Source organism: Hydrogenophaga sp. GW101-3F08 (genome assembly GCF_059424585.1).
On record NZ_JBWKZP010000004.1, the window covers coordinates 220,865 to 333,982 of the forward strand.

The following is a 113,118-nucleotide window of genomic DNA, read 5'->3' on the forward strand; positions in this document are numbered from 1 at the left end:
GCGGCGAAGTGCCCAACGCCTGCTGCGTGGTGCTGCTCGACATCCGCATGGAACCGCTCTCGGGCCTGGCCACCTTCGAACAGCTCAAGGCCCTGCCCTGGCCCTGGCCGGTGCTGTTCCTCACCGGCCACGGCGACGTCAGCATGGCCGTGGCCGCGGTGAAGAACGGTGCCTGGGACTTCCTGGAAAAGCCGTTCCAGAACAACCTGCTGGTGGACAAGGTGGAGGCCGCGCGCAAGGCCGCCGTGACGCTGCACACCGAATCGCAGGACCGGTTGCGGTTCCAGCAGGCGCTGGCGGCGCTGAGCGCGCGCGAGCGCGAGGTGCTGACCGAGCTGCTGGCGGGCCACTACAACAAGAACATCGCCGACCACCTGGGCATCACCCAGCGCACGGTGGAATTCCACCGCGCCAACATCTTCGAAAAGCTGCAGGTGCAGTCGGCCGTGGAGCTGGCGCACCGCATGGGCCGCCTGGGCAGTGGCAGCGGCGGCTGAGCCCCGCCCGGGTTTGGCACACTCGGGGCCCCGCCCCGTTCCCCCCGCGCCCATGACCGCCCCCACCGACCAGGACCTGCCCCCGCTGACCCCCACGCCACCCGGCCTGTACCGCCATTACAAGGGCGGCTGGTACGAGGTGATTGCACCCCCAGCCCTGGCTTGGCCAGGCCCCCCGAGGTGGTGCGATCGTTCTTGGGGCGGCCCGACGAACGATCCCGACACCGTGCGCTGCAGCGAGACGCTGCAAGGCATGACGCTGTACCGCGCGCTCTACGGCGGCTTCGGTCTGTGGGTGCGGCCGGCGGCGATGTTCAACGCCTCGGGTCTGTTCGACGGCAAAGAGCAGCCCCGCTTCGCGCGCCACGACCCCGCCGCCGTGCCGCTGGGCGAGCTGCCCACGGCGCACGCGCTGATCGCCCACCTGCGCGGTCTGGCGCAGCGCCAGCGCGGCATCGACCTGGACACCGCCCTGCGCCCACCGCCGCCCGAACCCAGCACCTGCTGCGGGCGCGGCTGCAACGGCTGTGTGTGGGAAGGTTTCTACGAAGCACTGCACCACTGGCGGGTGGACGCGCTGGCGATGATCGGCCCGGCGCTGGCGCCTCCTGCCCGCTGACCGGCCCGCGCGGTTTTCAAGGCTTCAACGCAACCGCGCCTCTGCGCTCAAAACAGATCGCCCTGCCCGCGCAGCGCCGCCGGCCGGAACTGGCCCGTGTCCAGCGCCTCGCGCTCGCGGTTGAAGCCGAGCCGGTCGCAGGCCTTCACGAAGCGCTGGCGCAGCAGGTCGGCCCAGATGCCCTGGCCCTTCATGCGGGTGGCGTAGTCGGCGTCGTAGTCCTTGCCGCCGCGCATGTCCTGCACGCGCGCCATCACGCGCGCGGCGCGGTCCGGGTAGTGCAGCTCCAGCCACTGGCGGAACATGTCGCTCAGCTCCCAGGGCAGGCGCAGCACCTGGTAGAAGGCGCGGCGCGCGCCCGCTTCAAAAGCGGCTTCGAGCACCTGCTCCATGTCGTCGTTGATGAAGGGAATCTGGGGCGACACGCTCACGCCCACCGGCACGCCCGCCTCGGCCAGCGTGCGGATGGTGCGCAGGCGCCGGTGCGGCGCGGCCGCGCGCGGCTCCAGAATGCGGGCGAGCTTCGAGTCCAGCGTGGTGATGGTCACGTACACCGCCGCCAGCCCTTGCGCGCCCATGGGCGCGAGCAGGTCCAGGTCGCGCTCGACGCCGCTGCCCTTGGTCACCAGGGCCAGCGGGTGGCGCGCGGTGCGCAGCACCTCGAGCACGGCGCGCGTGAGGCGCAGATCGCGCTCGATGGGCTGGTAGGCGTCGGTCACGGTGCCGATGACCAGCAGCTCGGGCACGTAGGCCGGTCGCAGCAGCTCGCCGCGCAACACCTCGGCGATGTTGCGCTTGGCGACCAGCCGGGTCTCGAAGTCGAGCCCGGGCGAGAGGTTCAGGTAGCTGTGGGTGGGCCGGGCGTAGCAGTAGATGCAGCCGTGCTCGCAGCCCCGGTAGGGGTTGAGGCCCTGGTTGAAGCCGATGTCGGGCGAGTCGTTGCGGGTGATGGCGCTTTTCGCGGTTTCCCAGCTCACCTGGGTGGCCGGCGCAGCGGCTTCCTCACCCCGGGCGAGGGCCTCGTCCAGCGTGCCCCAGCCATCGTCGAACGCGGCGCGCGCGTCGCGCTCGAAGCGGTGCGGCTGGCGGTGGGCCACGCCGCGCCCTTTGAGGGCGTGCAGGGGGATGAGGATGTCGGGCATGGGCGGCAGAAGTGGAAATGAGTACTGTACAAAATAACAGTCATTCCGCCTAGCCCAGGCCTTCACCGTCTGTCGTTCAGGCGGGTGTCGTCAGTTCCCCACACAGCGGCTGGACCAGGCGCTCGCGCACCCGGTCGGGGTCGGTCTCGGTGCCCAGCAACACGTGCAGCTTGGCGAAGGCGGCCTCCAGCGTCATGTCGGCGCCGGGCACCACGCCCGCCTGCGTGAGCGCCGAGCCCGTGGCGTAGGCGCCCTGCACCACCGGGCCGGTGGCGCACAGTGTGGTGTTGAGCAGCACCACGCCGCGCTGGCTGGCGCGCTCCAGCGCCTGCATGAAGGAGCGGTCGGCCTCGGGGGCGTTGCCCACGCCATAGCTGCGCAGCACCAGGCCGCGCACGTGGGCACAGCCCAGCAGCGCGTCCACCACATGGCCGCTGATGCCGGGGTAAAGGTTGAGCACCGCCACGGCCTGGGGGTCGAACGCGGGCACGATGAAGCGCTGCTGCGCCGGGGCGCGCAGCAGGCGCTCGGTGTGCACCTGCAGCTCGATGGCCAGATCGGCCAGCGGTGGGTAGTTGGGCGAACCGAACGCGTCCAGCGCCTGGCTGGCGATCTTGCTGCTGCGGTTGCCGCGCCAGAGGTGGCGGCCAAAACACAGCCCCACCTCGGGCACCCGGTGGTGCGCGGCCAGCTGCAGCGCGGCCTGCAGGTGCGCGGGCGCGTCGCTGCGTGGCTGCAGCAGCGGAATCTGCGAGCCGGTGAAGATGACCGGCTTGTCCGTGCCCTGCAGGATGAAGGACAGGGCCGACGCGCTCCAGGCCATGGTGTCGGTGCCGTGCAGCAGCACGAAGCCGGTGTACGCGTCCCAGTTCGCCAGCAGCGGCTCGGCCATGCGCTGCCAGTGCAGCGGGCTGAGGTTGGCGCTGTCGATGGGGCGCTCCAGCGCCACCACGTCCAGCTCGGGCAGTTCGTCGCCGGCGCTGCGCTGCAGCGTCTCGCGCAGGCGCCCGGCGAAGTCGGGCATGGGCCGGTAGCCCTCGGGCGAGGGCTCCATGCCCACCGTGCCGCCGGTGTAGAGCACGAGGACGCGTTGATTCGGACGGGCATCCGCGGTCATGAAGGGACTCCGTTCAGGGTTCGGCCTGTTCGGACCGCCGTGGCGGCCTCGAACAGTGTGTTTGTGTGGTGGGGTTCCCGACTGTGGGCGAACGCACCGCCGGTGGGGATTCGCGGCAATGCCGCAGTCTGGCGCTCAATGGAGCAAAATGTGCGCCAGAGTGCGCCAACCCGATCTTTCACCGGCAACCCATGAACGAAGACTTCGCCCGCAACCTGCGGCTGCTGTGCGGCTACTACCCCTCGATCGCCGACGTGTGTCGGCGCCTGGAGATCAACCGCCCCCAGTTCAACCGCTACCTCAGCGGACGCTTCCGCCCCGGTGGCCACACCCTGCGCCGCCTGTGCGAATTCTTCGGCGTGGAAGCGCACGAGATCCTGCTGCCCAGCGCGCAGTTCGAGCGCCTGGTGCAGGTGCGGCCGCGCCGCCCGGCCAGCGAGGCCAGCACCACGCCCGAGGCCCCGCACCTGGCGCACCTCAAGGCCATCGGCTCCGCCGGGCTCGACCGCTTCCTGGGCTATTACTTCGAGACCTACCTCTCCATGGCCTACCCCGGCCAGGTGCTGCGCACGCTGGTGGCGTTCGAGCGGCACGAGGACCGCGTGGTCTACCAGCGCACCGAGCGCCTGGCCGAAGACCCGCACGACAAGGCCTACCATGGCCTGTACCTGGGCCTGGTGCACCTGCTGACCGACCGCATCTTCCTGTGCGACTACGAAACGCTGACCGGCCTGGAGATGACGCAGACCATCCTGTTCCCCTCGTACAAGAACCGCGTCACGCGCCTGACCGGCCTGCGCCTGGGCGTGTCGGGCAGCGGCGAGCGCATGCCCTGCTGCGCGCGCGTGGTCTACGAGTACCTGGGCCGCCGCATCGACGTGCGCCAGGCGCTGCGCCTGTGCGGCCTGTACGCGCTGGACGACCCCGGCATCGACGACGCCACGCGGCGCGCCATCGCCAACGACATCGCGCCCGGCGAGTGGCACTTGCGTGCGCGGTTTGCTTGAAAGCCCCCCCGCGCCGCTTCGCGTCACCCCCCAGGGGGCAACGCGAGTGGCCCGGCGGAGCCGGTTCCACCGCGTTCTGGGCTTGGGCACTGCGCTCCGGAGAACGCTCATGCGACCTTCCTGAGTTGAACCGTTTCATGATGGGCCGGCGGCGGCCTGTTCTTCCTCGTGCCGGGCGTTGCGTTTCGCCACGTTACCCAGGACCAGCGCTCGGCCGGCGAACAGGCCGCCGGCCACTTCCAGATCGAAGCGTTCGGCGTCGCGGCGGCGCACGCGCTCCATGACCTCGTCGGCCTCGTCCTCGCTCGCGCCGGTGGCCAGCACGGCCTCGCGGCCCAGCACCATGGACGACTCGAAGGTCTCGCGCACGAAGACGTCGGCCCCGGCCTTGGCCAGTTCCACCGCGTGCTCGCGGTCGAAGGCGCGCACGAGCACGCGCGCCTGCGGGCAGGCCAGCTTGGCGATCTCGGCGATGCGCGTCGCGGCGGCCTTGTCGTCGATGCAGACCACGATGGCGCAGGCATCCTGCGCGCCGGCCGCGCGCAACACCTCCGCGCGGCTGCCGTCGCCGTAGTAGACCTTGAAACCGTAGGCCTCGACGTCGCGGATCGTCTGCGTGTCGTTGTCGATGATGGTGAGCGTGGCGCCCCGCGCCAGCACGCCCTGGCTGGCGATCTGGCCCACGCGGCCAAAGCCGATGATCAACACATTGGCGCTGCGCTCGCGCACCGCTTCCACACCCTCCATCGACACCTCGGCGCGCGACGCGAAACGCTTGTGCAGCAGCACGCTCAGCGGCGTCAGCGCCATCGACAGCACGACGATGGCCGTCATGTTGGCGTTCACCACCGGGTCGATCACGCCCGCGGCCAGTGCCGCCGCGAACAGCACGAAGGCGAACTCGCCACCCTGGGCCATCAGCACCGCGCGGTCCAGCGCGTCGACGTGCGAGCTCTTCGCCAGCCGCGCCACGCCGTAGATGCACAAGGCCTTGACGGCCATCAGCGAGAGCACGCCGGCCACGATCAAGCCCCCGTTGCGCGCCACCACCGCCAGGTCCAGCGACATGCCCACCCCGAGAAAGAACAGGCCAAGCAACAGCCCCCGAAACGGCTCGACGTCGGCCTCCAGCTGGTGGCGGAAGGTGGACTCCGACAGCAGCACGCCCGCCAGAAACGCGCCCATGGCCATGGACAGGCCGCCGAGCTGCATCAACAGCGCCGCGCCCAGCACCACCAGCAGGGCGGCCGCGGTCATCACCTCGCGCGCCCTGGCGTTGGCCAGCACGCGAAACAGCGGGTTGAGCAGCCACAGCCCCGCCGCCACCAGCACCCCCACCGCGCCCGCGGCCAGGCCCACCGTGGCCCAGCGCGAGCCGACCGGCGCGGCCTCGCCCGCGGCGTGGGGCGCCAGAAAGGCCACCAGCGCCAGCAGCGGCACGATCAACAGGTCTTCGAACAGCAGCACGGCCACGATCTTCTGCCCGCGCGGTGCGGCCACATCGCCGCGCTCGCCGAGCAGTTGCATCACGATGGCGGTGGAGGTGAGCACGAAGCCCATGGCGCTGACGAAGGACACCGTCCATGAGAAACCGAAAGCAATGCCCACCAGCGTCAGCAGCGCGCCGCAGACCACCACCTGCAGGCTGCCCAGGCCGAAGATCGCGCGCCGCAAACTCCACAGGTGCGAAGGCCGCATCTCCAGGCCGATGATGAAGAGGAACATCACCACGCCGAGCTCGGCGGTGTGCAGGATGGTCTGCGGGTTGCTGAACCAGCCCAGGCCGAACGGCCCGATGGCCAGGCCTGCGGCCAGATAGCCCAGCACCGAGCCCAGCCCCAGCCGCTTGAACAGGGGAACGGCCACCACGGCCGCCCCCAGCAACATCACCACCGGCAACAGATCGCCGCCCCCGCCTTCCACCACCATACAGCGTCTCCTCGTGTGTCGTTTGTCCGGGCCGGGCCTGTCCGCGCCAGCGTTGCCTGGCCGCAGGGGCACGGCCTTGCCCGGCGGCCTGCGCCGCATTGTCGGGGCTGCGGCCCGCAGCCGCGCAGCGGGCGGCAAATGGCCCCACCGGCGCCAGCGCGCCCATGGGCCAACTCAACCCCCGGCGCTGCAAGGCCGTTGCCATGCCGGTATAAAGTGCAGTTCCCCGACAGCTGCCGCCACCACCCCGCCACGGTTGGCCCCATCCCGCGCGGCAGCGCAGCACACAACGCCAGCACACCATGAACCCATCTCCTGTAGCGGCCGCCTCCGCCGACGCCATCATCAGCGTGCGCGGCCTGAGCAAGACCTACGCCGGCGGCTTCCAGGCGCTCAAGCGCGTGGACCTCGACATCCGGCGCGGCGAAATCTTTGCCCTGCTCGGCCCCAACGGGGCCGGCAAGACCACGCTCATCAGCATCGTCTGCGGCATGGTCAATGCCAGCGAGGGCACGGTGACGGCCGACGGGTTTGACACCGTGCGCGACTACCGCGCCGCCCGCAGCGCCATCGGCCTGGTGCCGCAGGAGCTGCACACCGACGCGTTCGAGACCGTGTGGGCCACGGTGAGCTTCAGCCGCGGCCTGTTCGGCAAGGCGCCCAATCCCGCCTACATCGAAAAGGTGCTGAAAGACCTCTCGCTGTGGGACAAGAAGGACACCAAGATCATGGCGCTCTCAGGCGGTATGAAGCGCCGCGTGCTGATCGCCAAGGCGCTGTCGCACGAGCCCAAGATCCTGTTTCTGGACGAACCCAGCGCGGGCGTGGACGTGGAGCTGCGGCACGAGATGTGGCGCATGGTGCGCGCGCTGCGCGAAGCGGGCACCACCATCATCCTCACCACGCACTACATCGAAGAGGCCGAAGACATGGCCGACCGCATCGGCGTCATCAGCCAGGGCGAACTCATCGTGGTGGAAGAAAAAGACGTGCTCATGCGCAAGCTCGGCAAGAAGCAGCTCACGTTGACGCTGCAGCAGCCCATGCAGCAACTGCCCGAGGCCCTTGGCCGCTGGCCGCTGAGCCTGGCCGCGGACGGCCACGCCCTCACCTACACCTTCGACACCCAGCAGGAAGACACCGGCATCGCCGCCCTGCTGCGCGCCCTGAACGAGCACGGCATCGACTTCAAGGACCTGCATTCCAGCGAAAGTTCGCTCGAAGACATCTTCGTGAGCCTGGTGCACCAGCCGAACGCCCGCCACCAGGGCGACACCCAGAAAGCCTACGCATGAACCGCATCAACCTGCACGGCGTGCGCGCCATCTTCCACTTTGAAATGGCGCGCACCTTTCGCACGCTGGGCCAGAGCATCGTGGCGCCGGTGCTGTCCACCTCGCTGTACTTCATCGTCTTCGGTTCGGCCATCGGCTCGCGCATGGGCGACATCGACGGCGTGAGCTACGGCGCCTTCATCATCCCCGGCCTGCTCATGCTCTCGCTGCTGAGCGAGAGCATTTCCAACGCCTCCTTCGGCATCTACATGCCCAAGTGGTCCGGCACCATCTACGAGCTGCTGAGCGCGCCCGTGAGCTGGGTGGAGGTGCTGCTCGGCTACGTGGGCGCGGCGGCCAGCAAGAGCCTCATGCTCGGCCTGCTGATCCTGGCCACCGCGCGCGTCTTCGTGCCCTACGACATCGCGCACCCGGTGTGGATGGTGGGTTTCCTGATCCTCACCGCCGTCACCTTCTGCCTGTTCGGTTTCATCATCGGCCTGTGGGCCGACAGCTTCCAGAAGCTACAGGTGATCCCGCTGCTCGTCATCACCCCGCTGACCTTCCTGGGCGGCGCGTTCTACAGCATCAACATGCTGCCCGAACCCTGGCAGACGGTCTCGCTGTTCAACCCGGTGGTCTACCTCATCAGCGGCCTGCGCTGGGCCTTCTACGGCGCGGCCGACGTGCACATCGGCGTCAGCACCGGCATGACGCTGCTGTTCATGCTCGCCTGCCTCGCCGTGGTGTGGTGGGTGTTCAAGACCGGGCACCGCATCCGGCGCTGAGCTGCTTCTCAGCCCCGACCATCAGGACGGGGCGCCGCATTCGGTGCTGGTTTCGGTGATCCGCTCCATGGATTCCCGCAGGGGCCAATGGCTCATGATCTGCCGACCCAGCACCACGGCACTGCCCGCAGCCAGCGTGAACCCCAAGGCGCCGTGGCCCGCGTTGACGTAGAGATTGGCCGGCCCCATCTGCCCGATGACTGGCACGGCGGTGGGGGTTGCCGGGCGCAGGCCCGCCCATGGCTGGGTTTCATGGAACTCGCAGGCACCGGGGAACAGCGTGTCCGCCGCCTTCACCATCTGCTGGATGCGGGAAGGGGGAATGGACAGGTCGTGCCCGACCACCTCGGCCATGGCCGCCACCCGAAGGCGCCCTCCCAGTGGCGCAAAAACCGTCTTTCGCCCGAGATCGGTGACGCTGACCGATGGCGCCTTCTCTGTCGAACGAATCGGCAGGGTGATGCTGTAGCCCTTGATCGGACAGATCGGCAGCGACACCTTGACCGACGCGGCCAGCTTTGGGGCCGCTGCACCGTTGGCGATCACAAACACGTCCGCATCGAGCGCGCCGCCGGGCGTCTGTGCCGCAACGATCCGGCCGCCCTTGACGGAAAAACCCGTCACCGCCGTCTCAAAGTGCACCTGCCCGCCCAGGCGCAGCAGGCTCTCCGTCATCTGAAGGCTCAGGGCATGCGGATCGCCCACACATTCGTCGGCCGTCCAGACCCCACCCGAAAACCGCCCCAGATACCCACCCAGCGCGGGTTCCTTGTCCACGCAGGCCTGCGGGCTCAACACGGCCTGCTGGCACCCCAAATCAGACTGGAACCGCACCTGCGCCGCTTGCCGCTGCAACGTGTCGGCGTCCGGACACAGCACGAGCTTGCCGTTGCGCTGAAAAGAAAACTGCCAAGCCTCCCGATGCATCCACGCCTCCAGGGTGGCGCGGCTGAGCTGGGCCAGCATGAGCAACTCCCGGGTGCCCTGGCGCGATTGCCGGGCGTTGCAGGCGCCCAGGAACTTCAGGCACCACCACCACTGGCGCGCGTCCAGTCGCAAGCGAAAGCGCAGCGGCGAGTCGCGCGACAACAACATGGAGGGAAGCCCCAGCAGGGTCGCGGGAGAGGCCAGCGGCTCGACATAGCTGTAGCTGAGCTGGGCACCGTTCGCAAAACTGGTGCCACGCCCCGGCCCCCGTTCGCTGTCAACCAGATGGACCTCGCACCCCTGCAGAGCAAGCTGGTAAGCGGTGGCACAGCCCACGATGCCGGCGCCGACAACACAGACCTTCATGCAACGGCCTCCCGCCATTCGCCCACCAGGCCGGATGGAGACGCGCGCTGGTACGCCAGGTAGGCGCAAGCGGTGTCCGCCAGGCCCGTGCCCACGGACTTGAACACCGTGATGCCCGAGCCGGAATCCGGCCACGGCGCCTTGCCACCATACAGCATGGGCAGGTCCAGCGTTTTGTCCAGTTTCGTGGCTTTCGCCGCGTTCCAGAGAACGATGTCGCCAGCTTCCTCCATGCTCTGAGGCAACCACTCCACGATCACACGCTCCGCCCGATCCAGCGTGGCGTCGTCCAGCTCGCGGCCCTTGGGAGAACTGATGCCGACCGCGGCCACAAAGGCCCGCGACTTCAGCCAATGCCCCAAAAAGACCGGCTCCGTCGAGCGCGTGGCGGTCACCACAACGTCGGCGCCCCGCACAGCCTCTTCCGCTGAACAGGCGTAGACGCTGGCACCGGTGCTGAGCGCGAACTGTCTGCACCAGTCCTCGTTACCCTGTGGATCGACCACGGCAATCTCCTGAAACGGAAACACGCCGCACAAGGCGGCGGCCTGGGCACGGCCCTGCACGCCAGCGCCAAACAGCGCCAGCTTGCTCGCGCCCGCCGGCACCACCTTGCTCGCGATCAGGGCCGTCTGGGCGGCCGTTCGAAAGCGGGTGAGCTCGTTGCCCTCCAGCACGGCGAGAGCCCTGTTGCTATCGAGATCAAACAGGTTGACGAGGAAGCTGAACCGACCGGCCAGTGTGGGATACACCTTGACCGCCGCCACGTTGCGGCCGGTCCAGATGCCTCCCATCGAACTGAGCCGAGCGTCGGCACATTCGCTGCGGGTTCGTGGGTGCACGCTGGCCCGTCCGGCCCCGAAATCCTGGTAGGCCTGGTCCAGCACGTCGATCACGCTCCCGTAGTCAAGGAGCCTGGCGACGTCGGTGTCATGGATGAAGAGTGGTTGCATGGTTCAACGGAGGTGAGCGGGCAGGAAGGCCACGTTAGGGAATGCCGTATTTGTTGGGGAACCGGATGTTCTCTTTCATGTAGATGCTCATGGGGATGCGCAGGCGTTCACCGTCGAACCACTTCCGGTAGATGGACAGCAGTTCCCCCGAACGCATCAGGTCCAACAAGGTGCGATCAACCACCTCCCTCAGCGAGGCATCTCCCTTGGGCAACATGAAGGCGTAGGGCTCCACCGTCATGAACGGGCCCGTGACCGCGAGCAGGTCCTTGAGCCTGGACGTGGCCATCAGCCCATAGAGCAGCACGTCGTCCTGCGCGTACGCGTCGACCGTTCCGTCCTCCAGCAACTTCAACCCCTCGGCGTCCGACCCGACCGTGACCATCAGGACGCCCACCTCCATCTGCATCTTTTTGAAGCGTTCTTCCGCTGTGGTTCCACCGGTGACCGCAACACGCTTGCGTGCGAGGTCATTGACCCTGTTGATCCTCAGTGTCTTCCTGGCGAGCAGTCGAAGGCCGGTGTTGAAAAAGGTGTGGGAAAAATCCACATCCTTCTGGCGGGCCATGGTGTTGGTGTTGCCCCCACACTCCAGGTCGATCGCTCCGGACTTGAGCATCGGGATGCGATCCGATGCCTTGATGGGCAGGAACTCGGGCGTCAGGTCGGGGCGACCCAGCCGTTGGCGCAGCTTGTCGATCACCCGTCGGCAGATGTCGATCGAATAGCCCACGGTCTGACCCTGCGCATCCTGGAAGGCGAACGTACCGGGCGTGGGTATGTACCCCACCCGGATGCGACCGCTGTGGGCCATGCGAGCCAATGCCGGGCTGTCCTGTGGCGAGGGCAAGGCATCCGCGGCCCATGTGGCCAGCGATGAGCCCAGCAGCCATGCGGTCAACAAGCATTGCCTTGACAGGCGCAGCAACAGGTCCATGGCGTTCCCCTTTCCTAGTCGATGCCAGAGGGCCGCAGCCGGTGCCACGGTGTGGCCTGCTCGAAGGCGTGACCCAGGCGAAACACCAGCGGCTCGTCCCAGGGGCGCCCGATGAACTGAATGGAGATGGGCATGCCCTCGGGGGAAAGACCCGCCGGCACGGCCAGAGAACACAGATTCATGAGATTGACGAACCGCCCGAAGCGCGACAGGGGCGTGGCCAGTTCGTCCACGTCGGCCACCGGAATGGCCGAGATGGCGTTGGTGGGAAACACACAGGCCTCGATGCCGTCCATGGCCGCCAGCATGTCGTTGCGTGCGGCATCGCGCGCGCGCAGCAGGTGCAGGTACTCACCGGCGGCCGTGTCGCGCCCCAGCAGGATGCGCCGCCGGATGTTGGTGTCGAACCTCAGGTCGGAGCGTTCAAACAGCGCCCCGAGGTGGTCGTACCCCTCAGCGCTCATCAGCTGGCCGGCGATGCGCATGGAGTCGGCGCAACGCTGGGGAAGCGCCTTTTCAACCAGTTGCATGCCCAGACCCTTGAGCGTGGCCAGGGCCTCGTCGTATGCGGCCAGTACCGCCGCTTCCACCCCCTCCCTTTCCTGCTCGGGCAGGACCCAGAGCCGGGCACCGCGCGGCATCGCATCCACGCCATCCAGGACACGACGAACCGGTGACTGGTGCGACACGGGGTCCAGCGGATCGGCACCGGCCATCACGTCCAGCAAGATGGCGCCATCCCGCACGCTGCGCGCCAGGGGCCCCACCGTGTCATGGGTCGGGCACAGCTCGATCAAGCCGTGTCGACTGATCAGCCCGTGTGTGGTTTTCAGCCCCACCAGGCCGCACAGCCCGGCCGGTATGCGCACCGAGCCACCGGTGTCGGTACCGATGGCCGCGCAAGCCAGGCCAGCGGCCACGGCCACCGCCGATCCGCTGCTGGACCCTCCGGGAATCCGGTGCGTCTGCATGTCCCAGGGATTCCAGGGCGTGCCCATGACCTCGTTCGTGCCCCATCCCCCAAAGGCGTATTCCACCGTGTGGGTCTTTCCGATCACGATGGCGCCCGCGCTGCGCAAGCGCTCCACCACCGTGGCCGTGGTGGTGGATATCCGGGCTGGCAGGGCCACCGAGCCACCCGTGATGGGCTTGCCCTGGATGTCGAACAGGTCCTTCACCGCCACGGTGACGCCGTGCAAGGGGCCGAGGCGAATGCCGGCCCGGCGCAGGCGGTCCATGGCCTGCGCGGTCTCGCGCGCTTCTTCGGCATAGACATCGACAAAGGCGTGCAGCTTGTGGTCCAGCCGCTGGATGCGATCGAGTTGCTGATCCACCAGCTCCACGCTGGTGAGCTCACCCGCATCCAGGGCTTGCATCGCCTCTTCGATGGAGGAAAAAGCGGGATTCAGATGAACAACGCTCATGCCACCCCCAAGACACGTCGACCACGGTTCAACCGCCGTTCCAGCAGACGCGAGAGCATCGACAGCGGAAACGCGATCCCGAAATAAAACAGACCCACCAGCAGGAAGATGTGCAGCGGAAGAAAGGACTCACTGGAAATGGCCCGGGCCGCCAGCATGAGTTCGTCGGTGGCGATGAGCGCGCACAGGGAACTGTCTTTCAACAAGGCCACGTAGGTGTTGAGCAAGGGCGGCAGCATGATGCGCAACGCCTGGGGAAACACCACGTGGGCAAACACCTGCCACGGCGACAGTCCCACGCCCAGCGCGGCCTCCCGCTGGCCCCGGTGGATGGCCGTCAGGCCGCCGCGAAGGATCTCGGCCACATAGGCCGAACCATGCAGGCCCAGGCCCAGCGCGCCGGCCCAATAGCCCGAGAGCGTCACCCCCAACGAGGGGAGTGCGAAGTACAGGGCCAGCAACAGCGCCAGCAAGGGAACCGTTCGAACGAACTGCACGTAGGCATTGGCCAGCGCCGCCAACAGGCCGGATCCGCTGCGCTGCATGGCCACCAGGAGCGCCCCCAGACACAGGGCCAACGCGAAACCCACCAACGAGAGGCGGGCCGTCACGATGGCACCGTCCACCAGCCGCGGGCCCCAGTCGGGCAGGTACTCCAGGTAGGTCAGGAAAAACGCGGTCATCGTGCCTTCTCCATGGTCAGTTCGACCCGTTTGAAACCCCAGGCCACGGGCAGCACCATGGCCGCGTACAACAACATGGCCGCCAGATAGATCAGCGTGGTTTCGAAAGTCGATGTCACCAGATTTCGCGCATAGAACATGATCTCGGGCGCGGCAATGGCCGAGGCGATCGAGGTGTCCTTGATCAGCGCGATGGTGTAGTTCGCCAACGACGGGAACGTCGTGCGAAACATCTGCGGCGCGAGCACGAAGCGCAGCGTCTGGCCCGGCGTCAGGCCGGCGGCCAGCGCCGCTTCACGCTGCCCCACATGCAGCGACTTCAGCCCGGCGGCAAACACGTCACACAGCACCGCAGCGCCGACCAGGCCCAGCCCGATCACGGCCGCGAGCAGCGGCGACAGGCGCACACCGACCGTGGCCAGGCCGAAATACAGGAGAAACAGATGCGCCAGCGCCGGCACGTTGCGCATCCACTCGACGTAGGCCGCCAGGCCCAGTTGCACCAGCCGGTTGTGCGAGAAGACCCGCACCACCGCCAGGAAAAACCCCAGCACGCTGGCGATCACGAAAGCGCCTATGGCCACCTGGAGTGCGGTGACCGCGCCCGTCGCCAGGGTGGCGACAATGCCAGCAAAGGTCCCCATGGCCGTCGTCATGCCAGATGGCCGGCGCCCGCGCCGACCTGCCCCAGGAAGCTGCGCGTGCGGTCTGCGCGCGGCGTGTCAATGACCTCGGCGGCGCTGCCCTGCTCAACGATGTGCCCCTGGTCCATGAAGATCACGCGGTCCGCCACGTCGCGCGCAAACCGGATCTCGTGGGTCACCAGGATCATGGAACGGCCCTCTTCCGCCAGCTCGCGGATCACCCCCAGCACCTCGCCCACCAGCTCGGGGTCCAGCGCGGACGTGGGTTCATCGAACAGGATCAGCTTGGGCCGCTGCGCCAGCGCCCGGGCGATGGCCACCCGCTGCTGTTGACCGCCCGACAGCCGCTCCGGGAATTCATCGGCCTTGTGGCGCAGGTGCACCTTGTCCAGCATCTCCTCGGCCATTTCGTGGGCCTCGGCCCGCGCCATGCCGCCGGCCCGAATCGGCCCGAGCGCCACGTTGTCGCGCACGTTCAAGTGCGGCCACAGGTAGAAGCCCTGGAACACCATGCCGATCTCGGCGCGCTGCGGAGCCAGTTCACGGTCCGACATCAGGCGCAGCCCGCCGCGTCCGTCGGGCAATTGCCCGATGCGCTCGTCCTCCAGAAAGATGGCGCCGCCCGAGGGCCGCTCCAGGAAGTTGATGCACCGCAGGCAGGTGGACTTGCCGGAGCCGCTCGGCCCGATCAAGGACAGGGTCTCGCCCTTCTGCAGATCCAGGGAAATGCCCTTGAGGACGTCAAGCGCGCCGTAGCTCTTCTGGAGCCCATCGACACGCAATAGGTGCTGTTTCATGGTGGGTACGGGTTGGGTCGGAAAATCGACGACGACAAAGGACCGCTGCCACGTGTGGCGCGGTCCTTCGGCATCACTTGCAGCCCGGCAGTGTCCAGTTGGCCGGGCGGTCAACCCCTGCGCGGAAGTTCTTGCCCGCGGGCACGTACCAGACGTCCTGCACCAGGCCGTAGCGCGCGCCGATCTTCTTGAGCTCGCACGTCTGCCACAGCTTGGCGATCTCGGCGTTCACCGCAGCGGCCAACTCGGGGTTGTCCTTGTTCATGCCAAACACCACTTGGCCCAGACCGGTCAGCAGCGGAAAGTCGGGGTTGTTGTCGGTGAACGCGTTGAAGCGCAGGTTCCACTGCGCATTGCGGGAGATGGCGTACTGCACCACCGGCGGATCGCCAATCACGGCGTCGATGCGGCCAGCCAGCAGGTCGCGCACGGCGGCGTCCGAGGTGTCGTACTGGCTCAGTTGCAGGCCATTGATCTTGCGCAGCTCGGGGATGAAGGAGAAGCCGGTGATGGTGCCGACCTTCTTGCCTTCCAGGTCCTTCAGGGTGGACCAGTTCGTCTTGGACGACTGCATGATCCCGTTCTTGAAGTAGTGGATCGGGTCGGAGAGCGTCATGATCTTCGAGCGCTGCTCGGTCCAGCCCATGGTGCCGGCCATCACGTCCACGCGCTTGGCTTGCACCGAGGCGATCGTGCCCGACCACTCCATCAGCGCCGGCTTGACCTTGAGCTTGAGCGCGTCGGCCACCCGCTGCAGGATCTCGCCGTCGTAACCGACCATGCTGCCGTCCTGGTAGCCCGTTCCCGGCATGTCACCGGTGAAGGCAATGGTGAACAACCCCTTCTCGATCGTTTGAGGAGACGGTTGAGCGAAGGCCAGCGGCATGAAAGCCGCGGCACCAAAAACTGCGCACATGGCGCGCACCAGAAACGAGCGCTTCATATCGACTCCAGGAAAAAGGTTGACGAAAAGTGGGGGAAGAAACGCCGAAGGGGCGTGAAACGGATCATCGGTTTGCACCCTGTTTTTGCTGTTGCAGGGGACCGCTGTTAAATTGAACGTATGCGACATGCATGGAAAACCCCTAGCCAGAATGGCCAACCGACCCAGCAAGCCAGGACACACCACGCCGACGCCCGGCACCAATGATGTCGGCGAGGGGGCGGGTGGCCATCTGGTCGACCGGCTGGACGTGGCGACCGGCCGGAACGCCCAGGACGGCGCCGTGGAACTGCGCATTGGCATCCTTCTGTGGCCGCGCTTTCCACTGCTTTCACTGGCGGGTTTGTGCGACGCGCTCCGCCATGCCGCGGACGTGGGCGACCAAAGCCGGCAGGTGCGCTGTTCGTGGAGCGTGTTGGGCCTTCCCGGCACCAGCATCACCGCCAGCTCGGGTGTGGAGATTCCGGTTCAGGAAGCGCTTCGGCCCGGCAAGAAGTTCGACTACATCGCCGTCATAGGGGGCCTGCTGCCGTTCATGGACAGCGTTGAACCCCAGTACCTGGACTTCCTGCGCCAGGTCGATGACGCGGGCACACCCCTCATCGGCATCTGCACCGGCACCTTCGCACTGGCCGGCCTCGGGCTCATGAAAGGCAAGCTGGCCTGCGTGCACCCCTTCCACGTCGACGACTGGAAGCGGATGTTCCCCAAGGAACGCTTCACCACCAACTGCGACCACGTGTTCGACGGCAACCGCATCAGTTGCGCGGGAGGCGTGTCGATCATTGAACTGGCGGCCGAACTGATCCGCATCCACTGCGGGCCGGATCGCGCCGCCAAGGTCGCGCACCAGATGACCGTGTCACAACGGTCCTCCTCGTCGCACATTGCCCGCCGACACGCCCTGGGCTATGCGTCGGTGGACAACGAGAAACTGCGCCAGGCCATCGTGCTGATGGAGAAGAACCTGTCCACCCCACTGGAAATTGGCGTCATCGCCAGGCTGGTGGACGCCAGCACCCGCCAGCTGGAGCGCGTCTTCCTGGCCGAGACCGGCGCATCGCCTTCGGAGTTCTACCGAAACTCCCGTTTGAAATACGGCCGCTGGCTGTTGACCACCACCGACTCGACGGTGAACGACATCGCGTTCGAGTGTGGGTTCTCCGACGCCGCGCACTTCATCAGGCACTTTCAGCAGTGCTATGGCGTCGCGCCCGGGCGGCTCAGAAAAGCCCTGGCGGAGCCACGCTGAGGCCACCGGCCTCATTCGCCTCCTCTGCGCCCCCGTCCAGGCGTCAGCACCTGGCGTCGTCCACCGCGACCGCCCATCCCGGCGCGCGCCTTCCGGGACTTCATCCGGGTAAACCCCAGCACACCCTGGATCCGACGCGGCCTACACTGCGGTCAATTGGTCTGACCAATTTACCAAATCAAGCCCATGCCCTTCCAGCCCATCGAGCCGCGCCGGCTCTACCGCCAGATCGCCGATCAGCTGCGCCACCTCATCCAGAGCGGTGAATTCGCGGTGGGCTCGCGCCTGCCGGCCGAACGCGACCTGGCCGTGAAGATGGGGGTGTCGCGGCCTTCCGTGCGGGAGGCGCTGATCGCGCTCGAAGTCCAGGGGCTCATCGAGGTGCGTGTGGGCTCGGGCATCGTGGTCATTGCCCGCGAGCCGGTGCGGCGGCTGGACAACGCCCACGGCCCGCTGGAAATCATCCGGGCGCGCCAGTTGATCGAATGCGAACTGGCCGCCGTGGCCGCCCGCAGCGAAGACAGCACCCTGGTGCCCGATCTGGAAGAAACCCTGCGCGAGATGGAGGCCGACATCGCCGCACGCACGCTGCCCATCACCGGCGACCGCAACTTCCATCTGCGCATTGCCCAGGCCAGCGACAACAGCCCCTTGCTGGCCGTCGTCACCCAGTTGTTCGACGAACGCAACGGCCCGCTGTTTGCGCGCCTGGGCAGCCACTTCGAGCGCGAAACCACCTGGAGACAGGCGGTGGCCGAGCACCGGGCCGTGGTCAAGGCGATCGAGCGCCACGACCCACAAGCCGCCCGCAAGGCCATGAGCAGCCATCTGGAACATTCCCACGAACGCTTCTCGGCAGGCTGGACCGCACCGGCCGAAGCCGAAGCCCATGGGAGCACTTCGTGAGCCTGGCCTGCACCCTGCACGGCCCGCTGCAACTGAGCATCGAGGAGCTGCCGCCGGTCGAACCGGCCGCGGGCCAGGTGCGTCTGCGCCTGGGCGCGGGCGGCATCTGCGGCTCCGACCTGCACTACTACCAGCACGGCCGCGCGGGCGCGTTCGCCATCCGCGCACCCTTCGTGCCAGGCCACGAAGCCTCGGGTGTGGTCGAGGCCGTTGGCGCCGGGGCCACCCGGGTGCGGGTGGGGCAGAAGGTGGCCGTGAACCCGGCCCATCCCTGTGGCGCGTGCCCGGCCTGCCGCGCGGGCCGCAGCAACCTGTGCGAACAGATGGTGTTCCTGGGCAGTGCCGCGATCTTTCCGCACCTGCCAGGCCTGTTCAGAGAGCAGTTTGTGGTGGCCGAAACGCAACTCACGGCGGTGATTGAGGACGTGAGCCTGGGCGAGATCGCCTGCGCCGAGCCGCTGTCGGTGGGGCTGCACGCGGTGCGCCGCGCCGGCCCCTTGCTGGGCGCCACGGTGCTGGTCACGGGCGCCGGCACCATCGGCTGCATGTCGGTGATCGCCGCGCGGCTGGCCGGCGCGGGCCGCGTGCTGTGCAGCGACCCGAGCGAACGCGCGCGCGACATGGCGCTCACGGTGGGGGCCGACGAGGCCCAGCCCGACACCCGCTCATGGCAAGGCCAAGTGGATGTGGCGATCGAGGCGGCGGGGCATCCGGCCGCGCTCGCCGGCTGCCTGTCGGCCGTGCGGCGCGGAGCCCGCATCGTGCAGGTCGGCACCTTGCCGCCCGAGCTGCCGTTCCCGGCCAACGACATCATGACCCGCGAGCTGGACTACGTGGGTGCGTTTCGGGCCGACGTGGAATTCGACTGGGCCGTTCAGGCCATCCGCAGCCGGCGCGCCGACGTGCGCCCGCTCATCAGCGCACAGATCCCGATCAGCGAATCGAAGGCGGCTTTCGATTTGGCTTTGGACCGCAGCCGCAGCACCAAGGTGCAGCTCATCCCTGGCTAGGGGCCGGCTGACACCGCATCCACAACGACAGGAGACAAACCATGACATTCCAACGCATCACCCTGGCCCTGGCAGCAAGCCTTGTGGTCGCCGCCCCCGCCTTGGCACAGACCAAACTCAAGTGGGCCCATGTGTACGAGACCTCCGAGCCTTTCCACACCGCCTCTGTGTGGGCGGCCGAAGAAATCAAGAAACGCAGCGCTGGCCGCTTCCAGGTGGACGTGTACCCCGCCTCGCAACTGGGCAAGGAAAACGACATCAACCAGGGCCTTTCCCTGGGCACGGTGGACATCATCATCTCGGGCTCCAGCTTCGCGGCCAAGGCCTTCCCCCGCATCGGCGTCACCTACTACCCCTACACCTTCCGCGACGTGGACCACCTGCTGGCCTACACCAAGAGCGACATCTACAAGGAGCTGACCGCGGGCTACGAACAGAAGAGCGGCAACGAGATCATTGCCACCACCTACTACGGCACCCGCCACACCACGAGCAACCGGCCCATCGCCAAATGCGCCGACATGAAGGGCCTGAAGATGCGCGTGCCCGACGTGCCGGCCTACCTGGCCATGCCACGCGCCTGCGGTGCCAACACCTCGCCCATCGCCTTCGCCGAGGTCTACCTGGCGCTGCAGAACGGCACCGTGGAAGCGCAAGAAAACCCGCTGCCCACCATCGAAGCCAAGAAGTTCTTTGAAGTGCAGAAGCACATCGTGCTCACCGGCCACATCGTGGACCATCTGAACACCGTGGTGGCCGGCGGGGTGTGGAAGAAGCTGTCGGACGCCGACAAGAAGATGTTCACCGAGGTGGCGCAGGAGGCCGCGGCCAAGGCATCGAAAGAAGTGGCAGCGCGCGAGGCCGAACTGGCCGCCGTGTTCCGCGGCAAGGGCGTGAGCGTGACCGCGGTGAACACCGGCGAGTTCCGCGATACCGTGCTGAAGAACGTGGCCTTCGAGCAGTTCGGCTACCAGAAGGCCGACTGGGATCGCATCCAGGCCGTCAAGTAAGGCGGATCGCATGTCGCTTCAAAGCGTTCTGCCCGATGTGGGTGGTGCAGCAGAGTCGCACCCGGTCGAATCCAGCGCGCAAGCGCTGGTGGCCAGCTTCGCGGAGGCCGACCAGCACCCGGTGAACCTCTCGGGCTACGGCATCGAAGACTGGGTCTGCCTCGGCTTCTTCTGGACCATGGCCGGCCTGGTGTTCCTGCAGTTCTTCAGCCGCTACGTGCTGAACGACTCGTTCGCCTGGACCGAGGAGCTGGCCGTGTACTGCCTGATGCCGGTGGTGTTCATTGGGGCGTCCATGTGTGTGCGGCGGATGCGGCACATCCAGGTCAACCTGCTGTACCGCTACCTGCCCACCCCGGTGGGCCGGGCCCTGTCGACGGCGGTGGACATCGCCGCCATCACCTTCTACAGCTATGGCGCCTGGCTGATTGCACGCTACGCGCTGGCCGTGGACAACGAACCCATGACCACCATCAACTGGAACAAGAGCCATGTGTACTGGCTCGCGTTTGCCGGCTTTGCCCTCATGGCCCTGCGTGCTGTACAGGTGGCGGTGGAAAACTGGCGCCGAGGCTTCTCGGCCCTGCAAAACCCCGGCTTCTTTGACGGTTCGGCCGGCTGAACGGAACCCCACCATGCTGATCCTGATTCTTTCCTTCCTGGGCCTGATGCTCTGCGGCCTGCCGGTGGCCGTGGCCATGGCCGGTGGCTCGCTGATCTACATCCTGGTGTCGGGCAGCGTGCCCGACATCGTGCTGGCCCAGCGCATGATTGCCGGCATCGAATCTTTCCCGCTGCTGGCCGTGCCCTTCTTCATCCTGGCCGGCAACCTGATGAACATCGCCGGCATCACCGGTCGCATCTACAACTTCGCCATCGCGCTGGTGGGCTGGATGAAGGGCGGTCTGGGTCAGGTCAACATCGTCGGCTCGGTGATCTTCTCGGGCATGTCGGGCACGGCCATCGCCGACGCGGCGGGCCTGGGCTCGATCGAGATCAAGGCCATGAAGGAACACGGCTATTCCACCGAGTTCGCGGTGGGTGTGACGGCCGCATCGGCCACGCTGGGTCCGATCTTTCCCCCTTCATTGCCCTTTGTGATCTACGGCATGATGGCCAACGTCTCCATCGGCGCACTGTTCGTCGCAGGCATCCTGCCGGGGCTGTTCATGACCGGTCTGATGATGGCCACCGTGGCCTACTTCGCGCACCGCAATGGCTGGGGCGGCGACGTGGCCTTCCACTGGGGTCGCCTGGGCGGCGCGGCGCTGGAGATCCTGGTCGTGCTGGCCTTCCCGATGGCGGTGTGGCTGGCTGTCAAGGCCGGTGCATCGGTCAACCTCGCCGCCGGGGCAGGCTTCGTGGCACTGCTGGCGCTGGACTGGCGCTACAACTTCTCGGCCGTGCTGGCCCTCATGGCGCCGGTGATCCTGATCGGCGGCATGACCATGGGCTGGTTCACGCCTACCGAGGCTGCCGTGGCGGCGGTGATCTGGGCGTTGTTCCTGGGCCTGGTGCGCTACCGCTCCATGACCCTGCGAACGCTGGCACAAGCCACGTTCGAGACCATCGAGACCACGGCCTCCGTGCTGTTCATCGTCACCGCCGCGTCCATCTTTGCCTGGCTGCTCACCACCACGCAGGCCGCGCAGGCCCTGGCCGACTGGATTTTGTCCATCACCAGCAACAAGTGGGTGTTCCTGCTGCTGGCCAATCTGCTGATCCTGTTCGTGGGTTGTTTCATCGACACCATCGCGGCCATCACGATCCTGGTGCCCATCCTGCTGCCCATCGTGATCAAGCTGGGCATCGACCCGGTCCAGTTCGGTCTGATCATGACGCTGAACCTGATGGTCGGGCTGCTGCACCCACCGCTGGGCATGGTGCTGTTTGTGCTGGCGCGCATCTCCAAGCTCTCGGTGGAGCGCACCACCATGGCCATCCTGCCCTGGCTGGTGCCGTTGATGCTGGCGCTGATCGCCATCACCTACATCCCGGAGCTCACCCTGTGGCTGCCGCAGCAAATGGGATTGTTGAAATGACACCCCCGCCGCGCTTCGCGCGACCCCCTCAAGGAGGCGGCACTGGCCGTCCGCCGAAGCCGGCCCGGCGGTGCCCTGGGCTGAACCTTCTCATGCGTTGCGGTGCGCACTCCGGCACCTTGGAAAAACTGAAATGAATCCCGTCATCCGTATTCATCCGAACGACGACGTCGTCATCGCCCGCCAACAGCTGCTGGGCGGCACGCGCATCGAGACCGAAGGCATCACCATCGCGGGCCTGGTGCCGCCGGGCCACAAGATCGCGGTGCGCGCCATCGCGGCGGGTGCGCCGGTGCGGCGCTACAACCAGATCATCGGCACCGCCACCCAGGCCATTGCGCCCGGGCAGCACGTGCACACGCACAACCTGGCCTTCAGCCGCTTCGACCGCGGCCACACGGTGGGCGGCGACGTGCGGCCCGTGGCCTACGTGGACACGCCGGCCACGTTCGACGGCATAGTGCGCAGCGATGGCCGTGTGGCCACGCGCAACTACATCGGCGTGCTGACCAGCGTGAACTGCTCGGCCACCGTGGCGCGTTCCATCGCCGACCACTTCCGCCGCGACATCCACCCCGAGGCGCTGGCGCCCTACCCCCACGTGGACGGCATCGTGGCGCTGACCCACGGCGTCGGCTGCGCCACCGACAGCGAAGGCGAGGGCCTGCACGTGCTGCGCCGCACGCTGGCGGGCTACGCGCGACATGCCAACTTCGCGGCCGTCATCGTCGTGGGCCTTGGCTGCGAGACCAACCAGATCCAGGGCCTGCTGGCGCAGGAGGGCCTGCGCGAAGGCGCCAAGCTCGTGACCTTCAGCATCCAGGACACGGGCGGCACCGCCAAGAGCGTTGCGCGCGGCATCGAGGCGGTGCGAGCCCTGCTGCCCGAGGCCAATGCCGTGCAGCGCCAGCCCGTGCCCGCCAGCCACCTGGTGGTGGGCCTGCAGTGCGGCGGGTCCGACGGCTACTCCGGCATCAGTGCCAACCCGGCGCTGGGCGCGGCGGTGGACCTGGTGGTGCGCCACGGCGGCACGGCCGTGCTGTCCGAGACGCCCGAAATCTATGGCGGCGAACACCTGCTGCTGCAACGTGCGGTGTCGCAAGCCGTGGCCGACAAGCTCGAAGCCCGCCTGCGCTGGTGGACCGACTACTGCACGCGCCACCACGCCGAGATGGACAACAACCCCTCGGCCGGCAACAAGGCCGGCGGGCTGACCACCATCCTGGAGAAGTCGCTCGGTGCCATCGCCAAGGGCGGCACCACGCCCCTGGTCGATGTGTACGAATACGCCCAGCCCATCACGGCACGAGGCTTTGTCTACATGGACACGCCGGGCTACGACCCGGTGTCGGCCACCGGCCAGGTGGCGGGTGGTGCCAACCTCATCTGCTTCACCACCGGGCGCGGCTCGGCCTACGGCTGCGCGCCCTCGCCTTCGCTCAAGCTGGCCACCAACAGCGCGCTGTGGGCCAAGCAAGAAGAAGACATGGACATCAACTGCGGCACCGTGATCGACGGCAGCGAGAGCGTGGAGCAACTGGGCGAACGCATCTTCCAGGACATGCTGGCCGCCGCCTCGGGCCGCAAGACCAAGAGCGAACAACACGGCTACGGCCAGAACGAGTTCGTGCCCTGGGCGCTGGGCGCCGTCATGTAACCCTCATACACAGCAACACCATGAAGATCACCGCCGCCAAAGTCATCGTGTGCGCACCCAGCCGCAACTTCGTGACCCTGAAGATCGAGACCGATGAAGGCCTGACCGGCATCGGCGACGCCACGCTCAACGGCCGCGAGCTGGCCGTGGCCAGCTACCTCACCGACCACGTCATCCCCTGCCTGATCGGGCGCGACCCGCAGCAGATCGAAGACATCTGGCAATACCTCTACAAGGGCGCCTACTGGCGCCGCGGCCCGGTGACCATGAGCGCCATCGCGGGCGTGGACACGGCGCTGTGGGACATCAAGGCCAAAGCCGCCAACATGCCGCTGTACCAGCTGCTGGGCGGCAAGAGCCGCACCGGCGTGATGGTCTACGGCCACGCCAACGGCAAGGACATCACGCAGACCGTGGAAGAGGTGCTGCGCTACAAGGAGATGGGCTACAAGGCCATCCGCGCGCAGAGCGGCGTGCCCGGCCTGGAGAAGGTGTACGGCGTGGGCCGCGGCAGCATGTTCTACGAACCGGCCGACGCCGACCTGCCCAGCGAACACGACTGGTCCACCGAAAAATACCTGCGCCACGCGCCAGAGCTGTTCGACAAGGTGCGCGCCGCCGTGGGCCCCGACATCCACCTGCTGCACGACGCCCACCACCGCCTCACGCCGATTGAAGCTGCGCGCCTGGGCAAGGACCTGGAGCCCTTCCGCCTGTTCTGGCTGGAAGACACCACGCCGGCCGAGAACCAGGAGTCCTTCCGCCTGATCCGCCAGCACACCACCACGCCGCTGGCCGTGGGCGAGATCTTCAACACCATCTGGGACTGCAAGGACCTGATCCAGAACCAGCTGATCGACTACATCCGCACCACGGTGGTCCACGCGGGCGGCATCACCCACCTGCGCCGCATCGCCGACCTGGCCGCGCTGTACCAGGTGCGCACCGGCTCGCACGGCGCCACCGACCTCTCGCCGGTGTGCATGGGCGCGGCGCTCAACTTCGACCTCTGGGTGCCCAACTTCGGCATTCAGGAATACATGCGCCACACCGACGAGACCGACGCCGTGTTCCCCCACGCCTACAGCTTCAAGGACGGTTACATGCACCCTGGCGAAGCGCCCGGTCACGGCGTGACCATCGACGAGGCGCTGGCCGCGAAGTACCCCTACAAACGCGCCTACCTGCCGGTGAACCGCCTGCAGCACGACGGCACGCTGACCAACTGGTGAGGGTGGACATGAACCGATTGAACGACCACACGGTGGGCGCGTTGCCGGCCGCCGTGACGCGCCCCGCCTACGACCGCAGGGCACTGAAAACCGGCATCGTGCACCTGGGTATCGGCGCCTTCATGCGCGCCCACATGGCCGCCGCCACCGAAGCGGCCATCGCCGCAGGCGACCTGCGCTGGGGCATCGTTGGCGTGTCGCTGCGCCAGCCCGACACGCGCGACGCGCTGCAACCGCAGGACGGTCTGTACACCCTGGCGATCCGCGACGCCGATGCGCAAGGCCGGCCGCGCCAGCGGCTGCAGGTGATCGGTGCGGTGCGCGCCCTGCTGGTGGCGCCTGAGAACCCGGCCGGCGTGCTCGAAGCCATTGCCGCAGCAGACACCCGCATCGTGAGCCTCACGGTGACGGAAAAAGGCTACTGCCACGACCCGGCCACCGGCGCGCTGCGGCTGGACCACCCGGACATCGCCAACGACCTGGCCCACCCGCAAGCGCCGCGCTCGGCCATCGGCATGCTGGTGTTCGGGCTGCAGCGGCGCTTCGCGCAAGGCCGCGGGCCGCTCACGCTGATGTCGCTGGACAACCTGCCGGCCAACGGCCGCGTGCTGCGCGGCGCGGTGCTGCGGTTTGCCGAAGCGGTGGACCCGGCGCTGGCCCGGCGCATCGCCGCCGAATGCCGCTTTCCCTGCTCCATGGTGGACCGCATCGTGCCCCGCACCACCGACGCCGACCGCGCCGCCGTGTCCCAGGCGCTGGGCGCCGAAGACCGCTGGCCGGTGCTGGGCGAACCCTTCTTCGACTGGGCGGTGGAAGACCACTTCGCCGCCGACCGCCCCGACTGGACGCTGGGCGGCGCGCGCTTCGTGGCCGACGCCGAACCCTTTGAACGCCTCAAGCTGCGCATGGTCAACGGCACGCACTCCAGCCTGGCCTACCTGGGCGCGATGGCGGGCTGGCAGACCGTGGACAAAGCCATCGCGCAGGCTCCGCTGCGCGAGCACATCGAAGCGCTGATGCGCGACGAGATCGAACCGACCCTGGCCGACCTGCCCGGCCTGGACCTGCCCGCCTACCGCGCCAACCTGCTGGCCCGCTACGCCAACCCGGCGTTGGCGCACCGCACGCAGCAGATCGCCATGGACGGCTCGCAGAAGCTGCCCCAGCGCCTGCTGGGCACCGTGCGCGACCGTCTGGCCCGGGGCCTGCCCGTGCCCCGCATGGCACTGGGCGTGGCCGCGTGGATGCACTACCTGCGCGGCGTGGACGAACTGGGCAACGCCTATGCCATCGACGACCCGCATGCCGCCGACCTGACGGCGCTGTACCAACGCACGCTGGGGCAGGGGGCGAGCATCGAAGCCGTGCAGGCCATGCTGTCCTACGCGCCGGTGTTCGGCGACCTGGCGGGCAACCAGGCACTGGCCGCCGCGCTGCTTTCCGCCCTGCGATCACTGCAGACGCACGGCGTGCGGGCCACGCTGGACGCCGTGAACCGCGGGGAGCTGGGCGCATGAGCGCCGCCGGGCCGTTCCCAAGGCGCTCAGCCCCGCAGTGCGCAGCACGGAGGGTAGTCCAGTGACGGCAGCTCCCGAGCCACTCGATGTCCTGACACTGGGCGAGACCATGGCGCTGCTGGTTGCCCAGGAGTCCGGGCCGCTGGAGCAGGTGCAGACCTTCAGCAAGCGGCTGGCCGGCGCAGACAGCAATGTGGCCATCGGTCTGGCCCGCCTGGGCTTCCGCGTGGGCTGGGTCAGCCGCATCGGGGCCGACTCGTTCGGCCGCTATGTGCGCGAGGCCATCGAAGCCGAAGGCGTGGACACCTCGCAGGTGGAGGTGGACCCGAACCGCAGCACCGGCTTCATGCTCAAGTCGCGCAGCCTGGACGGCAGCGACCCGGCCATCGAGTACTACCGCCGCAACTCCGCCGCCAGCCAGCTCGGGCTGGCCAACCTGCCGACCGCCTACGCGCTGCGCGCCCGCCACCTGCACGCCACCGGCATAACGCCCGCGCTGTCGCCCGCGGCCTGCGAGGTGGTCGCGCACGCCATGCAGAGCCTGCGCGCCGCAGGCCGCAGTGTCTCGTTCGACCCCAACCTGCGCCCCCGCCTGTGGCCCGACACGGCCACCATGCGCGACACCCTGAACGACCTGGCCCGCCACGCCGACTGGGTGCTGCCCGGCATCGAGGAAGGTCGGCTGCTCACGGGCCAAAGCACCCCCGCCGACATCGCTGCCTGGTACATCGACCGGGGTGCCAAAGCCGTGGTGGTGAAGATGGGTGCCGAGGGCGCTTACTTCCACACCGCCAGCGGTGAACACGGCCAGGTGCCCGGCGTGCCCGTGCCGGTGGTGGTGGACACCGTGGGCGCCGGCGACGCGTTTGCCGTGGGCATCATCAGTGCCCAGCTCGAAGGGCGTTCATGGCCCCAGGCCCTAAAGCGCGCCAACTGGATCGCCTCGCTCGCGCTGCAGGTGATCGGCGACATGGAAGGCCTGCCCACGCGCAGCGAGCTTTCAGAACACAACATCGATTGAACCCAAGGAAAACCATGCTGACCGTTGTCTGCGAAACCCCCGGCACCCTGCTGGCCCAGGACCGCCCCATGCCCGAACGCGGTACCAACGACGTGCTGCTGCGCGTCAAGCGCGTGGGCGTGTGCGGCACCGACCTGCACATCTTCACCGGCAAACAGCCCTACCTGAGCTACCCGCGCGTGATGGGCCACGAGCTCTCGGGCATCGTTGAAGCCGCTCCGGCCGACAGCGTCCTGCGCCCCGGCGACACGGTCTACGTCATGCCCTACCTGTCGTGCGGCACCTGCATCGCCTGCCGCGCGGGCAAGACCAACTGCTGCACGAACATCCAGGTGCTCGGCGTGCACCGCGACGGCGCCTTCACCGAATACCTCACTGTGCCCCAGGCCTTCGTGCACAAGGCCGAAGGCGTGTCGCTCGACCAGGCCGCCATGGTGGAGTTCCTGGCCATCGGTGCGCACGCCGTGCGGCGCTCGGGCCTGCATGCGGGGCAGCGCGTGCTGGTGGTGGGCGCCGGCCCCATCGGCATGGCCGCGATGATCTTTGCCCAGCTGCGCGGCGCCACCGTCACCGCGCTGGACGGCCGCAAGGACCGGGTGGACTTCTGCACCAGCGCCCTGGGCATCCACGCCGGCGTGATGCTTGGCGAGGGCGATGAGGCGCAACTCTCCGAGCTGAGCAACGGCGAGTTCTTCGACGTGGTGTTTGACGCCACCGGCAACCCGCAGGCCATGGAGCGCGGCTTCCGCTTCGTGGCCCACGGCGGCAGCTACGTGCTGATCTCGGTGGTGGGTGCCAACATCACCTTCTCCGACCCGGAATTCCACAAGCGCGAGATGACGCTGCTGGGCAGCCGCAACGCCACCACCGAAGACTTCAGCACCGTGCTCGGTGCCATGCGCGCGGGCCTGATCCCGGCCAGCCTGAACACCCACCGCCTGGCACTGGCGGACGTGCCGACCCAGTTCCAGAACCTGCTCGACCCGTCCGCCGGAGTGATCAAGGCCATCGTGGAGTGTTGAGCGGGTCGGAAACGAGGGCGCACCAAGACTCCCCTGACCCGTGAGCGCCGCAGAGGCGCGGTGTCGCTTGAGTGCTGCGCCGTCTACCGCGGCAGGGATCTGCACTCTGGCTTGGAGACGGTGCTAAGGCCTCCGGTGGTGCTCACGCCTGGGCACGGAACTCTGCGCCGGGGGCGTCCACCAGGAAGATCGGCGATCAACGCAGCAACGTCGCTGTCGGTGAGCGCAACGCTGAAGATCTGCAGGTCCTGCATCTTGCCGTTGAAATAGGGGTCCCCCGAATACTGCGAGCGACCCAGCCAGTTCCGGTGGGTCGAGCCCAGTTGGAAGGGCGCCAAGTCGATCTCCGGGTTGGACCCCACCGCCACGCCATTGACGTACAGCGTGCCCAGCCGGCCCTTGAGGGTCACGGCCACGTGCACCCAGGTGCCCGTGGTCAATGGCGCCGTGTGTGAGATGACTTGTTCTCCAAAGTAGGTGGTGCCCGTGACGCGAAAGCTCATCTTGCCGCTGCCATCCCTGGGGATGAGGCACATATAGCTGATGTCGCTGCTGCCGAAATCGAAGATGCGGGTGTTGGTCACGGCGGTGTTCCAGTACACCCAGAGTGCGATGGTGAAGTCGCCCAGATCCTCCACCAGGCCGGTGCTCAGCGCGAGATGGCTGGAGCTGCCGTTGAAGGCCAGGGAGTTGCCGGCGATGTGGCCTGCTGTCCAACTGGCATTGCCCATCAGGCTGCCATGGCGAGCGCCGCTGCTGGTGTCGACGGCGCTGGTGCCCGAGGTCTGGTTCAGCGTCATGTCGAGCCGCAGGGTGTTGGCCAGTTGTACCCCCGCACGGTCAGCGCCCACCAGGGTCTGGCCGCCGTGCACCGTGCATACCCTGTAAAACCACTGGCCCGTGCCCGGGTTGTCGGTATGGGTGCGCGTTGCGTCACTGCCCAGGGTGGCAACGGTGGTGAACGTGCCGTTGGCCGACGCGCTGCGTTGCACCAGATACGACGTGGCCAGGGCACTGCCCCACCAGGACAGCAGCACCTTTCCATCGGTGACGTAGGCCGTGAGCCCGCTGGGCGCCACGGCCGCGCTCGCGGGCGGGAGCGAGAAGGTCAGCGTGCCAAAACTGGGGGTGTCGCCGCCCCACTGGTTCGCTTCCGGGCGCAACCGCTCCGCCATGCGACGCACGTAGGGTGCAGACAGGCCCTTGCGGTTGGCGTAGTGGTTGTAGAGGCACTCCCAAATGGGGCGCAGATGCGGCCGGCCCGACTCGGAGACCTGGGTGAACGTGCCCTGCCGGTTGACGTAGCGGGAAAAAGGCAGCGTGTAGTAAACGCCGTTGCTGTCGGTCAGCTGCGCCTTGGCCACATACTCCGCGCCCGCCAGCAGTCGGTTGTTGCGGTAGCTGTACAGGTCATCGCCCTGCAGCCAGGCCATCTCGCACAGCAGGCCGCTCAGACCCACGCTCAGCGTGGCATGTCCGTTGTCGCGGGCAAGCTCCTGCCACTGGCCCAGATAACCCGGGTGCACGCAGTAGACGCTGTGGTCCGCGGCACCGTTGCCCCGGCCGTTCCGGTAGTAGTCCAGCGCCTTGTCGTAGATGTCGCGGCGGTCGCAGAAGATGCCGATGGCCATCTGGCCGCACAGGGCAATCAGGTCCCAGTTGGCCCAGTAGTTGGTGATGTTGGAGCCATTGTGGTTGTCCAGAAAATCCGAGCACTTGGACTGGAACTCCGCCAGCAACAGGTCCTGCATCGCTTTCAGCCCGGTGCTGGACCAGCCGGCATAGCCGCGCATCAATTCACCGGCCATGGCCCATTGGTAGCCATACAGGCCGGCGGCGAGAAAGCGGTCGGCGTTGCCCGTGAGCGTGGTCATGGTGGACGACCAGGCGTCCAGATACGCGACCGCCGCATCGGCATAGCGCGTGTCGCCCGACACCTTCCAGCGCAACGCGAACTGGTAGGCACGCTGCACGTCTTCCACGATGGCGCGGAAGTTTTCGCCGTCTCCACCACGGACCACCGTGACCAGGGGCGCAGGTTCCCGCCCCAGTTGCGAGCGGCCGCTGTCGGTGAGCGCATTCCAGCCACTGGTCCAGGGCGACACACCGTTGTCCACCTGGGTTTTCATGCGCGCGAGATCGGCCGCGCTGTGCATGACCCCGGGGTGGGCAAAACCGCCAGTGGCCGCCGGGGCCGCCAACCCGCGATCGCTGGTGCTTTTCAACGTCGCTTCACCGACGCCGGCTCCGTCACCCAGACCCGCATCGTCACCGCCGCCGCAGGCCTGCAGTGCGGGCAGCAACAGCCCCGCGCCCAGGCGGTACATCAGCGTCCTGCGCGACAGGGCATCGTGAACCATCGGTTGGGCAGCGGAGGAACGCGGCATCAGGGGTATCTCGAATCCTGCTTTCGTGAAAAAAGTGCCCATTCTATGAACCACCCCCACCAACCGTCCGGCGTTGTCCTGGCCCCGTGCGGTGCACCGACGACCGGTGCGTACAGCCGCTTCAACGGCACGGCCCCGGTGATTCGGTCCCGTCTTCGGCAGCACACCATGGGCCCGATGCGAGCGTTCAGGGTCCACGCTTCTCCGACGCTGTGGCAAGCGCCCCAAGAAAAAAGGCTTCGAAACCGGAGTTCCGAAGCCTCTTGGCTGGTCTCAGCGCTGGGCCGAGACGGCGGATTCGCAGGGCTTAGTAGCCGCCGCGGCCGTAGCCGCCACCGCCGGAGCGATCGCCACCACCGCCGTAACCGCCACCACCGGAGCGGTCACCGCCGCCGCCGTAGCCGCCGGTGCGGGGAGGACGTGCCTCCATCGGGCGGGCTTCGTTCACCGTGACGCTGCGGCCACCCAGCGACTGACCGTTCATGCCACTGATGGCGGCTTGCGCTTCGGCATCGCTGCCCATTTCGACGAAACCAAAGCCCTTGGAGCGACCGGTGTCGCGTTCCATCATGACTTTGGCGCTGGTGACCGAGCCGAACTCGCTGAAAGACTGTTGCAGGTCTTCGTCACGCACCGTGTACGGCAGGTTGCCGACGTAAAGTTTATTGCCCATAGGGACTCCGAAAAAAAACAGAAACACAAAAGCGATGGGGTCCCGAAAGCTCAACAAACCCGAGTGTGCCGCCGTAGCGCGCGAAACTGACCGATCACCTGGAAGGCGCGCGGGCTTGATCGCCCGCGCAGGCCCATTATGGACCCCAGGGTGGCGGGCCGCGGTTTTTTTGTGTGAGCAGCGTCAAACCCGGTTGCGCTGCCCCTGTTTCTGTGCTGGCTGCGGCGCCAGCGTCTTGCTGTAAAGCGAGTCCCCCGCGAGGTCTTTCAGCGTCACCGTCATCGCGCGCGTCCGGGCGTCGATGTCGACCTGGCCGAAAAACTGCAGGCCATTGGTGGGCGGTGCGTTCACCTCGGTGGGCGCCTTCTGGTACACCACCTGCATGCCAAACGTGGTGTCGGCCTTGTTGGGGCCGAAGCCGCCGGCGTTCAGCGGGCCGGAGACAAACTCCCAGAACGGCGAGAAGTCACTGAACCGCGCCTTGGCCGGATCGAAGTAGTGGGCCGCGGTGTAGTGCACGTCGGCGGTGAGCCACACCACGTTCTGGATCCCCGCCTGTTTGATCGCGCGCAGCAGACCGGCCAGTTCCAGCTCCCGGCCCTTGGGTGCGCCGTCTTCGCCGTTGGCGATGGCTTCCCATTTTTCCTTGCCGTCGGCCACGTGCAGGCTGAGTGGCATGTCGGCGGCGATCACTTTCCAGACCGCTTTCGAGCGCTTGAGCCCGTCCAGCAGCCAGTCCAGTTGCGGCTTGCCCATGAAGACGGTCTCGGCGCTTTCGCGGGTCTGCAGGTTCGCGGTGTTGGGGCCGCGGTAGCTGCGCATGTCCACCACGAACAGATCGAGCAGCGGGCCCTGCGGCAGGTGGCGGTACACGCGCTCGGACTCCACATCGGCCGTGCGGCGCATTGGGGCAAATTCGTTGAAAGCCTTGGTGGCCCGCGCCACCAGCAGCGGGACGTTCTTCTCGGTGTAGCGCTTGTCGTCGCTCAAGTCCTTGGCGTCCGAGTGGTTGTTGACCACCTCGTGGTCGTCCCACTGCCAGATCTGGGGCACATCGGCCGCCATGCGGCGCACATTGGCGTCCATCAGGTTGTAGCGGTAGCGGCCACGGAACTCGTTCAGCGTTTCGGCGACCTTGCTCACCTCTTCGGTCACCACGTTGTTCCACAGGTTGCCGTCGGCCAGCTTCACCTGTGCGCTGATCGGGCCGTCGGCGTAGATGGTGTCACCGCAGTGCAGGAAAAAGTCCGGGTTGGTCTTGCGCATCTGCTCGTAGATCTTCATGCCGCCCCAGGCTTCGTTGATGCCCCAGCCCTGCCCGGCCGTGTCACCGCTCCAGACAAAGCGCACATCGCGCATGGCCCGGCCACGGGTGGCCGCCGGCGGCAGGCGCAGGTGCCCTTGCAGGGGTTCCGAGAGCACGCGCTCGTTGTGCAGGTCCTGCAGCACCACGCGGTAAAAGATCTCCTGGCCGGCGGGCAGCCGGGTCAGGTCGACGCGGCCGGTGAAGTCGCTGTCTTCCAGCATGTGCGGGCCACGCACGCGGGTGGCGTTGGCAAAACTCGCGGTGGTGGCCCACTCCAGCCACAGGCGCGCTGGGCGGTCGCTGCGGGTCCAGATCACCGCGCCGTCGGCCTTGGGGTCACCACTCTGAATGCCATGGGCCATTTGCGGCCGCATGCCATCGCGCGTGATGAGGGCGGGAGCAGCGGCGCCCTGCGCCCAGACACGCGACGCTGGCGCCACCACGGCACCCCCAAGAAGGGCCCCGCGGGCCATGAAAAGACGACGATCCATTTGAAAACACTCCAAAGACAGTTGCAACAGCGCTGCAGTCTTCGGGGTTTCGATGTCAGGCGTATGAAGGTCTCGTGTCGGTTCGCCAAGAGCCGGGCCGCACCTGCGGACGGACTTGCGGCCCGTTCACCCTATTCGGACGCCGGCCCGTCACCCAGCGCTGCCTGCTTGCGGCTCACGTGGTAGGCCGTCATCACCTGCGTGGCGATCAGGTCCAGGCTCGGGCGGGTGATGCCTTGTTTGTCGGTCCAGACCTTGGGCGTGAGCGCGCCCGAGAGCGTGAGCGCCTCGCCGTCGGCCAGCGCCAGCAGCGCCGCGCAGGGCGCCTCGTCAAACGCGATCACGTTGACGATGAACTCCTCGTCCGCCTTGTTGCGCGCCAGCACGCGCGCCACGATGTAGCCGCGGCCCGCCTTGTCCACGCGGCGTGAAGCGTCGCCCATCAGGCGGCCGGCGATCAGTCCGTCGATCATGATCGCGGCTTCTCGAAACCCGAGACCACCCAGGCCTCGGCGCTGGCCGCGTTGAGCCGGAAGTTCGGCGGCGCGGGCACCAGGGCCAGCTCTTCGTCGAACTCGTTGAGCGCGCGCAGCGTGGCGGTGGCGCCCTCTTCGTCGGGCACGATGGCCAGCTCCACGCGGATGCGCTGGCCGCCCACCGTGATGCTCACGTTCTTGTTCAACTCGGCGTGGCGCTGCTGCTCGGAGCGGCGGATCACCTCCTTGGCCGTCTTCACCAGCGTGTTGAACGCATTGGTGTCCAGCGGCTTGGGGTTCTTCTTGTCGCGCCCCATCGTCCAGGGGCCCACCAGCGCGGGCTCGGCCTGGCCGTCCAGGAACATGGCCACCGCCCAGCCATCGTCGTCTTCGTTCTTGATCACGCGCGCGGTCCAGTGCTCGTCGCTCCACACGCGGTCTTCGTGGATCGGGTCTTGGGTGTCTTGGGTCATGGGGGGATGGTAAACGGCGAAGGCGTTCAAACCGCCGGCCCGAACAGCCCGGTGCGCCACAGCACCTCGCGCTCTGCCTCGCTCAAACCTTGCAGCTCCTCACCCGGCCGGGCCAACACCCGGCGGTGGCCCACCGGGAGGCTGAGCGCCCGGGCACCGTTGAAGCGCAGGCGTTCGGGCACTGTCGCTGTAGCCGCCGGCGGCTGCGCCGAACCTGCAGAGGCCCAGCGGTCGGGCGCCGGCACCGAGGATCGTTGACAACAGCTCATGATCGTTCTCCCACGGCCAGTTCCACCGCGCTCGCGCCGCCGGCCACGGCCAGCCACAGCAGCAGCCAAGCTGCCCAGCCAGGCGCCAGCACGGCCGCGGGCAACACCGCCAGCCAGACCGCGAGACAGTGCACGCAGGCCAGGCCGTCGGCCAGCGGCGTGCCGGCCACGGCCGCATGCAGGCGCGAGACGAGGTCGAACGGGCCCCGCTCGCGCGCCACCAGCCGGGCCAGCCGCCACACGGCCAGCACCGAGAGCACCGCTTCAAACCACGGTGGCTCCGGGCCAAAGCCGAGTTCCATGCGCAGGCTCAGAGGCTGAGAGTTTTTCGAGCATGTCCGAGCAACGCGCCACAACGTGCCCAATCAAGGCGCAAAGCACAGCCATAGCTCGGGCTATGGCGCGCATTTGCAACGCCGAGTGGGTGCGTTTTGGCGTGGTGAGCGGGCATGAGCGAAAGACTCTCAGCCTCTCAATTGGCGTCGAACACCGCGAACACGCGGCTCGTGTCCTGGTACACGCGCGTGGCCTCGTATTCGAAGGCCGGTGTCGGTGGCGCCATCACCTGGTTGGTGTCGAAGGCCCGCGAGACGCTGCGGGCAAAGAAGCCGTAGGTGCCCTGGGCGGCATTGGCCGGCAGCGTGTACACCGCCTGCATCAGCCCGCCCTGGTCGCCCACCGTGGTGTGCCAGTGTTCGAAACCGAACGGCCCGTCCGCGCCGCCGCTGCCACCGGTGCGCACCATGCCCACGTTGCCACAGACGGTCGGGTGGAAGTAGGCGTTGCGGAAGTGCTCGCTGTGCACGTCCATCGTGACGCGGAATTCCACCGCCACCGGCACAACCCCGCGGCGCACCACCGGGCAGTTGCCGCCGATGGGCAACCAGTCGGCATCGCCGGCCTTGCGCCACGCGATGTCGAACACGAAGCCCGGTGCGTGGTTGTCCACCACCACCGCCACCGGCGCCGCGCTCGACAACACGTTGCCGGGCGGCAGGCCCACCTGCAGCACCAGCTCGTAAGTGCCGTCGGGGTAGGCGCCACCCGTGGGCCAGTCGAGCAACAGCTGTTCGCTCGGCAGCCAGCTGTTGGGCCCGGCGGGCAGGTTGATCGGGTACCAGCCGTTGGCGTCGCTGGTGGGGGCGTGCCACTCGCCCACCCCGGCGCCATTGAGCCGGTACAGCCACCAGCTCACGCCGACAAAAGGTGTCTGCGGGCCAAAGGCCGCGCTGCCCGGCGCGCGGTGGCGGTACAGCACGCGGTAGTGCGTGGCCTGCGGGTGCGTGCGGTGGCAGCCCAGCAGCGACAGCTTGCCGTAGGCCGGGGAACGCGCGGCCGGGTTGGGCAAGGCATCGACGCTGGTGCCCGACGGGTGCGGGCGGTTGGTGCGCAGGTTGTAGCCCATGGCGCTGTCGAAGGTGGTCGGGTCGCCGGTGAGCGGCAGGCGCCCGGCCATGACGATGGCGGGCGCGTTGCCGCAAGGAATCTGCTCGTCGGGAAAACAGTCGGGCGCCACACGGGCGCTCGGGTCCGCCTCCAGCGTCACGAAGGGCAAGTTGCCGGCGTTCCAGCGCACGTCGAAGTGGCTCTCGCCGTAGATCACCTCTTCCACGCCGTCGCCGTCCACGTCCTGCAGCACGCGGAAGGTGATGTCGGGCACGTCGATGATGGGCACCCACTCCGGCATGCGCACGTTCACACAGCGCCGCATCGGGCCGATCCAGTGCCGCGGGTCAAAACCCTCGAACGCCTGGGGGTCCAGCCGCAGCTGCGCGGCCACGCTGTCCAGCGCCACGCGCGACAGCACCCCCTTCTTTCCCTCGGTATCGGCCAGAAAATCGGCCGGCAGCGGCGGCGCCATGCGCAGCGCCGCCGGTGCGTCCAGCGCCTGGTCGAGCGCCGAGGTGTCTTCGCCAAACGCGGCGCCAGGCAGGGCCTCGAAGCGGGCCAGCGCCTCGGCGGCGCGCGAATCGCTCATCGCGGCCATGCGCCGCAAGGCCGCGAAGTCGGGTGCCGGGTCCGGCCCGGGGATGGGCCCGCGCGGGCCGCGCTCGGTCAGCACCGGCATGCGCTCGCGCAGGTCGTCCAGCAGCTCGCGCCAGTTCGGACGCTCGAACAGCACCGGAAAGCACAGCCGCAGCGTGCGCCAGCGCAGCACCCAGTCGATGTCGAAGCGCGGAATCCAGACGCAGAAGTTGCCACACGCGTCCGTCTTCACGGTGGCGATCACCTCGCGCCGGCAGTTGAACGGAAACAGCCAGCTCCACTGCGAACCCATGGGGTGGTAGGCGAACAACGAACAGTCGGTGTCTTCCACCTGCACGGTGGCCAGCGGCACCGGCATCACGCGGCCCGTGGTCGCGTCGGTGCGCACCACCTTGCCGCACACCCGCTGCATGAAGAGCCAGCGCGGGTCCAGCACATGGCCCAGCCTGGCTTTGAGATCGGCCACCGGCTGACCGGCAAGGCGCTTGATCGGCGCACCGCTCAAGGCCGCCAGGCGCGCGGCGCCGAGCTTGCCGATGACCGCCGATTCGGCGGCATCAAAATCGGCGTCCAGACGCACCGCCGCAGCGGCGGTGGGGCGAATGGGCGAGGTGGTGGTGCGGGCCTTGCTGTCCGCGCTCGGGTGGGGTGACTTGGCCATGGCGACTCCTCGGTGATGGGGGATGGGCGATCGATCCGCATGAAGCCCGATGCGTCATGGGAAACAACCGCGTTCAGTGTGCGAGCCGCCCACCCCCGCGGCATCCCCAACATGGGAGAGCGCCATCCCCCGTTTGGGAGAGCCATCGGCCTGTTCAGGCGGGGTTTTACATGCGGATACAGCGCGGGCTGCGTGCCATCAGACTGCAAGACCGACTTTGTGGCCTTCGTCAACGTCCTGTTGACCCACATGCATGCCAAGGCTCGCCGCGTTCATCTGGTGATCGACAACCTGAACATCCACTCAAGATCGGCATCCTCAGTCGTCAATGCCTGGACCGGCGTGTTGAATGCCGACGCCGACTGCAACGCGAGGCTGAAGCTTGGCAGCAGGCCCACAACGCTGCTCAGCGAACCATCGGGTGGACGTTCACGCGTCAGGACGCGGATCAGAAGCTCAGTCGACACCTCGTTCCGAAACTTGCGTGTTGATGCACCAGGTGCATGGCCTATAACAAGTTTTGAAAATTGCCGCGACTTTTATGGTGGAACAAGCCGCAACCGGTAGATCAACGCACTCTCCGCGTTCATGCGCGGCAGCGGCAGGCCCACTGCCGCCAGCCAGGCGCCGTGCGCGGTGGGCGGCAGGGCCTGCTGGGCCCCGGCGGCCAGGGCTGCGTCGTTCAGCGGGCTGCTGCTCCCGTCGGGCGGCGTGGGGTCCAGCCGTTCGATGGTGTAGTGCGCGGCCGGGCGCAGCATGGGCAGGCGCAGCGGTGGCGTGTTGCGGTGGCTGGTGGGCGTGGTGCGGTAAACCAGCAGCAGTACCTCGCTGGCATGGGCGTCACCATGCGCTTGCCACAGCACGCCGTCGCCGGCCTCGCCCAGCCACACCTGTCCGGTGTGCAGGCGGTTGCGCAGCTGCTTGTACAGCCCCACCCAGCGGCCCAGCGCCATGCGCTCCTCGTCGCTCAGGCGGCGCACATCGGCCTCTATGCCCAGGTGGCCGCTGAGTGCCACGCCGGCGCGGAAGTTCAGGCTCTGGCTGCGGCCCGTGGTGTGCGCGGGCGCGGGGCCAATGTGGGCGCCCAGAATTTCGGGTGGCAAAAACTGCAGCGCACCGCGCTGGATGGCCACGCGCGACAGTGCATCGTTGCAGTCGCTGGTCCACACGCGGTGGGTGTGGGCCAGCACGCCCAGGTCCAGCCGGGCGCCGCCAGAAGCGCAGCTTTCAATCTCCAGCTGCGGGTGGGCGGCGCGCACCCGGTCCAGCAGGGCGTACAGCGCGTGCACAAAGCTGCGGTACGCGGGGCGCCCCAGCGCGTTGCCTGCGGTGGTCAGGTCGCGGTTCATGTCCCACTTCAGGTAGGCAATGGGCACGTTCTGCAGCAGGGTGTCCAGCTGGGTGAACAGGTAGTCCGCCACCTCGGGGCGGGCCACGTCCAGCACCAGCTGGTTGCGCATGGTGAGCAGGGGGCGGCCTTCGAGCTGCAGCGCCCAGTCGGGGTGGGTGCGGAACAGCTGGCTGTCGGGGTTCACCATCTCGGGCTCCACCCACAGGCCAAACTCCATGCCCAGTTCATTCACATAGCTGGCCAGCGGCTGCAGGCCGTGCGGGTACTTGGCCGGGTCGGGCCACCAGTCGCCCAGCGCGGCCTGGTCGCTGTGCCGGCCCTGGAACCAGCCGTCGTCCAGCACAAAGCGCTCTACGCCCACGCTGGCGGCGGCGGCGGCCAGCGCGCGGATGTCCTCGGTACGGTGGTCAAAGTAGACCGCCTCCCAGGTGTTCAGGTGCACAGGGCGCGGGCGCATGCGCCCGCCGGGCCAGGGCAGGCGACTGCGCACCGTGGCGTGGAAGTTGGCGGCCAGGCCGTTCAGGCCCTGCGTGGAGCAACTGGCGAACAGCGTGGGCGTCTGCAGCGATTCACCCGCAACCAGGCGCACTTCGCCCGGCGCCAGCCATTCGCCCATTTGCCATTGGTACTGCCCATCGTGCAGCCATTCAATGGCCTGGCGGTGGTTGCCCGACCAGGCCAGGTGCGCGCCATACACGGTGCCCGTGTGCGGGGTGGCGCCGGGCGTGGTGACCACCGCACCCGGAAAACTGTCGTGCGAGGTGCGGCCGCGCCGGTTCTCGCGCTGCCACAGACTGCGAGACAGCGCGTCCACCTGCAGTTGAAACTCATTGGCCCATTGGCCCGCGAACGAGCGCACGCCCTGCGCATCGCCCGGCAGCGGCACGGTGCCCGCGGCCAGCCAGTGCACGTCCAGCACGTCGGCACCGTCATTGAACAACTCGCTGCGCAGCTGCAGCACGTCGTTAACGTCCAGCGCCAGGTGCAACACCAGGCGCAGCTGGGCCACGCTGTCCGTCAGGTGGATGGCGATGCGCTGGCCGGGCTCCAGGGTGTTGATGCTGCAACTGTTGAACTGTTGCGCAAACTGCTGCCCGCCGCGGTGCGCCAGCAGCGCGCTCTGGCCATACCAGCCCACGCCAAAGGTGGGGGCCACGGTCAGCGGCTGGTCCAACTCCATGCTGCTGGGCGGGATGGCCCGGCCGTCCCGCAGCGGCGCCAGCGGCACGCAGTGGTCCGGCAGGCGCGGGCCCCAGTAGCGCCACAGCGGCGCCTCATGCGGGCGCACCTCCAGCACCACACTGCTGTGGGTGCCGTGCAAAACGGTGAATGCGGCAGAGGCCTCGGGCGCGTGGGTGGGCATGTTCAGTTGCAGTAGATGCGCTGGCCGCTCTTGTCAAACAGCAGGGCCTTGGCCGCGTCAAAGTGGGCGTCCATTGTCTGGCCCGAGCGCAGACTGCGACCGTGTTTGCTTTCCATGACCACCATCACACCACTGGCCGAGCGTGCGTACACAAAGGTCTCGCCGCCCAAATGCTCCAGCATGTCGATGCTGACGGGCAGCGTGGTGCTGCCGCCTTCTTGGAAATGTTCGGGCCGCACGCCCACCGACACCTCGGTGCCCACAGCGGGCAGGTTGCCGTCCAGCGGCAGGGTCACCACGGTGTTGTCAAAGCCGGCCAGGGCCACTTGGCACTGGTTCACGCCGTTGAATCGGTTGTGACCCGTCACTGTGCCGTCGAAGAAGTTCATGCGGGGCGAGCCGATGAAGCCCGCCACAAAGGTGTTGGCCGGGTTGTCATACAGCTCCAGCGGCGCGCCCACCTGCTCCACCACACCGGCGCGCAACACCACGATTTTGTCGGCCAGCGTCATGGCCTCCACCTGGTCATGCGTCACGTAGATGATGGTGCTGCCCAGTTCGCGGTGCAGGCGCGCAATCTCGATGCGCATGTGCACGCGCAGCTCGGCGTCCAGATTGGAGAGGGGTTCGTCAAACAGAAACACCTGTGGGTCGCGCACGATGGCGCGGCCAATGGCCACACGCTGGCGCTGCCCACCCGACAGGGCCTTGGGTTTTCGGTCCATCAGCGGGCCCAGGCCCAGGATGTTGGCGGCGGCGTCCACCTTGATGGCGACCTCCGCCTTGGCCACACCGGAGTGTTTGAGCGCAAAGCCCATGTTTTCGCGCACGGTCATGTGCGGGTACAGCGCGTAGCTCTGGAAGACCATGGCAATGCCGCGTTTGGACGGGTCCACATGGTTCATCACCTGTTCACCAATGCGCAGCTCTCCGCTGGTGATGTCTTCCAGGCCCGAGATGGCGCGCAACAGCGTGGACTTGCCGCAACCGGAGGGGCCGACAAACACCACGAACTCGCCGTGTTTGATGTCCAGGTCCACGCCGCGGATGATGTCGATCTCTCCGAACGATTTGCGGACCTGGGTGAGTTTGACGTCTGCCATGCGGTTCTCCTCGTTTTATTCTGCGCGTAGTGTCAGGACTTGCTCGCCCATGCGGCGTGTGGACACGCGCACGGTGATGTCGCCCACCGCGCCGGTGGTCTCGACCCAGAAGCCGGTCACTCCGCCCTTGAGCGTGAGCGTGTCGGGCCCCAACAGCCTGGCCGCACCGGCCACCTGTACATGCGCCACCTCGTCCAGGAAAGGCAACAAGCGCCCGGCCTGGTCCAGCGCACGCACGATGACGCGGGTGGCGTCTTTCTCGTCGGCGCGCAGCACCGTGTCGTCCACCTGCACCTGCAGCGTGGTGGGCAGCGGGTTGCCCGAGAGCTTCACGGTAGCCACGGCCTTGCCATCGATGTAGCCGGTGACGGTGGCGTCGCGCCACAGCATGCCCCAGGCGCCCAGGTCACTCATGTTGACGTGGCGGCTGTCGAAGATCACCGGCGCGTGTGGAAGGTGTGGGTAGCGCTCGCGATCGGGCTCGGCGCGCTTGGGCGCAAAGTCGCCCACCTTCAATTCCACATGGTCGCAGTTGGTCAGCACGATCAGTGGCAACACCTCGCAGCGGTCCTTTTCGCCGCGGGCCCAGTAGGTCACGGGCTCCAGCACCACCTGTTCGGCCTGGCTGCACTGGCTGGTGTAGCCCCATGCGGCGAACTTGGGCTCGCGGAAGATGTCCATGACGCCGTGGTGGCAGATGCGGTCACCCGCGCCGAAGTCCTTGTGGGTGTTGTAGTCGTACATGCACCAGCCAATGGCGCCGCTGATGACGGGGTTCTCGTAGGCCTTGTTCAGCACATCCAGATGGCGGGTGACATGTTCGGCCTGGCGGTCTTCGGGGTCGATGCGCTTGGTGGGGTACATGTGGCCGTTGAACTCGGTGATGAGGTAGGGCACCTCATGGTCCAGCCCCGTCACCTGGCGTGGCTGGCGCAGCGGCGTGGGGGCAATGCCTTTCATCCACTCGGGTGTAGCCACGTGGCAGAAGTCGTTGACGGTATATACGTCTTCCAGCAGCTCGCTGTTCTCGATGTAGCGCACGCCACCGGTCTGGCGGGTCGTGTCCAGGCTGCGGGCCATGGCGTTGGTGCGGGTGTAGAAGTCGTGGTTGTCTTGCGACTCGTTGATGCGCACGCCCCAGATGATGATGGAGGGGTGGTTCCAGTCGCGCTCCACCATGCGGCGCACGTTTTCTACCGACTCGTCCTGCCAGGCCTGGCCGCCGATGTGCTGCCAGCCCGGGATTTCTTCAAACACCAGGAGGCCGATCTCGTCGCAGCGGTCCAGGAAGTAGGTGGACTGCGGGTAATGCGAGGTGCGCACCAGGTTGCACTTGAGCGTGTGCTTCATCACGTTAGCGTCTTTTTCCTGCGCGCGCTGGCCCATGGCGTAGCCCACATAGGGGTAGCTCTGGTGGCGGTTCAGGCCGCGGATTTTGAGGTGCTTGCCGTTGAGGAAAAAGCCCTCGGTGGTGAAGCGTGCGGTGCGGAAACCAAAGCGGGTGCTGAGCTGGTCCCGGTTGTCCAGGGTGGCACGCACCAGGTACAGCTGCGGGGCGTCCAGTTCCCAGAGCTTGAGCCCTGCGAGTTGCGCAAAGCTGGCTTCAAAGCCTGTGGTGCTCAGGCTGACGGTTTGCCGGTGCAGTACGGTGCCGTCCACGTTGCACAGTTCGACCAAAGCCGTACCACTGACTGTGGCGTTCGTGGGGTTGGCGAGAAAGCCTTTGACCCGCACGCCCTTGGCGTCCGTCAATTCCTGCGAGGTTTCCACCTTGAGGTTGGCAATCGATACGGCGTCGTTCACCTGCAGCCACACATCGCGGTAGATGCCGGCATAAGTCAGGTAGTCGATCTGGCCGCCGAAGGGTGGGATCTCGGGGTTCTCGCTCCCGTCGATCTTGACGGTGATGAGGTTGTCGCCTTCCTTGAGCAGGCCGGTGAGGCGTGCGCTGAAGGGGGTGTAGCCATCCTTGTGCGCGGCGACTTGCTGGCCGTTGACCCAGACCACGCTGTTGGCCATGGCGCCGTCAAAACGCAGGCTGACTTCGCGGCCCGCCAAGGCGGGCTCCCAGGCCAGGGTGTACTGGTAGGCAAATTCCTTCTGGTAACTGTGCTCGTCCAGGTAGGTCAGTTCCAGGTCCACTGCGTTGTGTGGCAGGCGCACGGCGACGCCTGGCAGGGCCTTGGTGGTGTGTTCAGACGAAAAAGAAGTGTGAAAGGTCCAGCCCGAGACGAGCTTGGTAACGGTTCGCATGAAGAAAAACCTTATTTGACGGAGCCCAGCATGCCCTGTACGAACTGCCGTTGCATTGCAAAAAACACCACGAGGGTGGGCAAGGTGGCGAGCACGGCGGCGACCATGATCACGCCGAAGTCCGGGAAGTAGGCTGAGCCCAGCGAGGACAACACCAGGGTGATGGTCTTGAGCTCTGTCGACTGCAGCACGATGAGGGGCCAGAGGAAGTTGTTCCACGCCGTCATGAAAATGATGACGAAAGCCGCCGCGTAGGTGGAGCGCATCACCGGCATGTAGACGAACAGAAAGATCTGCCACTCCTTGAGGCCATCCAGCCGCGCGGCCTCGCGCAGCTCGGACGGGAAGGCCTTGGTGCTCTGGCGGAAGTAGAAAACGATGTAGGCCGAGGCCAACGCGGGCAGGATGACGCCCATGTGCGTGTCCAGCAGGTCGAACTGCGCCATCAGGATGAACAGCGGAATCATCAGTGCGGCAAACGGAATCATCAGCGTGAGCAGCAGGCCGTTGTAGACGCGTTCGCGGGCTTTGGAGCTGAACACTTCAAAGCCATAGCCGGCCATGGACGAGATCATCAGCGTGGCGAAGCCGCCCAGGAGGGCGATCTTTCCGGAGTTCCAGAAGATCTGAGCCATGTCGAAGGTCTCGTTGAGCTTGGCCACGTTGTCCAACAGGGCTGTGCCCAGCGAAAACTTGCCCTTGGTCACGTCCACCGACGTGTTGGTGGCACCAATCACCATCCATGCAAAGGGGAAGAGTGAGAGAAAGGCCATCACCCCCAGAAAGAGGTAGACGCCGGCCATGCGAAATTTTTCAGTCCAGTTGGTCATCCTGTGTTCCTCACTTTCGCTCTCGGGCGGCATAGAACTGGATGGACGCCAGCAGGGCCACCAGCAGCACGATGACGTAAGACACCGTGGCGGCGTAGCCGAAGTTGGGCACAAACTTGAACGACAGGTTGTAGATGTAGAGCGAGAGCGTGAGCGTGCTGTCGGACACCACGCCGCTGACGGAGGTGATGTTCATGGGCTCGTCAAACAGCTGCAGCGTGCCGATGGTGGAGGTGACCGTGGTGAACAGGATCACCGGCTTGAGCATGGGGATGGTGATGGAGACAAAACGGCGGTAGGCCGAGATGCCGTCAATGCGGGCGGCTTCGTAGATCGACTTGTCGATGTTCTGCATGGCCGCCAGATAAAAGATCATGTTGTAGCCGGTCCAGCGCCAGGTGATGGCGGTGATGATGACCACCTTGGACCAGAACGGATCGTTGAGCCAGGGGATGGGCTGGTCAATCAACCCCAGCCACGCCAGCGCATGGTTGATAAGGCCGTCGTACGAAAACATGCTCTTGAACAGCACCGAATACGCCACCAGCGAGGTCACACACGGCAAAAACACGGCCGTGCGCAACAGCCCGCGAAAGCGCAGGTTCGGCATGTTCAGGCAGCTCGCCATGACCAGGGCCAGCACGATCATGAGCGGCACCTGGATGATCAGGAAGATAAAAGTGTTCTGCAGCGCCCGAAGAAAGATCGGGTCGCTGGCCAGACGCACCATGTTGCCGGTGCCTACGAATTCGATGACGGTCCCCTGCCCGGCGTGCAGGGACATCCACAGCGACTTGGCAATCGGGTAGGCCATGAAGACCCCGATCAGCGCCAGCGCGGTGGACACAAAGAGCCAGCCGTTGACGTCGTAAAAACGCCGGTAGCTGGTCGCAGGCGTGGGCCCCATGGTGGTCTTCCGGTTCGGCTTATTTGACTTGCGAGGCGAGCTGGTTGTGGATGTTCTCCAGCACCTTGTCCACCGGCATGCCCTGGGCCAGGCCCTGCAGCTGGGCGGCCACGGCGGCGTCACCCTCGTAGGTGTACATGCCATAGTTCACGGAAGGCACCTTGCCCATCCAGTCGCTGAACTTCTGCCACACCTTGTCGCCGCCAAAGAAAGCATCGCCTTCAGAGTAGGCTTTGCCACTGCGGGAAGCCAGCAGCGAACCCACGGCGCCGCGGGACTGCAGGATGGTCTGGTAGAAATCCACATCCTTGGCGTAGATCTCATTCAGGAAGTCGGCCGCCGCGGCCTTCTCCTTGCCGCTGGACAGCACATACCAGCTGGAGCCGCCCAGATTGGAGGCGTTCACTGCGCCCGGCAGGTCCAAACGGGGCGTGGGTGCCACGGCCCATTTGCCGGATTGGCTGGCTTCGGCCTTGACCGAGCCGGTGATCCACACGCCGGTGGTGATGGATGCCACATCACCCTTGTTCAAAGCGCCCACCCACTCGCCCCAACCGGAGGTGGGCTTGTAGATGCCGGTCTTGAGGAACTTGGCCTGTGTTTCCAGGGCGGCCCTGAGCGCGGGGTTGCTCTTGATGTCGAGTTTGCCGTCTTTGTCAAAGTACCAACGGCCGGCACCCTGCATCATCACGCGGATGAGGCCACCGTCCTGCGGGTCCATGGCAAACATCTTCTTGCCGGTCTTGGCTTCAACCTGCTTGCCAATTTCGATGAAGCGGTCCCAGGTGATGTTCTGCATGTCCTTGTCGCTGAAGCCGGCCTGCTTGATCAGATCGGTGCGGTAGTACATGCCGGTGGTGCCGGTGTCAAAAGGCAGGCCGTAGGCCTTGCCGCCCATGGTCATGAGGTTGACCTTGTAGTTGGCAAAACCCTTGTAGTCCACCTTGCCGGACAAGGATTCGAACGCGCCGGGGAATGAGCGCAGGTACTTGGGTGCGTTGTAGTCTTCCACCAGCACGATGTCGGGCAGGTTTTTGGTCACGCCGGAGGCCAGGGTGGTCTGCAGCTTCTGCTCCAGATCGGCCTTGGCCATGTCGACGATCTTGAAGGTCACGCCGGGGTGCTTGGCGGTGTAGCGCTTCGCGGCCTCTTGCATGATGGCGATGTTGAAGTTGGGGTCCCAGGCCCAGATGGTGACTTCACCCGCGTGGGCGGCGTGGCTGGCCATCAGGCCGAAGGTGCTGAGGGCCAGGCCGATCATGGCGCTGAGGGTGCTGCGTTTCGCGAAATTCATGGTTTGTTTTCCTGTCTCTGTGTCAATGAATAGGTGGCAAGTGGCGGCCGGTAGAACATGGCACGCTTGGCTTGTTGTCTCCGGTAAACGAGTGATGACGGTGGTGCGACGGGCATCCTTTCCAAAATTTAAGCGGTTAAATTTCAAGCCGACTCAGGCCCGCGTTTGCTGACTGACCAAGAGAGCGACATCCCGGAAGCTCCTCTGAAATACCTTAAAGATTAAAATTTAAGCGGTTAAATTCAGCCATTTTTGGAGTATATCTACGGGTGCAGACAAATAAACCGCGTCCTAGGGTAAGTCCCAGGGTTCAAAAAAACGCATCAATTGATGCCAATTCACATGAAGTTGCAGCGCACATGGCCACCCTGAGTGAAGTCGCCCGCCTGGCCGGTGTCACCACCGCCACCGTCTCCAATGTGCTGCGCAACACGCAGAAGGTGAAGCCTGCCACCGTGCAAAAGGTGCAGGAAGCCATCGCCGCCACCGGCTACCGGCCCAACCTGATGGCACGCGCGCTGGCCGAGGGCAAGTCGTCCATGGTGGCGCTGGTGCTGCCCGACATCAACAATCCGTTTTACCCCGAGTTCGTGCGCGTGGCCGAGCGCGTGGCGCGGCACCGCAACTACTTCCTGATGGTGTGCAACACCGACGAGCGCCCCGACATTGGCCGCGCCTACCTGCACCAGATCGCCGGCACGCTGGCCGACGGCGTGCTGGTGCTGCACACCGGTATCAGTGCCGACGATATCAACGCGCTGAAAACGCGCCGCTCCCCCATCGTGCTGGCGTCCGAAGAAAAGGTGGACCTGGCCGACCAGATCCCGCATGTGGTGGTGAACTTCCACCGCGCTGGTGAGATTGCCGGCCAGCACCTGCTGACGCTGGGCCACCGGCGCATTGGCGTGATTGTGGGTTGCGGCCTGGAAGGCATGCAGGTCGGGCGGCTCGAAGGTTTTCGCGATGCGCTGCACGCGGCTGGCGTGGCGCTGCCGGACGCGGTCATCCGCAACGTGAGTGACACCGTGGCCGGGGGCCACGACGCGGCGGTGTCGCTGCTGGAGCAGCACCCCGATCTCACCGCCATTTTTTGCACCAACGACTTGATGGCCTATGGCGCCTCGCAGGCGCTGGCCGACCGGGGCATCCGCATTCCGCAAGACATCTCGCTCATCGGTATCACCGACATCCAGCTGGCCAAGGACATGCGGCCCGCGCTCACCACGGTGGCTCTGGGCATCGAGCAGGTGGCCACCATCTCCATCAACCTGCTGCTGGACCTGATAGAAAACCCGACGCACGAGCCCACCATCGTGCAGGTGCCCGACCCGGTGCTGGTGGTGCGCACCTCCACCGGCCCGGCGCGCAGCGCCGCCGCCTGACCGGGCCGCTGTAGCACCAGGCGAGCACGCTGAGCGACGTTCTCGTTTTCGGCGGCCATGTGTTGTGGAACGACCTTCTGGTCCACGGCCTGATCGACGAACTGCATCTCTTGATCTTCGAGAGCGGCGCGATCCTGCTCCATCTTGGCGAGCGCAGCGTCGCGTCAATGCCTGCTGATTCCGTCCCCAGCACCACGCCGAGGGTGCGCAACACGAGCATGTGGGAATTGAGCGGGCCGGATCAATAGGGCGCCCATTCGTAGCTCAGTGAGCGGATCGTTCCACGCCAATAGGGCTTGCACCCACCCTCTTCGGACGGCAGCAGCCAGGCCACTTCACCCGACAGGGGGACTCGCATGCCTTCGCGCAGCTGGTGGTTCGACCAGCGGCCTTCCCACACGAAACCCGCCCGCCGCGTCACCACACGCTGGCGGGAGCTGAACGGCGTCCAGTTGTCAACGGTCTCACCCAGGTTGAAGGTGCCGGTGTGTTCCACCGTGACCGCGGCGACGATGGGCGCGCCGTCGGGCATCGTGGCCCGGAAGTAGCGCTGCACCACCGGTGGCAAACCCTCGAGCTCTCGCGCATCGAAGCGCGCAGGGCTCGGTGCCACACGGCCGGCCTCCAGCCGGTCCACCAGAGACTGGGTCAGGCCACGCCATTTCCACGCGCCCCACGCGATGAGCGCGGCGAATGCCAGGACCACGACCAAAACCGTGGCCAGTGCGATCTTCAGGAGTCCCATGTCCGTTCTCCGCTGGAAGGTCTAGTGAAAGGTTTTGGCCGGACTCATGGCCAGTGGGCCGATCTCAGCAGCGCCAGCACGGCATCGCGCACGGTGTCGTCGTGCCCCACCAGCAAATGGCCACCCTGCTCAAAACCGAGAAACCTCGCACCAGCGATCTGGCTGGCCGTGTACTCGGCGGGAGCGTAGGTGCCAAACCCATCGTCACGCGCGCTCACCACGAGCGTGGGCGCCTGGATGGACGCCAGCGCATACGGCTGGAGCCCTTTGCCCAGCCTGGTATCGTCGCGCAACCCGGTGGCCCGGGCCGACACCGGCAGGATGCGATCGGCCAGATCGTTCACGCGCGCGCGCTCGGTTTCGCTGGCCGCGGCCACCTGCTCGGGCGGCGTGGCCAGCACGTGGCGGACCAGCTGATCGCGGGCCAGCTGCAGGCCGGCCCAGAACAGGAAGTCCGAGCCCAGCAGGCGCAGCAGCAGCGCGTCTTTGCGGTCGGAAACGGGCGGTGCCGCGGCCGCGACCTCGCCAGGCTTCCAGGCAATCGGCACCACCAGCACCAGCGCACTCACGCGGTCCGGGTGGCGGATGGCGGTCTGCATGGCCGACGGGCCACCCGCCGACACGCCCATCACCGCCGCGCGCTGGAGCCCCAGCGCATCGAGCAGGCACACATGCGCATCGGCCTGCGCCTCGGGCGAGGCGTCGGCCGGCCGGGGCGTGCGCAGATAGCCAAAACGCGACATCGCGATCACCCGCACACCGTGTTGTGTGAACGGTCGCGCCCACGCCATGCCCTGGTCGTGGCCGCCTCCGCTGCCGTGGATCACCAGCAGCGGAATGCCTTGCCCCGCCTGCTGCACCTCGATGGGGCCGCAGCGGGTGTTCACCACCTCGCTGCCCGTGGCCGACAACGCGCTGGCCCGCCCGATGTCCTGCCGGAAGCGCCAGCCGGTCCACAGGACCGCGACCAGCAGGCTCAAGACGACGATGCTCCAAGCAGTCGCTTTCATGGTCCTCCCGGCGCTGCACTCACACCAGCACAGCCTGCACCGGGCGGCGCAGCGAGGGCGGCAAGGTGGGCCCGCGTCCGAACCGGATCACCAAGTCCGGCCGCCGGTTGCCTAAGCCGATGGCGTTCGCGAACGGGGGACGCAACGCCGCGAGTTCGACCGGCATGTTGACGTGGGCGTTGCGCACACCCATGACGGTACCCTGCAGCGCGAAGCGCTCATAGGCCCGGCCCACCTCCACCCAATGGGCCTTGTCTTCCTTGGCGGCCACGAACACCGCGACACCAGCCGAGCTGTGCAACTGCCGGGTGTACTTCTCGTTTTCCGACTTGGCCGTGACCACGAAGTCGAACAGCAGCTGGCCCAGCCAGGACGGCAGCGTGGGGTTGCCCGACGATTTTCCGAACAGCCCGTCGCCCTGCGCCACCGCGTCCGAGGCACTGAAGCGGATCCAGGACTTCAACTCCTTGACGAACGCCCTGTCGTTCAGCTGTGCGGTGTTGCCCTGCACGACGAAATCCAGCACCCGGTCCATGGCGGTCTTCTCGGTGAGCAGGAGCAGGCGCACCCGGTCGTTGCTGCCGGCACGTTCGAGCAGGCCCAGGTCCTGGGCGCTCAGGGCTTCGCCGTCGTATTCGCCACGCGTGCACTGGCGTTCGGGTATCGCCTTGAACCACGAGGTGACGACGGCGGGCGTGGGTGACAGGTTGACGACCACCGCGTCGCGCGTCGCATCGAAATGAACCTCGCTGGCCAGACCCAGCGCCAGCCCCGCCTGCACCAGGTTCTCGGCGGCACAGCCCAGCGACACGTAGAGGTGGTGGTCGTCCGGGTCCACCACAGGGCATCGGCGTGAAAGGTCGGGCAGGATGGTGACGCTCTGTCCGCCCAGCGCGAACTTCCAGCACTGCGTGTTGTGGCTCGACGGTGCCAGGGTCGCGTAGCGCACCAACTCCTGACTCAGCGCAGCGCCCGACAGACCCTGCAAAGGCCCCGCACGCCAGATGCGCGCCTTCGCCGCTTCGTAAGACTCCGCGGCCCAGGCCGAGGGGCTCGCTCCGAACGTGGCAGCGCCCCCAAGCACCCCTGGCGTGCTCGCCAGCAACGCCCGGCGTGTCAACTTGTTCATCATCGTTCCCCCAAAGCGTGTTGCCTGCTTCGCCCAGCCCTGCCGGGTCGGCTTGCTCACCATTTTGGGGTTGCACGGCCCAAATCCGTTGATTCACATCAAGCGAGTCGCCGCCGAGTGCCGCTGGCGTCCGGCCATGTGCTGCTCAGACCCGCAGCACGTCGCCCTTCAACGAGTAGAGGATCGCCACCACCTCGTTGATTTCGGTGCCGCCGACCCCCTGGCCCTGCATGGCGGCCACAAAGTCATCGATGGTGGCGATCAATTCCTGCTCGCTGATGTTCATCCCGGCATGCGCGGTGCGCAGATCGCGGCCCTCGTAGTGCTGAGGTCCGCCCGCGCCCATGCAGAAGAACTGCGCACCCATCCGTTTCGCGTGGGCCAGGTCCTTGCCGCTGAAGCGGGGGGCCAGCAGTGGGTTGACGGCGTGGCGATCAACCGCGTCGTCAACGATGGCGGTGATCCCCTCGGACTCGCCGAGTCTTTGGTAAAGCGATGGCGTCATGGTGGTCTCCTGGTTTCATTGCTGCCGGATCAACCACGAGTCGTACTCGATGGATCCCGGGTCCGGGGCGGCGTCGCCGAGCGCCTGGTGCGGCTCCGCGAGCGCCTGGTCGATGGCCGAGTCGAGGCGGGCGAACGCATCGGGCGTCAACATCGCGGGCAGCGTCAGCGTCGCTGTGCCGTAGGGGGGAATCAGGATGGAAATCTGTTGCGTGGTCATGGTGCACTCCTGTTGGATGTCGCGGGTCTTGGGCAACCCGCGGACCACAGCATCGCCATCCGGTGTTCCTGAAACGTTCCCGGCCGCCGAGGGCATTGCGCTTGCCGGCCGGGCGCCGCACACTTGACCCACCATGGTTCTGTCCCACGCCATCGAAGAATCCGAGCCGGCCAGTCACCTCGAAATCCGCCTGTTGGGTGGGTTCTCAGTGTCGATCGACGGCGCCGAGCTCGCTCCCGAGCGATGGCCCAGCCTGCGCTCGGCCCAGCTGGTGCAACTGCTGAGCCTGGCGCCGCAGCGGCGCCTGACACGCGACCGTGTCGTCGACGCGCTGTGGCCGCAACTGGAGCCCGACGCCGGCGCAGCGAACCTGCGCAAGGCCGCCCACCACGCCCGGCAGGCCCTCGGCCGGCACGACGGTGTGGTGTTGCACGGCGGCGAGGTGGTGCTGTGGGCCCATGGCCGGGTTGCCGTCGACGTCGACCGCTTCGAGCTACTCGCGCAGGCGGCGCTCGCCGGCGGGGAGTGCGAGGCTTGCGCACAGGCGGTCGACGCCTACGCCGGCGACCTGCTGCCGGGCTCGACCTACGAAGCCTGGGCCGAACCGGCACGCGAACGGCTGCACGCACGTTTCATCGCGCTGCTTCGGGCCAGCGCTCAGTGGGAGCGCCTGGCCCGGGTCGAGCCCACCGATGAGCCCGCCCACCGCGAACTGATGGCGCGCGAGTTCGCGGCCGGCAACCGGGCGGCCGCCGTGCGCTGGTACGCACACCTGCGCGAGGCGCTCGAACGGGAACTCGGCGTCGCACCCGGTCGCGACACCGAGACCCTGTACGAGCAATGTGTCGCGGGCCTGCAGCCAGCGGGTCCGGCCACCATCGGGCGGGCGTTGCTCCGTGCCCAGGCCGTGGCCTGGCTGGGAATGAGCGCCACCGAACGGCCCGGCGGTATCGTGCTGCGCGGCCCCGCCGGCATCGGCAAGACCGCTTTCTGCCGCGAACTCGGTGCGCTGGCCCGGGAGCGCGGCTGGAAGGTCGTTCCCGTGGACGCCGCACAGCCCGGACGCACCTATGCGGTGATCGCTGCCTTGACCGAACGGCTGGTCGTGTCCGACCGCGGCATGCTCGACCGCATCGGCGCACCGGCGCGCTCGGTGCTGGCCCAGCTCAGCCCACTCGCGGCGCCCGCCGCCGCCCTGGCCGGTCCGCTGGGGCGGCACCAGGTGATCGGCGCGCTCAGACGTCTGCTGCTGGCCGCCTCGGGTGGTGGCGAGGTCATGGTGCTGGTGGACGACGCACACCTGATCGACGACGCCGACGCCGACGTGTTGATGCACCTGGCCTGCGCCGGTCCACCGGTGTGCGTGGTGCTGGCAACGCGCGCTCCCGCGCTGGGGTCGGCGCTCGCCCGCGGCGTGTCGCGCCTGGTCGGCAGCGGCGTCATGCAGGCCCTCGATCTTGAGCCGCTGGACGAGGACGAGGCCCGTCGGCTCGTGGTCCAGGCAGCACCGTGTCCCTTGTCCGAACAGAATGTGTCGCACATCGTTCGCGTGGCCGAGGGCAACCCGTTTGCCGCGATCGAGCTGGCGCGCTGCGCAGAATCCTCCGGCGCGAGCCTGCCCCGCAACGTCGCCGAAGCCATCCTGGCCCGTCTGTGCGATGTGCCCGACGCGGCGCTGGCGTCGCTGAAGTGGATGGCCCTGGCCGGCGACGCCTTCGACCCCACCACGGCCGCAGCCCTGACACCAGACACCGAGGCACATGCGTTTGCGGCGCTGGACCTTGCGCTGGCCGCGGGCGTGCTGGTGCTGGCTGGCACGGGCTACCGGTTTCGGCACGACCTGGTGCGCCAGGTCCTGATCGAGCAGATCCCGCCGCATCAGCGATTGAAGATGCACCGCCAGGCGGCGCAGCGCCTGAGCGAACTCGACGCCGCGCCGGCCCTCGTGGCACGCCACTGGCTCGACGGCGGCAACCCGCGCGATGCCGTGCCTTGCCTGCTTGCAGCGGCGCGCGATGCGGTGCGGCTGGCCGCCTTCAGTGACGCGCTGCGTCATCTGGAGCCCGTGCTGGCCTTCGAGGCCGGGCATGCCGAGGCGCTGCGTTTGCGCGCGGAGGCGCTGGACGCCATGGGAGACCCGGCGGCGGTGGCCGCCTACAGAACGGCCGCCCTCGCAGCCGACGAGCCGATGTCGCACAACCTGCGTGCCAAGGGTGCCCTGGCGCTGATCAAGCAGGGCGACCCGAAGGGCGCGCTCGAAGAGCTGGTGGGCGTCAGGCCGAACAGCGTGGACGGACGGCTGTGCGAGGCGCTGACCTACAGCGGTGCCGCGGCCCTGGGCGCGGCCGACCCGGCCATGGGCACGCGCAAGGCGGCCGAGGCCAGACGACTCGCCTTGCAGACCGGTGATGTCTCGGCCATCGTGACGGCCTCGTGGGCCCAGGCGGCGGCGGCGCACGCCCGCGGGGAACTGCACCAAAGCGTCTGGGCCGATCTGCAGGACACCCGCCAACTGCCGCACCTGGCCATGCGCGTGTTCGACGGGCAGCTCTGCATCCTGCAGCGCTTCCTTTACGGGGCACGGCCCTATCCCGAGGTCATTGCCTTTGCAGAAAAGCTGGCTGCCGAAGCCGTCCGGATCGGTGCCGCGCGTGGGCACGCTTTTGGCGTCACCTTGCGCGGCGAGGCCGAACTGCTGGCCGGCGATCTTTCCGCGGCCGAGGAGCACCTGACACTGGGCGTGCGCCTGCACCATGCCATCGGCGGCGCGACCGGCGAGGCGTTTTCGATGCAGCGGCTGGCCGAGGTCGCGATGTACCGCGGGCGGCACGACAACGCCCGTGCCCTGATCGACGAGGCGCTGGATCTGGCGCGGCAGACCGACATCGGGTTTCACCTGCTGGACCGGATCTACGGGACGCGCATCCGCCTTGCCCGCAACCCGACCGCCGCGCTGCATGCGCTGGAGGATGCCCGCGAGGCTGTGCGCGGCCCGCTGGAGACCTGCCCCGGTTGCCGCATCACGTTCGCGGTGCCGGCGGCGATCGCCGCGGCGCGTGCGAAGCGCCTCGATCTGGCCGAGGCGTACGCCGGCCAGACGGCCTATCTGGCGGACGTGGTGATGCGCTTGCCGGCCTGGCACGCGGCGCACGATGAGGTGCTCGGTCACATGGCGGTCGCTCGCGGCGAGGGCGCGCACGTGGCCGCCGCGCGCTTTGCAAGCGCCGCTGCGCGCTTCCGTGGCGCCGGCCACCCGATCGATGCGCTGCGCTGCGAGCGGCTTGCGGTGGCTGCCGAATCGGGCGAAGCACAAGGCGTTGACGCGGCTTGAACGTTTGGCGGTTTCGCCGGCGCTGTGTCGCACGCGTCTCGGTGGCATGCAACTGGCCACGGCTTTGCCCGCGTTCAACCCTTCTGCCGACCCACCTTCACAGCCTTGCCCTTGCCCGCCGGCGCCTTGAGCTGCCCCTGCGCCTGCTCCAGCCAGAGCAGGGTTTCGGTGTGCGAAAGGAAGCGCCGCAGGTAGTGCGGCGAGAGCTCGCGCATGAGGCCGAGGGTGCGCAGCACGAGCATGTGGGAGTTGAGCGGGCCGGCGTTTTCGGGGGCGCGGTGCGTGGCCTGCACCACGGCTGCTTCGGCGCCCAGGCGTTCCCAGGTTTCGCGGAAGCGCTGGGCGCTGCGGAGTTCGGGCCACTTGTCGCCGTTTGATCTGCTTCCGGCCGCTGCGGCTTGGCTGGCCTGGGCGATGTGGGCGTTGAGGGCTGCCAAGGGGGAAGGTGCCGCCCGCTGCGCTGGGATTACCCTTTCCCCCTCTGGGGGAAGGTTGGGATGGGGGCTGCGCTCCGGCGATGCACTCGAAGGCGCGCCCCCACCCCTGCCCTCCCCCAGAGGGGGAGGGAGAAGATCAGGGCCGGTGGGCTGGGTGTTCATGGCTTGGCGGTGGCAGCCGTTGCAGGCTGCGAAAGCGCGGCCGTGCTGGCCGTGGGCGCGGCGCGGGGCACGGGGGCCATTTCCACGCGGCGGTTCAGGGCGCGGCCTTGTTCGTCGGCGTTGCTGGCCACGGGTTGCTCGGCGCCAAAGGCGGCGCTGAACACGCGCTGGCGCGGCATGCCTTCTTTGACGAGGGTACGCGTGACGGTGAGCGCGCGCTGGGCCGATAGCTCCAGGTTGTCTTCGAAGCGTTGGTTCGGGCCTTTGACGATGGGCTTGTCGTCGGTGAAGCCGCTCACCATGAGCATCTCGTCGCGCTCGCCGAGGTACACCTCCAGCGGCGGCACCAGGCTTTTCAGCAGTTGCTGACCTTCGGGGCGCAGTTGGTCGGAGTTGAAGTCGAACAGCACGCTGCCACTGATGCCGATGCGGCCGTTGTTGAGCGTGACGCGGCCGCTCTGCAGCGGAATGGCGAGCGCTTTTTCCAGCGCCATGCGGCGGGCTTCTTCCTGCTGGCGTTTGGCGATCTCGGACTGCAGGTTGGCCATCAGGTCCATCTGCACCAGCAGCACGCCGATCAGGATGAGCACGAACGCGCCGACCACGCCGGACATGAGGTCACCGAACACGGCCCAGACGGGCGCGGTCTCACCGAGGCCGTCGTCGATGGCGGTGTCGTCCACGCTGCTGCTCATCGGACGACCCTCCGTGCTGCGCACTGCGGGGCTGAGCGCCTTCGGAACGGCCGGGCGGCGCTCATCACGCGGCTCCTTGAACGGCGGGTGCGGCTGGCGCAGCTTTGGCGACGGCAGGTTTGTTGGCACGCAGCAGGCGCATGTCTTCCACGATGCCCTGCTGCGCGCTGATGCTGAGGTCGATCACCTCGCGCGCCTGCGCCACGTAGTAGGCGAGCTGTTCGTCGCTGCGCGCCATGTGCTGGCCGATGGCACCTTCCACGCGCTGCAGGCCGTCGACGAGCTTTTCGTTCGTGCTGCTGAACCGCTCGACGCCCTGCTGGAAGGCCTGGCCCAGGGCGGCGAGTTCGGCGGCGCTGGTGGCCATTTGCGCGGTCTGCTCGTCGGCCCTGCCAGCCTGGGCGCCCAGGGTCTGCGCGAACTGGGCGCCGGTCTGGTTGAGCACGGTGGTGGCCGACGCGACCAACGATTCGATGGCAGCGCGCTGCTCGCCGGTGGTCTGCTGCACGTTCTGCAGCAGGCTGCTGATGTGGGCCACCAGCTCGGTGCGCTCTTGCAGGGCGAGGTTGTCGCGTTCGGTGAGGCGGCTCATTTCGCCGCGCAACTGGCCAATGACTTCGGCCGCGGCCTTGGGCGCCTCGGACGCCGTTTCGAGAAGACGCGACATGGGTGCTTCGAGCGAGGTGCCGAGCGTGGCCAGGTGCTCGGTGACGGCGACCTGCAGCTCGCCCAGGCGCTGCACCGCGGCCTGGCCGCGCGCGGCTTCTTCGCTGCGCAGGGTTTGCAGGTGAGTGCTTTCGTCTGTGCGCAACGCGCTGAGTTCGCTGCGCCACAGGGCGGCCAAATCGTCCATGCGCTGGCCGTGTTGTTGCGTCCACAACGCTTCGGCCTCGGTGCGGGCCAACACCAGCGCTTCGCTCTGCGCCAGCAGGCGGGCCACGCTGTCCATGCTGCGCGTGGCCTGCTCGATGGCGCTGTGCTGGATGGCGTTGGCGGTCTGCTCCAGCGTCTGGCAGACGGCCTGCTGCTGTGCGAGGTGGTGCTCGCCCACCTGCTGCCACTCGGCCTGCAAACTGCTGGCCATGCCTTGCAGCGCGGCCGTCCAGGCGGCTTGCTTCTGCGCTTCGGCCTGGGCCTGCTCGTTGTGCTGCTGCGCCGTGGCCTGCTGCACGTTGGACAGCAGCTGGGCGGCACGGGTTTCGAAGCTGGTGTTGAACTCGGCCAGATCCTGGCCCAGACCGCTCACCAACTGCTCGTTGGTGCGGGCGTGGTTCTGCAGCGCGCTGGCCCAGCCTTCGGCCACACTGCCGGTGGTGGCGGCGAACTGGGTGGAGAGGCCGGTCAGCTGCGTCTGCACAGCGGCGCTCACGCGCTCGTGCAGGCGGGTGGACTCTTGCGCGATGGCGGCCATGGCGCTTTCCACCACGGGCTGGATGCTCTCGCCCGCCATCCGCGCGCTGGACGACAGGCTCTCGCTCAGCGCCTGCGCCACCGACTGGCCCAGGCCCGTGTACGCGGCGGCGGCTTCGCGGTGGAACTGGTCCTGCCGCGCGCTGAGCTGTTGATCGAGCTGCTGGTGGCGGCGCTCGACCTGCTCCATCAGCGCCTGCAGCTGGGTGACGACCTGGGGCAGCGCGTCGGCCTGGCGTTGCAGGGCGGCGAAGGTGTGATCGCGGTTCTCTGCGGCGATGAAGGCGGCGGTGAAGGGGCGCAGCGCGCCAGCGGTGTGCTGCTCCAGCGCGCGGGCCACGTCCAGACGCTCGCGGCGGGCGATGGCCGACATGAGGCCCAACATGGCCGAGCTGGCCACGCCGGCCACCGAGGTGCCGAAGGAGATGCCCAGGCCCTTGATGGGCGCGGCCAGCGCGCCGCGGATGGCGCCCAGATCGGCCGAACCTTCGAGGGCGAACACGGCGCCCTTGAAGGTGACCACCATGCCGAGGAAGGTGCCGAGCATGCCGAGCATGACCAGCAGGCCGATGAGGTAGGGCGTGAGCGCCAGGCCGGGCAGCGCGCCGCGCCCGCTCTCGACGCGCTGGCGCACGGCGTTTTGCAGCGGCGCTGGCACGCGGGCCAGCCATTCGGCCAGGCTGCCCAGCGGCTGCGGGATGTGGGCGAACGCCTGGGCCAGACCGGTGGAGGCGCTGCGGAAGCGGTGGATTTCCTGCGCGCCCACCAGGTAGGCGACGGCGATGGCCACCGTCATGCCCAGGGCAAGCCAGCTGGCGGTGCCGACGAAGCCGACGCCGACCCAGGCGATGGCGAACAGGCCGAGCAGGAAGGCGCCTGTGAGCAGGGCGCGGCTGGAGAAGGAAGAAGAAGGCATGGCTGGTGTTTTCAAAGGCTCAGATTCGGTGTTGGGCGTTGGCCTGGCGCTTTGGGCGGGGGGAGAGCCCCTCACCCCAGCCCTCTCCCCAGAGGGGCGAGGGAGTGAAGGCACGGTGCGCCGCTGGGTGGGCGTCGAAGGAGTGGTTCATAAGTCTGATCAGGCGCTCAAAGGAAGGGCAGCCTCATCAGCGGATGCCGAAGGTCCGGCTTTGCCGGCCCGAAGGCATCGTCCCCCGGGGGGAAGACGCGAAGCGGCGCAGGGGGAGCTCATATATCCATTGCCTCGATCATTCCGACGACCGGTTGCAAACGGTGGTCCAGCTCGGCGAGCAGGGTCTGCTCCAGCTCGGTGTTGAAGCCCTGCAACCAACGCAGGTCATGCGGGGTGTCGGACGCGGCGGCGGTCTGGCGCAGCGCCATGAACCGCGCTCGGAGGAAATTGGGCAGGTTGTTCAGCAAGCGCTGCTCGCGCCCGCCCAGCATTTCGCCCAGCGCAGCGTCCAGCGCGGCGAGCTGGGCCAGGCGGGGCGCGCCTTGGGCCAGGGTCTGGCGCACGTGGCCGCGCAGCGCGTCCACGCTCATTTCCATGCGGCGCTGCTGGTCCTGGTAGCGCTGGAGGCAGAAGGCGAACTCGGTGTCGAGGTCGTCCGGGTCGGGCCGGTGGCGCGTGTCGCGCGTGGTGATGGACTGGCTGAGCACGGCGCGCACGCGCTCCAGCTCGCCCTGCAGCGTGGCGGCGGTGGCGGCCGGCTGGCCGGGTGCGCGGGCGGCCTGCCGGCCGGCAGCGGCGATGGCCGCGTGCGCCGAACTCAGGCCGATGGCGTCGGCCACGTTGAGCCACTGCCCCAGGCGCTCGGCCACGTCCTGCCGCGCCGCGTCGCCGGGCGCCGGCGCGCCGGCGGGCAAAAAGCCCGCGAGCTGGCGCACCAGGCCTGAACGATGGAGGTTGCTGCGCAAGAAATACCTTCCTTCGCGCCCCAACGGGGCGCCATCCACATCATGAAATGGGTTGAGGCGCGGGCCACGGGGCCTGCACCGGCACTGACCTGGTTCGGGCCGCTGGCAGCGGCACCTGGGCGGTGGCCCGAACGGGGCCTCAAACGCCTGTCGGTGGGGGTTTTGCGTGCCTGGGCACGCATTGCCGGACCGGGTCCGTCCTCTGGGACGGTCCGGGCGGCAGGACGACATTAGAAACGATTCGGGCGCCGGGTTTGTAACCGGCGGTCCGGGCCGGGTTCGGATTCAGACCACCAGCACGGCCCGGAAATCGTTCACGTTGGTGTGGGTGGGACCGGTGATGACCAGGTCGCCCAGCGGCTCGAAATAGCCGTAGGCGTCGTTGCGGGCCAAGTGGTCGGTGATCTTCAGGCCCAGCGCGGCGGCGCGGGCCAGCGTGTCGGGCGTGACCAGCGCCCCGGCGTTGTCTTCCACGCCGTCGATGCCGTCGGTGTCGGCGGCGAGTGCCCACACACCGGCCTGCCCGCCCAGCGCCTGGGCCAGGCCGAGACAGAACTCGCCGGCACGCCCGCCCCGGCCTTTCTTCTGGCCTTCGGCGCGGGGGCGCACGGTGACGGTGGTTTCGCCGCCGCTGAGGATGACGCAGGGTTTGGCGAAGCTGCTGCGGCCCAGCGCCGTGGAGCGCGCCAGCGCCGCGTGCACCTTGCCGACTTCGCGCGACTCGCCTTCGATCTCGTCGCTGAGCACGACCACGTTCAGGCCGAGCGCGCGGGCCTCGTCGGCGGCGGCGTCCAGGCTTTGTTGGGGGGTGGCGATCAGGTGCGTTTCAAGGCCAGCGAGCGCGGCGTCACCCGGCTTGGGCGTTTCGAGCGCGCCGCCCTCCAACCGCTGCTGCACAGCGGGCGGCACCTCGATGGCGTAGCGGCGCAGGATGTCCAGCGCCTCGGCGCAGGTGGACGCGTCGGCCACGGTGGGGCCGCTGGCGATCACGCTCACGTCGTCGCCCGGCACGTCGCTGATGGTGAGCGTGACCACGCGGGCCGGCGCGCAGGCCGCAGCGAGGCGCCCGCCCTTGATGCGCGAGAGGTGCTTGCGCACGGTGTTCATCTCGCCGATGTGTGCGCCGCTCTCCAGCAGCTGGCGGTTGATGCGCTGCTTGTCTTCGAGCGTGAGGCCGTCGCAGGGCATGGTCAGCAACGACGAGCCACCGCCGGAGATGAGGCACAACACGAGGTCGTCTTTGGTCAACCCCTCGGTCAGCTTCAGGATGCGCTGCGCGGCTTCGAGCCCCGCCGCGTCGGGCACGGGGTGCGAGGCTTCGACCACCTCGATGCGCTGCGGCAGGCCCTCGGGGCGCGGCGGCGTGTGGTGGTAGCGCGTGACGACCAGGCCCGAGAGCGGCGCGTCGGCCGGCCACAGCGCCTCCACCGCCTGCGCCATCGCACCGCCGGCCTTGCCCGCGCCGAGCACCAGGGTGCGGCCCTTGGGTGGGGGTGGCAGGTGGGCGGCGGTGTTGTGCAGCGGCAGGGCGCGCTGCACGGCCACGTGGTACAGGTGGCGCAGCAGGGCGCGGGGGTTCTGGGTGCTGTGCTTCATGGGTAGGGCCGGGCTGGGTTGAACGGGCTGGGTTGAGAATGGCAACTGCCGCCATTGTCGCCACACTCCCCCACGCTCACGCCATGCCCAGCCTGCTGATCCACCACGCCACCTGCATCGCCTGCCTCGACCACGCCGACCCGGCGCAGGGCCGCGAGCTGGCGGACGCGTCCCTCTTCGTGCGCGACAACGTCATCGAATGGATCGGCCCCGCCGCCGAGCTGCCACCCGCGCTGCGCGACGAGGCCATTGACACCATAGACGCGCGCGGCCACCTCGTCATGCCCGGGCTGGTGAACACGCACCACCACATGTTCCAGTCACTCACGCGGGCAGTTCCCGGCGTGCAGGACGCCGAGCTCTTCGGCTGGCTGCGCGGGCTGTACCCGATCTGGGCCGGGCTCACGCCACAGATGGTGCAGGTCTCGACCCAGGTGGCGATGGCCGAACTGCTGCTGTCGGGCTGTACCACCAGCAGCGACCACCTGTATATCTACCCCAACGGTGTGCGGCTGGAAGACAGCATCGAGGCGGCGCAACGCATCGGCATGCGTTTCGTGGCCACGCGCGGCAGCATGAGCGTGGGCCAGAGCGCGGGCGGCCTGCCGCCGGACCGCGTGGTGGAACAAGAAGACGCGATCCTGAAAGACAGCCAGCGCCTGATCGAGACCTGGCACAGCGCGGCACACGGTGCCATGCTGCAGGTGGCGCTGGCGCCGTGTTCGCCGTTTTCGGTGAGCCCCGATCTGATGCGCCAGAGCGCCCTGCTCGCCCGCAGCTTCAAAGGGCAAGGCGTGCGCCTGCACACCCACTTGGCCGAGAACGACCACGACATCGCCTACAGCCGCGAAACCTTCAACAAGACGCCCGCGCAATACGCGCAGGAGTTGGGCTGGCTGGGCGACGATGTGTGGCACGCGCACTGCGTGAAGCTCGACGACGAAGGCATTTCGCTCTTCGCCGCCAGCCGCACCGGCGTGGCGCACTGCCCCTGCAGCAACATGCGCCTGGCCTCTGGCATCGCGCCGGTCCGTCGCATGCTGAACGCCGGCGTGCCGGTGGGCCTGGGCGTGGACGGCAGCGCCAGCAACGACGCGGCGCACATGGTCAACGAGGCACGACAAGCGATGCTGCTCGCCCGCGTGGGCCGCGCCTTGATGCCGCCCGAAACCCGCGACGGAAAGACCTTCTTCGGCTGCGACCTCGGCCCGGCCGAAATGACCGCGCGCGACGCGCTGCACATCGCCACGCGCGGCGGCGCGCAGGTGCTGGGGCGCCAGGACATCGGCCACCTGGCCGTGGGCATGTGCGCCGACTTCGCCTTGTTCGACCTGCGCACGCTGGGCTTTGCCGGCGGCGCCGTGCACGACCCCGTGGCCAGCCTGCTGCTCTGCGCCAGTCCGCCCGCGGCCTACACCGTGGTCAACGGCCGGGTGGTGGTGCGCGAAGGCCAGCTCACCACCGTCGACCTCGGGCCGTTGGTGGAGCGCCACAACCGGCTGGCGCAGCAACTGGCCGAAGCGGCGCGCTGAAGCAGCATTTCAGCGGCTCCCTCGCACGGAGCGCAACCCGCGACGCCTGAAACGGTCCGGCCGGGGACACCGCCGGGCCGGCTTTGCCGGACGGCTGGTGTCGCCCCCTGGGGGGTAGCGCGAAGCGCTGCGGGGGGGCCTAAACCAACGTGGCCACGAACAGCCACACACACGAGGCCCAACGCAGCGCGGGGCTGCGCTCGGGCGAGCGCCAGAGCGCGGCCACCAGGAACAGGTTGTAGGGCAAGGGCAGGAAATGCAGAAACGCGGCCAGACCGGCCGGGCCGTCCTGCGAGACGATCGCCAGCGCCACGAAGGTGGCCAGCACATTGACCAGGCTGCCCACCAGCAGTGTGTCGCGCCAGAACAGCGTGAGCACCGGCACCTCGCCCCGCCACCGGCGCGCCACGAAGCTCAACACGGTGACCGCCTCCACGCGCACGGGCCGGCGGCGCGCCCGCGCTTCTCGCCGCGCACCGGCGTGCCAACGCGGTTCATGGCAGGCGCAGCGGCCGGTCTTCGAACTCGGTGTTCAGCACCACGGTGCTGGTGGTGCGCGCCACACCGGGGATGGCCTTGATCTTGTAGAGCACTTCTTCCAGCGCGCGGGCATGGGTGGTGCGGATCTTGGCCAGAAAGTCGTATTCGCCGGCCACGCTGTGCAGTTCCAGCACCTCGGGCATCTCGCGCAGCAGCGGCGCTACCTCGCGGCAGTGGATGCCGCCGTCGTTGCGCACGGCCACGAAGGCCGTGAAACGCAGGCCCACGCGGTCCGGGTCGACGCGCAGCGAGAAACGCTCGATCACCCCACGCTCCAGCATCTTCTTCACCCGCTCGTGCACGGCCGCGGTGGACAGGCCCACCTCGGACGCCACGTCGGCGTAAGAACGACGGCTGTCCGCGCCCAAAGCCGTCAAAATTCTTGAGTCAACGTCATCGAGCTGAATATTTGCTTGCATAGCGACCCAATTCTGTTCAAAATCTGGCTCCTGCAATTTTTACCAGAAATTATCTTCCAGGAGCCACAAAATGCCAGCCATTCTCAAGAACCCAGGGCTTGAAGGCCAGACCATGCGCCTGGCCGGCGCCCTGCTGATTGTCTACCTGGTGTGGGGCACCACCTATTTCGCGATCGGCGTGGCGATGCAGAGCCTGCCCCCGCTGCTCATGAATGGCGCGCGTTTCGTGCTGGCGGGCGCGGTGATGCTGGCGTATGCGCGCTGGCAGGGCCAGGCCTGGCCCACGGCGGCGCAATGGCGCGGCAGCGCGCTCATCGGCGCGCTCATGGCCTTCGCCGCCATGGCCCTGGTGGTGCTGGCGCAGCGGCTGGGCATCGGCTCGGGGCTGATGGCCACGGTGGTGACCACCATGCCCATGTGGCTGGCGCTGTGGACGCGCTGGGGCGGCGAGCCGGTGCCGCTGACCAGCTGGATCGGCCTGGTGCTGGGCGCCACCGGCGCGCTGGTGCTGGCCCTGGAGGGCGACTTTTCCAGCACGGTGCTGGGCACGTTGTGCGCCTTCGGCGCACCGCTGGCCTGGAGCCTGGGCTCCTACGCCTCGCGCAAGATGGCCCTGCCCGCGCCCGCCATGGCCTCGGGCGCGCAGTGGCTGGTGGGCGGCCTGCTGGGCTTGCTGGTGGCGGCGCTGTGGGAGCCGGGCGCGCAGCGGTTCCAGTGGAGCCAGGTCACGGCCGCGTCCGGCGCGGCCTGGCTGTATCTGGTGGTGATGGGCACCCTGGTCACGCTCAACGCCTACCTGTGGCTGCTGAAAAACAGCTCGGCCGCGCTGGCCGGCAGCTACTCGTTCGTCAACCCGGTGGTGGCCCTGTGCGTGGGCGTGCTGCTCGGGGGCGAGCAGCTCACCGGCTGGGTGTTCGTGGCGATGCCGCTGATCCTGGTGGCGCTGGCGCTGATCCTGTATGGGCGCGAAGCCTTGGCCTGGGTGGCTGCGCTGCGCCGGCCTTTCAAAGCGAACCGTTCGGCAGCGAAGGCGTGAACACCGCCTGAAAACACCTGCACGCGAAGGGCACCCGATGCCCTTCGCGCATGCGACGGGAACACCCGCGCGGTCCACACGGGCCTGTCTTCCCGCGCGAAAACACCGCCCCACCTGTAGGCCATTGGGGTCGCCGCCCCATCCGCATGTCGCCGCGCAATGCCCAGCGGCCACGGCGCGCCATGCGCGCTCGGCATCACCGGCCGCCAGCGAGAAATTTCGTGCCCCAACTCAGTAGCATGGACCGGGAACCTGTGTGGGTCTTGCGAAAGGATTTCGGATGAATCTGGGCCTGTTTTTCGGCCGCCGTGCGACACAGACCGCGGCGGTGGCCTGTGCACTGGCAGTGGCGCCAACGGCGCAGGCCGACCTGCTCGATGAGATCAGGGCACGCAAGCACATGGTGCTAGCCCACCGCGACGCCTCGATCCCCTTCTCCTACGTGGACGGGCAAGGCCGGGTCATGGGGTATTCCATTGATCTGTGCCACCGGCTGGTGGAGGCCGTGCGGGTGCACCTGGCGCTGCCCACGCTGGACGTGAAGTACCTGCCGGTGAGTTCGAGCACACGCATCACCGCGATCGCACAACGCCAGGCCGACCTGGAGTGTGGCTCCACCACCAACAACGCCGAGCGCCGCAAGCTGGTGGACTACACGGTGGCCCACTTCGTGTCGTCGTCGCGGCTGGTGGTGCGCAAGAGCGCGGGTGTGACGGCCCTGACCGACCTCGCGGGCCAGAAGGTGGTGTCCACCAAAGGCTCCACCAACCTCAAGACCTTGAAGCGCCTGAACGCCGAACAGGCGCTGCGGCTCGACATCCTGGAGGCCGAAGGCCACGCCGAGGGTTTCGCCATGGTGGCCGACGGACGCGCCGCCGCCTTCGCCATGGACGACGTGCTGTTGTACGGCCTCATTGCCACCGCGGAGCGGCCCGGTGACTACGCGGTGGTGGGCAAGGTCATGAGCATCGAGCCCTACGCCATCGTGCTGCCCAAGAACGAGCCGGCCTTCAAGAAGCTCATCAATGACACCATGCGCAAAATCATCCTGGACCGCGAGATCTACCCGCTCTACCAGCGATGGTTCGAGTCGCCCATCCCGCCCCGGGGCACCAACCTGAAGCTGCCCATGCCCTTCTTCCTGCGCGACAGCTTCAAGTACCCCAGCGACCGGGTGGACGACTGGTACAAGGACTGAGGGACTCTCAGTGCTGAAGGATCTTGGAGAGAAAGGCCTGGGCCCGCTCCGAGCGGGGGTTGCCGAAGAATTCGTCTTTCTTCGCGTCCTCGACGATCTCCCCCGCGTCCATGAAGATCACCCGGTCGGCCACCTTCTTGGCGAAGCCCATTTCGTGGGTCACCACCATCATGGTCATGCCCTCCAGGGCCAGTTCCACCATCACGTCCAGCACCTCGTTGATCATCTCCGGGTCGAGGGCCGACGTGGGTTCGTCGAACAGCATGGCGATCGGGTCCATGGACAGCGCGCGTGCAATGGCCACGCGTTGCTGCTGGCCGCCTGATAGCTGGCCGGGAAACTTGTCCTTGTGCGCCAGCAGCCCAACGCGGTCCAGCAGGCGCAGGCCGCGTTCCCGCGCCTCGTCCTCTTTGCGCCCCAACACCTTGACCTGTGCGATGGCCAGATTGCTGGCGATGGACAAATGGGGGAACAGCTCGAAGTTCTGGAACACCATGCCGATGCGCGAGCGCAGCCGGGAAAGGTCGGTCTTGCCGCCGTGCACGCTGTGCCCGTCCACGGTGATCTCGCCCTGTTGAATGGGCTCCAGCGCGTTGACGGTCTTGATCAGGGTGGACTTGCCCGAGCCCGAGGGGCCACAGACGACCACCACCTCGCCCTTGTTCACGTGGGTGCTGCAGTTCTTCAGTGCGTGGAACGGGCCAAACCACTTGTTCACGTCTCGGATTTCAATCATGGCCATGGGGGTCTTTCTTTCAAACGCTTTGTGTGTGCGGTGCGGAGGGGTGCAGATAAGGGGTTCAGCGGATCACGGCCAGGCGGGACTGCAGCTTCTTCACGCCGTAGGAGAGCGTGAGGCAGATGGCGAAATACACCACGGCCACGAAGAGGTACATCTCGACCAGGCGTCCGTCGCGTTGCGCGATCTTGCTGGCCAGCGTGACGAAGTCGGGCAGGGAAATGATGTAGACCAGCGAGACGTCCTGGAACAGCACGATGGTCTGGGTGAAGAGCACGGGCAACATGTTGCGAAACGCCTGGGGCAGGACCACGTGGCCCATGACCTGCCAGTAGTTGAAGCCCAGGGCGTAACCCGCGTTGAGCTGTCCGCGGGGAATGCTCTGGATGCCCGCGCGCATGATCTCGCAGTAGTAACACGCTTCGAACATGACGAAGGTGATGAGCGCGGAGGCAAAGGCCCCCACCCGGATCGGCTGGTTCGACCCGATGATCCAGGCGCCGATGTAGGGCACCAGGAAGTAGAACCAGAAAATCACCAGCACCAGCGGAATGGAGCGCACCAGGTTGACGTAGCCCCCGGCGAACCACGACAGCGGCTTGAAGGAGGACAGCCGCATCATGGCCAGCAAGGTCCCCAGCACGATGCCACCGAGCATCGACAGTGCGGTGACCTCCAGCGTGAAGGCCAGGCCCTGAAAGATCAGGGTGTGCCAGGAGCGGGCGATGGTGTCGAAATCAAAGGTATTGAACATGGCGGTGGATTCCCCGACTCAATGTGTGGCGGCCGCGGGTGTGCGGGTTCCGGTGAATCCCGGTACGGCGAGAAACCGCTCGACCGCTCGCATGCCCAGCACGATCACCAGGTTCATCAGCAGGTAGAGCAGCGTGGCGGCCGTGAAGGCCTCGAACACCTGAAAGCTGAACTCCTGCATCGAACGCGCCTGCGCGGTGAGTTCCATGAGCCCGATGGTCAGGGCCACCGCGCTGTTCTTCATCACGTTCATGAACTCGGACGTCAGCGGCGGCAGGATCAGGCGCACCGCCATGGGCAGCAACACGTGGCGGTAGCTCTGCGACAAGGTCATGCCCAGCGCGGTGGCGGCCATCAGCTGCCCTCGAGGCTGCGACTGGATGCCCGCCTTCACCTGCTCGGCCACGCGCGCCGATGTGAAGAACGCCAGCGCGATCACGGCCGTCCAGAACGACGCGTTGGGCAGCTGCTTGACCCAGGTTCCCCAGGCAACGGGCAGCAGCTCCGGCACGACGAAGAACCACAGGAACATCTGGACCAGCAGGGGCACGTTGCGGAACAGCTCCACATACCCATTGCCCAGCATGACCAGCCACCGGGTGGGCACGGTGCGCAAGGTGCCCACCACCAAACCCAACAGCAACGCGATCACCCAGGCGCTCAGGCCGGTGGCCACGGTCCATCGCAGGCCCTGCAGCAGGGTGGCCATGTAGGTGCCTGTCGCATCGGGCGACAGTTCCCAGAAGATGCCCCAGTTCCAGTTGTAGTTCAAGCGGTGCTCCTCGGCCGGGCGGCCAGGTCATGGTGTGGATGGGCCTGCGCGACCTCGCACAGGCCCTGCGAAAAATGCTCAGCGGTACAGGGCTGGGTCGGGCGAGTCGGTGGGCGCGTTCATCACCTTCTTCATCGCGTCGCTCATGGGAATGTTCAGCTGGATACCGCGCGGGGGAATGGCCGCCATGAACCACTTGTCGTAGATCGCGGTGAGCTGGCCGCCCTTGTAGATCTTGGTCATGGCGTCGTCCACCACTTTCTTGAACGCGGGATCGTCCTTGCGCAACATGATCCCGTAGGGCTCCACCGACAACTGCTCGCTGGAGATGGCGAACTGCCCAGGGTTGCTGTGGTTCGCCACGAGGCCGGCCAGCAGGATGTCGTCCATGACGAAGGCCACGGCGCGTCCGGTGTCCACCATCAGGAAGGCTTCCGCGTGGTCCTTGGCGGCGAGGATGTTGATGCCCAGGTTGCGCGAGGCGTTGAGCTCGGTGAGCTGGCGGATGTTGGTCGTGCCCGAGGTGGAGACCACGGTCTTGCCCTTGAGGTCGTCGAGCTTGCTGAGCTTGTCGGCCTTCTTGGCCACGAAGCGGTTGGCGGTGATGAAGTGCGACATGGTGTACGACACCTGCTTCTGGCGCTCGGCGTTGTTGGTGGTGGAGCCGCACTCGAGGTCAATCGTGCCGTTGGCCATCAACGGGATGCGGGTGGCCGAGGTGACGGGCTGGTAGCTCACCTTCAGAGCCGGCAGCTTGAGTTCGGCCTTCACGGCATCGACCACCTTCAGGCACAGGTCCATGGCGTAGCCGATGGGTTGCTGCTTGTCGTCCAGGTAGGAGAAGGGGATCGACGCGTCCCGGTGGCCCAGCGTGATGGTGCCGCTGGCGCGGATCTTGTCCAGCGTGCCTTCGGCAAAGGCGGTGGTGGCGCACAGGCCCAGGGTCAGCAGGGCTGCAACGTGGCGAGGTTTCATGAAGGACTCCTTGTCCGGTGGTGAGGGTGGCGGGGAGGGTTAGCGGTTGCGCGTTCGGGCACTGCTGGCCTTGGGCGACGGGGACACTGCGGACGCGCGGCGGCTGGTGGGCGTGGCGCTTCGCAGATTCGGTGCGGCCGCGTGGTTGCCCAGCGCGACGGTGGGCGTGGGGATGCTGTGAAGCTCCATCCACTTCCAGAGTTGTTCGACGCGGGGCCGCGCCGGGCGGCTCAGGGTGGGGCGTTCGCGGTAGGCGCGGATGTGCATCTCCAGCTCCCACCCGCCTTCGAGCTTGCACAGGTCACCCCGCTCGACGTCGGCCGATGCGAGGCTGGCCGGCAGGAAGGCCACACCGTGGCCGGCGAGCGCCATGCGGCGCAGGCCCTCGGCCATGTCGGTGTCAAAGACCCGCTTGACGTAGGGCGAGGCCCGGCCCTGGCTCAGCGCGATGTCGGTCATGCGCGAAAGATAGGCGCTGGAGGTGTAGGCCAGGAACGGCACGGGCTTCTGCGGCTTGCCCGGCCAGTCGTGCCGGGGTCTGCCGTTTTCGCCACGCAGGGAATACGGCGCCAGCGATTCGGTGCCCAGGGTCAGGATCTCGTAGCGCTCGGGATCGAGCTGAACGGGTTGCTGGGGATGGTGGTAGCAGAAGAGGATGTCGCAGCCGCCCTCCACCAGCCACAGCACCACGTCGAGCACGTTGCCCGCGCGCAGCCGGCTTTCGATGGCCCCCACGGCGGCCTGGGCTCTCCCCAACCATTCGGGGAAAAAGCTCAGCGAGAGCGTGTGCGGAATGGCAAAGCCGATGGTTTCCTGCTTCTGGCCGGGCAGTTCGTTGGAGCTCAGGCGCAGATGGCCGATGCGGTTGAGCAGGTCCTGCGCCTGGGTGTAGAAGTGTTCGCCCGCCTGGGTCAACGACGGCGGATAGGTGGTGCGGTCCAGCAGGTCCATGCCCACCCAGGCCTCCAACGCCTGCACGCGGCGCGAGAAGGCCGGCTGGGTCACATGGCGCTGCTGCGCGGCACGCGAGAAGCTGCGCGTTTCCGCCAGCACGACGAAGTCTTCCAGCCAGGTGGTTTCCATGTTCAACGGCCTTTCAAGTGTTCAGACGCTGGGGATCGCACCGCCCGTGGCCCAGCGAACGGCCATGTGCGCCAAGGCATCGGTGGCGTCGATCAGGGGCACATGCAAGTTCCGGTCCGAGCGGGCCAGCGGCAACTCCGTGCACCCCAGAATGATCGCCCGGGCGCCCTGCTCCACCAGCGAATAGACCGCGGCATCGAGCAACTGGCTGGCGCGGGTCATGTCGTCGCTCTTGACGCAGCGGATGGCGGGCATCACGAACAGATCCACCACGTGCGCGGACGGCAGCACCCAGTGGATCTCCGGGTGGCGCGCGGCGTAGATGCCGCTGTTGAGGGTGCCGCTGGTGGCGAGCAGCCCCACCGGTTGGCCCCGCAGCGATGGCGAAAGCTGTTGCACCGCGGCATCCACGATGTGCAGCACGGGAATGTGAATGGCGCTGGCCACATCGTCGTACCACGCGTGGGCGGTGTTGCAGGGGATCACCAGGCCCTGGGCGCCCGAGCGCTGGATCATGAGCGCCGACTCGATCAACGCGGGCAGCGGCGACGGCCCCACACCGCTGAGCGCGTCCGAGCGGTCGGGCGTCTGCGATGAAAAGTGGACCACCAGGGGAATGTGTTCCTGGTCGCACGAGGCCGGCGTGGCCTGGGTCAACTTCCTCAAGAAATCGACCGTGGCCATGGGCCCCATGCCACCGAGAACCCCCAACGTCTGACGCATCATCAAAGCCATATAGAGCACCTGTTCAAGATGCGCCAGATGGTAGGTATGAGTCAGAACAACAGCCAATGCTTTCTGAGCATAGCCATGCAGAGCCACGACCCGCGATGCGGGTGGCGACACCCCATCAGCCAACCGCCACAGGGGGAGAACGGCCCTCGCGTCAGCGTGTCAGCCGACCTTGGCGGACAACACCTTCTTCACGGCTTCGGGCAGCGGGCCGAAGTGCTGCTCCATCTGCGGCTCCAGCCAGTTGACCACCAGATACCGCATCGCTTCGGGCTGGCGATGGAAGCCCGGCGCCGCGGCGGTCGATCGGGTTCTGGACCGGTCGCGGGCGACCGTCTGGGCCAGCCTTCGGATTCTGTGGGTGGCCGTGGTGGACACCCACTCCAGGTAACCCGGTGGGGGGTGGTTCCGGTAGGCACGGATGACCTCGAAAGTGAGATCGTCGAGCACGCCGACCACCAGGTTGTCCACGTCTCCCTTGAGCCGTTCCAGCATTTCGCGGGGCGTGGCCATCGGGTTCCTGCGGAAGTGCGCTGGCCCTTTGAGCGGTTTGAAGAGGCCGACCCGCATCACCACTCCGTCGTCGCCAGTCTGCGGTCTTCGATCTGCTGGCGACCGATCACCATGAGCTGCTCGGCGAGATCGACCGTGCGCGGTGCATCGGCTCCCAGACCGACCGCCAGTCGCATGAGCTCTCCGCAGGTGGCATCGATGGCCAGCTCCAGCGACGGCTCGTCGGCGCGGGACAGGTCGGGAAGCCCTTCGCCGCCACCCGAAAAATGGCGCGCCGCCAGCCAGGAAAACAGGGCATCGTTCAGGCGAAGCATCATCGGCACCGTTCGCCACGGCACGCCCAGCATGTTCCGGGGCTCGATGGCCGTTCCCGCCAGCAGCCCCAGGGCTTCGTCCAGCAGGCGGGCGTAGCGCAGCCGCCAGGCGCGCGTCGCCAACATCTGTTTGTAGTCCAGCCCCGAGGCCAGCACCAGCAGGGCACTGAGCTGCAGCAACAGGTGCCCCCACTGCACGGACTGCATGTCCGCGCAGAGTTCCACCTCGAACCCGGCCCGTTCCAGGCGGGACCGCCATTGGCGGATCTGCGGGGTGTCGCTCAGGTAGAGCTTGCGGTTCGTCTTGGCCGTCCGCCGCTGGCCCGAGGGCTGCGCCGGATCGAAGCCCATGACGCAGCGAATCCACCGAAGCTGGGGGGCCGCGTGGGCGGCCCACGCCAGGCGGCGGATGCCCGGTTGCAGCGCCACCACGGGCGTGGCTTTCGGCAGCAGACGCTGAAGCAGCATGGCCGACTCCAGGGTGTCGTCGGGGTCCACCGCGAACAACACGAGATCGGATCTGCCGGCCATGTGGGTACCGACCGGATGCGGCGCGCCATCGTCGAGCAGGCTTTTCAACTCCTGCACGAAGTCGACGCGGACCCCGCAGTTGCGCAGCGCTTCCCCGATATGGCGCGCTGGCGCTCCGGTGCCAACGACCAGCACGTTGGGAATGGGTTCTTCCATCGATTGAAGTCCGTCAAGTGGCAAACGTTTGCACGTGTGGATGCGGCTGGACATCGCGACGGTCATGTCGACGAGGCTTCGTCCGCCTGGATTCCGAGATGGCAAACACGTTCTCAGGCTGTCACAGGGCATGAGGCATCGCCTCGCCACCGTTCCAAGCAGGGGCCCGACTGTGCTCGAATTATTTTTGTTCGACTGTCAAACAATTGACAGTTTGTGGATAACTATTCATTAATATTAATATTTATCGGCGATCCGTGATGTTTGCCCATGATCGACACCCGCCCACGTTTTTCCACCCATGAAGTCCAGCCCTCTGCATCTCAAACTTCAAGCCGACAGGTGGTACCGGGCCTGCCCAGCCGAGTTGCAGGCGGCCCTGGTGAGGCTGTCGCGCCCCATGCGGTTGTCCGATGGCCAGGAACTCTTTCAGCGCGGTGAAGGAGGCAGCGGCCTCTGCTGCGTCATTGGCGGGGCGCTGCTGATCAGCAACGTGAACGCGGACGGCCGGGTGGCGGTGCTCTCTCAGGTGGAGCCCTGCCAGTGGCTGGGCGAGATTGCGACCCTGGACCGTGGCCCGCGCCACTTTTCCGCCCACGCCATCGGGAACACCGAGGTCCTCTTTGTGCCGGGGGACGCCCTGGAGTCCTGGCTCAACCAGCATCCGCTGTGCTGGCGGGACATCGGCATCCTGGCCTGCAGCAAGCTCCGGGTGGCGCTGGACTCGATCCAGGAGACGGTTTTCCTGTCGCTGGAGCAACGCATTCTCAAGCGCCTGGAGCGGGTGGCCACGGGGTACGGAAGCCGGATGACGCCCAGCCGGCGGGTCAAGGTGCCACAGGAAGTGATCGCCCAGATGATGGGCGTCAGCCGGCAGAGCACCAACAAGGCACTCAAAGCGCTGGAAGAGGTGGGCCTGATTTCACGCAGCTACGGGATGGTGGAGCTGCACAGCGGGGTTGCTGAAGTGCACAAGCTCAGCGCTGGCCCAGGCGAGCCACCAGCCAGCGGTTGAGATCCGCCGCTTCGTCCATGCAGACCTCGTGCCCCATGGGGTAGCTGTGCCAATCCACCGCGTATCCCAGAGCGGTCAGCAGGTCGCGCGTGCCGAGCCCGCGCTCGATCACCACCACCTCGTCGTATTCGCCGTGGGCCAGGAAGAGCGGCACGTCCGCGCCGGCGGCGCTGCGCTCGGCGGCGGTGGTCCCGGCCAGCGGCAGGTAGCCCGACAGGCCCACCAGACCCGCCAGACGCCGCGGCGCGCGCAAGCCAGCCAGCAGGGTCATGGCGCAGCCTTGCGAAAACCCCATGAGCACGGTGCGTTCGGGCGGCACGCCGCGCGCGGCCTCGCGGTCCAGCAACTGCTGCACGATGGCCTGTGAAGCGCGCAGCCCGGCCTCGTCTTCGCGGCGCGAGCCGTCGGGGCCGGGTGGGTGGATGTCGTACCAGGCGCGCATTTCGTAGCCGCCGTTGATCGTGACCGGGCGCACCGGCGCACTGGGGAATACGAAGCGCACCGGGCCGATGGCGGAGAGGTCCAGTTCCTGCGCGATCGGCACGAAGTCGCTGCCGTCGGCCCCCAGGCCGTGCAGCACCACGATGCTGGCCACGGGCTGGGCGGCGGGGTCACCGCCGGTGACGAGTTCACGAAGTTCGATGCGGTCAGAGGTGTTCATCGCACCAGCATAGCGCGCGCGGCATCCGCACAAACCCCCATGGGTCTCTATACCGTTTGGGAGGCGCCGCGGCGCACCCCGATCCCTACGCTTGTGGCTCAGATTCCGGTTCTTCCCACCCCTGACCCACGAGAGGCCTTTCATGTCCCCCACATCCCTCTGCATCCCGAAAATCCTGGTGTCGGCCGCGGCCCTCACCCTGGCCGGCGCGGCGCACAGCGTTGAAAGCGGCGCCCCCATCACGCCCTTCGGCATCTTCGAATTCGGCGCCGGCATGCTGCCGCCGCCCTCCGATGTGGCCACCGTGGGCATCCGCGGTGCCGCCTACAGCGCCAGCGAGCTGCGCGACACCCAGGGCAAGGTATCGCCCGTGGGCATCAAGCTCAAGGTGAACAGCGCTTCGCTGGCCATCATCAAGACCACCGACATTCCGCTGCTGGGCGGCAGCTACGGCTTCGCGGCGGTGGTGCCGTATCTGGACATGTCCAACCAGTTGCGCATTCCCACACCGGCTGGGCCCCTGCCGCTCAAGGGCACCAACGGCGCCGTGGGCGACGTGACCCTCACGCCGTTGATCGTCAAATGGACGCCCTCTCCGGGCCTCTTCGTCAACGGTCGCCTGGAGCTGCAACTGCCCACGGGCTCCTACAAGGCGGACCGAATCATCAACACCGGATCGAACCACTGGACCGCTTCGCCGGCACTGGCTTTCACCTACATCAATGCCGAAGGCTTCGAGGTCTCTTCGAACATCCAGCTCAACGTCCACGGCAAGAACAAGGACACGAACTACCGCTCGGGCATCGAGTACCAGCACGAGTTCGGGCTGGGCCAACACGTCGGCCCCTGGACGCTGGGCGTCGGCGGCTACCTGTACCAGCAGCTCACGGACGACAAGCAGAACGGCGCGAAATTCCAGGACGGCAACCGCTCACGCGTGATGGCCCTGGGCCCGGCGATCAGCTTCTTTGAACTGGGTTCGGACTGGCCCCTGATCTGGGCCCACGCCTACAAGGAGTTCGGTGCGCGCAACCGCAGCCAGGGCACCCAGTTCGCCGTGCGCGCGGCCTGGACCTTCTGAACTCAGCGCCCCCAGGCCTGACCGGAGCCCGACAGATGCGCTGCCGCCGACGACAGCACCAGCCGCACCAGATCGGACTGCCGACGCTGGCCGGTCTTGGTCTGGATCTGCTTGAGCTGCACCCGGGCCGTGCCCACGGAGACGCCGCGCTGCAAGGCGTAGTCTTCCACGGTGCTGCCGGTGGCAATGGCGCCCAGCAGGCGGGCCTCGGTCGGCGTCAGTCCAAACAGGCTCTCCAGCGCGCTCGCGGGCAGCTGCAGCACCTGGCTGGCCGAGGAGATCACCAGCATCAGCGCCGACGGATCGCCCGCCGCCTGCACGGCCACGTGCAAGGCCTGCGCGCCCTGCCCCACCCGCAGGTAGCCCACGCCCTGCCCCACGGCGCGCCGCGCCCGGGCCAGCTCGGCCAGCAGCCGCTGGGTCTCGGCCGGGTTGCGGCCGTTCAGGTGTTCGCCGCGCAGCGTCAGCGCCGCATCCGGCCCGAGCAGGCTCACGGCGCTGCGGTTGGACCATTGCACGCGGCCACTCTCGTCGCACAGCACGATGCCAAAGCACAGGCTGTCCATCAGTTCGCGCAGCCGGCCGTCGCGTTCGACGGAGGCCTGCAACTGGTCGGTGAGCAAAAAGGCCTGCCCCAGGTGGGGCGCCAGATCGGCCAGGCGGTTGACGTGCTGTTCGTTGAAGTCGCTCGTGTCCTGCACCGCTCGGTGCAGGGCCAGCCCCAGGTACACGCCGCGCCCCACGTCCTGCAGGGTACCCAGGAAGCGGCCCAACCCCAGGGTGGCCAGGCGCTGCTGCAGCATGGGTCGGGCTTCGTCGTCGGGATCGAAGAGCGTTTCGTCCCAGGCCACGCGGTCCAGCCCGCGCAGCACACGCCGGTGGTCCAGCCGCGGGTTGTCGCCATCGGCCACACCATCGGGCTCCATCACCCAGCGCGAGAGGGTGCGCGAGTCGCGTGCCGACCAGAGGATGCGGGCGCGCCCCTCTTCAAAACGAAAGGCCTGCACCACCGCGGAACAGGCCCCGGTGGACGCGCACAGCCGGTCCAGCGACTGCACCCAGCGCGAAGGCTGGGCCGCGCTGGCGTACAGGTCCAGCAGCAGTTCGTCGGGCTTGCTCAGTTGAGCCGAGGGGCCATTCCACATATCGGTCTTTCGACGCCCAGCGTCATCGGTTCACACACGTTGGCCATGACCGGCCAGACAACTTCCTCCCCGCTGACCAGCGTAGCGAGCACCGCGCCGTTTGCAACGGTGGATTCCCTCGTTCCATTTCACCCCCCAGAGCCTCGCCCATGAGCACCGACACCACCACCCTGCCGACCCTGATCCTTCACCACCCGCGCATCTGCACCCTGGCGGCCGACCGCCCCTGGGTAGAAGCAATTTCCGTGCGCGAAGGCCGCATCGTTGCCGTGGGCACGCTGGACGAAGCCCGCGCCGCGCTGCCCGGTGCGCCGGTGGTGGAGCTGCCGGGCGAGATGGTGGTGCCCGGCCTGCTGGACGTGCACAACCACTTCGTCTGGGCCGGGCGGGCCGAGCTGTACGAGGTGTTCGTGCCGCCCGTCTTCAGCCTCGACCAGGTGCTGGACGCGGTGCGCGAAGCCGCCGCCGGCAAGGGCCCCGGTGAGTGGATCGTGGGTGGCATCTGGGGCTCGTCGCTGATCGGCCAGATCGACCGCGCCGCGCGCCTGCGCCTGGACGAGGCCGCCGGCGGGCGCCCGGTGATGCTGCGCGACGACTCGCACCACAACCGCTTTGTGAGCACGGCCGCCCTGAAGGCGGCGGGCATTCACCGCGACACACCCGACCCGCTCAACGGAACCATCGTGCGCGACGCCGTCACCGGCGAGGCCACCGGCCTGCTGCTGGAGGCGGCCTGCGGCCTGGTGGAGCTGGCCGTGGCCCGCGCCATCGAGGCCGCGCCCCACCTGGACGTGCAAGCCGCCGCCCACGCGGTGAAGCGGCTCAACGCCTGCGGCGTGACGGGCATGCAGGAAGCGCTGACCACGCGCGCCGTGATGCGCGCCCTGAAGACACTGGACGACGAAGGACGCCTGAGCGCCTGGGTGGTGGGCTCGCTGCCCATGACCGAAGCGCCGCTGGCCCCGGGCGAGATGCCCGAAGAACTGCTGGCCATGCGCAACGACTTCCGCTCCCCTCATTTCATGCCCGACGCCGGCAAGATCTTCCTCGACGGCGTGCCCACCGCACGCACCGCCGCCATGCTGGAGCCCTACCTGCCCGACGCGGTACACGGCTGCTGCTTCCGGGGCGGCACCACGCTCACCGTGCCGCAACTGGCCAAGGTGCTGGCGGACTGCGAGCGGCGCGGCACCCGGGTGAAGATCCACTGCACCGGCGACGCCTCCACACGCGCCGCGCTCGACGCCATCGACGTGCTGCGCAGCTTCAACGGCCCGGGGCTGCAGCACCACATCGCGCACGCCAGCTTCATCGACCCGGCCGAGATTCCGCGCTTTGCCGAACTGAATGTGGTGGCCGACCTGTCGCCGCCGCTGTGGTTCCCGAGCGTGATCATCGAGGCCATCCGCGCCACGGTGCCACAACCACTGGTGGACCGCATGGCACCGATCCGCTCGCTGCTCGACGCCGGCGCCCTCATCGCCGGTGGCTCGGACTGGCCCGTGGTGCCCGACCCCAGCCCCTGGCCCGCCATGCAGGGCATGGTGACGCGCCGCGACCCCAGCGGCCGGCTCGAAGGCGCGCTCTGCCCCGAGCAGGCCATCGGGGTGGAAGACGCCCTGCGCGCCTACACCATCAACGCGGCCCAGGCCATCGGGCTGGGCGATCGCACGGGCTCGATCGAGGTCGGCAAGTCGGCCGACCTCGCCGTGCTGGACCGGCGGCTCTTCAGCATCGATCCCGCCGAACTGGGCCAGACGCGGGTGCTGCAGACCTGGTTCGAAGGCCGCTGCGTGCACGAGAAATGAAACACCCCCGCCGCGCTGCGCGCGACCCCCTCAAGGGGGCTGCACCCTTTCATGCATCGGGGTGGCGCTCCGACGCCATGGAGAGCTGATATGAACGACCCACGCCTGCCGGTCACCGTGCTCACCGGCTTCCTCGGCAGTGGCAAGACCACGCTGCTGCAGAACCTGATGCAGCGCGCCGAGTGGAAGGACACGGCCGTGATCATCAACGAGCTGGGCGAGACCGGGCTGGACCACCTGCTGGTGCAGCATGTGGCGCCCTATGTGCGCTTGCTGCAGAGCGGTTGTCTGTGCTGCTCGGTGCGCGATGACCTGACACTCACCCTGGCCGACCTGCACGCGCGCCGCGCGCGTGGCGAGCTGCGCTTCGAGCGCGTGGTGGTGGAGACCACCGGCCTGGCCGACCCCATGCCGGTGTTGCACACGCTGGCCACGCACCCGGACACCGCGCGCCACTTCCGGCTGGCCGGTGTGGCCACGGTGGTGGACGCCCACAACGGCTTCGCCACGCTCGACCAGCATGAGGAAGCCCGGCGCCAGGTCGCCGTGGCAGACGCCTTGCTGCTGGCCAAGACCGACCTGACGCCACTGGGTGCGCTGGAGCTGCTGGAGCAGCGCCTGGCGCGCCTCAACCCCAGCGCGCCCCAGCACCGCGTGACCCACGGCGCGCTGCGCTCGGAGCACCTGCTCCAGTTGGAGAACCCGTTTCTTTCGAAGCCGCAGCAGCGCCTGGGCGAGCCCCCTCACAGCGGCACCACCTGGCTGCTGCGCGGCACCGGATCGCGGACCGAGTCGGTCTTCGTGCGCTCGCTTAAGCCCCACGCCAGCGACATCCAGACCCTGTGCCTGACGGTGGACGAGCCGTTCGAGGCCGAGACCTTCCAGCACTGGCTCGCCCTGCTGACCGCCCTGCGCGGCGAACGCCTGCTGCGCTTCAAGGGCTTGATCCACATCGCCGAAACCCCCGACCACCCCCTGGTGGTGCACGCCGCGCAGCACCTGGTGCACCCGCCGGTGCCCTTGCCCGCCTGGCCCGACGCCGAGCGCCGCTCGCGGCTGGTGTTCATCACCCAGGGCATGGAGCCCGGGCTCATCGAAAACACCCTTCTGAAATTCACCGGCGCCCGCGCCACCCCCTCAGCTTTCTGACCCCCGCCCTCACCCACCACGCTTCCGGAGCACCACCATGAATCACCTGACCGCCCTGCACCCCTCCGCGCCACCCCGCCGCGATTTCCTGAAGACCTCGGTGGCGCTGACCGCCGCCAGCGCCCTGCCGGGCTTCGCCATCGCGCAGACCAAGCCACTGCGCATCGGCTACATCACCGCGCTGTCCGGCCCGCGCGCGCCCTTCGGCGTGGCCGATCAGTGGCACCTGGCCAAGGTGCGCGAACTGCTCAAGAACGGCCTGGAGGTGGGTGGCAAGCGCGTGCCGGTGGAGATCCTGCTGCGCGACAACCAGTCCGACCCCAACCGCTCGGTGCAGGTGGCCAGCGAGCTGGTGCTGCGCGAGAAGGTGGACCTGATGCTGGTGGAAGACGGCGACGCCTCCACACCCGCCGGCCAGCTCTGCGATGTGCACGGCATCCCGATGATCAGCACCATGTCGCCCTGGCAGGCCTTTCTGTTCGCGCGCAACGGCAAGGTCAGCAAGGGCTTCCCCTTCTCGTTCCACTTCTTCTGGGGCGCGGACGATGTGGTCAAGACCTTCACCGCACTGTGGGACAGCGTCAAGACCACCCAGTCGGTCGGCACGCTCTACATCGACAACCCACCCGGGGCCGCCTTCGCCGACCCGCTGATGGGCATGCCGCCCGCGCTGCGCAAGGCCGGTTACCGCGAGTCCACCGGTGGCTTCTTCAAGGTCGCCACCGACGACTTCAGCAACCCCATCGCGAGCTTCAAGAAGGCCAACGCCGACATCGTCTCGGGCTTCATGTACGAGAGCCACTTCGCCACCTTCTGGAAACAGGCGCAGCAGCAAGGCTTCAAGCCCGAGGTCTGCACCGTGGCGGCGGCCTTCCTGTTCCCCAGCGCGCTAAAAGGTCTGGGCGCGGCGGGCAACGGCATGTCCACCGAGGTCTGGTGGACGCCCAGCTTCCCCTACCGCTCCTCGCTCACCGGACAGAGCGCCGCCGACTTCGCGGCCGAATGGGAAAAGGGCACCGGCAACCAGTGGACGCAACCGCTGGGCTACGCGCACGCCCTGTGGGAAGTGGGCCTGCACGCGCTCAAGACCGCGGGCGACCCGTTCGACCGCAAGGCCGTGCGCGACGCGATCCAGGCCACCAGCATCGACACCATCGTCGGCAAGGTGGACTTCAAGAACAGCCCGATCAAGAGCGTGGCCAAGACCGCGCTGGCCGGTGGCCAGTGGCGCCGCACCGCCGCCGGCGCGAAACACCCGTTCGAACTGGTGGTGGTGAACAACGCGCTGGCGCCGGCCATCCCGCTGGGTGGCAAGCTCGAACGGCTCTCGCAGCTCCAGTGAGGCCCACCCCATGAGCTTGGAAGTCAGGGGCCTGTGCAAGGCCTATGGCCAGATGGTGGTGGCCGACGGGATCGAGATCGATCTGTCGGTCGGCCAGTGCCTGGGCGTGATCGGTCCCAACGGGGCCGGCAAGAGTTCGCTGTTCCACCTGATCACGGGCACCGTGGCGGCGGACGCGGGTCACATCGCGCTGGACGGCAAGGCGCTGTCGGGCCTGCCGGTCCACCAGCGCGCCCGGCTCGGGGTGGCGCGTGCCTTTCAGGTGCCGCAACCCTTTGGCAATCTGCGGGTGTTTGACAACGCCCTGGCTGCGGCCACCTTCGCCGGGGGCCTGCGCGGTGAAGCCGCCGCCCAGGCCGCGAGCGAGGCGCTGCGCCGCTGCGGGCTGGAGGCCATGGCGCACAAGACCGCCGGCGCCCTGCCCCTGCTGGACCGCAAGCGCCTGGAGATGGCCAAGGCCGTGGCCTCGCAGCCGCGCCTGCTGCTGCTCGACGAGGTGGCCGGCGGCCTGACCGAGCGCGAGGTGCACCAGATGGTGGACCTGGTGCACGAGCTCAAACAACGCTACGCCGTGATCTGGATCGAACACATCGCCCAGGCGCTGCGCGCGGTGGCCGACCGCATCATGGTGTTGCACTTCGGCCGCAAGCTGCTGGAGGACACCCCCGCCGAGGTCATGGACAGCGCCATCGTGCGCGAAATCTACATGGGGGTGCCCGCCAATGCCGCTGCTTGAAGTGGACAACGTCGACGTCTTCTACGGCGACTTTCAAGCGATCTCGGGCGTGGGCCTGGCGCTGGAGACCGGCGAGGTGCTGGCCCTCATCGGCGCCAACGGCGCGGGCAAGACCACGCTGCTGCGCACGCTCACCGGTCTGCACCAGCCACGCCGCGGCCGCATCCGCTTTGACGGTGCCGACGTGACCGGCCTGCCCGCCGAAGCCCTGGCCCGCCGGGGCATCGCCATGGTGCCCGAGGGCCGCATGCTGTTTCCCTCGCTCACGGTGCAAGAGAACCTGCAGATGGGCACGCTCACCCGCCGCTCTGGCGTCTGGACGCTGGACGCCGTGTACGAGGTGTTCCCGGTGCTCAAGGAGCTGCGCCAGCGCAACGCCATGCAGCTCTCGGGCGGACAGCAGCAGATGGTGGCCATCGGCCGCGCGCTGCTGAGCAACCCGCGCCTGCTGATCTGCGACGAGCTCTCGCTGGGCCTGGCGCCGCTGATCGTGGAAGAGATCTACCGCACCTTCGAACGCATCCGTGGCGCGGACCTGTCCATCGTGCTGGTGGAGCAGGACGTGGCCCGCGCCTGTGCGGTGTCCGACCAGGTCACCTGCCTGCTCAAGGGCCAGGTCACGCTGCAGGGCGCCAGCCGGGACATCGCGCTCGCGCAAGTGACCGCAGCCTATTTTGGGGAATGACATGGACTGGCTATCGACCTTGATCAACGGCCTGCTGCTCGGCGGCCTGTACGCGCTCTTCGGCCTGGGCCTGGCGCTGGTGTTTGGCGTGATGCGGGTGGTGAATCTGGCGCACGGCGAATTCATCGTGCTCGGCGCCTACGCCGGCTTCTTTCTGGTGGGCTGGTTCAGCGCCGTGCCGGTGTGGGCCATGCTGATCCCGGTGGTGCTGATCGGCTACGGCTTCGGCTGGCTGCTGCAGGCCACGCTACTCAACCGCGCGGTGCGTTCGGGCAACGTGCTCACGCCACTGGTGCTGACCTTCGGCCTCTCGGTGCTGCTGCGCAACGGCATGGTGGAAGTCTTTGGCGCCGACTCGCGCGCGGTGGACGCGGGCGCGCTGGGCAGCGCGAGCATGGACCTGCTCGGCATCTCGGTGGGCGTGTACCCGGTGCTGATGCTGCTGCTGGCGCTGGCCCTGTTCGCCAGCCTGCAATGGGTGCTGCAACACACCGAGTTCGGCCGCACGGTGCGCGCCACCGCCGATTTCCCGGACGTGGTGCGGCTCATGGGCGTGAAGCCCGAGCGCGTGTTCTGCCAGGTGATGGGGCTGGCGGCGGCCTTCGCCATGGGCGCGGGCTACCTGCTGGCACAGCGCACGCTGTTCACGCCGTTCTCGGGCGTGGAGCGCATGCTGGTGGCGTTCGAGGTGGTGATCATTGGCGGTCTGGGCTCGTTCTGGGGCGCCATCGCGGGTGGCCTGGTGCTGGGTGTGGCCCAGCTCTTCGGCCAGCGCATCGATTCCAACGCCGGCTCGCTCTACGCGCACCTGCTGTTCCTGGTCACGTTGATGGTTCGCCCCAAGGGACTGGCTGGAGGCCGCGCATGAAACGCCTGACAACCAACGACTGGTTTCCCCTGGCCTGGACCCTGCCCTGCGCCCTGGCCGCCTGGCTGGCGCCGCACTGGCTGGACGCGGGCCTGATGCGCCTGGCCAGCGAGGTGCTGCTGGCCATCTGCATGGCGCAGATGTGGAACCTGCTGGCCGGCTACGGCGGCCTGATGTCGCTGGGCCACCAGCTGTTCATCGGCGTCGGCGCCTACGCACTGTTCGATCTGGCGCAGCGCACCGGCGTCTCGCCCTACTGGCTGCTGCCGCTCACCAGCTTGGCCGGCGCGCTGTGCGCGGCGCTGATCGCACCCGCCCTGTTCCGCCTGCGCGACGCCTACTTCGCCATCGGCATCTGGGTGGTGGCCGAAGTCGTGGCGTTGCTGGTCTCGAAGACATCGGCGCTCGGTGGCAGCGCGGGCCTGACGCTGGACATGTCGGCGCTCGAAGACATCGAGCTCTTCGGGCAGATGAGCTTCTGGCTCGCCTGCGCGCTGGGCATCGTCTCGGTGGCCGGCCTGCAGCTGCTGATGCGCTCGCGCCTGGGCCTGGCCATGACCGCCGTGCGAGACAACGAGGTGGCCGCGCGCAGCGTGGGCATCGACGTGCAGCGCGTGCGCCTGATCGCCTTCGTCATCTCCGGCGGCATGAGCGCGCTGGCGGGCGCGGTGTATTTCATGGGTGGCATGTTCCTCGCGCCCAGTGCGGCCTTCGACGTCAACTGGGTCGTGATGATGCTGTTCGCCACACTCATCGGCGGTATCGGCAGCATCGGCGGCCCGGTCATCGGCGTGCTGATCTGGTTCGGTCTGCGGGAGGTGCTGGCCACGTCGCTGGGCATCTCCGGTGGCTGGTACCTGATCGCGATGGGCGCCGTGGCCGTGGTGGTCAGCCTCTATGCGCCGCGCGGCCTGCTGGGCCTGCGCCTCCCGGCATCGGCCAAAAGGGCGGCTTCATGAAACACCATGCCCTGGTCGTGGCCCTGGCCTCGGCGCTGGCTGCGGCCCATCCCCTGCACGCCCAGGAGAGCGACCAAGGCCCGATCGTGGTGGGCGCCGTGAGCAGCCTCACCGGGCCGGGGGCCTCGGACGCCAGCACCCAGGCGGCCCGGATGTATTTCGACGCTGTCAACGCCGCCGGTGGCATCCAGGGCCGGCGCATCGAATACCGCGTGATCGACGACCAGATGCATCCCACCAAGGCACAGCAGGCGGCCACCCTGCTGGCGGGTGACCCTCGCGTGATCGCACTCGTCGGCGGGTCCAGCGTGCTCGAATGTGCGGTGAACCAGCAACGCTACGCCACGGCCGGTCTGTTCAACCTGCCCGGCGGCGGGGTCGACCCGGCGTGTTTCGCATCGACCCACATCGCCCCGGTGAACACGGGCCCCTATGTGGCCACCGCGACGGCCCTCACGTTCGCGCACACGGTGCTGCGCCACGAGCGCATCTGCGTCGTCTCGCCCGCGCTGCCGGGCATGACCGAGGCCTTCGAGAAAACGGTCAAGGACTGGACGCAGCGCTCGAAAGCGCCCGCGCCTTCACTGGACGTGTACCGGCTCGAAGACCCGTTGCCCCCGCTGGTGCAGCGGGTGGCGGCCCGCCAGTGCCAGGCCATCGTGTACACCGGCCCCGGCGGCCCCGCCATCGGCTGGGTGCTGGCCAGCCGCCAGGTGATGCCCAAGGTCCCGGTGGTGATGCTCACCTCCGCCTACACCTCGCAGGCGGCCAAGGCACTGGCGAATGCGGGCGATGGCCTCTACGCCATGGCCGAGTTCGACCCATGGTCCAGCGGCTCGCTGCAGATCATGGGCTGGCGGCGCCTGTTGATCGCCCGCCAGATCGAGCCCAGTTCGCTTTCGCAGGGCGGCCACATCGCGGCGCAGGTGCTGGTAAACACGCTGCAGGGCATGCGCGGCCCCATCCACCGGGCCAGCGTGTCTCAAGCCCTTGAGACCATGGCGCCCTGGCGCAGCGGCATGATGGACCAACCCTTCAAGGTCGGCACCAACGGGCAGCACCAGCTCAACCGCAGCGCGCTGCCGATGAAGCTGGAAGCGGGCAGGTGGCGCATCGCCCACGCCCGGTGGATCAGCGACTGATCCCCAACAGTCTCCGGGCCATCGCAAACGACGTGGCCGGCTGCAGCACATCGAAATGCACCACCCGCATGCCGGCCTTCACGCCGCCGTCGGCGTTGCGCTTCTGGTCATCGACGAACACACATTCGCCAGCGGGCAGCCCCAGCGCCTCGGTCACGGCCGCGTAGGCGCGCGGGTCGGGCTTGAGGATGCCGGTGTAGGTGGCGTCCACGATCACGTCGAACATCTGCAGCAGCGGCAGGCGCTTGCGGAAATCGGCGCCGTAGAACAGGTCCAGCTCGTTGGAGAGGATGGCCAGGCGCTTGCCGGCGGCTTTGGCTGCCTCGATGGTGGCCACCGCCTCGGGGCGGATCACGGCCTCCACGTCGGCGCCGCGTGCGCGCTGCACGAAGGTTTCCATCGAATCCCACTCTTCGCCAACGAGACGGCCGACCTCGCGGGTGCGGGCCATCCAGTAGTCGCGCTCGCTGAGCTTGTCGGCCTGCATGTCCTGCCACAGCGGATCGGTCGAAGGGTCGAAGGGACCGCGCCAGGTCAGCGTGCCGGGCGCCAGGCCCAGCGCCTGTTCGGTCAGGGGGTGGGTTTCAAACAGCATGCGGCTGATAACGCCGCCGAAATCGAGCACCAAGGCTTGCGCGGTCATGCGGTCTTCCTTGCTTCAGCGGCATCCACCACCCCGGCAGGCACCAGCCCAGCCGCCACCCAGGCGTCGAACACCTTGAGCGCGGCCTGCACGAAGGCCTCGTCGTTGATGTGCGCGTCCACCGGCTGGAACACGGTGTTGGGCGAGACCACGTGGCACATCTCGTCCACAAAGGCTTTCAGGCCCTCGGGGTCGTGCAGGGCCTCGCCGGGCCGGTCCCACTGCTCCACGCCACCCGTGGGCAGCAGCAGGCAGGTGGGGCCGGTGGCTTCGGCCAACCGGTCGCTGATGGCGCGCGCCACGCTGCGGCGCATGTCGTGGTCCACGCAGACCGAGGCGATCAGGCGGTTGTGGTCGTGCACGGCGCGGCCAGAGAAGCGTTCGGGGCAGCGCGTCCAGGCGGCGAAGTCCACCATGTCGGTGGCGCCGGGCGCCACGATCTGCGGCACACCGGCGCGGCCCGCGCCCAGCAGGCGCTCACTGCCCGCGCTCACACAGCTGCCGGCGAGATCGTTCACCAGTTCCTGCAGGCTGAAGTCCATGACCGCGGCGAAGTAGCCCCGGCGCGCGAGATCTTCAAAGGCCCGACCACCCATGCCGGTGGTGTGGAACACCGCCAGCTCGTAGCCGCGCGCTTCGAGTGCCGGCTTGAGCTTCTTCATGTAGGACAGCGCACTGCTGCCCAGCGAGGTCATGCCCACCACGGGGCGCGGGTCGGCGTCGACCCGGCGCGCCTGGCAGGCGCCCACCACCGCGCCCGCGGCCTGGCTCAGCGCCGACTTGCACAGGCGGTTCAGACCATACAGACCACCGGCCCACAGCCGCATGATCAGGTCGGGCGGGATGCGGTCGGGCGGGATCAGCGGCGAATACGCGATGGTGGAGAGCACCACCTTCGGGCAGCCCAGCGGCAGGCGGTTGGTCACGTCCAGCGCGAGGTCGGTGCCCATGGTGCCGCCCAGGGCCAGCAGGCCGTCGAAACGGCCTTCGAGGTACCACTGGTTGGCGATCAACGCGGCGCCGTCGGCCATGAGTTTCATGGAGGTGTTTTCGTCGCCGGTTTCCATCACCTGCTGCAGCGTCACGCCCGCGGCGGCGGCCACCTCGGTGTTGAGGATGTCGGGCGTGAAGCCGCCCCGGCCGAGCACGCCCACGTCCATCACCAGGGCCGTGCCGCCGCAGTGTTCGACCGACTCGCGCAGGAAGGCGATCTCGTCGCTCTTGGTGTCGACCGTGCCGATCAGCAGGATGACCGGCGGGCGGCCGGCTCTGGTGGGGCTCACAGCGTCGCCTCCACCGCCGCGAACGACGCCTCCAGCACGTCGCACAGGTGGTTCACCTCGTCGGCCGAGATCACCAGCGGCGGCGAGAGGATGAGGTTGGGGCCGGAGATGCGCACCATCAGGCCGCGCTGGTAAGCCTCTTTCGCCACCCGCGCCGGGATGTCGCTGCTGCGCGGCATGGGCGTGCGCAGGGCCTTGTCGTCCACCATCTCGATGCCCAGCATCAGGCCGACACCGCGCACGTTGCCCACGAAGCTGCCGGTCTGCTCCAGTTTGCGCAAGCGCTCCTGCATCACGGCGCCCACGCGGCCCGCGTTGCCCGGCACGTCCAGCCGTTCGATTTCGTCCAGCGTGGCCAGCGCGGCGGCGGCACCCACCGGGTGCGCGCTGTAGGTGTAGCCGTGGCCGACGGCGGCCTGGCCGGTCTTGTCGTCGTCGAACACTTTCGCCACCTTGGCCGAGATGGCCGTGGCGCCCAGCGGCACATAGCCCGAGCTGATGCCCTTGGCCAGGCACCACAGGTCCGCGTTCACGCCCCACAGCCGGGTGCCGAACAAATGGCCGGTGCGGCCGAAGCCGGTGACCACCTCGTCGGCGATCAGCAGCACGCCGTGTTTGTCGCAGATCTTGCGCACCAGGGGCCAGTAGTTGGCCGGCGGCACGATCACGCCGCCCGCGCCCTGCACCGGTTCGGCGATGAAGGCGGCCACGGTGTCTGGCCCCTGGAACACGATCTCGCGCTCCAGCAGCTCGGCGCAGATCTCGCCCAGCTCCAGCGGGTCGTCGGTGTAGGGGTTGCGGTAGAGCCAAGGCGTGTCGATGTGGAAGCAACCGGGTAGCAGCGGCTCGTAGGCGCGGCGGAAGTTGGTGTTGCCGTTGACGCTCATGCCGCCGAAGTGCACGCCGTGGTAGCCCTGGCGCAGGCTGATGAACTTGAAACGGTCTTTCTCGCCGCGCAGCTTGTGGTACTGGCGCGCCAGCTTGAGCGCGGTCTCCACCGCGTCGGAGCCACCGCTGGAAAACATGACGCTGGCCACGCCATCGGGCTCCATCAGCTTCACCAGCCGGGCCGAGAGCTCGATGGCGCGCGGGTGCGAGGTGCCGCGGAAGGTGTTGTAGAAGGGCAGCTCGTCGAGCTGGGCCACGATGGCGTCGCGCACCGCCGTGGCGCTGTGGCCGAGGTTGCTGGCCCAGAGGCCGCCCACGCCGTCCAGCAGCTTGTGGCCATCCACGTCCCAGATCCAGCAGCCTTCGCCGCGCGCCACGATGTCGGGCTTGGTCTTCTTCATGGCCGCCGGGTGCGCCATGGGGTGCCAGAGGAACTCGGCGTTGTCGGCTTTGAGTTGTTCGATGCTGTTCATGTGATGTGCTCCCGGGTTCAGAACGGTTGGCCTACCGTGATGGTTTTGATTTCGGTGTAGTGCGTGATGCCCTCGGGGCCCTGTTCGTGGCCGATGCCGCTCTCGCGGATGCCGCCGAAGGGCAGCTCGGGCTGCGAGACGCCGAAGTGGTTGATGCCGACCATGCCGGCTTCGATGCCTTCGCCCAGGCGGTGGGCGGTGTGCAGGTCGCGCGTGAAGGCGTAGGCGCCCAGTCCGTAGGGCAGCGCGTTGGCCTCTTCGATGGCGCCGTCCAGCGTGTCGTAGGGCTGGATCACGGCGATGGGGCCGAAGGGTTCCTGCTGCATCAGCCGCGTGCTGGCCGGGGCTTCGGCGAAGACGGTGGGTTCGAAGAAGAAACCCGGCCGCGCCACGCGGTGGCCGCCGGTGAGCAGGCGCGCGCCCTGGCCCACGGCATCGTCCACGAAGCGCTCCATGTCCTCGATGCGGCGCGCGTGCGAGAGCGGCCCCATCTGCGTCGCGGCGTCCAGGCCCGAGCCCAGGACCAGCTTCTGCGCGGCGGTGGCGAAACGTTCGCTGAAGACGGCCAGTTGCGCGCGCGGCACGTAGAAGCGGATCGGCGAGGCGCAGACCTGGCCCGCGTTGCGGTACTTGGCGCTGACCGACTGCTTGAGCACGAAGTCCAGGGCGCTGCCTTCGGCCATGTCATCGGCCACGATGACCGGCGCGTGGCCGCCCAGCTCGCCGGTAAAGCGCTTAACGTGGCGCGCGGCCTGCTCGCCCAGCAGCTTGCCCACGGCCACCGAGCCGGTGACCGAGACCTTGGCGATCTCGGGCCGCTCGATCAGGAACGAAGACACCAGCGCCGGATCGCCCCACACGAGGTTGATCGCGTCGGCGGGAACCCCCGCGTCGAGGAAGCAACGCACCAGCAGCATGGCGCTGCCCGGCGTTTCTTCGGCCGGCTTGAGCACCACGCTGCAACCCGCGGCGAGCGCACTGCCGAGCTTTCGGCTGGGCAGGTTGACCGGAAAGTTCCAGGGCGTGAACGCGGCCACCGGGCCCACCGGCACGCGCTGCACGGTGTGCGAGAGGATGCCGTCGACCCGCGGCGCCACGCCGCGGCCATAGAGGCGTTTGCCCTCTTCGGCCTGGACATCGATGATGTCGGCCGAGAGCAGCACCTCACGCTTGGCTTCGGCCAGCGGCTTGCCCTGTTCGAGCGTGAGCACCGTGGCGATCTCATCGGCGCGCTGGCGCAGCAGTTCGGCCGCGCGGCGCAGGATGACGTAGCGGTCGTGCGGGCGCACGCGGCGCCATTGTTCAAAACCGCGCTGGGCCGATTCGGCGGCGGCCGCCAGCTCGGCCGGGCCGGCCAGGGGCAGCATGCCCAGCGAGGCTTCGTCGGCTGGGTTGATCACCGGGCGTTCGCCGCCCGATCCGCTGGACAGCCATTGGCCGGCCACGTGAAGTGAAAGAGCAGGGTAGTGGGCAGTCATGCGGCGCACTGTGCCTGTCACACCCGGATGGGCGTGATCGGAAATGCGCAAAACCACCTCTCGGGTTTACCCTGAGTGCCCTTTTTTCGCCCCGGTTCAGGGTGTCCGATGGCAGAAAGCCAGGACGGAGCGCGCCCAGGAGGGAACGTCTGTCGCTTCATGGTGCTCAGCGCAGCAGCACCGCAGCCGATTGGGAGAAACCCGGACCCCATCGTGCGCAGTTTTGATAACCCGTTTGGCCGCCCGTCCCTAGCATCCGTCCACCCTGGCGCCAAAAGCCAGTGGCACGGATCACACAGACACAACGACGAGGAACAGCCATGAACACCGCTTCCACTTCACTTTCATCGTCCGGGCCTTCCCCGGGCACCGAGTCCTCCCTGCGTTCCGGTCGCCTGGGGGTGATCGGCATCGTCTTCTTCGTGGTCGCCGCCGCTTCGCCGCTGGTGGGCATGACCGGGGCACTGCCCGCCGCCATCCTGCTGGGCAACGGCGCCGCCGCGCCGGGCGCCTACCTGCTGGCGGGTCTGATCCTCCTGCTGTTCAGCGTGGGCTATGCCGCCATGAGCCACCAGGTGACCAACTCCGGCGCGTTCTTCGCCTACATCGGTCGCGGCATGGGCCTGCACCTGGGCGTGGGCTCGGCCTTCGTCTCGCTGCTGGCCTACCTGGCCATCCACTTGTCGATCTTCGGCTTCTTCGGTGGACTGATGGCCGAGCAGGCCGGGGGGCTGCCCTGGTGGGGCTGGTCCCTGGTGGCGTGGGCCGCGGTGACCTGGTTGTCGCTGCGCAGTGTCGACGTGGGGGCGCACGTGCTGGGTCTGTTGATGGGGCTGGAGCTCCTGAGCCTGGTGGTCACTGCGGTGGCGATCTTCGTGCAGGGTGGCCCGGAGGGGTGGAATTTTGCGGCGTCCTTCAGCCCGGCCAACATCCTGGCCGGTGGTCTGGCGGGCTCCGCCGGCATCGCGCTGGCCTTCGCGTTCGCCTCTTTCGTGGGCTTCGAAGCCACCGCCATCTACGGTGAAGAATCGGTCGACCCCAAGCGCACCGTGCCGCTGGCCACGTACGTCGCCGTGGTGCTGATCACCGTCCTGTTTGCCTTCACCTCGTTTGCGGTGGTCAGTGGCCTGGGCGCTGGCAAGGTGATGGACCGTGTGGTCGAGCTGTCGTCGGTCGACGGCGCGCCCCTGGTCAATCCCGCCAATGTGCTGTTCACGCTGGCCGGCCAGTATGTGGGTGACTGGCTGTCCGCGCTGATGAAGAGCCTGGTGCTCTCCAGTCTGTTTGCCGCCATGCTGGCGTTCCAGAACTCCGCCGCGCGCTACCTGTTTGCCCTGGGTCGTGGCGGCACCCTGCCGGCCGCACTGGCCAAGGTCAACCCGCGCGGTGCACCGTCGGCCGGCTCGATCATCGTCTCGGTGATCACCGCCGCCGTCATTGCCCTCTTTGCGGTGACGGGCCTGGACCCCATCCTCAACATGTTCTTCTGGTTCTCCGGCCTGGCGGTGGTCTCCATCCTGCTGATCGAGATCCTGGTCTGTCTGGCGGTGATCGCCTGGTTCCGCCGAGTGCCCGGCGACGCGAACATCTTCCAGTCGCTGATTGCGCCGGTGCTGGCCACCGTCGGCCTGTCGGTCGGGCTCTACCTCCTGTTGGCACGGTTCGGCCTGCTGACGGGGGCCGTCGCCGAAGGCATGGACCCGACGACCACCTCCTGGGCCATGAATGGTCTGGGCTGGTTCATGGCGCTGATGCCCTTTGGGGTGCTCGTGCTGGGCTACTTCTTCGCGATCGTTCGCCACAAGGAGAACAAGGAACTGATCCAGGACGTGATCTCCTGAGGTCTGGACGCGTGGGCTGAAGAAGTTCTGGCGCCGCAGGCGCCAGAACTCGTTTTTCCTGGTTGGCTGTTTTGATGGAATCTGCAATGAATGAAACCGAACTGATGGAGAGAAGGCGCTCCCTTCTCGGGCCGAATGTGTCCACCTTCTACCAGCGTCCGATCCACATCGTGAAGGGCGAGGACGTGTGGCTGTGGGACGCGGAGGGCCGCCGCTACCTGGACTGCTACAACAACGTGCCACACGTCGGGCACTGCAACCCGAGGGTGGTGGACGCGATCTGTTCGCAGAGCGCACAGCTCAACGTGCACAGCCGCTACCTGCACGAGAACCTGGTGAACTACGCCGAGAAGCTGACGTCCACCTATGGCGGCGAACTCTCCAACGCCTTGATCACCTGCACCGGCTCCGAGGCCAACGACATCGCGCTGCGCATGGCCGAAGCCATGACCGGCAAGCGCGGGGTGATCGCCACCGATGCCACCTACCACGGCAACACCAGCCTGGTGAGCCAGCTGTCGACCGGCAATGCGCCGACGTTCGGTTACGGGCTGGACCAGTACGTGCGCCATGTGGAGGCGCCCGACAGCCTGCGGATTCCTGACCCTCAGGGGCTGCGCTTCGCCGCGAAGGTGCAGGAACAGATTGACGAGCTGGAGCGCTCGGGCATCGGCTTCGCGGCGCTGATCGTGTGCCCGCTGTTCTTGAACGAAGGCTTTCCCACCCAGGCCCCGGGCTGGTTGCGCCCGACGGAGCAAGTGGTCCGTGACGCCGGTGGCCTCCTGATCTGCGACGAGGTGCAGTCGGGCTTTGCCCGCAGCGGCAGCCATTTCTGGGCGCACCAGAAGCAGGGCGTGACGCCCGACGTGGTCACGATGGGCAAACCCATGGGCAACGGCTACCCGGTGGCGGGCCTGGTCACGCGGCCGGAGGTGATGGAGCGCTTTCGGAACTCCTACCGCTACTTCAACACCTTTGGCGGCAATCCCGTGGCTTGCGCTGCGGCGATGGCCGTTCTGGAAGAGATTCAGCAGCGCAACCTGCAGGCCAATGCCGCCAAGATCGGTGTCCTGGCCGCGAAGGCGCTGACCGGACTGTCCAGGAAGTACGGCGTCATCGGCGACGTGCGCCAGAGCGGCATGGTGTTCGGCGTCGAGTTCCTGAAGGACAAGACCACGCTGGAGCCCGCCTCGGGTTTCGCTGACCAGGTGGTGGAGGCGATGCGCGACCGGGGTGTTCTGCTCTCCAAGCTGGGACGGCACAAGAACACCCTCAAGATCCGCCCGCCCATGACCTTCTCGGAAGAACACCTGGGCCTGCTCGTGCAGACGCTGGACGATGTCCTGGCCGAGCTGGCGCCGCAGTCATGATGGATCTCGCCACAACGGCGGCCGCCCGGTGGGGCCTAGCGAATGCGCGCCTGCAGTTCGTGGCCGGTCGGGAGAACCAGGTCTACCGGGTCTCCGACGCCACCGGCGACTACGCCCTTCGTCTCAAGCGTCCGGGTTATCGCCAAAGCATCGAACTCGAATCCGAGCTGCAGTGGATGGCGGCGCTGGCCCAGGCCGGTCTGCTGGTGCCCAGGCCCGTACCGTCGCAGGCAGGCCGGCTGCTCGAAGAGGTGAACGGCCACCAGGTGGATCTGCTCACCTGGCTGCCTGGTCAGACCCTGGGCGCCTTGTTGACCTGTGGCTCAGAGGACGATGCCCAGGGGCTGTTCGAGCGCCTCGGGCGGCTCATGGCGCAGTTCCATGCGGCCTCCGATGCCTGGGCCAAGCCCGTCGGTTTTGCGCGCGTCACGTGGGACGCCGACGGCCTGCTGGGCGAGGCGCCGCTCTGGGGACGCTTCTGGGAACATCCAGCGCTGCCGGCCGAAGACAAGGCCCTGTTTGAGGACTTCAGGGCCAGGGCGGCGCAAGCCCTGCGCCTGATGGCCAGCGGCCTCGACCATGGTTTGATCCATGCCGATCTCGTTCGCGAAAACGTGTTGATCAGCGATGGCCGGATCGGGATGCTGGACTTCGACGATGGGGGCTGGGGTTATCGGGTGTTCGATCTGGCCACCACGCTGCTCAAGTTCCTCGACGCGCCCAACTTCTCCAGGCTGAAAGATGCGCTGCTACGGGGCTACCTGAGCGTCAGGTCGATCGACACGGGTTGTCTCGACCTGTTCCTGGCGCTGCGTGCGGTGACCTATGTCGGATGGATTGTTCCTCGCCTGAGCGAAGACGGCGCTCTGGATCGCAGCCATCGCTACATTGCGACCGCTCGAAATACCTGCTCACGCTATTTGATGAATTCGTCGGACAGCTGATCGACGACCCAAGGGCCCCATGTCTATCGGCGCCATGCCCGCGCCAAGGTCTCGGACGGCAGTTCGAAGAAGTGCTTCTTGTAGTCGAGCGAGAACTGGCCCAGGTGCCAGAAACCCCAGCGCGCGGCCACGTCCTGCACCGTGTCGGACGCGCTGGCGTTCTTCAGGCCGCGCCGCACGCCATTGAGCCGCAGGGCGCGCAGGTACTGCGTGGGCGAGGTGCCCAGCACGTCCTGGAAACAGTAGTTGAGCTTGCGCCGGCTCGCGCCCACGCGGCTGCACACCTGCAGGATGGACAGCGGTTCGTCGGGGTGGGCCAGCATCAGTTCGCAGGCCTTGTCCACCATGCGCTTGCGCCGCTCCAGCGTGTCGAGCTCGGAGATGTCCACCGACGGCGGCAGCGCTTCGATCCACTCGATCAGGATGTCGTCACGCAGTTGGTTCAGGGCCGACGCATCGGGGTACTGCTGCGCCAACGCGAGCGACTGCTGCAGCGCCTGCAGGTGCCGCTGGCGCAGCACGTCGGCGGCGGCGCTGGAGGCCTCCAGCACCAGCTGGTGCTCCAGCCAGCCGGCCAGGGGCTTGTGGTACATGAGCTCCCACAGCGGGTTGAGCAGGCTGCGCTCGACCACGATCGCGATCATGGCGTGGTTGACCGGCGTGACCAGGTCGATCTGGTTGCCGCGCCCGCACATGATCGCGTCGGGCGCGACCTTCTGGCCATGGAAGAACACCGGCGACGGCGCCTGCACCGACATGGCAAAACCGTACACGCTGTCGCCCAACTGGCCGCGCTGGCGCACGGCCAGATTGGTGCGCTCGCCAAACAGGCGCAGGCCTTCGAGCTGCACCATGGTGAGCTCGCCACGGAAGCTGCCCTGCGAGAGCTGCTCGTAGCCAAACCGCCACGAACCCTGCGCCGCGGCGTGGGCGTCCACGTCGAAGGTCAGCACCGCGCGCGCCCAGCCGCTGGCGGGCTCGGCGTCGTCGGATTCAACAGGGGTGACTGGTTGGGTCATGGTGTGCATGGGCATGCGTTGCAATAACCGTACCGCAAGACGCCGTCGGCCGCAGCCTAACAGCGGGCGATCCCACTGGAGGCCCCACCCTGCCGTCAGCGCGGACTTTTCGTCGCCGGGGAAACCGGGGAGGTCTTCACCGCGCCGTTCGCCCCGGCACTTTTCGAAGGCAGCCGCAACAGCTGCAGGCTCGCGGCGTCACCATTGAACACGTTGCCGTCAATCGGCGCCTTGGCGCCCGGGGGCTGCCAGGTTTCGGTGTACTGCCACAGGGTCCAGCTGGACCAGCCGTCGGGCACCGTCGGCGCGGGCACACCGTACTGGGCCACCCACAGCGGATGGCCCGGGAAGTGCTGGCGCATCGCGTGGTTCCAGAAATCGGGACCGGTGTAGATGATGGCGGGCTGGCCGTAGTGCGCTTCCAGCGCGTTGAGGAAGGCGGCGAACTGGGTGTGCAGGTCGCCGTCAACCGGCGCCTTGATGCGCTCGATGTCCACGACCGGCGGCAGGTCACCGGGTTGCAGATCGACATGGCGGATGAACCACGCCGCCTGCGCGGCTCCGTCATCGTTGGTCTCGTAGAAGTGGTAGCCGCCGCGCAGCAGGCCGGCCGCCTGCGCGGCGCGGAAGTTGTCGGCGAACGCCGGGTCCAGGTAGTCCATCCCGTCCGTCGCCTTGATGAAGACGAAGCGCACGCCGCCAGCGTACAGCGCGGTCCAGTCCACCGCCGTGTTGTGGTGCGAGGTGTCCACCCCCTGCGGCTGGTCGCCCGGGGTCGCCGCGCTGGCCATGCCAGCGACCCACCACACGAGCAGCAGGCCCCATCGGGCAAAGGGATGGCGGAGAAAGCGCATGGAGAGGCGTGTCGACCACATGCGGCAAAGTATCGCACCTTGTCCGCGCGTCACGGTCCTCCCACCGCGGCGGCCACCCTGCGGCGAGGCATCCGGGACACATGGCCCCCCCCGAACAGGTGAAACCCTCTAAACGCTTGGGCGCCCGCTTGGTAGATTGGCGGGTTCACACAACACCCTCAAGGAGACAAGAACATGCCAAAGATCGCGCCCGACCTGCTCGCGCTGCAGCGCCTGTACCACTGGGAGAAGACCGCGCCCAACCGCGTGGCCCTCACGCAGCCCATGGGCGCGGGCGCGGTGCAGGACTTCACCTGGAGCCAGATCGGCGACCAGGTGCGGCGCATGGCAGCGCACCTGCAGTCCCAGGGCTGGGAGCCGGGCTCCAAGGTGGCCATCCTCTCGAAGAACTGCGCCTGGTGGATGATGAGCGACCTGGCGATCTGGATGGCCGGCCATGTGTCGGTGCCGCTGTACCCCACGCTGGCGGCCGAGACGGTGCGCCAGATCCTGACCCACAGCGAGGCCAAGGCCTGCTTCGTCGGCAAGCTCGACGGCTGGGAGGGCATGAAGCCCGGTGTGCCCGAAGGCCTGCCCTGCATCAGCTACGCGCTCTCACCGCTGGACGCGATCGAAAGTTACGAAGGCTGGGACACCATCTGCGGGCGCCACCAGCCGCTGCAGGGCACACCGCTGCGCCAGGGCGAAGAGCTGGCCACGCTGATCTACACCTCGGGCACCACCGGCCTGCCCAAAGGCGTGATGCACAGCTTCGAGAATTTCGCCTGGGCACTCGACTCCGGCCTCAAGCGCATCCCCATGTCGGCCGACGACCGCATGCTGTCCTACCTGCCGCTGGCGCACGTGGTCGAGCGCATGCTGGTTGAACACGGCTGGCTGCGCACCGGCATGCACGTGTATTTCGCCGAGTCGCTCGACACCTTCGCGGCCGACCTGCAACGCGCTCGGCCCACCATCTTCTTCTCGGTACCGCGCCTGTGGGTGAAGTTCCAGCAGGGTGTGCACCACAAGATGCCGCCGGCCAAGCTCAACCGGCTGCTGAGCATCCCCATCCTGGGCGGCATCGTGCGCAGGAAGGTGATGAAGGCGCTGGGCCTGGACCAGTGCCAGTTCGCCGCCGGGGGCGCCGCCCACATGCCACTGGCCCTGCTGCAGTGGTACAGCCGGCTGGGGCTGCACATCAACGAGGGCTACGGCATGACCGAGAACCTCGCGCTCTCGCACATCACCGAGCCGGGCAAGAACCAGCAAGGCACGGTGGGGCCGGTCTACGAGGGCGTCGAGCACCGCATCGACCCGGCCACGGGCGAGGTGCAGATGCGCAGCCAGGCGCTGATGCTGGGCTACTACAAGGACCCGGAAAGGAGCCGCGAGGCCTTCACCGAAGATGGCTGGCTCAGGACCGGCGACAAGGGCGAGATCGACGCCCAGGGCCTGCTGCGCATCACCGGCCGGGTGAAGGACCTGTTCAAGACCGGCAAGGGCAAATACGTGGCGCCCGCACCGATCGAGGACAAGCTGGTGGAACACGAAGCGGTGGAGGCCTGCGTGGTGACCGGCGCCAACCTGGGCCAGCCGCTGGGCATCGTGATGCTCAACGCCGAGGCCGTGGCCCGGGCGGCCGATGCCGGCGCACGCGCCGAACTCGAACGCTCACTGGAACAACACCTTCAACGCCTCAACGCCACGCTCGACCCGCACGAACAGCTGCAATGCCTCGTGCTCGTGACCACCGCCTGGACGGTGGACAACGACGTGATCACCCCGACGTTCAAGGTCAAGCGCAACCGCATCGAAGACCTGTACGCGAAGCACTACGAACGCTGGGAATCCTCGGGCCGCAAGGTGATCTGGCAAAACAGCTGATCAGGCCAGCAGCGTGCGCGCGTGGTGGCGCAGGTGGTCGTCGATGAACGAGGCGATGAAGTAGTAGCCGTGGTCGTAGCCCGCGTGGCGGCGCAGGGTGAGCGGCTGGCCCGCTTCGGCACAGGCGGCTTCCAGCAGGTGGGGGTGCAGCTCGGCGGCGAGGAACTGGTCCGCCAGGCCCTGGTCCACCAGCAGGGGCGGCGCCTTGTGGCCTGCCTTGATGAGCTCGGTGGCGTCGTGCGCGGCCCAGCCGCTGCGGTCCTCGCCGAGGTAGCCGGTGAAGGCCTTTTCACCCCAGGGGCACTGGCTGGGCGCCGCGATGGGCGCGAACGCCGAGACGCTCTGGTACTGCCCCGGGTGGCGCAGCGCCAGGGTGAGCGCGCCGTGCCCGCCCATGGAATGGCCAAAAATCCCCACCCGGTCGGCGCGGGCCGGGAAGTGGGCCAGCACGAGGTGGCGCAGCTCCTGCGTGACCCAGGTCTCCATGCGGAAACGGCCCGCCCAGGGCGGCTGGGTGGCGTCGAGGTAGAAGCCCGCACCGTGGCCGAAGTCCCAGGCGGCGTCGGCCGCGTCGATACCGGTGCCGCGCGGGCTGGTGTCGGGCGTGACGATCATCAGCCCGAGCTCGGCCGCGAGGCGCTGGGCGCCGGCCTTGATGGCAAAGGTCTCTTCGGTGCAGGTCAACCCGGCCAGGAAGAACAGCACCGGCACCGGGCCGTGCGCGGCCTGCGGCGGCACGAACACGCCGAACTTCATGGGCAGGCCGATGGTGTGCGAGCTGTGCCGGTAGAAGCCCTGCACGCCGCCAAAACAGTGGTGCTGACTCAGCGTTTCCATGGTGGTCAGTACTCCACCACCGCGCGGATCGATTCGCCACTCTTCATCAGCTCGAAGCCCCGGTTGATGTCTTCGAGCTTGAGCTTGTGGGTGATCAGGTCGTCGATGTTGATCTTGCCGTCCATGTACCAGTCCACGATCTTGGGCACGTCGGTGCGGCCGCGCGCGCCGCCGAAGGCCGAGCCCTCCCACTTGCGACCGGTCACGAGCTGGAACGGCCGCGTGCTGATCTCGGCGCCCGCTTCGGCCACGCCGATGATGATGCTGCGGCCCCAGCCCTTGTGCGTGCACTCCAGCGCGTCGCGCATCACCTGGGTATTGCCGATGCACTCGAAGCTGTAGTCGGCGCCGCCGTCGGTCAGCTGCACGATGGCGTCAACGACGTTGGCGTGGTCCTTGGGGTTGATGAAATGGGTCATGCCGAACCGGCGGGCCATGGTTTCGCGCGCTGGGTTCAGGTCCACGCCGATGATCTTGTCGGCCCCCACCATCCTGGCGCCCTGGATCACGTTCAGGCCGATGCCGCCGAGGCCGAACACCACCACGTTGGCACCCGCTTCCACCTTGGCGGTGAAGATCACGGCGCCGATGCCGGTGGTGACGCCGCAGCCGATGTAGCAGACCTTGTCGAACGGCGCGTCCTCTCGGATCTTGGCCAGCGAAATTTCGGCCGCGACCGTGTAGTTGCTGAAGGTGCTGGTGCCCATGTAGTGGAAGATGGGCTTTCCGTCCAGGCTGAAGCGGCTGGTGGCGTCGGGCATCAGGCCCTTGCCCTGCGTGCCGCGGATGAGCTGGCAGAGGTTGGTCTTGCGGCTCAGGCAGAACTTGCACTGGCGGCACTCGGGCGTGTAGAGCGGGATGACGTGGTCGCCCTTCTTGAGCGAGGTCACGCCCGGCCCCACGTCCACCACGATGCCCGCGCCTTCGTGGCCGAGGATGGCGGGGAAGATGCCTTCGGGGTCGGCCCCCGAGAGCGTGTAGTAGTCGGTGTGGCAGATGCCGGTGGCCTTGATCTCGACCAGCACTTCACCCAACTTGGGGCCCTGCAGATCGACGGTCTCGATCGTCAGGGGTTCGCCGGCCTTCCAGGCCACGGCGGCGCGCGTTTTCATGAGGTCTCCCTTCCGTTGAAAATAGCTAGGTTAATGCACACAAGCCATCCCTTGTCACCGGAGTCCCAAATGCCCTGTTCAATGTTCTCTCCCATTCGGTTCGTGTTCGCGCTGGCGGTTGCCACCACTGCGGCGCTGGTGAGCGGATGTGGCGGAGGCGATGGTGAAGGAACGTCGTCCCGCTGGACCCCGGCCGTTTCGGACACCTGGCAATGGCAGTTGTCCGGGACCATCAACACCGCCCATGCGGCGAAGGTGTACGACGTCGATCTTTTCGATGCACCGACAGCCACCTTGAACCAGCTCAAGTCCCAGGGCAGACGGGTGGTGTGTTACTTCTCGGCGGGCAGCTCCGAAAACTGGCGGCCCGACTTTTCGCGGTTTGCCGCGGGCGACATGGGCCGCCCCCTGGCCGGCTGGGCGGGCGAGCGCTGGCTGGACACCCGCTCGGCCAACGTCCGCGCGGTCATGAAGGCCCGGCTGGAACTGGCCGCCGCCAAAGGGTGCGACGGTGTCGAACCGGACAACGTGGACGCCCACACCAACCCATCCGGCTTCCCGCTGGATGCCGGCACGCAACTCGACTACAACCGTTTCCTGGCCCGCGAGGCCCACGCGCTGGGCCTGGCCGTCGGCCTGAAGAACGATGTCGATCAACTGGCGGCACTGGCGCCGGACTTCGACTTTGCCGTCAACGAGCAGTGCCACGAATACGACGAGTGCGGCGGCTATGCCGCATTCATCAACGCGGGCAAGCCGGTGTTCAACGCCGAGTACCACCGCCGGTGGCGCGACAACGCCGCCGAAAGGGACCGCTTGTGCCAGGCCTCCCGGGCGCTCGGCCTGCGCACGCTGGTGCTGCCGCTGGAACTGGACGACCGGTTCCGCTTCAGCTGCGACTGAGCTCAGTTCACCGGCGCGCCGGCCTTGAACCACTGTGCGAACAGGGCGCGCTCGTCCTCCGTGAGGCCGGTGGCGTTGTTCATGGGCATGGCCTTCATGACCACCACCTGCTGGTAAACCATCTGCGCGTGCTGCTTCAGGCCATCGGCCGAGTCCAGGCGCACCCCCTTGGACTGCAACGCTTCGCCGTGGCACATGACGCAGCGCTGCTCGATCACCGGCCTAAGCTGTGCATAGCCCACCTTGTCGGGCACGGCCACCGCGGCCACCGGCGCCGGCTTGAGCCAGACGATGAGCGCGAGCAGCACCACCAGGCCGACGGCCGCGTAGGGCCAGGGGTGCGGGCAACGCCCGAGCTTGTAGCCGTGGCGCATGACGAAGAACTGGCGGATCGCGGCGCCCGCAAACATCATGCCGATGAGAATCAGCCAGTTGTGTTCGTTTGCGTAAGTGAAGCTGTAGTGGTTGCTCAACATGGCGAACAGCACCGGCAGCGTGAAGTAGGTGTTGTGCACGCTGCGCTGCTTGCCGCGTTGGCCGTGGACCGGGTCGATCGGGCGCCCGGCTTTCATGTCGGCCACCACGGTGCGCTGGCCGGGGATGATCCAGAAGAACACGTTGGCGCTCATCGAGGTGGCGAGCATGGCGCCCACCAGCAGGAAGGCGGCGCGGCCGGCGAACATCTGCGTGGCCGCATAGGCCGCGACGCAGACCAGCACCAGCACCAGCGCGCCGACCTTGGCGTCGCCGTTGCGGGTCTGCCCCAGCGTGCGACAGATGGCGTCGTAGGCGAACCAGAACACCACCAGGAAAGCCAGCGCGGCGACGATGGCGCCGGCCGGACTCCACGGCATGACCTTGGGGTCGATCAGGTAGACGCTGGGGCTCCACAGGTACGAAATGAGGAACAGCGCAAAGCCCGAGAGCCAGGTGGAATAACTTTCCCAGTAGAACCAGTGCAGGTGCTCGGGCAGCGTGGGCGGCGCGCCCGCGAACTTCACCGGGTGGTAAAAGCCGCCACCGTGCACCGCCCAGAGCTCGCCGCTGACGCCGTCCTTCTTCAGCTGTGGGTCAACGGGGGGCGTGAGGCTGCTGTCGAGAAAGACGAAATAGAAGGAAGAGCCGATCCAGGCGATGGCGACGATGACGTGCAGCCAGCGCAACAGCAGGTTGGCCCAATCGAGCAGATACGTTTCCATGGCACCTCAACACGACGACGGACGGGCCGTCTGGGTTTTCGACTCACCACCGCGGGCGCTCTGAGCCGACTGAGGGCCGCGTTTGAACACCCATCCTGGGGATGAGCGCCCTGCTCCGCTGCGACCGGTCAGCCAAAAGTGTATACAGTTTTTGAAGACATTCCAACCAGCCCGAACCCGGAATCTCCGGCGCCTTCAGCGGTCCGGGCCAGCGTGCTCCAGAAGCAACAACTGCGCCACCACCGAAGCGGCGATCACCGCGGGCGCCTTGCCCGTGATGCCCGGCAGGCCGATGGGGCAGGTGATGTGGGCCAGCTCGTCCGCGCTGAAACCGCGAGCTTCCAGGCGGTGGCGGAAGGTCGCCCATTTGGTGCGGCTGCCGATCAGGCCCACGAACGGCAGGTCGGCCTGATCGCGCTGGCGCTGCAGGCAGGCCGCCACGATATCCAGGTCTTCGGCGTGCGAAAAGCTCATGATCAGCACGCGCGAGCCCGGCGCCAGATCGCGCACCGCGGCCTGCACCGGGTCGGAGTGTTCGGCGCGCACGGCGCCGGGCAGCTCGGCGGGGAAAACGCCGTCGCGGCTGTCCACCCAGAGCACCTCGAACGGCAGGGGCGCCAGCGCCTGCACGAGGGCATGGCCCACATGACCACCGCCGAACAGGGCCACCGGCGTCAGGGGTCGCGCAAGAGCCTCGCGCAGGCGCTCGGTGTCGGCCGCCGTCACCGGCTCAAAGCGCAGCCGCAGCACGCCGCCGCAGCACTGGCCGAGGCTCGGCCCCAGCGCCACGCTCTGCGCCCAGGGTGCCGATGGCGTGCCCGAGGGGGCGCTCAGGTGGGCACGGGCCTGCCGCAACGCGTCCCACTCCAGGTGCCCGCCCCCGATGGTGCCCACCATGCCGCTGGCGAACACGGCCATCCAGGCACCGCTCTCGCGCGGCACCGATCCGCGGGCCTGCGCCACCGTGACCAACACGGCCGGCTCGGTCTGCAGGCGCTGCAGGCAGTGGTTCAGTTCGCTGGGCATTTGTGGTGTGTTTGCCTAAAATATGTGCAGGAATGTAAACGCGGTGAACAGGACCGAGTATCCCCGGCTCTTCGCCCGATACGGCCCACCAAACCGCCATAGACTGCATGGGCCAACCCATATGGCGCCGGTTGGGAACCCTCCTTTTGGCCACAGTGCGCCACCCGATTCTCACCGCTTGAGGGACCCGCGAATCATGAAAACCACCTGTCCGGCGCCGCGCTCCCACAAGGATGCACCGCCTTCGCCCGCAGTGTCCCCCAGCCGACGTGCGCCATGGGGTCTTCTGGGCACCTGCACCGCCCTCTTGCTCGCGTCGTGCGCCGCGCGGGTGCCGCCCCCGCCCACCCCCGAACCCGCCGCACCGCTGCCTCCGCCCGCCACCGCCCTGGAGCCGACACCGGTGTCCAACGCCGTCAGCCCCCGAGACTACCGCCGCGACGGCGCCCGCCACATCTACAGCAAGAACGGGCACCGCATCTACAAGGGCCAGATGCCACCGTTGATGCACGCGGTGGGCGTGCTGCAGGTGGACCTGGACCGCAACGGCCAGGTGCGCAAACTCAACTGGATGCGCGCGCCCAGCCATGCGCCCGATGTGGTGCGCGAGATCGAACGCACCGTCATGGCGGCCGCGCCCTTCCCGGCCCCCGTGCGCCTGGGCGGCGTGGTCTACACCGACGTCTGGCTCTGGGACAAGAGCGGGAATTTCCAGCTCGACACGCTGACCGAGGGACAGCGGGACAGGTAACCCCCCCCCCCGCGCCGCCTGCGGCGTCACCCCCCAGGGGGGCGATGCGAGTGGCCCGGCAAAGCCGGTTCCACCGCATCCTTGATCGAAGGCACGTCGCACCGGAGGGGGAGTTTGACCCAGGGCACCGCCGGGCCGGCTTTGCCGGACGGCCAGTGCCGCCCCCCTTTGGGGGGTGACGCCGCAGGCGGCGCGGGGGGAGCAGCGTCAGCTGCCCCTGTATGTGGAATAGCTCCAGGGGCTCACCAGCAGCGGCACGTGGTAGTGCTCGCTGGGGTGAGCCACGCCGAAATCGATTGATACGCGGTTGAGGAAATTGGGCTCGGGCAGGGCCACGCAGCGGCGCGCGAAATAGCCTTTCACGTCGAACACCAGGCGGTAGGTGCCGACCTTGAGGCTGGCGTTGTCGTAGAGCATGCCGTCGGGGTTGCGGCCGTCGGCGTTGAGTTCGAAGCGCTTGACCAGCGTGGCGAAGTCGCCGTCCGTGGTGAAGAGCTCCACCGCCATGCCGGCGGCGGGACAGCCGTGCATGGTGTCCAGAACGTGCGTACTCAAGCCCATGGTGCGTCCTTTGAAAAGCGGTCGACTGAAAGTGTATACACTTTTTGCCTTTTCTGGCTATGATGCCCGCATGGACACCTCCAGCACCCACCAGATCGTCGCGTCGCTCACGCGGGCCATCGTGGAACACCGGCTGCACCCGGGCACCAAGCTGGCCGAGCAGAAGCTGGCCGACCACTTCGGGGTCTCGCGCACGCTGGTGCGCCAGGCGCTGTTCCAGCTCTCGCAGAACCGCCTGATCCGGCTGGAGCCCGCGCGTGGCGCTTTCGTGGCCACCCCTTCGGTGGAAGAAGCGCGGCAGGTGTTCGCCGTGCGCCGCATGCTCGAAACCGAAATGACGCGCGCCTTCGTGCGGCAGGTGACGCCGTCCCGGATCAAGGCGCTGCGCGAGCACCTGGCCCAGGAAAAGCAGGCGATCGACCAGCAGGACGTGAGCGGCCGCACCGAGCTGCTGCGCGACTTCCACGTGCGCATGGCCGAACTCATGGGCAACCAGGTGCTGGCCGAGCTGCTGCGCGAGCTGATCTCGCGCTGCGCGCTGATCACGCTCATGTACCAGAGCACGAACGCGGCCGAACACTCCAGCGAAGAACACGCGGCCATCGTCAAGGCGCTGGCCGCCAAGGACGAAGACACCGCCGTGCACCTGATGAATCAACACCTGTTGCACGTGGAAGAAGGCCTGACCTTCGACCGCAAGCTGCCGACCAACGACATTTCCATGGCCTTGTCATGACGATCTACGACTCCACCGCACCGTACCCCCGAGACCTGATCGGTTATGGCCGCGACGTGCCACATGCGCGCTGGCCGGGCGGGGCGCGCATTGCCGTGCAGTTCGTGCTGAACTACGAAGAAGGCGGCGAGAACTCGGTGTTGCACGGGGACGCAGGTTCGGAGCAGTTCCTCTCGGAAATGTTCAACCCCGCGGCCTTCCCGGACCGCCACATCAGCATGGAAGGCATCTACGAATACGGCTCGCGCGCGGGCGTGTGGCGACTGCTGCGGGAGTTTGAAAAACGCGGCCTGCCGCTCACGGTGTTTGGCGTGGCGACCGCGCTGGAAAAACACCCTGAGCTGACCGCCGCGTTCCAGCAGTTGGGCTACGACATCGCCTGCCACGGACTCAAGTGGATCCACTACCAGGCCGTCGACGAGGCCACCGAGCGCGCCCACATGGCCGAGGCGATGGCGATCATCGAGCGCCTGAGCGGAGAACGTCCGCTGGGCTGGTACACCGGCCGTGACAGCCCCAACACGCGCCGCCTGGTGGCCGATTTCGGCGGCTTCGAATACGACAGCGACTACTACGGCGACGACCTGCCGTTCTGGATGAAGGTGAAGAAGAGCGACGGCAACGACGCCCACCAGCTCATCGTGCCCTACACGCTGGACTGCAACGACATGCGCTTCGCCCTGCCCCAGGGTTATTCACACGCCGACCCGTTCTTCCAGTACATGAAGGACACGTTCGACGCGCTCTACGCCGAGGGCGACCCGGACGGCCTGGACCGCCCGAAGATGATGAGCATCGGCATGCACTGCCGCCTGCTCGGCCGGCCCGGCCGCATCACCGCGCTGCAGCGTTTCCTGGACCATATCCAGTCGTTTGAGAAGGTGTGGGTGGCGCGGCGGCTGGACATCGCGCGGCACTGGAAGGCCACACACCCGGTGAGTGCCTGAGGTGAACCCCATGCCGATCACGCTGGACCAACTCAACGCCGCGCCGCTGGCCGAGGCCGCGATGCTGCTCGACGGCCTGTACGAACACTCCCCCTGGATCGCCGAGCAGGCCCTGGCGCAGCGCCCCTTCGCTTCGCTGGCCGCGCTGAAACACGCCATGGTGCGCGTGCTGAATCTAGCCGGCGTGGAACCGCAGCTCGCCCTGATCCGCGCCCACCCCGAGCTCGCGGGCAAGGCCATGGTGAGCCAGTCGCTCACCGCCGAGTCCACCCACGAGCAGGCCAAGGCCGGCCTGACACACTGCACGCCCGAGGAGTTCGCCCACCTCCAGCAACTCAACGCCGACTACAACGCGAAGTTCGGTTTCCCGTTCATCCTCGCGGTCCGCGGGCCGCGTGGCACGGGCCTCAGCAAAGCGGAGATCATCGCCACCTTCGAGCGGCGTCTGCACCACCCGGTGGACTTCGAGCGCGCCGAGTGCCTGCGCAACATCCACCGCATCGCCGAGATCCGGCTGAACGACAAGTTCGGCTTCGAGCCCACGCTGGGCAACGCGGTGTGGGACTGGCACGAAGACCTGGCCCGCCACACCGACCCGGGTTACGCCGAGCTCGGCCAGCTCACCGTGACCTACCTGACCGACGCGCACCGCGCGTGTGCGGCGCAGCTGCAGCGGCAGATGCTGGCGCTGGGGTTTGACGAGGCGCACATCGACGTGGTGGGCAACGTGGTGGGCGTGTACCACGCGGGCCCTCACCCCAACCCTCTCCCAGAGGGAGAGGGAGTGAAAACCGGTTTCACCGCCGGGCCGCCCCAAGGTGAAACACGCCCCCTCGGGGGGCAGCGACCCGCGCAGCGGCAGAGCGTGGGGGCCAAGACCCTGCTCACGGGCAGCCACTACGACACCGTGCGCAACGGCGGCAAGTACGACGGGCGTCTTGGCATCTTCGTGCCCATGGCCTGCGTGCAGCAGCTGAAGCAGGCCGGCCGGCGCCTGCCCTTTGCCATCGAAGTGGTGGGCTTCGCCGAAGAAGAAGGCCAGCGCTACAAGGCCACCTTCCTGGGCTCGGGCGCGCTCACCGGTCACTTCAACCCAGCCTGGCTGGACCAGCAGGACGCCGACGGCATCAGCATGCGCGCGGCCATGCAGCACGCCGGCCTGCCCGCCACGCTGGACGCCATCGCCGCGTTGCAACGCGACCCATCGAAATACCTCGGCTTCGTCGAGGTGCACATCGAACAGGGCCCGGTTCTCAACGAACTCGATCTGCCGCTGGGCGTCGTCACCTCCATCAACGCCAGCGTGCGCTACCTGGGTGAAGTGATCGGCATGGCCAGCCACGCCGGCACCACGCCCATGGACCGCCGCCGTGATGCCGCATGCGCCGTGGCCGAACTCGCGCTCTACGCCGAACAGCGCGCCGCGGCCGACGGCGACTCGGTCGCCACCATCGGCATGCTGCAGGTGCCCAATGGCTCCATCAACGTGGTGCCAGGCCGCTGCAGCTTCAGCCTCGACCTGCGCGCGCCCAGCGACGCGCAGCGCGATGCGCTGGCCAAGGACGTGCTGGCGAAACTCGGCGACATCTGCGGCCGCCGTGGTCTGCGCCACACGCTGGAAGAAACCATGCGCGCCGCGGCCGCACCGAGCGCCCCGGCCTGGCAAGCGCGCTGGGAAGCCGCCGTGGCCGCGCTCGGCCTGCCGCTGCACCGCTTGCCCAGCGGCGCCGGCCACGACGCCATGAAGCTGCACGAACTCATGCCACAGGCCATGCTGTTCGTGCGCGGGCAGAACAGCGGCATCAGCCACAACCCGCTCGAATCCACCACCAGCGACGACATGGACCTGTGCGTGCGCGCCTTCGCGCACCTGCTCGAACAACTCGCCGCCGAACACCCAAGCTGAACACCCCATGACCACTCCGCAACAACAACTCGACGCCTGGATCGACGCCCACTTCGACGAAGAAGTGCGGTTCCTGCAGGAACTCGTTCGCGTGCCCACCGACACGCCGCCCGGCAACAACGCGCCGCACGCCGAGCGCACGGCCGAGCTGCTGGCAGCCATGGGTCTTGCGGCTGAAAAGCACGCCGTGCCCGAGGCCGAAGTGAAAGCCGCCGGCCTGCAGTCCATCACCAACCTGATCGTGCGCCGCCGCTTCGGCGACGGTGGCCAGACCATCGCGCTCAACGCCCACGGCGACGTGGTGCCACCCGGCGAAGGCTGGACGCACGACCCCTATGGTGGCGAGATCGTGGACGGCCGGATCTATGGCCGCGCCACCGCGGTGAGCAAGTGCGACATCGCCAACTTCACGTTCGCCATCCGCGCGCTCGAAGCGCTCCGCACCCCCCTGAAGGGCGGCGTGGAACTGCACGTGACCTACGACGAGGAATACGGCGGTGAGGTCGGCCCGGACTGGCTGCTCAAGAACGGCCTGACCCAACCCGACCTGATGATCGCCGCCGGCTTCAGCTACCAGGTGGTGGTGGCGCACAACGGCTGCCTGCAGCTGGAAGTGACGGTGCACGGCGACATGGCGCACGCCGCCATTCCCGACAGCGGCACCGACGCGCTGCAGGGTGCGGTGCACATCCTCAACGCGCTCTACGCGCTCAACGCCGACTACCTCAAGGTCACGTCCGGCGTCGAAGGCATCACCCACCCCTACCTCAACGTGGGCCAGATCAGCGGCGGCACCAACACCAACGTGGTCCCTGGCAAGGTGGTGCTCAAGCTCGACCGCCGCATGATCCCCGAGGAAGACCCGGCCGAGGTGGAAGCCTCGCTGCGCCGCACCATCGCCGAAGCGGCGGCCAGCTACCAGCCGCCGCGCAGCGGCCGCGCCATCGGCGTGGACGTGAAACGCATCCTGCTGGCGCGTGCACTCAAGCCCCTGCCCGGCAACCAGCCCCTGGTCGACGCGATCCAGAAGCACGGCCAAGCGGTGTTCGGTGAGCCCATTCCCGCGGTGGGCACACCGCTCTACACCGACGTGCGCATTTACGGCGAACGCGGCATCCCCGGCGTGATCTACGGCGCCGGCCCGCGCACCGTGCGCGAGTCCAACGCCAAACGCGCCGACGAGAACCTGCTGCTGGAAGACCTGCGGCGCGCCACCAAAGTGATCGCCCGCACCCTGCTGGATTTGCTTCAGGCACCTTAAGCACCACCTGTGGAATGCCCCAGCAGATGGCCGGCGGGCAGCGTGCCACAATGACCGCCCGCCCACGCCGGGCGGCCCGATTCTGGAGACACCATGACCCCCGCTGAACAAGCCCTGCGCGACGCCGCATTCGAATACCACCGCTCCCCCAACAAAGGCAAGATTTCCGTCAACCCGACCAAGCCGCTGTCCAACCAGCGCGACCTGTCGCTGGCGTATTCGCCGGGCGTGGCCTACCCCTGTCTGGCGATCGAAGCCGACCCGACGATGGCGGCCGAATACACCTCGCGCGGCAACCTCGTGGGTGTGATCACCAACGGCACCGCCGTGCTGGGCCTGGGCGACATCGGGCCACTGGCGAGCAAGCCGGTGATGGAAGGCAAGGGCTGCCTGTTCAAGAAATTCGCCGGCATCGACGTGTTCGACATCGAACTGGCCGAGCGCGACCCGGACAAGCTGGTCGACATCATTGCCGCGCTGGAGCCCACGCTGGGCGGCGTGAACCTGGAAGACATCAAGGCGCCCGAGTGTTTCTACATCGAGAAGAAGCTGCGCGAGCGCATGAAGATCCCGGTCTTCCACGACGACCAGCACGGCACGGCCATCATCTCCAGCGCCGCCCTGATCAACGGTCTGGAACTGGTCGGCAAACAGATCGGTGAAGTGAAGATGGCGGTGTCGGGCGCGGGCGCCGCGGCCATCGCCTGCCTGGACCTGATGGTCAACCTCGGTGTGAACATCGAGAACATCCTGGTCTGCGACTCCAAGGGCGTGATCCACACCGAGCGCGCCGACGCCGTGGCGGGCAAGCTCGACGAGTCCAAGCGCCGCTACTGCCGCAGCACCAGCGCACGCACGCTGGCCGACGCGCTGAACGGTGCCGACGTGTTCCTGGGCTGCTCGGCCGCCGGCGTGGTGGACGCCGACATGGTCAAGAGCATGGGCACGCAGCCCATCATCCTGGCGCTGGCCAACCCCGAGCCGGAAATCCGGCCCGAAATCGCCAAGGCCGCGCGGCCGGACTGCATCATCGCCACCGGCCGCTCGGACTACCCGAACCAGGTCAACAACGTGCTGTGCTTCCCCTACATCTTCCGAGGCGCGCTCGACTGCGGCGCCACCAAGATCACGGAAGAAATGAAGATGGCCTGCGTGCGCCAGATCGCCGAGCTCACCAAGAGCGAGATCAGCGACGAAGTGGCCGCCGCCTACGCCGGCCAGGAGCTGGTGTTCGGCCCCGACTACATCATCCCCAAGGCCTTTGACACCCGCCTGATCCTGAAGATCGCGCCCGCCGTGGCCCAGGCCGCGGCCGACTCCGGTGTGGCCACGCGGCCCATCGCCGACATGGAGGCCTACAAGGAAAGCCTGGGGCGTTTCGTCTACCAGACCGGCATCCTGATGCGGCCGATCTTCAACGCGGCCAAGGCCCTGCCCGACAACCGCAAACGCGTGGCCTTCGCCGACGGCGAAGACGAACGCGCGCTGCGCGCCGCCCAGATGGCGATCGACGACCACCTGGCCGTGCCGATCCTGATCGGGCGCCCGGCCGTGATCGCCGCGCGCATCGAAAAAGCCGGCCTGCGCATGCGCCTGGGGGTGGACGTGCAGAACACCAACCCCGAGGACGACCCGCGCTTCCGCCAGTACTGGGAGCACTACCACAAGCTCATGGCGCGCAACGGCGCCACGCCCGAGGTGGCCAAGGCCGCCGTGCGCCGCTCCAACACCATCATCGGCTCGCTGATGGTGTCGCTGGGCGATGCGGACGCTCTCATCTGCGGCCTGGTGGGCAGCTACAACACCCACCTGGAGCGCATCGACGCGATCCTGGGCAAGCAGCCGGGCGTGACCAACTACGCCGCCGTCAACGCGCTCATGACCGACCGCGGCCCGATCTTCATCACCGACACCTACGTCAACGAAGACCCGAGCGCCGAGCAGCTGGCCGAGATTGCCTACATGGCCGCGCAGCAGGTGCAGCGCTTCGGCATTCCGCCCAAGGTGGCCTTCCTCTCGCATTCGAGCTTTGGCTCCAGCAAGCGGGCGTCGGCCAAGAAGATGCGCGCCGCGCGCGACCTCTTCGTGGCGCAGCACCCCGAGATCGAGTGCGACGGCGAGCTGCATGGCGACGCCGCGCTGCAGGAAGAAATCCGCCGCAGCTACGACGCCCAGACCACGCTCACCGGCTCGGCCAACCTGCTGATCTGCCCCAACCTGGACTCGGCCAACATCCTCTACAACGTGCTCAAGACCACGACCAGCGGCGGCGTCACCGTCGGCCCGGTGCTCATGGGCGCCGCGGCCACGGCCTACATCCTCACGCCCGCGGCCACGGTGCGCCGCGTGCTCAACATGACGGCCCTGGCCGCCGCCGCCAGCCCGCGCTGACCCGGCCCCAAGCCCACCCCCGAGGGACGCTGCGGCGTCCCTTTTTTCACCCCACGGCGCGGGCCACGGCCGCCATCCAACGGCCCGCCGTCTCATGATTTTCTGGAAAGTGCGTGCCGCCGCAGCGCCGGGGCCCTACCGAGGCGGTCATCGCCCGACAATGGGCACATGGTCGAACCCCTCTCGCCGCCGTTCCCTCTGCCCCGCATGCGCAGTGCCTCGCTGCGCCTGCAGCTCAACCTGATCGTGGCCACGCTGACGGGCCTGTTCGTCGCTGCGCTGGTGGGGCTGCAGATCGACGGCACGCGCGCCAGCGTGCGGGAAGAGATCACCGCGTCGAACAAAGTGGCCACCCAGCTGCTGGAGCGCGTCAGCGGCATCTTCTCCCGCGGCGGCCCCCCGGCCATGCTCGGTTTCCTGGAACAGCTCGGTCGCGTGCGGTCCAACGACATCGTGCTGGTGGGCGACGACGGCCGGGTGCTCTACCGCTCGCCGCCGGCCACCTACAAGCAGGGTCGCGATGCCCCCGAATGGTTCACCGCCTGGGTCGTGCCGCCGCTGCAGCGCCAGCTGGTGCGCATGCCGGGCGCCGTGCTGGCGATCGAGCCCAACCCGTCGCGGGCCATCCTCGACGGCTGGGACCACCTGGTGCGGCTGGCCGGCATCGCCACGCTGGCGCTGGTGGCCCTCCATGTCGCCGTGTTCTGGGCGGTCGGGCGAACCCTGCGCCCCTTTGCGCGCATCGTCGAGGGCCTGCGGCGGCTGCAGGCCGGCGACTACGCCACCCGGCTGCCGCCCCTGCCGGGCCGCGAGGCGGCGCTGATCGGCGAGTCGGTCAACCGGCTGGGCGAGGCCATCGAGACGACCCTGCAGCAACGCATCGCCGCCCGCGAGGCGCGGCAGCGGCTGTCGGAGAGCCGGGCCTGGGCCCAACAGGTCGAGCAGCGCCTGGAGGCCGAGCGCAAGGACATCGCCGCCGAGTTGCACGACGAGTTGGGGCAATCGGTCACCGCCATCCGCTCGCTCGCCCGCTCCCTGCTGGCCCGGCTGCCGACCGACGACACCACGGGCCGCGAGGCCGCCCAGATGATCGACACCGAGGCCGCGCGCCTGTACGACGCGATGCACGGCATGATTCCCCGGCTGACACCGCTGACGCTGGGCCCGCTGGGCCTGCCCGATGCGCTGCGCGACCTGGTCGCCAGCCTGCGCCTGCGCCACCGCGCGCAGGTCTTCGACCTGCGCATCGAGGGCCCGGAAACACCGGTCGACGCGGACACCGCCCTGGCGGTCTACCGGACGGCCCAGGAGGCCCTGAACAACGCGCTCAAACACAGCGGGGCGCGGCACCTGGGCCTGCTGCTGCAGCACAACGCACAGACCCTGAGCCTGACGGTGACCGACGATGGCTGCGGCCTGCCGCCGCCAGACCAGCGCCCCCACCGCTTCGGCCTGCCCGGCCTGCACGAACGCGCGGTGGCGCTGGGCGGGCGCTTCGACGCCCAGCGCCGCCCCGAGGGCGGCACGCAGGTCCGCCTGGAACTGCCCTGCGGGGGCCGGCCGGCCGATGGAGACGACGCATGAGCCCCCACGCTCCACCGCTGCGCGGGTCGCTGCCCCCCAGGGGGGCTGATCCGGCTTGGGGCGGCCCGGCGCCGTATCGGAGGATTGTCCAGTGATCCGAGTTGTTCTGGTGGACGACCATGCCGTGGTGCGCATGGGGTTTCGACTGCTGCTGCAGGCACAGGGCGGGTTCGAGGTGGTGGGCGAGGCCGCCGACGGTGAGACCCTGTTGCGGGAGCTGCCCCAGTGGGCCGCCGACGTCATCGTCATGGACCTGACCATGCCCGGCCTGGGCGGGCTGGAGACGCTGCGGCGCCTGCGGTCGC

The 113,118-nt window shown here is 67.7% G+C and carries 103 protein-coding genes and 1 pseudogene (2 of these 104 only partly in view); 46 read left to right on the forward strand and 58 right to left on the reverse strand.

Annotated features, from left to right (window positions below; translation table 11 throughout):
- From AC07YZ_RS13180 to AC07YZ_RS13190, 3 genes and pseudogenes are all read left to right on the forward strand, one after another.
- Positions 1-497, forward strand: partial view of a response regulator transcription factor gene (locus AC07YZ_RS13180; protein ID WP_494795067.1) — the 3' portion only. It extends 130 nt beyond the left edge of the window; 497 of the gene's 627 nt are visible here — the last part of the coding sequence; its start codon lies off the left edge, out of view; it ends in the stop codon at positions 495-497.
- Positions 498-549: 52 nt separating this feature from the next.
- Positions 550-861 (forward strand): annotated as a pseudogene (locus AC07YZ_RS13185) (DUF1653 domain-containing protein); the annotation flags it as partial.
- A 15-nt stretch (positions 862-876) separates the two neighbouring features.
- On the forward strand, positions 877-1,116 hold the full coding sequence (locus tag AC07YZ_RS13190) for an oxidoreductase-like domain-containing protein (RefSeq protein WP_413465801.1): 240 nt from the start codon (positions 877-879) through the stop codon (positions 1,114-1,116).
- Between the two features lie 47 nt (positions 1,117-1,163).
- Here the strand turns inward: AC07YZ_RS13190 and AC07YZ_RS13195 are convergent, their stop codons facing one another.
- On the reverse strand, positions 1,164-2,258 hold the full coding sequence (locus AC07YZ_RS13195; protein WP_494795068.1) for a PA0069 family radical SAM protein: 1,095 nt from the start codon (positions 2,256-2,258) through the stop codon (positions 1,164-1,166).
- 76 nt (positions 2,259-2,334) lie between these two features.
- A complete protein-coding gene (locus tag AC07YZ_RS13200; RefSeq protein WP_494795069.1) occupies positions 2,335-3,375 on the reverse strand; it encodes a type I asparaginase in 1,041 nt (346 codons plus the stop codon).
- 191 nt (positions 3,376-3,566) lie between these two features.
- Between AC07YZ_RS13200 and AC07YZ_RS13205 the strand changes: the two genes are divergently transcribed.
- Complete coding sequence (locus AC07YZ_RS13205) at positions 3,567-4,382, forward strand: helix-turn-helix domain-containing protein (protein WP_226492011.1); 816 nt, start codon at positions 3,567-3,569, stop codon at positions 4,380-4,382.
- A gap of 135 nt (positions 4,383-4,517) precedes the next feature.
- Here the strand turns inward: AC07YZ_RS13205 and AC07YZ_RS13210 are convergent, their stop codons facing one another.
- The gene (locus AC07YZ_RS13210) at positions 4,518-6,311 is read right to left on the reverse strand and encodes a monovalent cation:proton antiporter-2 (CPA2) family protein (RefSeq protein WP_494795070.1); all 1,794 of its coding nucleotides are present in this window, start codon (positions 6,309-6,311) and stop codon (positions 4,518-4,520) included.
- Positions 6,312-6,613: 302 nt separating this feature from the next.
- On the opposite strand from AC07YZ_RS13210, the gene AC07YZ_RS13215 reads away from it, so the two are divergent.
- The gene (locus AC07YZ_RS13215; protein WP_226492009.1) at positions 6,614-7,606 is read left to right on the forward strand and encodes an ABC transporter ATP-binding protein; all 993 of its coding nucleotides are present in this window, start codon (positions 6,614-6,616) and stop codon (positions 7,604-7,606) included.
- Positions 7,603-8,373 (forward strand): ABC transporter permease, encoded by a 771-nt coding sequence (locus AC07YZ_RS13220; protein ID WP_264181832.1) that lies wholly within the window; start codon positions 7,603-7,605, stop codon positions 8,371-8,373. Before AC07YZ_RS13215 ends, AC07YZ_RS13220 begins: the two co-directional genes overlap by 4 nt.
- A gap of 21 nt (positions 8,374-8,394) precedes the next feature.
- Here AC07YZ_RS13220 and AC07YZ_RS13225 read toward each other — a convergent pair whose 3' ends face one another.
- From AC07YZ_RS13225 to AC07YZ_RS13260, 8 genes are all read right to left on the reverse strand, one after another.
- Positions 8,395-9,666, reverse strand: coding sequence for a D-amino acid dehydrogenase (locus AC07YZ_RS13225; RefSeq protein WP_494795071.1), 1,272 nt, complete (start codon positions 9,664-9,666; stop codon positions 8,395-8,397).
- The gene (locus AC07YZ_RS13230) at positions 9,663-10,619 is read right to left on the reverse strand and encodes an ornithine cyclodeaminase family protein (protein ID WP_494795072.1); all 957 of its coding nucleotides are present in this window, start codon (positions 10,617-10,619) and stop codon (positions 9,663-9,665) included. The genes AC07YZ_RS13225 and AC07YZ_RS13230 overlap by 4 nt, the downstream gene beginning before the upstream one ends.
- 34 nt (positions 10,620-10,653) lie before the next feature.
- Entirely contained in the window at positions 10,654-11,556 is a 903-nt protein-coding gene (locus tag AC07YZ_RS13235; RefSeq protein WP_494795073.1) for an amino acid ABC transporter substrate-binding protein, read from the reverse strand.
- A 14-nt stretch (positions 11,557-11,570) separates the two neighbouring features.
- A complete protein-coding gene (locus AC07YZ_RS13240) occupies positions 11,571-12,980 on the reverse strand; it encodes an amidase (protein WP_494795074.1) in 1,410 nt (469 codons plus the stop codon).
- Entirely contained in the window at positions 12,977-13,663 is a 687-nt protein-coding gene (locus AC07YZ_RS13245) for an amino acid ABC transporter permease (RefSeq protein WP_494795075.1), read from the reverse strand. Before AC07YZ_RS13245 ends, AC07YZ_RS13240 begins: the two co-directional genes overlap by 4 nt.
- A complete protein-coding gene (locus AC07YZ_RS13250; RefSeq protein ID WP_494795076.1) occupies positions 13,660-14,307 on the reverse strand; it encodes an amino acid ABC transporter permease in 648 nt (215 codons plus the stop codon). Before AC07YZ_RS13250 ends, AC07YZ_RS13245 begins: the two co-directional genes overlap by 4 nt.
- Before the next feature lie 8 nt (positions 14,308-14,315).
- Entirely contained in the window at positions 14,316-15,104 is a 789-nt protein-coding gene (locus AC07YZ_RS13255; RefSeq protein ID WP_494795077.1) for an amino acid ABC transporter ATP-binding protein, read from the reverse strand.
- Positions 15,105-15,177: 73 nt separating this feature from the next.
- Positions 15,178-16,047: an ABC transporter substrate-binding protein gene (locus AC07YZ_RS13260; protein ID WP_226492001.1), complete on the reverse strand. Its 870-nt coding sequence runs from the start codon at positions 16,045-16,047 to the stop codon at positions 15,178-15,180.
- A 151-nt stretch (positions 16,048-16,198) separates the two neighbouring features.
- On the opposite strand from AC07YZ_RS13260, the gene AC07YZ_RS13265 reads away from it, so the two are divergent.
- From AC07YZ_RS13265 to AC07YZ_RS13315, 11 genes are all read left to right on the forward strand, one after another.
- A complete protein-coding gene (locus tag AC07YZ_RS13265; RefSeq protein WP_494795078.1) occupies positions 16,199-17,299 on the forward strand; it encodes a GlxA family transcriptional regulator in 1,101 nt (366 codons plus the stop codon).
- Positions 17,300-17,485: 186 nt separating this feature from the next.
- Entirely contained in the window at positions 17,486-18,205 is a 720-nt protein-coding gene (locus AC07YZ_RS13270) for a FadR/GntR family transcriptional regulator (protein WP_226491999.1), read from the forward strand.
- Complete coding sequence (locus tag AC07YZ_RS13275) at positions 18,202-19,215, forward strand: L-idonate 5-dehydrogenase (protein WP_494795079.1); 1,014 nt, start codon at positions 18,202-18,204, stop codon at positions 19,213-19,215. The genes AC07YZ_RS13270 and AC07YZ_RS13275 overlap by 4 nt, the downstream gene beginning before the upstream one ends.
- Before the next feature lie 41 nt (positions 19,216-19,256).
- A complete protein-coding gene (locus AC07YZ_RS13280) occupies positions 19,257-20,225 on the forward strand; it encodes a sialic acid TRAP transporter substrate-binding protein SiaP (protein WP_494795080.1) in 969 nt (322 codons plus the stop codon).
- Positions 20,226-20,235: 10 nt separating this feature from the next.
- Entirely contained in the window at positions 20,236-20,847 is a 612-nt protein-coding gene (locus AC07YZ_RS13285) for a TRAP transporter small permease (protein ID WP_226491997.1), read from the forward strand.
- Between the two features lie 13 nt (positions 20,848-20,860).
- Entirely contained in the window at positions 20,861-22,267 is a 1,407-nt protein-coding gene (locus AC07YZ_RS13290) for a TRAP transporter large permease (RefSeq protein ID WP_494795081.1), read from the forward strand.
- A 133-nt stretch (positions 22,268-22,400) separates the two neighbouring features.
- Entirely contained in the window at positions 22,401-23,924 is a 1,524-nt protein-coding gene (locus AC07YZ_RS13295; RefSeq protein ID WP_494795082.1) for a UxaA family hydrolase, read from the forward strand.
- A 20-nt stretch (positions 23,925-23,944) separates the two neighbouring features.
- Positions 23,945-25,156, forward strand: a complete 1,212-nt coding sequence (gene manD / locus AC07YZ_RS13300) for a D-mannonate dehydratase ManD (RefSeq protein ID WP_494795083.1) — start codon at positions 23,945-23,947, stop codon at positions 25,154-25,156.
- Between the two features lie 8 nt (positions 25,157-25,164).
- The gene (locus tag AC07YZ_RS13305; RefSeq protein ID WP_494795084.1) at positions 25,165-26,673 is read left to right on the forward strand and encodes a mannitol dehydrogenase family protein; all 1,509 of its coding nucleotides are present in this window, start codon (positions 25,165-25,167) and stop codon (positions 26,671-26,673) included.
- 61 nt (positions 26,674-26,734) lie between these two features.
- Positions 26,735-27,694, forward strand: coding sequence for a sugar kinase (locus AC07YZ_RS13310; RefSeq protein ID WP_494795085.1), 960 nt, complete (start codon positions 26,735-26,737; stop codon positions 27,692-27,694).
- Positions 27,695-27,708: 14 nt separating this feature from the next.
- Entirely contained in the window at positions 27,709-28,716 is a 1,008-nt protein-coding gene (locus AC07YZ_RS13315; RefSeq protein ID WP_494795086.1) for a zinc-binding alcohol dehydrogenase family protein, read from the forward strand.
- 83 nt (positions 28,717-28,799) lie between these two features.
- Here the strand turns inward: AC07YZ_RS13315 and AC07YZ_RS13320 are convergent, their stop codons facing one another.
- The 14 genes from AC07YZ_RS13320 to AC07YZ_RS13385 all read right to left on the reverse strand — a co-directional run bounded on the left by AC07YZ_RS13320 (position 28,800) and on the right by AC07YZ_RS13385 (position 46,539).
- On the reverse strand, positions 28,800-31,103 hold the full coding sequence (locus AC07YZ_RS13320; protein WP_494795087.1) for a LamG-like jellyroll fold domain-containing protein: 2,304 nt from the start codon (positions 31,101-31,103) through the stop codon (positions 28,800-28,802).
- Positions 31,104-31,410: 307 nt separating this feature from the next.
- Positions 31,411-31,776 carry an RNA-binding regulator gene (rbp, locus tag AC07YZ_RS13325; RefSeq protein ID WP_226491989.1) on the reverse strand — a complete coding sequence of 122 codons (366 nt, stop codon included), beginning with the start codon at positions 31,774-31,776 and terminating at the stop codon, positions 31,411-31,413.
- Positions 31,777-31,959: 183 nt separating this feature from the next.
- Entirely contained in the window at positions 31,960-33,573 is a 1,614-nt protein-coding gene (locus AC07YZ_RS13330; RefSeq protein WP_494795088.1) for an alkaline phosphatase D family protein, read from the reverse strand.
- 131 nt (positions 33,574-33,704) lie between these two features.
- Positions 33,705-34,046 (reverse strand): single-stranded DNA-binding protein, encoded by a 342-nt coding sequence (locus tag AC07YZ_RS13335; RefSeq protein ID WP_226491987.1) that lies wholly within the window; start codon positions 34,044-34,046, stop codon positions 33,705-33,707.
- Positions 34,043-34,522 (reverse strand): hypothetical protein, encoded by a 480-nt coding sequence (locus AC07YZ_RS13340; protein WP_494795089.1) that lies wholly within the window; start codon positions 34,520-34,522, stop codon positions 34,043-34,045. The genes AC07YZ_RS13335 and AC07YZ_RS13340 overlap by 4 nt, the downstream gene beginning before the upstream one ends.
- A gap of 26 nt (positions 34,523-34,548) precedes the next feature.
- Positions 34,549-34,791, reverse strand: coding sequence for a hypothetical protein (locus tag AC07YZ_RS13345; protein WP_226491985.1), 243 nt, complete (start codon positions 34,789-34,791; stop codon positions 34,549-34,551).
- On the reverse strand, positions 34,788-35,093 hold the full coding sequence (locus tag AC07YZ_RS13350) for a hypothetical protein (RefSeq protein WP_494795090.1): 306 nt from the start codon (positions 35,091-35,093) through the stop codon (positions 34,788-34,790). Before AC07YZ_RS13350 ends, AC07YZ_RS13345 begins: the two co-directional genes overlap by 4 nt.
- A gap of 170 nt (positions 35,094-35,263) precedes the next feature.
- Positions 35,264-37,438 (reverse strand): hypothetical protein, encoded by a 2,175-nt coding sequence (locus tag AC07YZ_RS13355; RefSeq protein WP_494795091.1) that lies wholly within the window; start codon positions 37,436-37,438, stop codon positions 35,264-35,266.
- Between the two features lie 539 nt (positions 37,439-37,977).
- Entirely contained in the window at positions 37,978-40,152 is a 2,175-nt protein-coding gene (locus tag AC07YZ_RS13360; RefSeq protein ID WP_226491982.1) for an alpha-galactosidase, read from the reverse strand.
- 2 nt (positions 40,153-40,154) lie between these two features.
- The gene (locus AC07YZ_RS13365; protein ID WP_494795092.1) at positions 40,155-41,255 is read right to left on the reverse strand and encodes an ABC transporter ATP-binding protein; all 1,101 of its coding nucleotides are present in this window, start codon (positions 41,253-41,255) and stop codon (positions 40,155-40,157) included.
- Between the two features lie 15 nt (positions 41,256-41,270).
- On the reverse strand, positions 41,271-43,508 hold the full coding sequence (locus tag AC07YZ_RS13370; protein ID WP_494795093.1) for a glycoside hydrolase family 2 protein: 2,238 nt from the start codon (positions 43,506-43,508) through the stop codon (positions 41,271-41,273).
- Between the two features lie 11 nt (positions 43,509-43,519).
- Positions 43,520-44,338 carry a carbohydrate ABC transporter permease gene (locus tag AC07YZ_RS13375; protein WP_494795094.1) on the reverse strand — a complete coding sequence of 273 codons (819 nt, stop codon included), beginning with the start codon at positions 44,336-44,338 and terminating at the stop codon, positions 43,520-43,522.
- Positions 44,339-44,348: 10 nt separating this feature from the next.
- Positions 44,349-45,245 (reverse strand): carbohydrate ABC transporter permease, encoded by an 897-nt coding sequence (locus AC07YZ_RS13380; RefSeq protein WP_494795095.1) that lies wholly within the window; start codon positions 45,243-45,245, stop codon positions 44,349-44,351.
- A 19-nt stretch (positions 45,246-45,264) separates the two neighbouring features.
- Positions 45,265-46,539: an ABC transporter substrate-binding protein gene (locus AC07YZ_RS13385; RefSeq protein WP_226491977.1), complete on the reverse strand. Its 1,275-nt coding sequence runs from the start codon at positions 46,537-46,539 to the stop codon at positions 45,265-45,267.
- Between the two features lie 359 nt (positions 46,540-46,898).
- On the opposite strand from AC07YZ_RS13385, the gene AC07YZ_RS13390 reads away from it, so the two are divergent.
- Together AC07YZ_RS13390 and AC07YZ_RS13395 are read left to right on the forward strand one after the other, a co-directional pair.
- Positions 46,899-47,921 (forward strand): LacI family DNA-binding transcriptional regulator, encoded by a 1,023-nt coding sequence (locus AC07YZ_RS13390; RefSeq protein ID WP_226491976.1) that lies wholly within the window; start codon positions 46,899-46,901, stop codon positions 47,919-47,921.
- Between the two features lie 59 nt (positions 47,922-47,980).
- Positions 47,981-48,169: a hypothetical protein gene (locus AC07YZ_RS13395; protein ID WP_226491975.1), complete on the forward strand. Its 189-nt coding sequence runs from the start codon at positions 47,981-47,983 to the stop codon at positions 48,167-48,169.
- Here AC07YZ_RS13395 and AC07YZ_RS13400 read toward each other — a convergent pair.
- From AC07YZ_RS13400 to AC07YZ_RS13420, 5 genes are all read right to left on the reverse strand, one after another.
- Positions 48,163-48,666, reverse strand: a complete 504-nt coding sequence (locus AC07YZ_RS13400; RefSeq protein ID WP_494795096.1) for a DUF6920 family protein — start codon at positions 48,664-48,666, stop codon at positions 48,163-48,165. The genes AC07YZ_RS13395 and AC07YZ_RS13400 overlap by 7 nt on opposite strands.
- Before the next feature lie 44 nt (positions 48,667-48,710).
- Entirely contained in the window at positions 48,711-49,676 is a 966-nt protein-coding gene (locus AC07YZ_RS13405) for an alpha/beta fold hydrolase (protein ID WP_494795097.1), read from the reverse strand.
- A 19-nt stretch (positions 49,677-49,695) separates the two neighbouring features.
- Complete coding sequence (locus AC07YZ_RS13410; protein WP_494795098.1) at positions 49,696-50,805, reverse strand: Acg family FMN-binding oxidoreductase; 1,110 nt, start codon at positions 50,803-50,805, stop codon at positions 49,696-49,698.
- A 145-nt stretch (positions 50,806-50,950) separates the two neighbouring features.
- Positions 50,951-51,310 carry a group I truncated hemoglobin gene (locus AC07YZ_RS13415; RefSeq protein WP_226491971.1) on the reverse strand — a complete coding sequence of 120 codons (360 nt, stop codon included), beginning with the start codon at positions 51,308-51,310 and terminating at the stop codon, positions 50,951-50,953.
- A 15-nt stretch (positions 51,311-51,325) separates the two neighbouring features.
- Positions 51,326-51,529: a hypothetical protein gene (locus AC07YZ_RS13420; RefSeq protein ID WP_226491970.1), complete on the reverse strand. Its 204-nt coding sequence runs from the start codon at positions 51,527-51,529 to the stop codon at positions 51,326-51,328.
- Positions 51,530-51,662: 133 nt separating this feature from the next.
- On the opposite strand from AC07YZ_RS13420, the gene AC07YZ_RS13425 reads away from it, so the two are divergent.
- Positions 51,663-54,860 (forward strand): ATP-binding protein, encoded by a 3,198-nt coding sequence (locus AC07YZ_RS13425; RefSeq protein ID WP_494795099.1) that lies wholly within the window; start codon positions 51,663-51,665, stop codon positions 54,858-54,860.
- Positions 54,861-54,934: 74 nt separating this feature from the next.
- Here AC07YZ_RS13425 and AC07YZ_RS13430 read toward each other — a convergent pair whose 3' ends face one another.
- The 5 genes from AC07YZ_RS13430 to AC07YZ_RS13450 form a co-directional block, all read right to left on the reverse strand.
- Positions 54,935-55,459, reverse strand: a complete 525-nt coding sequence (locus tag AC07YZ_RS13430) for a DUF2894 domain-containing protein (protein ID WP_494795100.1) — start codon at positions 55,457-55,459, stop codon at positions 54,935-54,937.
- Complete coding sequence (locus AC07YZ_RS13435) at positions 55,456-56,154, reverse strand: OmpA family protein (RefSeq protein WP_226491967.1); 699 nt, start codon at positions 56,152-56,154, stop codon at positions 55,456-55,458. The genes AC07YZ_RS13430 and AC07YZ_RS13435 overlap by 4 nt, the downstream gene beginning before the upstream one ends.
- Before the next feature lie 64 nt (positions 56,155-56,218).
- A complete protein-coding gene (locus AC07YZ_RS13440; RefSeq protein WP_494795101.1) occupies positions 56,219-58,480 on the reverse strand; it encodes a DUF802 domain-containing protein in 2,262 nt (753 codons plus the stop codon).
- Between the two features lie 269 nt (positions 58,481-58,749).
- Positions 58,750-59,439 (reverse strand): DUF3348 family protein, encoded by a 690-nt coding sequence (locus AC07YZ_RS13445; RefSeq protein WP_226491965.1) that lies wholly within the window; start codon positions 59,437-59,439, stop codon positions 58,750-58,752.
- A gap of 285 nt (positions 59,440-59,724) precedes the next feature.
- Positions 59,725-61,035 carry a glycerate kinase type-2 family protein gene (locus AC07YZ_RS13450; protein WP_494795102.1) on the reverse strand — a complete coding sequence of 437 codons (1,311 nt, stop codon included), beginning with the start codon at positions 61,033-61,035 and terminating at the stop codon, positions 59,725-59,727.
- A gap of 83 nt (positions 61,036-61,118) precedes the next feature.
- Here AC07YZ_RS13450 and AC07YZ_RS13455 point away from each other — a divergent pair, with 83 nt between their 5' ends.
- The gene (locus tag AC07YZ_RS13455; protein WP_494795103.1) at positions 61,119-62,567 is read left to right on the forward strand and encodes an 8-oxoguanine deaminase; all 1,449 of its coding nucleotides are present in this window, start codon (positions 61,119-61,121) and stop codon (positions 62,565-62,567) included.
- Between the two features lie 139 nt (positions 62,568-62,706).
- Here the strand turns inward: AC07YZ_RS13455 and AC07YZ_RS13460 are convergent, their stop codons facing one another.
- Both AC07YZ_RS13460 and AC07YZ_RS13465 read right to left on the reverse strand, forming a co-directional pair.
- Positions 62,707-62,988, reverse strand: a complete 282-nt coding sequence (locus AC07YZ_RS13460; protein WP_494795104.1) for a hypothetical protein — start codon at positions 62,986-62,988, stop codon at positions 62,707-62,709.
- Positions 62,989-63,061: 73 nt separating this feature from the next.
- On the reverse strand, positions 63,062-63,526 hold the full coding sequence (locus tag AC07YZ_RS13465) for an Lrp/AsnC family transcriptional regulator (RefSeq protein WP_226491961.1): 465 nt from the start codon (positions 63,524-63,526) through the stop codon (positions 63,062-63,064).
- A gap of 70 nt (positions 63,527-63,596) precedes the next feature.
- Here AC07YZ_RS13465 and AC07YZ_RS13470 point away from each other — a divergent pair, with 70 nt between their 5' ends.
- Both AC07YZ_RS13470 and AC07YZ_RS13475 read left to right on the forward strand, forming a co-directional pair.
- The gene (locus AC07YZ_RS13470) at positions 63,597-64,562 is read left to right on the forward strand and encodes an EamA family transporter (protein WP_494795105.1); all 966 of its coding nucleotides are present in this window, start codon (positions 63,597-63,599) and stop codon (positions 64,560-64,562) included.
- A gap of 280 nt (positions 64,563-64,842) precedes the next feature.
- Complete coding sequence (locus AC07YZ_RS13475; protein WP_494795106.1) at positions 64,843-65,760, forward strand: amino acid ABC transporter substrate-binding protein; 918 nt, start codon at positions 64,843-64,845, stop codon at positions 65,758-65,760.
- A gap of 7 nt (positions 65,761-65,767) precedes the next feature.
- On the opposite strand, the gene AC07YZ_RS13480 is transcribed toward AC07YZ_RS13475, so the two are convergent.
- The 8 genes from AC07YZ_RS13480 to AC07YZ_RS13515 form a co-directional block, all read right to left on the reverse strand.
- Entirely contained in the window at positions 65,768-66,496 is a 729-nt protein-coding gene (locus AC07YZ_RS13480; RefSeq protein ID WP_226494682.1) for an amino acid ABC transporter ATP-binding protein, read from the reverse strand.
- Positions 66,497-66,560: 64 nt separating this feature from the next.
- Complete coding sequence (locus tag AC07YZ_RS13485) at positions 66,561-67,253, reverse strand: amino acid ABC transporter permease (protein WP_226491958.1); 693 nt, start codon at positions 67,251-67,253, stop codon at positions 66,561-66,563.
- 18 nt (positions 67,254-67,271) lie between these two features.
- The gene (locus AC07YZ_RS13490) at positions 67,272-68,024 is read right to left on the reverse strand and encodes an amino acid ABC transporter permease (protein WP_226491957.1); all 753 of its coding nucleotides are present in this window, start codon (positions 68,022-68,024) and stop codon (positions 67,272-67,274) included.
- Positions 68,025-68,102: 78 nt separating this feature from the next.
- Positions 68,103-68,999: an amino acid ABC transporter substrate-binding protein gene (locus AC07YZ_RS13495; protein ID WP_226491956.1), complete on the reverse strand. Its 897-nt coding sequence runs from the start codon at positions 68,997-68,999 to the stop codon at positions 68,103-68,105.
- 39 nt (positions 69,000-69,038) lie between these two features.
- Positions 69,039-70,082, reverse strand: coding sequence for a LysR family transcriptional regulator (locus AC07YZ_RS13500; RefSeq protein ID WP_494795107.1), 1,044 nt, complete (start codon positions 70,080-70,082; stop codon positions 69,039-69,041).
- A gap of 21 nt (positions 70,083-70,103) precedes the next feature.
- Positions 70,104-70,817: a cysteate racemase gene (gene cuyB / locus AC07YZ_RS13505; RefSeq protein WP_494795108.1), complete on the reverse strand. Its 714-nt coding sequence runs from the start codon at positions 70,815-70,817 to the stop codon at positions 70,104-70,106.
- 159 nt (positions 70,818-70,976) lie between these two features.
- A complete protein-coding gene (locus AC07YZ_RS13510) occupies positions 70,977-71,327 on the reverse strand; it encodes a hypothetical protein (RefSeq protein ID WP_494795109.1) in 351 nt (116 codons plus the stop codon).
- A 56-nt stretch (positions 71,328-71,383) separates the two neighbouring features.
- Complete coding sequence (locus AC07YZ_RS13515) at positions 71,384-72,328, reverse strand: hypothetical protein (RefSeq protein WP_494795110.1); 945 nt, start codon at positions 72,326-72,328, stop codon at positions 71,384-71,386.
- A gap of 301 nt (positions 72,329-72,629) precedes the next feature.
- Here AC07YZ_RS13515 and AC07YZ_RS13520 point away from each other — a divergent pair, with 301 nt between their 5' ends.
- Positions 72,630-73,343: a Crp/Fnr family transcriptional regulator gene (locus AC07YZ_RS13520; RefSeq protein WP_494795111.1), complete on the forward strand. Its 714-nt coding sequence runs from the start codon at positions 72,630-72,632 to the stop codon at positions 73,341-73,343.
- Here AC07YZ_RS13520 and AC07YZ_RS13525 read toward each other — a convergent pair.
- Positions 73,306-74,004, reverse strand: coding sequence for an alpha/beta hydrolase (locus AC07YZ_RS13525; protein ID WP_494795112.1), 699 nt, complete (start codon positions 74,002-74,004; stop codon positions 73,306-73,308). The genes AC07YZ_RS13520 and AC07YZ_RS13525 overlap by 38 nt on opposite strands.
- A gap of 142 nt (positions 74,005-74,146) precedes the next feature.
- On the opposite strand from AC07YZ_RS13525, the gene AC07YZ_RS13530 reads away from it, so the two are divergent.
- Positions 74,147-75,085 (forward strand): SphA family protein, encoded by a 939-nt coding sequence (locus tag AC07YZ_RS13530; RefSeq protein ID WP_494795113.1) that lies wholly within the window; start codon positions 74,147-74,149, stop codon positions 75,083-75,085.
- 2 nt (positions 75,086-75,087) lie between these two features.
- Here AC07YZ_RS13530 and AC07YZ_RS13535 read toward each other — a convergent pair whose 3' ends face one another.
- Complete coding sequence (locus AC07YZ_RS13535) at positions 75,088-76,230, reverse strand: helix-turn-helix transcriptional regulator (protein ID WP_494795114.1); 1,143 nt, start codon at positions 76,228-76,230, stop codon at positions 75,088-75,090.
- 149 nt (positions 76,231-76,379) lie between these two features.
- On the opposite strand from AC07YZ_RS13535, the gene AC07YZ_RS13540 reads away from it, so the two are divergent.
- The 8 genes from AC07YZ_RS13540 to AC07YZ_RS13575 all read left to right on the forward strand — a co-directional run bounded on the left by AC07YZ_RS13540 (position 76,380) and on the right by AC07YZ_RS13575 (position 84,919).
- Positions 76,380-78,038 (forward strand): amidohydrolase, encoded by a 1,659-nt coding sequence (locus AC07YZ_RS13540; protein ID WP_494795115.1) that lies wholly within the window; start codon positions 76,380-76,382, stop codon positions 78,036-78,038.
- Positions 78,039-78,128: 90 nt separating this feature from the next.
- A complete protein-coding gene (locus AC07YZ_RS13545; RefSeq protein WP_494795116.1) occupies positions 78,129-79,187 on the forward strand; it encodes a CobW family GTP-binding protein in 1,059 nt (352 codons plus the stop codon).
- A gap of 37 nt (positions 79,188-79,224) precedes the next feature.
- A complete protein-coding gene (locus AC07YZ_RS13550) occupies positions 79,225-80,529 on the forward strand; it encodes an ABC transporter substrate-binding protein (RefSeq protein WP_494795117.1) in 1,305 nt (434 codons plus the stop codon).
- Positions 80,530-80,539: 10 nt separating this feature from the next.
- Positions 80,540-81,265: an ABC transporter ATP-binding protein gene (locus tag AC07YZ_RS13555; RefSeq protein WP_494795118.1), complete on the forward strand. Its 726-nt coding sequence runs from the start codon at positions 80,540-80,542 to the stop codon at positions 81,263-81,265.
- Complete coding sequence (locus AC07YZ_RS13560; RefSeq protein ID WP_494795119.1) at positions 81,252-81,950, forward strand: ABC transporter ATP-binding protein; 699 nt, start codon at positions 81,252-81,254, stop codon at positions 81,948-81,950. Before AC07YZ_RS13555 ends, AC07YZ_RS13560 begins: the two co-directional genes overlap by 14 nt.
- A 1-nt stretch (position 81,951) precedes the next feature.
- On the forward strand, positions 81,952-82,818 hold the full coding sequence (locus AC07YZ_RS13565; RefSeq protein ID WP_494795120.1) for a branched-chain amino acid ABC transporter permease: 867 nt from the start codon (positions 81,952-81,954) through the stop codon (positions 82,816-82,818).
- A complete protein-coding gene (locus AC07YZ_RS13570; protein WP_494795121.1) occupies positions 82,815-83,777 on the forward strand; it encodes a branched-chain amino acid ABC transporter permease in 963 nt (320 codons plus the stop codon). Before AC07YZ_RS13565 ends, AC07YZ_RS13570 begins: the two co-directional genes overlap by 4 nt.
- Positions 83,774-84,919, forward strand: coding sequence for an ABC transporter substrate-binding protein (locus AC07YZ_RS13575; RefSeq protein WP_494795122.1), 1,146 nt, complete (start codon positions 83,774-83,776; stop codon positions 84,917-84,919). Before AC07YZ_RS13570 ends, AC07YZ_RS13575 begins: the two co-directional genes overlap by 4 nt.
- On the opposite strand, the gene AC07YZ_RS13580 is transcribed toward AC07YZ_RS13575, so the two are convergent.
- Genes AC07YZ_RS13580 through AC07YZ_RS13595 form a run of 4 tightly spaced genes read right to left on the reverse strand, consistent with a single transcriptional unit; the run spans position 84,909 to position 89,684 of the window.
- On the reverse strand, positions 84,909-85,562 hold the full coding sequence (locus tag AC07YZ_RS13580) for an HAD family hydrolase (protein ID WP_494795123.1): 654 nt from the start codon (positions 85,560-85,562) through the stop codon (positions 84,909-84,911). The two genes, AC07YZ_RS13575 and AC07YZ_RS13580, sit on opposite strands and share 11 nt — an antisense overlap.
- Positions 85,559-86,845 (reverse strand): Tm-1-like ATP-binding domain-containing protein, encoded by a 1,287-nt coding sequence (locus AC07YZ_RS13585; RefSeq protein WP_494795124.1) that lies wholly within the window; start codon positions 86,843-86,845, stop codon positions 85,559-85,561. Before AC07YZ_RS13585 ends, AC07YZ_RS13580 begins: the two co-directional genes overlap by 4 nt.
- Entirely contained in the window at positions 86,842-88,206 is a 1,365-nt protein-coding gene (locus AC07YZ_RS13590) for an aminotransferase class III-fold pyridoxal phosphate-dependent enzyme (RefSeq protein WP_494795125.1), read from the reverse strand. The genes AC07YZ_RS13585 and AC07YZ_RS13590 overlap by 4 nt, the downstream gene beginning before the upstream one ends.
- 17 nt (positions 88,207-88,223) lie before the next feature.
- Positions 88,224-89,684 (reverse strand): NAD-dependent succinate-semialdehyde dehydrogenase, encoded by a 1,461-nt coding sequence (locus tag AC07YZ_RS13595; RefSeq protein WP_494795126.1) that lies wholly within the window; start codon positions 89,682-89,684, stop codon positions 88,224-88,226.
- 320 nt (positions 89,685-90,004) lie between these two features.
- On the opposite strand from AC07YZ_RS13595, the gene AC07YZ_RS13600 reads away from it, so the two are divergent.
- The 3 genes from AC07YZ_RS13600 to AC07YZ_RS13610 all read left to right on the forward strand — a co-directional run bounded on the left by AC07YZ_RS13600 (position 90,005) and on the right by AC07YZ_RS13610 (position 93,839).
- Complete coding sequence (locus tag AC07YZ_RS13600) at positions 90,005-91,525, forward strand: APC family permease (protein WP_494795127.1); 1,521 nt, start codon at positions 90,005-90,007, stop codon at positions 91,523-91,525.
- A gap of 86 nt (positions 91,526-91,611) precedes the next feature.
- Positions 91,612-92,895, forward strand: a complete 1,284-nt coding sequence (locus tag AC07YZ_RS13605; protein ID WP_494795128.1) for an aspartate aminotransferase family protein — start codon at positions 91,612-91,614, stop codon at positions 92,893-92,895.
- A complete protein-coding gene (locus AC07YZ_RS13610) occupies positions 92,892-93,839 on the forward strand; it encodes a phosphotransferase enzyme family protein (RefSeq protein WP_494795129.1) in 948 nt (315 codons plus the stop codon). The genes AC07YZ_RS13605 and AC07YZ_RS13610 overlap by 4 nt, the downstream gene beginning before the upstream one ends.
- Before the next feature lie 23 nt (positions 93,840-93,862).
- On the opposite strand, the gene AC07YZ_RS13615 is transcribed toward AC07YZ_RS13610, so the two are convergent.
- Entirely contained in the window at positions 93,863-94,867 is a 1,005-nt protein-coding gene (locus AC07YZ_RS13615) for a helix-turn-helix domain-containing protein (protein WP_494795130.1), read from the reverse strand.
- Between the two features lie 86 nt (positions 94,868-94,953).
- Positions 94,954-95,712, reverse strand: a complete 759-nt coding sequence (locus tag AC07YZ_RS13620) for a glycoside hydrolase family 25 protein (RefSeq protein ID WP_494795131.1) — start codon at positions 95,710-95,712, stop codon at positions 94,954-94,956.
- 195 nt (positions 95,713-95,907) lie between these two features.
- On the opposite strand from AC07YZ_RS13620, the gene AC07YZ_RS13625 reads away from it, so the two are divergent.
- The gene (locus AC07YZ_RS13625) at positions 95,908-97,599 is read left to right on the forward strand and encodes an AMP-binding protein (protein WP_494795132.1); all 1,692 of its coding nucleotides are present in this window, start codon (positions 95,908-95,910) and stop codon (positions 97,597-97,599) included.
- On the opposite strand, the gene fghA is transcribed toward AC07YZ_RS13625, so the two are convergent.
- Together fghA and AC07YZ_RS13635 are read right to left on the reverse strand one after the other, a co-directional pair.
- The gene (gene fghA, locus AC07YZ_RS13630; protein WP_494795133.1) at positions 97,600-98,436 is read right to left on the reverse strand and encodes an S-formylglutathione hydrolase; all 837 of its coding nucleotides are present in this window, start codon (positions 98,434-98,436) and stop codon (positions 97,600-97,602) included.
- Between the two features lie 5 nt (positions 98,437-98,441).
- Positions 98,442-99,548: an S-(hydroxymethyl)glutathione dehydrogenase/class III alcohol dehydrogenase gene (locus AC07YZ_RS13635; protein ID WP_494795134.1), complete on the reverse strand. Its 1,107-nt coding sequence runs from the start codon at positions 99,546-99,548 to the stop codon at positions 98,442-98,444.
- An 81-nt stretch (positions 99,549-99,629) separates the two neighbouring features.
- Here AC07YZ_RS13635 and AC07YZ_RS13640 point away from each other — a divergent pair, with 81 nt between their 5' ends.
- The gene (locus AC07YZ_RS13640; RefSeq protein WP_226491927.1) at positions 99,630-100,451 is read left to right on the forward strand and encodes an endo alpha-1,4 polygalactosaminidase; all 822 of its coding nucleotides are present in this window, start codon (positions 99,630-99,632) and stop codon (positions 100,449-100,451) included.
- 2 nt (positions 100,452-100,453) lie between these two features.
- Here AC07YZ_RS13640 and AC07YZ_RS13645 read toward each other — a convergent pair whose 3' ends face one another.
- On the reverse strand, positions 100,454-101,650 hold the full coding sequence (locus tag AC07YZ_RS13645; RefSeq protein ID WP_494795135.1) for a urate hydroxylase PuuD: 1,197 nt from the start codon (positions 101,648-101,650) through the stop codon (positions 100,454-100,456).
- Positions 101,651-101,845: 195 nt separating this feature from the next.
- On the reverse strand, positions 101,846-102,676 hold the full coding sequence (xdhC, locus tag AC07YZ_RS13650) for a xanthine dehydrogenase accessory protein XdhC (protein WP_494795136.1): 831 nt from the start codon (positions 102,674-102,676) through the stop codon (positions 101,846-101,848).
- Between the two features lie 403 nt (positions 102,677-103,079).
- Between xdhC and AC07YZ_RS13655 the strand changes: the two genes are divergently transcribed.
- Positions 103,080-103,427, forward strand: coding sequence for a hypothetical protein (locus AC07YZ_RS13655; RefSeq protein WP_413465733.1), 348 nt, complete (start codon positions 103,080-103,082; stop codon positions 103,425-103,427).
- Between the two features lie 207 nt (positions 103,428-103,634).
- Here the strand turns inward: AC07YZ_RS13655 and uraH are convergent, their stop codons facing one another.
- A complete protein-coding gene (uraH, locus tag AC07YZ_RS13660; protein WP_494795137.1) occupies positions 103,635-103,988 on the reverse strand; it encodes a hydroxyisourate hydrolase in 354 nt (117 codons plus the stop codon).
- A gap of 70 nt (positions 103,989-104,058) precedes the next feature.
- Between uraH and AC07YZ_RS13665 the strand changes: the two genes are divergently transcribed.
- The 7 genes from AC07YZ_RS13665 to AC07YZ_RS13695 form a co-directional block, all read left to right on the forward strand.
- Complete coding sequence (locus AC07YZ_RS13665; RefSeq protein WP_494795138.1) at positions 104,059-104,724, forward strand: GntR family transcriptional regulator; 666 nt, start codon at positions 104,059-104,061, stop codon at positions 104,722-104,724.
- Positions 104,721-105,671: an allantoinase PuuE gene (gene puuE, locus AC07YZ_RS13670; protein WP_494795139.1), complete on the forward strand. Its 951-nt coding sequence runs from the start codon at positions 104,721-104,723 to the stop codon at positions 105,669-105,671. Before AC07YZ_RS13665 ends, puuE begins: the two co-directional genes overlap by 4 nt.
- Before the next feature lie 10 nt (positions 105,672-105,681).
- On the forward strand, positions 105,682-107,577 hold the full coding sequence (gene uraD / locus AC07YZ_RS13675; RefSeq protein ID WP_494795140.1) for a 2-oxo-4-hydroxy-4-carboxy-5-ureidoimidazoline decarboxylase: 1,896 nt from the start codon (positions 105,682-105,684) through the stop codon (positions 107,575-107,577).
- Between the two features lie 7 nt (positions 107,578-107,584).
- Entirely contained in the window at positions 107,585-108,838 is a 1,254-nt protein-coding gene (locus AC07YZ_RS13680; protein ID WP_494795141.1) for a M20 family metallopeptidase, read from the forward strand.
- A 93-nt stretch (positions 108,839-108,931) separates the two neighbouring features.
- Entirely contained in the window at positions 108,932-111,229 is a 2,298-nt protein-coding gene (locus tag AC07YZ_RS13685) for an NADP-dependent malic enzyme (RefSeq protein ID WP_494795142.1), read from the forward strand.
- Between the two features lie 168 nt (positions 111,230-111,397).
- Positions 111,398-112,813: an ATP-binding protein gene (locus AC07YZ_RS13690; protein ID WP_494795143.1), complete on the forward strand. Its 1,416-nt coding sequence runs from the start codon at positions 111,398-111,400 to the stop codon at positions 112,811-112,813.
- A 91-nt stretch (positions 112,814-112,904) separates the two neighbouring features.
- Positions 112,905-113,118, forward strand: partial view of a response regulator gene (locus AC07YZ_RS13695; RefSeq protein ID WP_494795144.1) — the start only. The gene runs 419 nt beyond the window's last position; 214 of the gene's 633 nt are visible here — the first part of the coding sequence; its start codon is at positions 112,905-112,907; its stop codon lies beyond the right edge, outside the window.

Coding starts and splice junctions, on each gene's coding strand:
- AC07YZ_RS13195 (WP_494795068.1), bottom strand. CDS start 2,258: ATGCCCGACATCCTCATCCCCCTGCACGCCCTCAAAGGGCGCGGCGTG.
- AC07YZ_RS13200 (WP_494795069.1), bottom strand. CDS start 3,375: ATGACCGCGGATGCCCGTCCGAATCAACGCGTCCTCGTGCTCTACACC.
- AC07YZ_RS13205 (WP_226492011.1), top strand. CDS start 3,567: ATGAACGAAGACTTCGCCCGCAACCTGCGGCTGCTGTGCGGCTACTAC.
- AC07YZ_RS13210 (WP_494795070.1), bottom strand. CDS start 6,311: ATGGTGGTGGAAGGCGGGGGCGGCGATCTGTTGCCGGTGGTGATGTTG.
- AC07YZ_RS13215 (WP_226492009.1), top strand. CDS start 6,614: ATGAACCCATCTCCTGTAGCGGCCGCCTCCGCCGACGCCATCATCAGC.
- AC07YZ_RS13220 (WP_264181832.1), top strand. CDS start 7,603: ATGAACCGCATCAACCTGCACGGCGTGCGCGCCATCTTCCACTTTGAA.
- AC07YZ_RS13225 (WP_494795071.1), bottom strand. CDS start 9,666: ATGAAGGTCTGTGTTGTCGGCGCCGGCATCGTGGGCTGTGCCACCGCT.
- AC07YZ_RS13230 (WP_494795072.1), bottom strand. CDS start 10,619: ATGCAACCACTCTTCATCCATGACACCGACGTCGCCAGGCTCCTTGAC.
- AC07YZ_RS13235 (WP_494795073.1), bottom strand. CDS start 11,556: ATGGACCTGTTGCTGCGCCTGTCAAGGCAATGCTTGTTGACCGCATGG.
- AC07YZ_RS13240 (WP_494795074.1), bottom strand. CDS start 12,980: ATGAGCGTTGTTCATCTGAATCCCGCTTTTTCCTCCATCGAAGAGGCG.
- AC07YZ_RS13245 (WP_494795075.1), bottom strand. CDS start 13,663: ATGACCGCGTTTTTCCTGACCTACCTGGAGTACCTGCCCGACTGGGGC.
- AC07YZ_RS13250 (WP_494795076.1), bottom strand. CDS start 14,307: ATGGGGACCTTTGCTGGCATTGTCGCCACCCTGGCGACGGGCGCGGTC.
- AC07YZ_RS13255 (WP_494795077.1), bottom strand. CDS start 15,104: ATGAAACAGCACCTATTGCGTGTCGATGGGCTCCAGAAGAGCTACGGC.
- AC07YZ_RS13260 (WP_226492001.1), bottom strand. CDS start 16,047: ATGAAGCGCTCGTTTCTGGTGCGCGCCATGTGCGCAGTTTTTGGTGCC.
- AC07YZ_RS13265 (WP_494795078.1), top strand. CDS start 16,199: ATGGCCAACCGACCCAGCAAGCCAGGACACACCACGCCGACGCCCGGC.
- AC07YZ_RS13270 (WP_226491999.1), top strand. CDS start 17,486: ATGCCCTTCCAGCCCATCGAGCCGCGCCGGCTCTACCGCCAGATCGCC.
- AC07YZ_RS13280 (WP_494795080.1), top strand. CDS start 19,257: ATGACATTCCAACGCATCACCCTGGCCCTGGCAGCAAGCCTTGTGGTC.
- AC07YZ_RS13285 (WP_226491997.1), top strand. CDS start 20,236: ATGTCGCTTCAAAGCGTTCTGCCCGATGTGGGTGGTGCAGCAGAGTCG.
- AC07YZ_RS13290 (WP_494795081.1), top strand. CDS start 20,861: ATGCTGATCCTGATTCTTTCCTTCCTGGGCCTGATGCTCTGCGGCCTG.
- AC07YZ_RS13295 (WP_494795082.1), top strand. CDS start 22,401: ATGAATCCCGTCATCCGTATTCATCCGAACGACGACGTCGTCATCGCC.
- manD (WP_494795083.1), top strand. CDS start 23,945: ATGAAGATCACCGCCGCCAAAGTCATCGTGTGCGCACCCAGCCGCAAC.
- AC07YZ_RS13305 (WP_494795084.1), top strand. CDS start 25,165: ATGAACCGATTGAACGACCACACGGTGGGCGCGTTGCCGGCCGCCGTG.
- AC07YZ_RS13315 (WP_494795086.1), top strand. CDS start 27,709: ATGCTGACCGTTGTCTGCGAAACCCCCGGCACCCTGCTGGCCCAGGAC.
- AC07YZ_RS13320 (WP_494795087.1), bottom strand. CDS start 31,103: ATGCCGCGTTCCTCCGCTGCCCAACCGATGGTTCACGATGCCCTGTCG.
- rbp (WP_226491989.1), bottom strand. CDS start 31,776: ATGGGCAATAAACTTTACGTCGGCAACCTGCCGTACACGGTGCGTGAC.
- AC07YZ_RS13330 (WP_494795088.1), bottom strand. CDS start 33,573: ATGGATCGTCGTCTTTTCATGGCCCGCGGGGCCCTTCTTGGGGGTGCC.
- AC07YZ_RS13335 (WP_226491987.1), bottom strand. CDS start 34,046: ATGATCGACGGACTGATCGCCGGCCGCCTGATGGGCGACGCTTCACGC.
- AC07YZ_RS13340 (WP_494795089.1), bottom strand. CDS start 34,522: ATGACCCAAGACACCCAAGACCCGATCCACGAAGACCGCGTGTGGAGC.
- AC07YZ_RS13345 (WP_226491985.1), bottom strand. CDS start 34,791: ATGAGCTGTTGTCAACGATCCTCGGTGCCGGCGCCCGACCGCTGGGCC.
- AC07YZ_RS13350 (WP_494795090.1), bottom strand. CDS start 35,093: ATGGAACTCGGCTTTGGCCCGGAGCCACCGTGGTTTGAAGCGGTGCTC.
- AC07YZ_RS13355 (WP_494795091.1), bottom strand. CDS start 37,438: ATGGCCAAGTCACCCCACCCGAGCGCGGACAGCAAGGCCCGCACCACC.
- AC07YZ_RS13360 (WP_226491982.1), bottom strand. CDS start 40,152: ATGCCCACCCACGCGCCCGAGGCCTCTGCCGCATTCACCGTTTTGCAC.
- AC07YZ_RS13365 (WP_494795092.1), bottom strand. CDS start 41,255: ATGGCAGACGTCAAACTCACCCAGGTCCGCAAATCGTTCGGAGAGATC.
- AC07YZ_RS13370 (WP_494795093.1), bottom strand. CDS start 43,508: ATGCGAACCGTTACCAAGCTCGTCTCGGGCTGGACCTTTCACACTTCT.
- AC07YZ_RS13375 (WP_494795094.1), bottom strand. CDS start 44,338: ATGACCAACTGGACTGAAAAATTTCGCATGGCCGGCGTCTACCTCTTT.
- AC07YZ_RS13380 (WP_494795095.1), bottom strand. CDS start 45,245: ATGGGGCCCACGCCTGCGACCAGCTACCGGCGTTTTTACGACGTCAAC.
- AC07YZ_RS13385 (WP_226491977.1), bottom strand. CDS start 46,539: ATGAATTTCGCGAAACGCAGCACCCTCAGCGCCATGATCGGCCTGGCC.
- AC07YZ_RS13390 (WP_226491976.1), top strand. CDS start 46,899: ATGGCCACCCTGAGTGAAGTCGCCCGCCTGGCCGGTGTCACCACCGCC.
- AC07YZ_RS13400 (WP_494795096.1), bottom strand. CDS start 48,666: ATGGGACTCCTGAAGATCGCACTGGCCACGGTTTTGGTCGTGGTCCTG.
- AC07YZ_RS13405 (WP_494795097.1), bottom strand. CDS start 49,676: ATGAAAGCGACTGCTTGGAGCATCGTCGTCTTGAGCCTGCTGGTCGCG.
- AC07YZ_RS13410 (WP_494795098.1), bottom strand. CDS start 50,805: ATGAACAAGTTGACACGCCGGGCGTTGCTGGCGAGCACGCCAGGGGTG.
- AC07YZ_RS13415 (WP_226491971.1), bottom strand. CDS start 51,310: ATGACGCCATCGCTTTACCAAAGACTCGGCGAGTCCGAGGGGATCACC.
- AC07YZ_RS13420 (WP_226491970.1), bottom strand. CDS start 51,529: ATGACCACGCAACAGATTTCCATCCTGATTCCCCCCTACGGCACAGCG.
- AC07YZ_RS13425 (WP_494795099.1), top strand. CDS start 51,663: ATGGTTCTGTCCCACGCCATCGAAGAATCCGAGCCGGCCAGTCACCTC.
- AC07YZ_RS13430 (WP_494795100.1), bottom strand. CDS start 55,459: ATGAACACCCAGCCCACCGGCCCTGATCTTCTCCCTCCCCCTCTGGGG.
- AC07YZ_RS13435 (WP_226491967.1), bottom strand. CDS start 56,154: ATGAGCAGCAGCGTGGACGACACCGCCATCGACGACGGCCTCGGTGAG.
- AC07YZ_RS13440 (WP_494795101.1), bottom strand. CDS start 58,480: ATGCCTTCTTCTTCCTTCTCCAGCCGCGCCCTGCTCACAGGCGCCTTC.
- AC07YZ_RS13450 (WP_494795102.1), bottom strand. CDS start 61,035: ATGAAGCACAGCACCCAGAACCCCCGCGCCCTGCTGCGCCACCTGTAC.
- AC07YZ_RS13455 (WP_494795103.1), top strand. CDS start 61,119: ATGCCCAGCCTGCTGATCCACCACGCCACCTGCATCGCCTGCCTCGAC.
- AC07YZ_RS13465 (WP_226491961.1), bottom strand. CDS start 63,526: ATGCAAGCAAATATTCAGCTCGATGACGTTGACTCAAGAATTTTGACG.
- AC07YZ_RS13470 (WP_494795105.1), top strand. CDS start 63,597: ATGCCAGCCATTCTCAAGAACCCAGGGCTTGAAGGCCAGACCATGCGC.
- AC07YZ_RS13475 (WP_494795106.1), top strand. CDS start 64,843: ATGAATCTGGGCCTGTTTTTCGGCCGCCGTGCGACACAGACCGCGGCG.
- AC07YZ_RS13480 (WP_226494682.1), bottom strand. CDS start 66,496: ATGATTGAAATCCGAGACGTGAACAAGTGGTTTGGCCCGTTCCACGCA.
- AC07YZ_RS13485 (WP_226491958.1), bottom strand. CDS start 67,253: ATGTTCAATACCTTTGATTTCGACACCATCGCCCGCTCCTGGCACACC.
- AC07YZ_RS13495 (WP_226491956.1), bottom strand. CDS start 68,999: ATGAAACCTCGCCACGTTGCAGCCCTGCTGACCCTGGGCCTGTGCGCC.
- AC07YZ_RS13500 (WP_494795107.1), bottom strand. CDS start 70,082: ATGGAAACCACCTGGCTGGAAGACTTCGTCGTGCTGGCGGAAACGCGC.
- cuyB (WP_494795108.1), bottom strand. CDS start 70,817: ATGGCTTTGATGATGCGTCAGACGTTGGGGGTTCTCGGTGGCATGGGG.
- AC07YZ_RS13510 (WP_494795109.1), bottom strand. CDS start 71,327: ATGGCCACGCCCCGCGAAATGCTGGAACGGCTCAAGGGAGACGTGGAC.
- AC07YZ_RS13515 (WP_494795110.1), bottom strand. CDS start 72,328: ATGGAAGAACCCATTCCCAACGTGCTGGTCGTTGGCACCGGAGCGCCA.
- AC07YZ_RS13520 (WP_494795111.1), top strand. CDS start 72,630: ATGAAGTCCAGCCCTCTGCATCTCAAACTTCAAGCCGACAGGTGGTAC.
- AC07YZ_RS13525 (WP_494795112.1), bottom strand. CDS start 74,004: ATGAACACCTCTGACCGCATCGAACTTCGTGAACTCGTCACCGGCGGT.
- AC07YZ_RS13530 (WP_494795113.1), top strand. CDS start 74,147: ATGTCCCCCACATCCCTCTGCATCCCGAAAATCCTGGTGTCGGCCGCG.
- AC07YZ_RS13535 (WP_494795114.1), bottom strand. CDS start 76,230: ATGTGGAATGGCCCCTCGGCTCAACTGAGCAAGCCCGACGAACTGCTG.
- AC07YZ_RS13540 (WP_494795115.1), top strand. CDS start 76,380: ATGAGCACCGACACCACCACCCTGCCGACCCTGATCCTTCACCACCCG.
- AC07YZ_RS13545 (WP_494795116.1), top strand. CDS start 78,129: ATGAACGACCCACGCCTGCCGGTCACCGTGCTCACCGGCTTCCTCGGC.
- AC07YZ_RS13550 (WP_494795117.1), top strand. CDS start 79,225: ATGAATCACCTGACCGCCCTGCACCCCTCCGCGCCACCCCGCCGCGAT.
- AC07YZ_RS13555 (WP_494795118.1), top strand. CDS start 80,540: ATGAGCTTGGAAGTCAGGGGCCTGTGCAAGGCCTATGGCCAGATGGTG.
- AC07YZ_RS13560 (WP_494795119.1), top strand. CDS start 81,252: ATGCCGCTGCTTGAAGTGGACAACGTCGACGTCTTCTACGGCGACTTT.
- AC07YZ_RS13565 (WP_494795120.1), top strand. CDS start 81,952: ATGGACTGGCTATCGACCTTGATCAACGGCCTGCTGCTCGGCGGCCTG.
- AC07YZ_RS13570 (WP_494795121.1), top strand. CDS start 82,815: ATGAAACGCCTGACAACCAACGACTGGTTTCCCCTGGCCTGGACCCTG.
- AC07YZ_RS13575 (WP_494795122.1), top strand. CDS start 83,774: ATGAAACACCATGCCCTGGTCGTGGCCCTGGCCTCGGCGCTGGCTGCG.
- AC07YZ_RS13580 (WP_494795123.1), bottom strand. CDS start 85,562: ATGACCGCGCAAGCCTTGGTGCTCGATTTCGGCGGCGTTATCAGCCGC.
- AC07YZ_RS13590 (WP_494795125.1), bottom strand. CDS start 88,206: ATGAACAGCATCGAACAACTCAAAGCCGACAACGCCGAGTTCCTCTGG.
- AC07YZ_RS13595 (WP_494795126.1), bottom strand. CDS start 89,684: ATGACTGCCCACTACCCTGCTCTTTCACTTCACGTGGCCGGCCAATGG.
- AC07YZ_RS13600 (WP_494795127.1), top strand. CDS start 90,005: ATGAACACCGCTTCCACTTCACTTTCATCGTCCGGGCCTTCCCCGGGC.
- AC07YZ_RS13605 (WP_494795128.1), top strand. CDS start 91,612: ATGAATGAAACCGAACTGATGGAGAGAAGGCGCTCCCTTCTCGGGCCG.
- AC07YZ_RS13610 (WP_494795129.1), top strand. CDS start 92,892: ATGATGGATCTCGCCACAACGGCGGCCGCCCGGTGGGGCCTAGCGAAT.
- AC07YZ_RS13615 (WP_494795130.1), bottom strand. CDS start 94,867: ATGCACACCATGACCCAACCAGTCACCCCTGTTGAATCCGACGACGCC.
- AC07YZ_RS13620 (WP_494795131.1), bottom strand. CDS start 95,712: ATGCGCTTTCTCCGCCATCCCTTTGCCCGATGGGGCCTGCTGCTCGTG.
- AC07YZ_RS13625 (WP_494795132.1), top strand. CDS start 95,908: ATGCCAAAGATCGCGCCCGACCTGCTCGCGCTGCAGCGCCTGTACCAC.
- fghA (WP_494795133.1), bottom strand. CDS start 98,436: ATGGAAACGCTGAGTCAGCACCACTGTTTTGGCGGCGTGCAGGGCTTC.
- AC07YZ_RS13635 (WP_494795134.1), bottom strand. CDS start 99,548: ATGAAAACGCGCGCCGCCGTGGCCTGGAAGGCCGGCGAACCCCTGACG.
- AC07YZ_RS13640 (WP_226491927.1), top strand. CDS start 99,630: ATGTTCTCTCCCATTCGGTTCGTGTTCGCGCTGGCGGTTGCCACCACT.
- AC07YZ_RS13645 (WP_494795135.1), bottom strand. CDS start 101,650: ATGGAAACGTATCTGCTCGATTGGGCCAACCTGCTGTTGCGCTGGCTG.
- xdhC (WP_494795136.1), bottom strand. CDS start 102,676: ATGCCCAGCGAACTGAACCACTGCCTGCAGCGCCTGCAGACCGAGCCG.
- uraH (WP_494795137.1), bottom strand. CDS start 103,988: ATGGGCTTGAGTACGCACGTTCTGGACACCATGCACGGCTGTCCCGCC.
- AC07YZ_RS13665 (WP_494795138.1), top strand. CDS start 104,059: ATGGACACCTCCAGCACCCACCAGATCGTCGCGTCGCTCACGCGGGCC.
- puuE (WP_494795139.1), top strand. CDS start 104,721: ATGACGATCTACGACTCCACCGCACCGTACCCCCGAGACCTGATCGGT.
- uraD (WP_494795140.1), top strand. CDS start 105,682: ATGCCGATCACGCTGGACCAACTCAACGCCGCGCCGCTGGCCGAGGCC.
- AC07YZ_RS13680 (WP_494795141.1), top strand. CDS start 107,585: ATGACCACTCCGCAACAACAACTCGACGCCTGGATCGACGCCCACTTC.
- AC07YZ_RS13685 (WP_494795142.1), top strand. CDS start 108,932: ATGACCCCCGCTGAACAAGCCCTGCGCGACGCCGCATTCGAATACCAC.
- AC07YZ_RS13690 (WP_494795143.1), top strand. CDS start 111,398: ATGGTCGAACCCCTCTCGCCGCCGTTCCCTCTGCCCCGCATGCGCAGT.